Raw genomic sequence first — 112,073 nt, 5'->3', positions numbered from 1 at the left:
CGGACATGAGCCTCCGAACGGGGGCTCGCTTTTTCTTGCCCTTCCTGATGATTTGGTGTAAAATAGCCCGTGAAAGGAGGCTGATTCCATGAGCGATTGTCTGTTCTGCAAGATCGCTGCGGGAGAGATCCCGTCCAAGAAGGTGTATGAGGACGACCAGGTGTACGCCTTCTATGACATCGATCCCCAGGCGCCCACCCACTTTCTGGTGATTCCCAAGGCCCACATCGGCTCCTGCGGGGAGATCTCCCCGGAGAACTCCGCCGTGGTGGCCCACGCCTTTGAGGTGATCTCCCAGGTCACCAAGGAGCTGGGCATCACAGACTTCCGGGTGGTGTCCAACTGCGGGGAGCAGGCGGGCCAGTCCGTCCACCATCTGCACTTCCACGTGCTGGCGGGCCGGGACATGACCTGGCCTCCCGGCTGAGACATGAAAAAAAACATCCTGTTCCAGGGCCTGGCCGGGCTGGCAGCGTGGGGCTGCCTGTCCGGCCTGGCCTTGGTGCGCTTTTGGGCCGTTCTGTACGGGCACCTCCCCGGGGAGCTGATTCTGGCCGCCGCCGTGGTGCTCTCCGGCGCGGCGGTGCTGGCCGTGTGGAAGCTGGGGCTGGCGCCCCGGCTGCTCCTCCCCTTCGGCCCCACCTGGAAAACCGCCCTGGCCGGCGGGGCCGCCTTTGCGCTGGGGGCCCTGCTGGACACCAGCTACAGCATGTTTGACGCCGGCGGCATGCTCATCGGTACCGCCCCTTTCCGGCTGGCCTGCGCCCTGGGCAGCGGCCTGATGCTCTCCGCCGTCGTGCTGGCCCTGTGCACCGCCCTGCGGCAGTTCGGCCCCCTGCACCTGTCCTGCGGGAAAACCATGCTGGTGCTGATCCTGGCGGTCAACATCCTTACCGCCCTGTACAGCGCGGGCAGCGCCACCATCTACTACTGGGACAGCAACATCTACTGGAACTCCAGCACCCTGCTGGCGGGGCAGCCGCTGGATCTGGCCCAGGTGCGGCTGGTGCTGGAGAGCGTGATCACCTCGGAGTACAACTACCTGCTCTCCTGGCCCATCTCCCTGGTGATGCGCGTGCTGGGCACCGGGCGGTATGTCTACAACTTCGTCATCGCCAACCTGTACGTCCTCCCCGCCCTGGCGGGCATGCTGGCCCTGGGGCGGCGGGTGCGCCGCGGCGGCGTGCTGCTGGTCTGCGCCACCCCCATGCTGCTCTACACCGCCCTCACCGGCTTTGTGGACGTGGCGGCGGCCGGCGCGGGCATCTGGGCCTTCGTCATCTATACCGACGAGCGCCGCCCCCAGTGGGCCCGGGGCATCCTCACCGGCGCCCTGCTCACCCTGGTGTTCCTGCTGCGGCGGTACTTTTTCTTCTTCACCGTATCCTTCGGACTGGCGGCCCTGCTCGCCCTGGCGGTGCGGCGGAGCCAGTGGAAGTCCTTTGTGGCTCTGTGCGCCTCCGGCGCGGTATGTTCCCTCTTCTTCGGGCAGAGCTTCCTGGTGTCGCAGGTGCTGGGAGGCAGCTACTTCGACACCTACTCCGCCTACAACCAGGGCCGGTGGGTGGACGCGGTAATGCTGTGCCGCTATTTCGGCTGGATTCTTATGGCGGCAGCCCTGGCGGCGGTGGTGTGGGCCCTGCTCCGGCGGCCAAAGGCCCGGTACGCCGCCCTGCTCACCCTGGTGCAGCCGGTGCTGTGCCTGTTCCTCTTCACCAGGGTGCAGTCCCACGGGCAGCAGCATCTGCTCCTCTACCTGCCCGCTCTGTGCGCCGCCCTGGCCCTGGGGCTGGAGGCCCTGCCCCAGGCGAGGCCCGCCAAAATCGGGGCCTGGGCCCTGTCCCTGTGTGTGCTGGGCAGCTCCTTCCTCCCCCGGGAGCAGCCCTCCAGCCCCCAGGAGATCACCACTCTCTCCCCCCTGCCCACCTTCACCTATGTGCCGCCCCAGCGGGAGGACATCGCCCAGCTGGTGGCCCTGCGGGTGTACGTGGACAGCCTGTCGGCGGAGGAGCCCAGGACGGCGGCCATCATCTCCTCCTCCTTCACCTTCAACTCCAGCATCTACGACACCACCCTGCGCTCGGTGGGCATCCCGGAGCCGGAGAGCCCCAAGACCTCCATCACCTATTTTGCCACGGTGGACAAGCGGGACGGCTTCTCGTGGAACGCCCTCACCGCCGACTACCTGATCGTGGCCGACCCCGTCCAGTACCATCTGGGGGCGGACAACCAGCACCTGGTCACCGTGCTGGCCGGGCCGGTGCTGGAGGGCACCGGCATCGGCACGGCCTATGAGCGGCTGGACGTATCCTTCCACCTCAAGGACGGGGTGACGGTGTATATCTACGAGCGCACCCGGGACATCACGGCGGAGGAGTACCGGGCCATCTCCGACGAGCTCACCGCCCTCTACCCGGAGTACGCGGAACAGTACCGCTCGCCGGTATAACCCAGGTAAATCAACAGCGCGGATGGGCGTCACCCCATCCGCGCTGTTTCCTATGTCTCGTCCAGCCAGTCCAACAGCTCGTAGACCCGATCCCGGGTCAGTTCCGCCGCCGCCATGTCCTCCGCCGCGGCCTGGGTGCAGCCCTCGTGGGGGCCGGCCCCGGCCTGGGTCACCTGCTCCTCCTTCCGGGCGACCCAAGCCTCCTGTTCCGCTGTCAGGGGCTCCAGCTCCGCCGGATCCAGCCGCTGCTCCAGACAGTTCCACAGGTCGTTGAGCTGGTCATCCCACAGTTCAAGCATCCGCGCGGCCTTTTCCTCACACACCCACTGGTCGAACTCTCCGCTGGTGATCTCCGTCTCCAGCTCGGCGGCGTAGGGCTCCACCCACCCCTCCAGGCTCTCCCGGATGCTCTCCAGCCGGTCGTAGCTGGAGAAGCCCTGCTGGTGTACCGCATTGTTCAGGGCATAGAAGGGCAGCTCGTCCCTGGTGTTTTCGCTGTACCCCACCCAGCTCCGGAACTCCTGGGGCAGCTGGCCCAGGGGCGCGCCGGGCAGATAGATCAGGATGTCCTCCGCGTCCTCCAGGCCGTAGGGGTCGGTATAGCAGTACTGGGTGCCGTCGATGACCTCCTCGGTGCCCGCCTCCTTCTCGTAGGCGATCTCGTCGATGCGCACCGAGTAGGTGTAGTCGTTCACCCGCACCGGCTGGGTGAACTGCCCGGTGAAGTCACAGCGATACTGGACGCCGTGTTCGCCGCTTCCCATGTCGCTGTCGCTATACGTGCCGGAGAAGCTCCCGTACACGTCGATATGCAGAATCGTGCGCCACCCTCCCGCGCCGCTGGCAAAGTAGAACTCCAGATCCTTGAGTTGGGAAAAGAGGGGGTCTGCTGCCGCAGGCTGGGCGGCGGCCGGGTCATCGACCGGCTCCTGCACCGGATCTCCCCGGAAGCCCGCAAGGCGGGCCTCGCTGTACAGACCGTAGAAGGGCAGCTCCTCCTCCGCGGTGTCATCAGACCCCATCACCCAGCCGAGGAATCCCTCCGGCAGCTCTGCCATGGGCGCGCCGGGCAGGTAAATCAGCAGCTCCCCCGTGTCCTCCAGGCCCCGGGGCTCTGTGAAATAGTAATGGATGCCGTCGGCATATTCGTCCGTGCCCGGCTCCCGCTGGTACTCGATGTGTTCGATGCCCACGGAGTAGGTGTAGTCGTTCACCCGCACGGGCTGGGCAAGCTGGCCGGAAAATTCGCAGCATTCACACACAGCCTGGGTTCCGCTTTCGCTCTCCTCCCATTCTGAATCGCTGAAGGAGCCCGAAAAGCTCCCGTCCGGCTGGATGGTCAGCACCGTGCCCCAGCCGCTCGCGCCGCTGGCATGGACAAACCGGCACGCCTGGAGATCTGCGAAGGTGAAGTCCGCCTCCGCCGTCTCCAAGGGAGTCGGGGACTGGGGAGGGGCGGCGGACTCCCCGCAGGCGGAGAGGGAGAGGGCCAGGGCGGCCGCCAGGGTCAGGGCTGTCAATTTCTTTCTGTTCACGAACTGCACCTCCATGGAGACCGCATCTGCCGCGGCCCTTTTAAGAAGAGGATAGCATTTCGATTTACATAATTCTTCTATTCCTGTTGACAATCCGGTTACAGTCCGGTTACGGCCGCCCCGCCACCGCCTCGATCCCCAGGGCCCGCAGCTCCGGCCCGGTCAGCGCCGGGAAGGGGCGCACCGGGGCCGGGTTTGGAACGTGGGGGGCGAGCAGCTTCTCCATCCACGCCATGTGGTACCACCGGCCGAATTTATAGCCGCACTTGTGGAACTCCCCCACCATGCGGTAGCCCATGTGGGTGTGGAACTCCACGCTGTTGTCGGTGAGATGCTCGTCCGCCTCCCCCGCCGGGCGGCCAATGCAGGCCTCCAGGTTGGTGAGGTTCTGGGCCCGGGCGATCCCCTCGATGGCCCCATACAGGGCGCGGCCCAGCCCCAGCCCCCTGCTGTCCATCCGCAGGTAGATGGAGGTCTCCGCCGCCCACTGGTAGGCGGCCCGGCCCACGAAGGGGCTGAGATAGGCGTAGCCCAGCAGCTCGCCGCCCCCCTCCGCCGTCAGGTAGGGGTATCTTTGCAGGGTGCGGGTGATCCGCCCCCGGAACTCCTCCAGGGTGGGCACGTCGTACTCAAAGGTGATGGCGGTGCCCTCCACATAGGGGGTATAGATGGCCAGCAGCTGCGCCGCGTCCTCCGGCGCGGCCACCCGGATGCGGATGTTCTCGTCTCTCATGGCGGTTTTCCTCCCAGTTTGCTTTTTCCCATACGCGCCAGAGGCGCGCCCCCTGCCGGCGGGCGCGCCTCTGCTACCCCTCCAGGGTGAACAGCTCCTCCACCGGAACCTCCAGCAGGCGGGCCAGCTTCATCCCCAGGGCCAGGGTTGGGTCGTACTTGTCGTTCTCGATGGCGTTGATGGTCTGCCGGGTCACCCCCAGCAGCTTGGCCACGTCCTCCTGCCGCAGGCCCCTGGCCTTGCGCAGCTCCTTGACCTTGTTCCTCATACGCCCAGCGCCAGCAGCACGCCGAAGAGCACCAGGGCGGCGGTGAGGATCATCCAGATCACCACCTCCCGCTTCACCCGGTCATCCCCCACCCGGGCCCGGCCGAGCCACTGGGCCAGGCAGAAGATCACCACCTGGGCCCCCAGCAGGAAGGCGGGCAGGCTGGTGTCCCCGCCCTGGATCAGCTCCCACACCTCCCAGAGAAACAGGGCGATGACCAGGAAAACCCAGGCCGCCCGGCAGGCCCGCAGGGTGATCTGCTGCTCCATCTCGTCCATCTTTTGGAATCCGAAGTTTTTCATGGCGTGCACCCCCTAAATGTCAAAGCCTTTTTACATTTAGGAGGATACACCCATACGCCCAAAATGTCAAGAACTTTTGACTTTTTATTTGTCCACGCAGGGGATCTCCGTCTTGTCCACCTCGTCCAGGTTGTTTAAGTAGTGCCTGGTCTCTTTGGCGATCACGCCGGAGAGCAGCAGCACGGCGATCAGGTTGGGGATGGCCATGAGGGCGTTGAGGATGTCGGCGATAGTCCACACCAGATCCAGGGCCAGCACCGGGCCCACCACCACAACCGCCACGAAGATCAGCTTGTAGGGCAGCAGGGACTTCTTCCCCCACAGGTACTGGGCACACCGCTCACCGTAGTAAGACCAGCCCAGGATGGTGGACCAGGCGAAGGTGATGATGCCCACCACCAGGATGATGGGGCCCAGCACGGGGATCTGGGAGAAGGCCAGAGTGGTGAGCTGGCCGCCGTCGGTAACGCTGTCCATGTTGATGCTGGGGTTCTTCATGATGGTGGTCACCAGCACCAGGCCGGTCATGAGGCACACCACCACGGTGTCCCAGAAGGTGCCGGTGGCGGACACCAGGGCCTGCCGCACCGGGTTGCGGGTCTGGGCGGCGGAGGCCACCAGGGGGGCGGAGCCCATGCCCGACTCGTTGGAGAACAGGCCCCGGGCCACGCCGAAGCGCAGGGCGATGAGCAGGCCCTGGCCCACCAGGCCGCCGGCCACCGCGCCGGGGGTGAAGGCCAGGCGGAGGATGGCCCCGATGGCAGGCAGGAGCGTGTCAAAATTGATGCCCAGGATGATGATGCAGCCCAGCACGTAGAAGATGGCCATGAAGGGCACCAGCTTCTCGCACACACTGGCGATGGACTGGATGCCGCCGATGATGACAATGGCGGTGAGGATGCCGCCCACGATGCCGATGGCAATAGGCGGGATGTGGAAGGGCACGTTGTTCTCAATGACCTCGGCGATGGCGTTGATCTGGGTGCCGCAGCCGATGCCGAAGGAGGCGATGGTGGCCAGCAGGGCAAAGGCCACCCCCAGCCATTTCAGGTTCAGCCCCCGCTCCAGGGCGTACATGGCGCCGCCCTGCATTTTGCCGTCCCTGGTACGCACCCGGTACTTGACGGCGATGAGGGACTCGGCGTACTTGGTGGCGATGCCGAACACGCCGGCGATCCAGCACCAGAACACCGCGCCGGGGCCGCCCAGGAAGATGGCGGTGCCCACACCGATGATGTTGCCCGTGCCGATGGTGGAGGCCAGGGCGGTGGTCAGGGCCTGGAACTGGCTCACGTCGCCGGGGGAATCCGGATCCTTGGTGACGGACAGCCGGATGCCGGTGAACAGCTTGCGCTGGATGAAGCCGGTGCGCACCGTCATAAACAGGTGGGTGCCCAGCAGCAGGACGATCATGGGAATGCCCCAGATAAAGTCGTCCAGCCAGTTGATGAAAGTCACAATTGCGTCCATGCTCTCTCCCCTTCTCTGAAGATTCTCTATCCAAACAGCCGCAGCAGCCCCGGGCCGCCGGCGGTTTGTAACCAGTTTGTTCTTGACTTTCTCCCCTCCCCATCCTATCATGAAGGCAGAAAGGGCCGGTCGGCCGGAAAGGAGTCCGTCATGAATATCTCATTCCCTGCGGAATGTCTGAAGGGCAGGCTCAATGCGGAGCTGCCGCCTCCAAACGACATGACCCGCGATGAGCGCTCCTGCCGCAAGCAGGCCCGGGAGGCCGAGTGGAAATTCCGGGTCTCCAAGGGCTATGTAAAGGACACCTTCTGGAGCCACCTGTGGTTCCGCATGACCCACAGATATTGAGCCATGACCCACGCCGCGGGCCTCTGCCCGCGGCGTTTTGCTGTGCTTTTGCACGGCAGGGCTTTGGGAGGCGCCGCTGCGTCTGCCTCTGCCCGCGGCGTGCCAATGGCGCATGAAGCTCTATGCCCGGACGGTCTGCACCGTCAGGCTCCAGTTGCCCAGCTCATCCAGAATGGGGATCAGCTGCCGGCAGGGCTCGGTGATCTCGTACTCCACCCGCACCGGCACCTCCAGATACTCCCGCCGCTTGACCAGCCCGTCCCCCTCCAGCTCCCGCAGGGCATTGGCCAGCACCGTGTTGGACACCCCGTCCAGGGTCTTTTTCAGCTGGTTATAGCGGGTGGGGCCGTTGTTGTAGAGGGAACAGAGTATCTGCATCTTCCACTTGCCGCCGATGAGGCCCATGGCCCGGTTCAGAGGGCAGGTCTCCATACAGGGGCAGTTGTCGTGTTCCATGGCCATCAGGTCAGTTCCTCCTTACCTGGTATGAAATTTCTGCGTCCTTGTCAATTTCCAGCATAGGTGCTATTATAATACTAAGTTCAGAAAAAGGAAAGACTTTAGGAGGAATTGTTCTATGCCGCCATATCTCCAGGGCCTGGGCATCGGTCTGGCCTACGTCGCACCCATTGGGATGCAGAACCTGTTCGTCATCAACTCCGCCCTGACCCAGCCCCGGCGGAAGGCCCTGCTCACCGCACTGATCGTCATCTTCTTCGACATCAGCCTGGCCCTGGCCTGCTTCTTCGGCATCGGCGCGCTGATGAGCCGGTTTGCCTGGCTCCAGATGGTCATTCTGCTGGTGGGCGGCGGCATCGTCATCTGGATCGGCATCGGCCTGCTGCGGGATCACCCAACCATGGACAACAGCGTGGACGTAAACATCCCCCTGCCCAAGATCGCCGCCAAGGCCTTCGTGGTCACCTGGTGCAACCCCCAGGCCCTCATCGACGGCACCATGCTCTTCGGCGGCTTCCACGCGGGAAACCCCAGCGCGGTGAGCACCCAGCTGATCCTGGGCTCCTCCTCCGCCTCCTTCCTGTGGTTCTTCGGCATCACGGTGCTGATCTCCTGCTTCTCCGCCAAGTTCAACGACAAGATCCTACGGGTCATCAACATCGTCTGCGGCGTCATCATCATCTTCTACGGCGCCAAGCTGCTGTTCCAGTTCTTCCAGATGATCCTGTAAGCTCCGCTTTGGTTGGGGAGCTATATGCGAGGGGCGGCCTCCGGCTTCGGAGGCCGCCCCTCGTTGGGCATTATTGTATTTTACTGGGCCGTCACCAGATTGACCAGCACCTGGGTCATCTGGTTCAGGGCGGCGGCGGGGATGTACTCGTGGACGCCGTGGAAGTTGACGCCGCCGGTGCACAGGTTGGGACAGGGCAGGCCCATATAGCTCAGCCGGGCACCGTCGGTGCCGCCCCGGATGGGCACCTCCACCGGGGTGATCCCGGCCGCCTCCATGGCCGCCCGGGCCCGGAGGATCAGGTACATGTGGGGCTCAATCTGCTCCTTCATGTTGTAGTAGGAGTCCTTCACCACCACCTCCACCGTGCCGGCGCCGTACTTCTGGTTGAGGAAGGCGGCAGCCTGGGCCAGGAACTGCTTGCGGGCCTCGAATCTGGCCCGGTCGTGGTCGCGGATGAGGTAGTGCAGCTCCGCCTCGGTCTCGTTGCCCTTCATATCGTGGAGGTGGTAGAAGCCCTCATACCCCTCGGTGTGGGCCGGGGTCTCGGCGGGGGGCAGCAGCCCGGCGTACTCCAGGGCGATGAGCAGGGCGTTCTTCATCTTGTTCTTGGCCGAGCCTGGGTGGATGTTCACGCCGCGGACAAACACCCCGGCGTTGGCGGCGTTGAAGTTCTCATACTCGATCTCCCCCAGCTCGCCGCCGTCCACGGTGTAGGCCACCGCCGCGCCGAAGCCCTCCACGTCGAAGCGGTCGGCCCCCTGGCCCACCTCCTCGTCGGGGGTGAAGCACACGGCGATGCGGCCGTGGGGCACCTCCGGGTGCTCGGCCAGGTAGGCCACGGCGGTCATGATCTCCGCCACGCCGGCCTTGTCGTCCGCCCCCAGCAGGGTGGTGCCGTCGGTGACGATCAGCTCCTGCCCCTGGTACTTCGCCAGGCTCTCAAATTCGGCGGCCCTCATGACGATGCCCTTCTCCTCGTTGAGGACGATGTCGCCCCCTTCGTAGCGGACAATGCGGGGGTTCACCCCGGCTCCCGGCGCGTCCGGGGAGGTGTCCATGTGGGCGATGAGTCCCACGCAGGGGATGCCCTCGCTGCCGGGGGTGGCGGGCAGCCAGGCGTATACATAGCCATGCTCGTCCATATGGGCCTTGTGGAGCCCCAGCTGGCCCAGCTCGTCGGCCAGCGCCTGGCCCAGCACCTTCTGCTTCTCGGTGGAGGGGGAGGTGTCGCTGTGCTCGTCGGACTGGGTGTCATAGGTCACATAGCGGAGAAAACGGTCAATGGCGTCCATAGCGCTCTTCCTTTCTCTTGACGGGGACGGCGTCTTGGGTTAGACTGTACCCAGAATCGGATAGCTTATTTTATCACAAAGGGAGCCCTATTTCCATGGTTACGACAGAAGAATTTCACTTTCCCTCCAGCGACGGGGTACATACCGTCGCCGCCGTCCGCTGGCTGCCTGCGGAGCGGCCCCGGGCGGTGGTGCAGCTGGTGCACGGCATCTCGGAGCATATGGGCCGCTACGCCCCCTTCGCCCGGTTCCTGGCGGAGCACGGCTTCGCCGTGGTGGGCCACGACCACCTGGGCCACGGCCGCACCGCCGCCGGCCCGGAGGAGTACGGCTGGTTCGGGGAGAAGGACGGCTGGAGGCACGTGGTGAAGGACGTGCGCGCCCTGCGGGAGCTGGCGGGGGCGGAGCACCCCGGCGTGCCCTATTTCCTCATGGGCCACTCCATGGGCTCCTTCGTGGTGCGGGGCTACCTCATGTTCTGGCCGGGCACCGTGGACGGGGCCATCCTCTCCGGCACCGGGCAGGAGCCGCCCCTCACCGTGGCGGCGGGGCGGGCCCTCTCCGCCCTGCTCATCCGCCTCAAGGGCTCCCGGGCCCGCAGCGGCCTGATGGACAGCCTCTCCGTGGGGCGGTACAACGGGCAGTTCAAGCCCGCCCGCACCTCGGCGGACTGGATCTCCCGGGACACCGCCGTGGTGGACGCCTACTGCGCCGACCCCCTGTGCCGCTTTCTCCCCACCGTGGGCATGTACCACGACATGATGGTGGGTCTTCAGCTGCTGGCTAAACCGGCCAACCTGCGACGGATGGATCCGGACACGCCGGTGTACTTCTTCTCCGGCGACCGGGATCCGGTGGGGGCCAACGGCGCGGGGGTGAAAAAGGTGGCCGGCTGGTTCAAGGACGCGGGGGTACGGGATCTCACCGTGAAGCTCTACCCGGAGGGGCGGCACGAGATGCTCAACGAGACCAACCGTCAGGAAGTCTGGGACGACGTGCTCTCCTGGCTGGAGAAGCATCTGTAGAGAAAACCAGCGGGCGCGGCAATGCCGCGCCCGTGCCGTTTTATCCGAGGAGGGGCGGCGGTCAACCCAGCCGCGCCTCCCATTCGCTCTCCTTGAAGCCCACCAGCACAAAGCCGTCCCCCACCAGGATGGGCCGCTTCACCAGCATGCCGTCGGTGGAGAGCAGGGCAAACTGCTCGTCCTCACTCATCTGGGGCAGCTTGTCCTTCAGGCCCAGGGCCTTGTACTGTAAGCCGCTGGTGTTGAAAAACCGCTTGAGGGGCAGGCCGCTGCGCTCATGCCACTGGCGCAGCTCCGCCTCGGTGGGGCGGTCGGTCTTGATGTCCCGCACGTCAAAGGTTAGGCCGCAGCCCTCCAGCCAGGCTTTTGCCTTCTGGCAGGTGGTGCACTTGGGGTAGCAAACAAAGAGCATGAAAATCCCTCCTGTCTCATTTGCTCTATCCTACCACATGCCCGGGCCGCTGAAAAGCCTGTTTCGCCAGAAAGCCGAAGAAATGCGGGAAAAGGGCCCCGGAACGTCGGTTCCGGGGCCCTCAGCGTCTCGAAAAAGTGGCTTCGCCACTTTTTCGAGAAAAGCTGCATGGCGGAATGGGCTCGATTTCTTGCGAAATTGTCACCCCTTCCGCCATGAGAAGTGTCATTTCCGACGCGCATGTCGCCGGAAATGACGGATTTTCATTTGATTCCTGCGGCTGCGGCCGCAGGAACTCTGCGAGGCGTTCCCTCACAGAAGTTTTTTTGACAGTCAGTGCCCCGGAACCGACGTTCCGGGGCACTGTCATACTCTTCAGTTCTCGGTCAGCACGCCGGTCAGATCCACCGGACTGGCGTCGCTCCAGAGGCGCTCCAGGTCGTAAAACTCCCGGGCCTCCTCGTTGAAGATGTGAACCACCACGGAGGAGAAGTCCAGCAGGATCCAGGTGCCGCCACGGTGGCCCTCCACGTGGTGGGGGGGCTCCCCGGCGTCCTTGAGCATCTTCTCACACACATCGGCCAGGGCCTTGATCTGGGTGGTGGAGGTGGCGGTGCAGAGGACAAAGTAGTCCGCCAGGGTGGTCAGGTGCCCGGTCTCCAGGCACTTGATATCCTGGCCCTTTTTGCTGTCCAGGGCCTTGACGGCGGCGATGGCGATCTCTTTGGGTGTCATTCGTGCGCTCCTTCCTATTCAATGGGCTCCATGCCCGGCCCGTACGCTCCGGCGTTGGGATCGGCGGTACCGGGGTTGCGGCGGGCTCGGAGTGGGGCGGGTCGGGGCGGTGCTCTCCGCCGGTTGTCCACCGGCACATCACTGCTGGCAGGGCTCTCGACGGCCGGCGGGTGGTCTCCACCGCCGGGGCGGCGTTCCGGCGCCGGGGTGGGCGTCACCTCCGGGATGGGGTCATGCCGGGGTGGTATCCGGACTCTCCACTGGGCTCTCCGACGGGGTGGCGTCGGGGGTGGGGTGGTGTGGTCTGGGTGGTGGTTCCGGAGCCGGAGCTGCTGCTGGAACTGCCGGAGCTGCTGGAACTGCCAATACTGGTCACCAGATCCAGATCGCTGAGGGAAATGTCCTCCTCGTAGGGGTTGAAGCCGTCGTTGATAGCCTCCACCAGCTGGCTGCCGATGGGGAGTACATGGGCTCCATCTCCGGCGTCCTTCCAGGGCATCGTCATGAAAGCCACATTGTCCATGTTCATGTTGCCGATGGCGGACTTGGCGAAATAGGCCATGTTGCCCACGCTCAGATCGGTGACCACATTCCGCTGGAAGATATCAATATATTCCAGCAGGTTGGGCAACAGCACGGAGGGCTGGAGGCACTTCTCGATCACCGCAGTCATGAAGGCCTGCTGGGTCTCGATGCGGCCCAGGTCGCCGTTGGCATAGCCGCTGTTGAGGATATGTCCGCTGTCGTCGCTGTTGTGCCGCCAGCGGAGCAGGCCCATGGCGTCGTTGCCGTCCAGCAGCTGGTAGCCTTCCTGCAAGTCGATCTTGAAATCCTGGGACAGGTCGTTGTAGTACATCCGCCGGGGGACATCGAAGTACACGCCGCCGATGGCATCCACCAGCTCGCCCACGGCCTCCCACTGGACGATCACATAGAAGTCGGGGGTGACGCCGGTGAGCTCCCCCACCTCCTCCTTCAGGGCCTCCATGCCGCTGTCGCCCGCTCCGGCCCGGTTGTAAACCGAGTTCAGAAGTACCCGCCGGCCGTTGTAGCGCACATAGGTGTCCCGGGGCAGGCTCATGACGTTGAGGGTCTGGTTGGGCACATCGTAGGCCGCCAGCATCATGGTGTCGGTGTTGCCGCCGCCGAAGGTGTCCTGCCCCACCAGCAGGAAGGTGTAGAACTGCTCCTTCCGGTTGGCGGCCAGGCCGGGGATCTCCTCCTTCACCTCATTGCCCTCGTCATCAATATAAGTGGTGGTGCGGGGCGTGGGGGTGGGCTCCGCCACATCGGGCGGGGCGCTGATGAAGTTGAAGATCACGAAGCCCGCCACGATGAGGGCGGCGATCACGGTAAGGACGATATAGAGGATGCGCAGCGCCTTCTGCTGCCTGGTGCGCTGGGGTCTGGGTTTTTTCTCCCGCTGGGGCTTCTCCGGCTTCTGGAGCCGGGAGCCGCCCCGGTGATTCTTTTTCTCTTCCGGGTTCATCAATCGACAGTTCCTTTCCTGTGGGTCTTGAGCCAATCTCTGGCCTTCACCGTATTGGGGTGTACCGGCAGGCCCCGCTCCGCCATCTCCTCTATGCTCATCTCACATCCGAGGCACACCGCCGCGTCCAGATCCTCATAGGCCAGCGCCCGCAGGCGCTCCACCCCCGGGAAGTCCCGGGTGGGCTCCATATAATCGGCGATGTACAGGATCTTCTCCAGCAGGCTCATGTCCGCCTTTCCGGTGGTGTGCCAGAAGATGGCGTCATAGATATCGTCGCTCACCCCATACACGTCCCGGGCCACACACGCGCCCGTCTTCGAGTGGAGGAGCTTTACCGCCTGCTGCTCCAAATCATCCAGTACGATACCATATTTTCTGCACAATTGCAACTGCTCTTCCATGTCCAGATACTTGGTGCAGTCGTGGAGGATGGCCGCCCGGCGGGCGTGCTCCTCATCGGCCCCCCAGCGGCGGGCCAGGCGGGCCGCCTCCCCCTCCGTCCCCTGGACGTGGGCGATGCGCTTGGCCTTGATCATGGAGTAGGAGCAGGCCCGCAGCTCCCGGTCGGGCAGGTGCTTCAGATCCCAGTGGACACCGTACAGCCCGCGGCGGATGATGTAGCCGTACACCGCCGGGGGCAGGTACTGCTGCCCCTCCCCCCTGGCCAGCAGCTCCCGCAGCTGGGTGGAGGACACGTCCACGATCTGGGGCAACTGGAGCACGCATGTCCTGGCCCCGAAGGTCTTTTGCAGGTACTCCGCCTGGATGGACAGGGCCTCCCCGCTGTCCGACTGGGTGCGGGCAAAGGTACACACCCCCGCCAGGCGGGTGATCACCTCCGGCTCCCGCCAGTACTGGAGGGTGAGGAACATGTCCGTGCCCATGAGCAGCCACAGCTCCGCCCCGGGGTACTGGGCGTGGAGCTGCTCCAGGGTGTCGGCGGTGTAGCTCTTGCCCGGGCGGGTGAACTCCATGTCGCTCACCCCCACCCGCTTGGGCATCAGCAGGCCGTCGGCGGCCAGCTCCACCATGGCCAGCCGCTCCTCCGGCGCCGGGGAGCCGGCGGGCAGGGCCTTGTGGGGCGGCGTGGCCGCCGGGACAAATTGCAGCGCGTCCAGCCCCAAGGCGTCCAGGGCCAGCCGGGCAGAGGTCAGGTGCCCCAGGTGGGGCGGGTTAAAGGTGCCGCCATAGATGCCAAGCTTCATGGTCTGCCCCTCCTGTTCGTTCATCCCTTGCGCTTCCTGTCCGTTACCAGCACGATCTTGTCCTTTTTGTCCTTCTTATGGGTTGGACGATATAACACGAATTTTGTTCCAATGACCTGCACCACCTGGCTGCGGGTCTTCTCCGCCAGCTCCTCCGCCGCCTCCCGGCTGGTGAGTAGGCTGTTCTCCAGCACCTTGCCCTTGATCAGCTCCCGGGCCTCCAGGGCGTCGTCGGCCTGCTTGGCCAGGTTGTCCCCGATGCCCTCCTTGCCCACGTGGAGGATGGTGTCGATGCTGTTGGCCAGCCCACGAAGCTGAGCGCGCTGCTTGCTTGTCAGTTCTTCCATGGATCGTTCTCCTTTTGTTTCTGTCTCCGGCTGCGCGTGCGCCCTGGCCTCCCCCTTTCAGGGGGAGGCTGTCAGCCGTAAGGCTGACGGATGGGGGTGACCTCCAGGATGGCTCCGGCTCCCTCATCCGGCGCTGCGCGCCGCCTTTCCCCCTGCGGGGGGAAGGCCGTTATTTCTTCAGGTATGTCTCCAGCTTCTCCCGGAAGGCCTTCAGGGCATTGCCCCGGTGGGAGATGGCGTTTTTCTCCTCCGGCGAGAGCTCCGCGAAGGTCTTTTTCAGGCCGGGGACGAAGAAGATGGGGTCGTAGCCGAAGCCGTCTTCCCCCTTGGGGGCGTAGGCCAGGGTGCCGGCACACTCCCCCCTGGCCTCCACCCTGTCCCCGTTGGGGAAGCAGCAGCAGATGGCCGAGACGAATTTGCACCGCCGGTCAAGCTGGCCCCGCATGTTCTCCAGCAGGAGCTTATACCGGCCCGCGTCGTCCAGCCCCGGCCCGCCGTAGCGGGCGGAGTACACGCCGGGGGCCCCGTTGAGGGCGTCCACGCACAGGCCGGAGTCGTCCGCGATGGCGGGCAGGCCGCTGGCCTCCATCACCGCGTGGGCCTTGAGGTAGGCGTTCTCCTCAAAGGTGGCGCCGGTCTCCTCCACGTCCACGTCGACCCCCACGTCGGACTCCAGCACCACCTCCATCCCCAGCTGGGAGAGGATGTCCTTCATCTCTACCAGCTTATGGGCGTTCTTGCTGGCCAATACCAATTTCATGCCGCTCAACCTCCCAGCACCTGTCTCTGGATGGCCTGGAGCTCCTTGATGCCCTTGGCGCAGAGATCCACCAGGGCCCGCTGCTCGTCCACGGTGAAGGGCCGGCCCTCGCCGGTGCCCTGGAGCTCCACCAGGTTCCCCTCCCCGGTCATGACGCAGTTGAGATCCACCTGGGCGTGGGAGTCCTCCTCGTAGCACAGATCCAGCATGGGCTCCTCCCCCACGATGCCGGCGGACACCGCCGCCACGCAGGTGGTCAGGGGCATCTCGGGCAGCACGCCGTCCGCCACCAGCTTGTGCAGGGCATAGCTCAGGGCCACAAAGCCGCCGGTGACCGAGGCGGTGCGGGTGCCGCCGTCCCCCTGGAGCACGTCGCAGTCCACGGTGATGGTGCGCTCGCCCAGCTTCTTCATGTCCACGCAGGCCCGCAGGGAGCGGCCGATGAGCCGCTGGATCTCCGCGGAGCGGGGAGAGAGCTTCAATTTGGAGATGTCCCGCTTGCTGCGCTCCCGGTTGGCCCGGGGCAGCATGGAGTACTCGGCGGTAACCCAGCCCTCCCCCTCGGGGACATGGGGCGGGGTGCGCTCCTCCACGCTGGCGCAGCAGAGCACATGGGTATTGCCGCAGCGGATCAGGCAGGAGCCCTCCGCGAATTTGTTGATGTTGGGGATGATCTCCACGGGCCGCAGCTGATCCGCCGCCCGGCCGTCGATTCTTGCCATGGTTACAACCTCCTTATATCGGGCTTCCCCCCTGTGGGGGGAAGCTGGCAGCCCGAAGGGCTGACTGATGAGGGGTACCGCCTGTCAACGCCCTCCCCCTCATCCGCCCCAGTGTGTACACTGTGGCACCTTCCCCCCACACGGGGGAAGGTTTTATACCAGTGCTTCGACGAAAGCCTCGGTCTCGAAGGGCATGAGATCGTCAATGCCCTCCCCCACGCCGATGTACTTCACCGGCACCTGGAGCTCCTGGGCGATGGCGATGACGATGCCGCCCTTGGCGGAGCCGTCCAGCTTGGTGAGCACGATGCCGGTGATGCCGGCGGCCTCCTTGAACTGCTTGGCCTGGATCAGGCCGTTCTGGCCGGTGGTGGCGTCCAGCACCAGCAGGGTCTCCCGGTCGCAGCCGGGCAGCTCCCGGTCTACCACCCGGGAGATCTTGTTCAGCTCGTTCATCAGGTTCTGCTTGTTGTGCAGCCGCCCGGCGGTGTCGATGAGCACCACGTCGGTGTTTCTCGCCCTGGCAGCGGTGAGGGCGTCAAACACCACGGCGGCGGGGTCGGCCCCCTCGTGCTGGCGCACCAACTCCACGCCGGAGCGCTGGCTCCAGATCTCCAACTGGTCGGCGGCGGCGGCCCGGAAGGTGTCCCCGGCGGCCATCAGCACCCGCCTGCCCTCCCCCTTCATCCGGGCGGCCAGCTTGCCGATGGTGGTGGTCTTGCCCACGCCGTTCACCCCGATGAACAGGGCCACCGACGGCGTGGTGGTCAGGTGGAGGGAGGGGTCGCCCACCTGGAGCATCTCGGTGAGCACCCGCCGCAGGCAGGCCCGGGCGGAGTCCATGTCCTTGATCTTCTCCGCCTTTACCCGCTTCCGCAGCTCCTCCACCGCCTTCAGGGTGGTGTCCACCCCCATGTCCCCCAGGATCAGGGTCTCCTCCAGCTCGTCGTAGAAGTCGTCGTCCAGCTCCCCGGCGAACAGCTGGTCAAAGGAGTGGCCGATGTTCTCCTTGGTGCGGGTCAGCCCCGCCTTGATCTTTTCAAAAAAGCCCATGTGGTTCCGGTTCCTTTCGTCGTGCAAACATAGTATTCATCCTCCGCCCACCGGGCGGGGTTTTGCTCCAGATAGCTCCAGTGGTTCAGGAAGTCGTTGTCGTCCCGGATGATGTGGTCGTGGTAGGATGTCTGCCAGAGAGGGCGGCCCTGTGTCCCGTTCCATTGGTTCCACCGTCTGGTCGTCAATGACTTGAATACCCGCATCACATCCACAATTCCGGAATCTTTTCCATCTGTAGGGCGGGGGCTTGCCCCCGCCGCCCTCAGGGAGAGAAGAAGGTGAATGTGGTTGGGCATGATAACGGATGCCTCTATCCATACTCTGGGAAACCGTTTAGGAAGATTCTCCATCTCCTCCGCCGCAATCCGGCCTGCCGTGAGGAGGCGGACTTCGGCGGGGGCAAGCCCCCGCCCTACGATCTCACTCAAGATGGGGGCGCGGTTCCTGGTGCAGATGGTCAGAAAATACACGCCGTTCCGGCTGTAATCATAGTCCCGCAGGCGGGGGTGCTTCCGGCTCGGAAGCTCCGGCCCTGTACCCATACGCCAGTCCCCTCCCTGCCAGAATAGCCATGCAGCGGGCGCTTTGATTGCATCCCGATGGCGGCTATTTGATGTGCAGCTCCTTCTCCACGTCGTTCAGGTTGATGGTCAGCAGGCGGCTGATCCCCTGCTCCTGCATGGTGACGCCGTAGAGGACGTCGGCCTCCTCCATGGTGCCCCGGCGGTGGGTGATGACAATGAACTGGGTCTTGTCCGCCATCTGGCGCATGTAGTGGGCGAAGCGCACCACGTTGGCGTCGTCCAGGGCGGCCTCGATCTCGTCCATGACGCAGAAGGGGGTGGGGCGCACCTTGAGGATGGCGAAGTAGAGGGCGATGGCCACGAAGGCCTTCTCGCCGCCGGAGAGGAGGGATAGCACCTTGAGGGCCTTGCCCGGCGGCTGCACCCGGATCTCGATGCCGCAGCCCAGGATGTCGTCGGGATCCTCCAGCTCCAGGGCGGCCCGGCCGCCGCCAAACAGCTCCACAAAGGTCTGCTGGAATGCGTCGTTGAGGATGGCAAACTGGGTGGAGAAGATGTGCTTCATCTCGGCGGTGATGTCGGCGATGATGCCCTCCAGCTCCTTCTTGGAGGTGAGCACGTCGTCCCGCTGATCGGTGAGGTAGGTGTACCGCTCGTTGACCCGCTGGAACTCGTCGATGGCGTCCAGGTTGATGTTGCCCAGGCCGGAGATGGCCTTTTTCAGCTCCCCCACCCGGCGCTGGGCCTTGGGGACGCTCTCCAGCTCCACCCGCTGGGCCTTTGCCGCCTCGTGGGACAGCTCGTAGGTCTCCCACAGCTTGTCCAGCAGGCCCTTCTCCTCCAAGGCGGCGGCGGCCTTTCTCTGTTCTAAGACGGAGACCTCCCGCTCTAAGTTTAAGAGCTCCCCATTTTTATCCCGGGCGGCTTTGTCCGCCTGGTTGCGCTGGGCCTCCAGCTCCAGCTTCTCGCTGTTGATGCGGGAGATGGCCTCCTGCTGCGCCTGGTTCTCCCGCCGGATGGCCTGGAGCTGCTGTTCCTTCTCCAGGATCTCCCCCTCCAGGGCGGCGTTTTTCTCCTGGAACTCAGAGAGCATCTTCTCCCGCTGGGCCTTGTCGCCGGTGAGATCCTGCCGCAGGGCCTCCAGCTCTGAGAGGGTTCCCTGGGATGCCTGCTTCTCCGCCTCCAGGGCGGCCAGGCGCAGGTTCAGCTCCGCGATGGCGCTGCCGATGGCCTGGGCCTGCTCCTGCACTCCGGCCCGGCCCTGCTCCTTGCCCTCGGCCTCGGCCCGCAGGGCGGCGGCGGAGCCCTCCAGGGCCTCGATGCGGGCTCGGGCGGCCTGGGTGTCCGCCTCGGTCTGGGCGGCCCGGGCCTGGAGGGTCTCCAGCTCGGAGCGCTGCTCCTCCTGGCGGCGGTTGGCGTCGGCCAGCTGGGCGGCAAAATTGGCCAGCCGCTCCTCCAGCTTGAGGATCTCGTCCTCGTGCTGACGCTGCTGGGCCTGGGCGGTCTCCACCTCGTACTGGGCGGCGGCGGCCTCCCGTCTGGCCTCCTCCATGGCCTGGGCGGCCTGGGTCAGCTGGCCGGTGAGGGAGGCCCGCTGCTGGTTCAGCCGCTCCAGCTCGTTGGCCCGGCTGAGGATGCCCGCGCTGCGGGACACCGAGCCGCCGGTCATGGAGCCGCCGGGGTTGAGCACCTGGCCGTCCAGGGTGACGATCTTGAACCGGTGGCCGTACTTGCGGGCCATGGCGATGGCCGCGTCCATGTCCTCGGCGATGACGGTGCGGCCCAGCAGGTTGGAGAAGATCTTCTGGTACCTGGGGTCGAACTGCACCAGCTCGTCCCCCAGGCCCACAAAGCCCTGTTCCTGCCGCACGCCCTGATCCCGGAACTCGCCGGGCCGGATGGTGCTCAGGGGCAGGAAGGTGCTCCTCCCCCCGTCCCGGCGCTTCAGGTAGGAGATGGCGGCCTTGCCGTCCTCCTCGGTGTCCACCACGATGTGCTGCATGGCGCCGCCCAGGGCGGTCTCGACGGCCACGGTGCACCGGTCGGGCACGTGGATGAGCCCCGCCACCGGGCCGTGGATGCCCCGGAGCTGGCCCCGCTTGGCCTCCCCCATCACCAGTTTGACCGCTTTGGAGTAGCCCTCATACAGCTTTTCCATCTCGGAGAGCATGTGGATGCGGCTCTGGAGGGCGTTCTCCTCCATCTGGAGCTTGACGTGGCGCTCCTCCGCCTCCCTGGCCTTCTTCTGCCGTCCGTCCAGCCGCAGGCGGTAGCCATTGATCACGTTCTGGAGGGAGTCCCGATCCTCCCTGGCCTGATCCAGGGCCTTGCGGGCCTCCCCCTCCTCTGTTTTGAGGGCCTGGAGCCGCTCCTCCCCGGCGGAGAGCTCCTGCCGCACCGCCTCGTCCCGATCCAGCAGCTCCTGGGCGGCGGCGGCCAGGGCGGACAGCAGGGCCTTGGCCTCGGCCGCGGAGGCGGTCTCCACCGCCTCCTTCTGCCGCAGCTCCTCCAGCTCGGCGGCCAGGGTGCCGGCGGAGCGGGCGGCCTGGTCGGCCTCCGCCTGGCGGGCGGCCAGCTGGGCCTGGAGCTTCTCCGCCTCCGCCGCCAGCTCGTCCAGCCGGGCCCGCCGCTCGGCGATCTGGGAGGCAATGGAGCCCGCCCGGCCCTCCTGCTGCTCCAGCTCCCGCCGGATGCGATCCCGGTTCTCCAGGTTGTTCTGGATGTTGGTTTTCAGCACGGCGATGGCGTTCTCCAGGCCGTTGGCGTCGGCCTGCCGCTGCATCATCTGGAAGCGGACGCCCTCGGCCTCCACGTCCTTGTCCCGCATCTGTGCGGCGTACCCCTCGGCGGCGGCGTAGAGCTCCTCCACCGCCTGCTGGGCCTCCGCCTTCTGGCGGGCGGCGTTCTCATAGTCCGCCGCGGTCTTGATGGCCCCGGCCCGGATCTTCTCCAGCTGCTCCAGCCACAGGGAGATCTCCAGCCCCCGCAGCTCGTCCCGCAGCAGCAGGAATCGCCTGGCCTTCTCGCTCTGCTGGCGCAGGGGCTCCACCTGCAGCTCCAGCTCGTCGATCTTGTCGGTGATGCGCACCAGGTTCTCCTGGGTGCGCTCCAGCTTGCGCTCGGCCTCCTCTTTCCGGTGGCGGAAGCGGGAGATGCCGGCGGCCTCCTCAAAGACCTCCCGGCGGTCGGCGCTCTTGACGGACAATATCTCGTCGATGCGGCCCTGGCCGATGATGGAATATCCCTCCCGGCCCAGGCCGGTGTCCATGAACAGCTCATTGACGTCCTTGAGCCGGACGGAGCGGCGGTTGATGTAGTACTCGCTCTCGCCGGAGCGGTAGTACCGCCGGGTGACCATCACCTCGCTCTCCTCCAGGGGAAACAGGTGGTCGGTATTGTCCAGCACCAGGGATACCTCGGCAAAGCCCTGCTGCTTGCGCAGGGCGGTGCCGCCGAAGATCACATCCTCCATCTTGCCCCCCCGCAGGGCCTTGGTGGACTGCTCCCCCATGACCCAGCGGATGGCGTCGGAGATATTCGATTTTCCGCTGCCGTTGGGGCCCACGATGGCGGTGATATCCTCGTCAAAGGACAGCACCGTCTTGTCCGGAAAGGACTTGAACCCCTGGATTTCCAACGCTCTAAGGTACATAAGCACACCTCTTTCTTTCCATAACCTTCTATCCCCTTTATTTCAAGGGGTTCCAGGCTTTTTGTGCTTACATAACCCCTTACAGTTTTCTATAACTTTTCAGTGAAGTGGTGTAAATCCAGGTGTAATCTGGTGTCCAACTCAATCATTTGGTGTAAAACTACAGAACCTTGATCTTCCCGTCCAAGCTATGAAAGCTCTCAAGTTTCTTACTCTCGGTCGCCTCGTTATAGACATCCATCGTGGTTCTTATATTTCGATGTCCCATAACATCTTGGATGATTTTTAGATTCCGCTCATTTTCACAAAGCCTTGTGCAAAAGGTATGGCGCAGGATGTGAGCACTGAACTTAGGCAAATAGCAAGGATCTCTTCCCTCTTTTTCGGCGTTAAAGTATTCTTCTCGGTTATACGTGCTCGTGATATGTTGTATCGTATCAAACACATACGCCGGAGTAAACACTTTTCCATTGTTGTTAAGAAAGATAAACCCCGTATATTCACCAATGGAAAACGGCTTGATATTTGGATGGTGTTTTTTATCCCTTTCTTCCAAAAGAACGGCCTTGACATCGGACAGCATCGGTATTGTCCGCAGCCCAGCCTTTGTTTTGGGTTCAGAAATTCTGTATTCATAGCCTCCATGCTCGCTTGGCTTATATAGGAGAGTATGGTTCACGCTGATGAGTTTTTTCTCAAAATCACAGTCGCACCATCTAAGGCCGAGAGCTTCTCCAATCCGCATACCGGTCCCAAGAAGCACTGTAAACAATGCTCCAAGTCGTCGATAGTATCTCGACCGATACACGTACTCGATCAATCTTGCCTGCTCTTCTTCGGTCAATGCGTGTCGCTTCTCCTGCTCAACTGACAACATCTTGCGCAGGCTTTTTAGGACATTGGCCGTAGGGTTAACACGGATCAGATTGTCCATTACAGCACTTTCAAACATCTGATATAAAATGGAATGAACACTTTGCACCGTACTTGCCTTGAGGCCAAGATCTTGGATCATGTGCATGTAGAGTTTCTGGATATCTGAGAGCCTAATGTTTCGGATTTTTCTTCCGCCGATCTCTTCCCGAACTTGACTGTCGTACAAACAAATGTAGTTGCATCTGGTTGTTTCCTTGAGGTCAACACGCAAATCCATAAACGATTTGAACAGTGCATTTACAGTAATAGAATTTGCATCGCCTGTACGAATACCATCGTCGAGGTCTCTTAGGACTTGCTTTTCAATATCTCGAAGCGCCAATACAGACCGTTTTCCTTCTGGTGCTTTGTCTGTGTCTACCAGTTTCCAGCTATACACAGTTTTCCGCTTTCCATTCGGGTCGGTATACCGAAACATATATAGGCCGTCTTGTCTTTGCACCTCCCCATTTCTCAGCAATCTTCCTTTGCTATCTCTACGTTTCTCCGACATTACGATTCCCTTTCTGTCAAGAGACAAAGGAATCTGATATAGCATTTTATTCTACCACATCAGATATTGTTTTTCAAGATTTAGACAACTCAAGGCATTTTTACGTATTGTAGGAGTACAATACATATTGGACAGAAGAATAAAAAAGGATGAAGGATAAGGCCTCATCGGTTAAAGTTGGAGTTGCAGACAACAACTTGACGAGAGGGGGCCATATCCTTCATGAGCAAGAGTATAACACAGGACATGGCATATCGGCAATCCCTGATGAAGTACGCGGAGAAATACGGCGTCAGCCGGGCAAGCCGGAAGTATAACAAAAGCCGGTCGTATATCTACTTTTGGAAGAAACGCTGGGACGGCAGAGCAGAATCCCTGGTTTGCCAGTCCCGGCGGCCCCACAGCCATCCAAACCAGCACACAGAAGCAGAACTAAAACTGATCCGGGATATGCGCCGCCGCAATCCGAATCTGGGTATGGTGGAGTTGTGGCACCGGCTGCGGCAGCGAGGCTACACCCGCCGCCCAGAGAGCCTGTTCCGGGTGATGAGAAAGCTGGGGCTGTTCTCACCTAAAGAGAAGAAAACGGCCTACAAGCCAAAGCCCTACCAGCAGATGACCTATCCCGGCCAGCGGGTTCAGGTAGATGTGAAGGTGGTCCCCCGCCGCTGCATCACCGACTCGGAACTCCGCCTGTTTCAGTACACCGCCATTGATGAGTTCACCCGCCTGCGCTTCCTGGCCGCCTACCCGGAGCAGTCCACCTTTTCCTCCGCTGACTTTCTGAAAAAGCTGTCCAAATGGTACGCCCGCCGGGGAATCCGCGTGGAATGTGTCCAGACGGATAATGGCTTTGAATTTACCAATCGTTTCTCCAACAGCAAGCGGGATCTCCCTACTCTGTTTGAGTCCGCCGCCGCCCAACTGGGTATCCGCCACAAGCTCATCCGGCCTTATACGCCTCGCCACAACGGCAAGGTGGAGCGCAGCCACCGTGAGGACCAGAAACGCTTCTATTCCTGCCACAGTTTTTACTCCCTGGATGACTTCGCCAGACAGCTCGCTGTCCACAACCGCCGCTCCAACAACTTCCCCATGAGACCGCTTAGTTGGCTTTCTCCGAACGAATTCACTGTCCAATATGTTTGACAAACCTACAATTATCCACCGGATAGATATGGGAGCAGCTCCACAAGCCGCGTCTCCTGCGATGCCACCTGGAGCAATTCGTCAAGAACATCCGCAACAGATGGCCCTAACGAATTCGTACGTGAGACGGCATCGTGATAGGCCCGTGTAACAGCCAGAGCATATGCCGCGCGCTCTGAATCGCTAAACGGTTCGGCAAACTGCGGCCCCTCGGCAAGTATAGAGATCCTGACTTGCTCCAATAAAGCGAGGGAGTCCCTGATCTTGTCCGGAATGAATGCAATGATAGGGCCCGATGTCGGAGGATTGATTATACCTCCTCCGTGCGGATCTATACGGAATATTTCGCCCTCCCGATTTTCTTCTAAATTCATTTCGGCACCACCCAGGACTGCTATAGGTCATACAATCGCAAAATCAAACTTATTGAATCCGTATCATCAGCATTGTAACGCATTTTCTCTTAAATACAAATTTTTTATTGATTTTCGCAAGGAAATGCGCACTTATTTATTGATGCTGTACTTGACCCGGTTCCCATACTTTGTAGACCGCAAGAGCCCCAGCTTCTCAAACTTCAATACAAAGCTGCGGATAGTGGCATATGCGGCATTGCCAAAATCGCGCTCCAGCTGTTTGGTTGAGAACTCATTTCCTCCATAGGCGGAGGCCACAAACTGCCACAGTGTCTTTTCTTTCTCTGTGACCTCGCCGCGCGCCAGTGCCGACTGGAACATGTCCGTGGTGGCGGCTGCCGGGAGTGCGTCGCCCAGCTTATGGTAGACATGCTCAATGAAGTAGGCCAGGAACGGCGTCACATCCAGCACTCCACTGATCCGGGCGTTTTGCTCTGTCAGCGTATAGGCGTCATAGTACCCCTTGCGGCTATGCTCCACATACCGGGACAGTGGAATGAACAGGGCTGAGGAGTAGCCCCGCTGGACGAGATACCAGAGGTGCAGCAACCGCGCCATCCGTCCGTTCCCATCGAAGTACGGGTGCAAATAGGCAATATAGAAGTGGAGCAGCGCCGCTTTCAGCAGATCATTCATATCGGAGTCCGCATTGGCAAAGGCAATCAGGTCATTCATATAGTCCGGCAACTTCTGCCAGGGCAGACCGGTGTGCTCCACTTTGGAGTCAACAATATAGACGCTGTCATGCCGGTAATCGTTGCCCGGCAGGAGCTGATCCTCATTGGCCAGGAACTCCCCAATGGTCATCTCATATAGCTGGCGCAGGTTCTCCGTGCTAATTTTGTGCATGGGATCGGCAATGAACTCCAGGCCCTTCTTCATTCCGTAGATGCGCCTCTCTGCCGTGTCTACCGGCGCATAGCCAGCGAGAATCTTCCGCACACTGTCCCGTGACGTGTCAATCTGCTCAATGGTCAGCGTGGATATGATCTCATCCTCCATGGCCTTCATGCCGTAAAGCTGCGTGCTGCTCTGCGGCGTTAGCAACACTCGGGCGGCGGAGAGCCGCACTTGGGCGACACCCTCCAGATAGACCAGCTGCCCGCCGTCAAAATCCTTGAGCGGCAGGTACTTATAGAAGCCGTCCTTCAGCACCGCAACAAATTCGTTGATATCTGCCTTCGGATAAAGATAGCTTAATTTTCTGAGGTCGGTTACATGCTTATCCGAGAGCATGCTTGCAAAGAGCGCAGCATCCATTTTAATCACCTCTGATAGTTACAAGTATCAATTAGTATCAGTATAGCAGAGTATTGCCAAAAAAACAACTGCAGAGACGTAATGGTTGCTACTTTACGGTTGCCGTGTTATAATTAAGGTGTTCAGTGTCAGAAATTGCCTAGGGCAATTACAGTCATCCGTGTTGCATAGCGTCTGAAGGCCGTTGGCCTTTGGGCGCTTTTTCTTTTATCCAGACAAGCAGAATTTCATCTGGTGTTACAAAGCATCTGAGGAGTCGTTCTTCGGGTGCTTTTTTATATAGAGTTCCCCATCGCGCCTGGCGCCGGGGCGTCCCAGCTCAACGGTGCGCCCCTGGTGCGTACCGATCACATAAAAATTATAATTTGGAGTTGATCATTATGAATTACAAGGAACAGTATGTTGAAGCCTATCGGAAATACATCCGAAGGGACGGCGCAGCGTCACTGCTGAGTTGGCTGATGACCACCGACTTTTTTGAGGCACCAGCCAGTACCAAGTACCACGGCAATTTCCCCGGTGGACTGGCGCTCCATTCTTTGAATGTCTTCGAGCGAATGCGCAACAACTGCGTGTATGAGTTCGGTGCAGAATGCGGCGGAGCCGAGCCGTTTCCGGAGGAGGATTTGGAACCCATCGCCATCGTGGCATTGCTCCACGACATCTGCAAGGCCGAGTTCTATAAGCAGGACTTCCGGAACCAGAAGATCTATTCCGAGCATGGCACACAGTTTGATAAGCGTGGCGCCTACAGCTGGGAGTCGATCCCGTTCTACACGGTAGAGGAAAAGTTCCCGCTCGGCCATGGGGAGAAATCCGTCTTCTTGATCAATGAGCATATGCGCCTGACCAGAGACGAGGCGCTGGCCATTCGGTTCCACATGGGTGACTTTACCGACCGCAATACTGGAAAGGCCTATGAGATGTGCTCGCTGGCGCTGCAGCTGCATATTGCGGATCTTCAGGCGACCTATCTGGATGAAAACGACAGGAGGAGAAGATAGTCATGGGCCGTGGAAACTGCTGTGTCTTCGGAAAATACGAAGGGCTATATTTCATCGACAACGACGACATCCACGTGTACTGCAGGGCAGGCAGAGACACAGGTGAGCCTCCGGAACTGCGGCTGCTGCGCGACTTGGATTTCAGTTCTCTGACGGACGGCACATGGATCTACCACGAGATGGCCACCTGTGCGGAAAAGGAGGACATCCTCTCGTGCTTTATGGAGGACTTCCTCCAGATGTTCCTCAGCTTCCGCCGCGTTGAGCCGGAACAGTGGATCTCCCGCAGTCAAAGGGTGATCCTGGAGAACACACTCTTTTATATCTGTCTGGAGGATAACCAGTGGTCTCTGGCAGTGGAGCTCATTCAGAAGGATCCTCCCTGGGGCAGAAGCTACGAGGCCCTTCAGGCGCGGCACTACCGGCAGTACCTGCTGGGCATGCAGACATGCCTGCTGAACCGGCTGCCGAGCATCGGGATCTACACCGGGCCGTGGATCTCCGGCGTGCTCAGAAAGGAGGAGCAGAGCGCATGAAAAAACAACTGACATCAGATGCAGACGTGGAGTTTTTGGAGAAAGAGGATCAGATAAAAGATGTAGAAGCCGCGCATGCCGTATATGAGCGGTTTAAGCTGGAGTGGATGCTTGACCACGGTTATACACTCAAGGACCTCATCGAGGGGCTGGAGAAGCAGAGGGAGGAGTGTCCGGATCTGACGCTGGATTCGACCTTCCGCGACTGGGAGTTCAACTTCGGGTTTGGTTCGGATATCTGGCCCTGCTTCTGGGAGTACTATCATTCCGAATATGAGCCCAAAAAGGAGGAACTGGCGGTGATGGATCGTCATGATACCGAGCTGCTGAGCGGCCGCTATGTCGCGGAGAATAGAGAGGGCACTTTCAGTGCCTACCGCATCGTCATGGATGTGAAGGAGACTGAGAAATCCTACATCATGCAGCTGGTTGCGTTCAAGAGCAGGTATAGCGCCTCACATATCAGCCACCTGTTCTCCAAGTCAAAGCGGGTCGTCCTCAACAAGGCACGGGGTGGCCATGCTATCCGCAAATGGGGAGATGGTACCTTCACCTTCTATCCGTACCAGGCCGGAGTTCCGTTCTACTTCGAGAGAAGCAAGGAGAACGCCGATGAGGAGAACGAGGTCACGGAGTCCCCATCTCAGAGCCAGCCAGCTGCGGCCGACACCGTACCGTCCGGGGACTTCGAGGAGTGCGAGTCCCGCGACTGCGCGTATAACCGGGACGGTGCCTGCCGGTTCTCTCTGGTATTTGACCGCCAGCCTAAAATCATCGAGGAGGACGGCTGCACGGAATTTATCATCCGATCCTCATACAGCATGATGGAATAAAGGAAGTGGACTATACTGTTACAGTCGCGGCAAACAAAGTTTGATTTTATTTTCCGGGGTCTACACTGTTGTGTAGGTCCCGGAATTTTTTGCTTTCCAAGAGGAGTGCCGTCTGTTTTGTATAGGATAAGGCCGCTGGACATCTCTAGTTGGAACTGCGGGGGCCTCATTGGTGATGGTGTCTATTTCCCGGAAGACTAATCGGCGTAGGAACAAAGTTCCCTTGAAGCGTCTGCTCTCCACGGCACAAATGTGTTTACTTGGATATGTCCGAAAAAAAGCCGCCCTTACGGGCGGCAAACGAAACCTGGATGGTTTCGGAATCTTTGATCCAGGCAGGGCCCGGTCTGCTCTGCCTGGTAAAGAAGAGAGGGAGAAAGAAGAAAAGTTATCACGTCAGCTTCCTGTTCCTGACGATAACATGGTATCACATCATGATGTGAAAATGTTTACAAAAACTGGAACAGAAGATGAAGGTTTTGTAAAGATATCGAGGAAATATGTTTCACCTCAAATATGTAACCTATGCCGCCCAGAAGGAACCGCCTGATTCATTTCTCGTGGCCGTTAAAGTAGCACGCCACAATATCTTCCAACAAATGATATCGGTCGATTTTCCGAATGAGTTTGCGGGCGCCAAGATGATTTGTGATGTATGTTGGATCCTCAGTCAACAGATACCCGACGATCTGGCCGATTGGATTATACCCCTTTTCTTGGAGCGCTTCATGGACGCGCAGCAAATTTGCCCTGTTTTCGTTCTCCATAATGCGCATCACCTCACAGGCATCTTCGGTATAAAGCAAATTCAGATGATTGAGTTATGCCGCGCATGGGAACTATAGCCCCATGCGCGGTATGTTTTATCAAAATGTGTCGCAGACCTCCCATAACTGGGAAATCGCATAGAGAGGCAGATTGATGAGCTTATCCTGCTTACGGTAGTCTGACATGGAGGTGCGGACGCCAAATGGCAGCCCATTGTTGGCGACAAAGTATTTCAGGCTCTTGGCCTGCAGGTTCTCCTCCGCCTTGACCTCCAGCGGAATCACGCTCCCGCTGTGCTGTAGTACAAAGTCCACTTCGCCGGAAGAGTTCTCCGCCGACCAGTAATAGGGTGTGGCACCCAAGTCTGAAATGAGCTGCTGGCAAACAAACTGCTCCGTGAGCGCCCCTTTGAACTCCGTGAAGATTGCATTGCCATTGAGCAGCGTCTTGGCGTCCAGATCCGTCATGGCCGCCAGCAGGCCCACATCCACCAGGTACAGTTTGAAGGCGGGCATATCCTGGTACGCCTTCAGGGGAACGGCGCCCTTGGTAACACGGCCTACCTTACAGCACAGTCCGCAGTCGATTAGCCATTGGATGGCCAGCTCAAAGTCCTTGGCTCGAGCCCCCTCCCGCAAGACACTATAAATGAATTTCTTATTCTCCTTTGCAAGCTGCGATGGAATGCCGTCCCACACCATACGGATGCGGGGAATGACGGCCGTCGGTGCGTGTTTTGAAAAGTCCTGCTCGTAATCTGAAATCAGGCGCAGCTGCACCCGGCGTACGGCAGCAAGATTCTGCTTGGGCAAATAGGCATTCACCGCCGCCGGCATCCCACCGACATAGTAATAGGTTCTGAGCAAGTCAATATACTTGTCCCGGAACGCGGTAATCATTTCAAAGTCCCTCTGTTCCAGGAGGGCAAGCAGCTGCTCATTGCCGGTAGCGGAGAGAAATTCAGTAAAGGAGAGCGGATAGAGCTCCATGCTGTCTACCTTCCCTACGGGGAAGGATGTCCCTTCGTGCATAGCGATCCCCAGCAAAGACCCGGCAGCAAGGATATAGTAGCTGTGCCGCTTATCCTCGCAAAAGTATTTGAGGCTTTGCAACGCCGCCGGGACTTCCTGGATCTCGTCCAGGATAATCAGCGTGCTTTCCGGGTCAATCTCCACTCCGCTTTCAATAGCAAGGCCCCGCAGGATTCGATCCACATCAAAGTCTCCGGAGAACAGGTGCTGCATCCGCTCATTGCGGTCAAAATTGATATAGGCACATCGTTCAAACGCAGTGCGGCCGAATTCCTGCATGAGCCAAGTTTTCCCGACCTGCCGTGCACCGCGGATAATCATGGGCAGACGGTTGGGATCCTCTTTCCACTCCTGCAGGCGATTTATCGCAAATCGTTTCATTTCCGCCCTCCTACCTGACTGTATTGATAGTTTCAGTATATCATCACCTCCCAAATAGTCAACCGAAAAAACGGATAAATTGTCAGAAAGTCCGACTTATTTCTGTTCTAAATTGTCCGAAGGATATCACGGGTATAAATCGATCCGACTTTCACATCAGGTTCAAATCCCGGCCCCGTCGGCGGAATATGGGTTTCCCCGATAAGGCTACAAAAGTCCTCGCCAAGCTCCAAGCCCGGCGGGGACTCTTGCCGCCCCGGGTGCTTACTTCCGGGAGCCACCCGTATATTCGGGATAGCGCAATTTCACAGCTTCATAAAAGTAGGGGGCAAATTCACAGCAGAAAAGGTTGTCTGGCGTAAAGGCATCCGAAATCCGGCCTCCTTGCGCATCCTCCTCTGTCTCGTAGCACCATCCATTCCAAAGGTTGAACGCCATCCGCACGACCCGTGCAGTGCCGCCAGTCTGCCACCCATCGTTCAGGGCCTCAGGCTTAATCATTCGGGTGTCCTGATCAAAGCACTGCGGGAAATTTTCGCGGGTCTCCGCTGTTAGGCCGAACAGATACACCAGTGCTCGGAAATATGGATCCACGCCAGATTCCAAATGTTCCCGATAAAATGCGCTGTGCTCGTTGTCACGAAAAAGAATATCAGACATCTTAGCACATCCTTCTCCTTTACAACATCCTTTTCTGCACTGTAACATGGACAAAGTTACAATGCAGAATTATGAGCTGCAAAAATCAAAGCAAGTTTGCCTTCTCCTTCATCTTCTCCTTGGTGGGGTTGGTATAGAGCAAAGTGGTATGGACATTGGAATGTCCCGCCTGGTTTGCCAACTCGCCGATGCTGTACCCATTCTCCAGAGCATTGGAGCAGAAGAAATGCCGGAGAGTGTGAGGCGTGATGGAAGCGGAGTGCGCATTGAAGATCCGGTTGACCTGGCCTCGGGTAAGGTGGCTATCCCCCCGTCCGGGGAATAGATAGGGGTTTTCCGTTGCCGGACGGCTTTTGAGATACTCCCGCACCGCATTTGCCACCTTGTTTCCGAAGTAGACCACCCGCATCTTGTCCCCCTTGCCGTGACGCACCGTGATCTCCCGGGCCGCCAGAGAGATGTCCCCCATCCGCAACTCCAGGCACTCGCTGATCCGCAGGCCGGCATAAGCCAGAATGGTGACGATTGCATAGTCGCGGATGCCGTTGTTCTCCAAAATCTCCTGTCGAAACCGTTCCACCTCCCCGCGATCCACGGTACTGGGACTGGCGTAGGCCGTCTGCACCTTGAGATAATCCTCCTTGGTCAGGACTACCTCGGTTTTGTAGCCGGCCGAGATGAGGTAGAGGTTAAAGCTGTGCAGACTGGCTAGCTTTGCGTTGACCGAACGGTTGTTCAGTTCCTTTACCGTACGCAGGTAGGAGATGTAGTCCAGCACATTGGCCCGGATGAGCATCTTCATCCGCTTCCCAAAAGTCTCCTCGTGCCACCGCATATACTCCTTTACGCCCTGACAGTATGACTTCACTGTGTTCTCCGACTTTCCCTGCTGTCGCAGGTATTCACAAAATCCATCCAGCATCCTTTGGTCCTCCTCGGCTCATAAATTATGTCGCATTGAGATTTCCGGGCGGACGTATCAATTATGTTGCATCCACCTGCTCTATTACACCGATGACAGGCCGGTTTTGCAACATAATTTATCTTATGGTGCGTGATATGCCCGGGGCAGGCAGATGGGGGGGACGCCATATACCTGCCCCGGGACTATGGGGAAAATTACTCAGGTCTGAACCGCTCCATAATGCGGGCAACCAGCTTGTCCTGGATGCGCTGTTTCAACTCTGCATCCACACCGCGATAGGACTGACCGTATTCATCGTAGAAGATGCGGGTGGCCTGATACGATATGTAACCGTCAAAGTGCCGAAGCACTTCCGTCATTGCGTCTGGGTCACCGCGGGTTGCAGCGCAGATGGTCTCATAGGGCAGCAGTTTTTCCTCCGGGATACTGCTTTTTCTTTTCATCTTACTCCACCATCCGTTTCCTCAATTCATCGAATAAAACTTTCCGATCCTTCTGGATTTTAGACCTGGAAAGGCCCAGGAGCGAAGCGATCTCACGATCCTTGAGTTGGAGAGAATAGTACAGCAGCAGGATGCTGTATCCCTCATCGCCGAGCGCAAGGAGAATTTCTGCCAGCCGGTCGTTCTTGATTGGAATCTGATGACCGTAAACGTGGAAGATATACTGCTCTGCTGGATCGCTGTCAAAGGTGCAAAGATTCGTCAGCACGGCTTCCGATAAGTCTGAAAAAGATGACTCCCATTCCATCTTCTTCATCAGTTGCCGGAAGTAATCACACCGCTCCCCGTCGATAATCTTCATGCAGAAGATCTCAAATTGGTAACGGACTCTTCTCCGGGCGGCCTGTGTGGTCTCCATCTAATCACCCCCTCCCTGCCCGCGGAGGCGGTTTCTTCGTCCCCTTTCGCTCCTTTCCCCGAAAGTGGGCGGCGATTTTGCCACACATGATAAAAACCGCCAAGCAAATTCCTTGCTTGGCGGTCTGGTGTCGAAAATTTAGAACTATTGGTTCATAGTTGGTGCGGAAAGAGTGCCTGCCGGTCATGCCGGTTTTTTTCAACTGTTCCGACCGGTACGGCGCATTGAGCCATTTTGCTACTCTACCAGCATATCCGCTCTCATTCTCTTCCCACCTCTCATGTGCTATGAACTAATGGAACAATTATCCCGCCACCATTGGAGCATTTCACCTGATTTCTGCACAACATAGAATGTGAGTCGGAGGTGAACCATTGGTGGTAACAAATGATGAATTCAAGGGCTGCGGCATGCAGCTGCGTGCGGAGCGGGAGCGACTCGGCTATACAAGAGATCAAGCCGCTGAACGGGCCGACATCACTTCACGGTATCTGGCAGCCATCGAATTGGGCGAAAAAATTCCAAAGGCCGATGTACTGGTGAAGCTCATCCGGGGTATGGGCGCGTCTGCCAACACTGTGATCTACGCTTCACAGCAGCAGGCGGATGATGAGTGCGAGCGGCTGGCCCGCCTGTTCCTGCAGTGTACCCCGAAAGAGCGCAAGCTCATTGCGGCCATAATTGATACGATCCTCGACCAGCACCGGCAGGAGGACACGCCGGATGAGACCGTGTAACCGCGTTTTCTCCTTGAAAAAGCATAAAGGGCATTGCTCCACCCTGAGGAGCAATGCCCTTTATTCACGGGCGCGGCCCGTATTCACCCTATGCAGGCTCCTTAGCAGTATTTCACGCAGTGTTTACTGTCCGATGAGTGGGAAGCCTTTTTGTAATTCTATACCTTCTATTTCATATTCACTTCTTATTTACTTCATATCTGTTTCATATTTTTTTGCCTCGGGGCGGTTGGAGGCACCTTGTGACAGGATTACTCCATTCTCAGATGCTCTATGCAGGACTACATAGGAAAACGCTCTGTGTATTTCAATAAGTTCTGTCGATTTTCCGTTCCTCATGATATAGCTATCTGCTTAAATAGAACTCTTAACTCCATCCCCCTCTTGCCATTTCCGGCCGGTCAAGCTATAATGGTTTCAACAGTTTCTGATGTCTGCGTCTAAGCAGTCATAGTCACCGTGTTTCAAAGTGCCTGAGAGCCGCATTGGTTGCTTGGGTACTTTTTTATTTCACCGAAGGCCCCGGGAACCGGGCCGTGTCAACTCAACACCGGCCAGCCGGCCACAAGCGCATGGAAAGGATCTCTTTTCCATGCGCTTTTTATATATACACCATAATCATTCCAGTCTTGAGGAGGAACATCATCATGGAACAATTTGAACTCCGCTTCATCGTATGCGGGAGCGACTTGGCCGCGGCCCGTACAGGTGCCAAAGACCTGTTTGATGCGCCCTTGCCCGGAAAGGTGGCACTGCGCCAGGAGGGGAAATTCCTTTTGGGCACTGTGACCATCGGATACCCCAGCGCCACGTCTCCTGGCTGGCAGGCGGCATTGACTTCGAACCTACTTACGGAAGTTCAGCTCCGGGAGCGCGTGGAGGCAGTGCTCAACAAACTCCGTCTTCCGTACTGTGTCTTTGAGGGTGCTGAAATCAGCCCCGACGGCCAGCTGGACGAGATGGCCCAGGCGCTGGGCACCGAGCTGCTGTTCCAAGGCATCTGGCAGACGGAGCAGATCGACAAATTCTGCTCGAAACACGTCCCCTCCCTGGTTCGGGACGGATGCCTTGACCGCATCCTTTCCTTTGCAAAGAAGATCCTATCCCAGCAGGTTTGGGATGATGCCGCCGGGAAGGCGCAGTCGAAGCCGGGGAAATGACCGGTGCCTATCACATCTAAAAAGGAGGGATTTTCATGCCGACAAAGTTGATCTGTCACACCCCGGACTGCGTCAGCTGCGGGGCGGACGGCACCTGTAAACTGGACGTCGAGGTCCGGGTGGATCAAAAGCGGTGCCAGTCCTACACGCCGCACTCCATCCCATTTATGGAAAAGCCCCTGGCTCTGTCCGAACTCCCCAAGGAGGAGTGGGTCTGCCACATCCTTGAGGAGTCCGGCGCCACCTTCGTCAGTCTGGAGGACTTCTATGAGCCGTACGGAAAGGCGCTGCGCCGTGACCTGGTCTGGCGCATCCCTTATGGCTGCCTGGACTTCAGCGGGTGCGTCCTCTGCCTGGTGCAGGAAGGCATCCTCTGCCTGCCCTACGACGCGGTGGACAGCCAGGAGTACGAGCTGTTCAAAATGGATAGCGAGCGGCTTTTGACCAAGGAAAGCCTGTTGGAACTTCTGCAGGAGTTCAACGAGCAGACCGCGTCGCTGGCCACCGTCCTGATGGAGATGGGGAAGCTGGTCTGAGCCATCCATCTCGGCGCCTGCAACCCTGTCACAGCAAGAGGCCGTCGATCTCACAAGATCGGCGGCCTCTTTATTTTTCGCCTGAAAGCGGCTCCTCCCCTGCCCTGCCTCTCTACCACAGGCTGATCTGAGCCTCCGCTGACGCGCGGGTCAGCTCCGGGGGCGCCACGGTAAGGATCTCAGTCGCGGCATCGGCGTCGGCCAGCCATCTTTGCCGCTGCTCCCCTGTCAGGATCAGGGGCATCCGGTCGTGGATGGGCCGCATGGATGCGTTGGGCGCCGTGGTCAGGATGCAGTAGCACTCCTCGCTCCCCCGCCGGTCATACAGCCCCGCCATATAGAGGGCGCCCTCCCGGGGCAGGGTGAACAGATACTTCCGCTTCTGGCCGTCCCACTCATAAAATCCTGTGGACGGGATCAGACAGCGCCGGCTGCGGACGCTGTCCCGAAACAGGGGCTTCTCCGCCGCCGTCTCAGCACGGGCATTGATGACCAGCGTGCCGGGCAGCTGATATCCCCACTTCATCAGCTTTGGGACCGGCCCTCCGGCGCCGTCCAGCAGGACCGGGGCATGGTTGGACGGCCGGATCTCCCCCGGCGTCCACGCGCCGGCGCCATACTTGCGCTGGATCGCTTCGGCAATCTGCCGAATTTCTTCGCATTGTTCCGCCGTGAACTGATACCGACCACACATGACTTTGGGCCTCCCATGCAACAAGTTGTACGCGCTGGTACAAAATATAGTGTACCATAAAGAGGGATGTGGGAAAACAGCTTCCGGCCATTTTCCAGAAATCGGCTCTTGCGCTTATCAAACAAATGTTCTATTATGGAGGCAAAGGGGGGTGACGCCGATGGGCACGCGCCACATTTTACACTGTGATATGAACTGCTTCTACGCCAGCGTCGAGATGCAGCGCCACCCGGAACCGAGGGACACGCCGCTGGCGGTGTGTGGGAGCCAGGAGGAGCGGCACGGCATCGTACTCACCGCGAATTATATCGCCAAGCCCTACGGCGTCAAAACCGGCATGGCCATCTGGCAGGCAAAACAGCGGTGCCCCCAGCTTGTTACCCTGTCCCCCGACATGGATGAGTATATCCGCATCAGCCGCTATGCCAGAGAGATCTACGAGGACTACACCGACCAGGTGGAGCCGTTTGGCCTGGATGAGAGCTGGCTGGATGTGACGGGCAGCGTGGGACTGTACGGCTCCCCCGTGACCATCGCCAGAGAGATCAGCAATCGGATCAAGTTCGAGTTAGGGATCACGGCCAGCATCGGCGTAGCCGACAACAAGATCACCGCAAAGCTGGGCAGCGACTACAAAAAGCCGGACGCCATCACCCAGATTTCGGAAAGCAGCTACAAGGAGATTGTCTACCCCCTGCCGGTGGAGGCCTTGCTCTATGTGGGACCTGCCACCGCCAAAAAACTGCGGGCCATTGGGATCAGCACCATCGGCCGGCTGGCCGAATGTCCGGAGGATGTGCTGCAGCGCCGCCTTGGTAAGATGGGTCTGGTACTCAGCACGTTTGCAAGAGGTCTGGACATATCCCCGGTCCAACGAACGGACCATATCCCCAATATCAAGTCGGTAGGCAACTCCGCAACCACACCCAGAGATCTGGAAAACGAGGAAGATGTCAAACTCATGCTGCTCCTGCTGGCCGAAAGCGTCTGTTCCCGGATGCGGGATCTGGCATCCCGATGCACGGTGATAGAGATCTATGTCCGGGACACGGAATTGCGCTCTATGATTCGGCAGCGAAAACTTCCGGCCCCCTCCTGCTCCAGTCAGGAGCTGGCAGAGGTAGGAATGGAATTGTTCCGCCGCCACTATCACTGGGAGCGCCCGATCCGGAGCATTGGACTACGGGGCGCCGGCTTGGTGGAAGATGTTGGGGCCGTTCAGATGTCGCTCTATGCGGAGGATCAGCGGCGGGACAAGTGGGAGCGGATTGACCGGGCGGTGGACCACCTGCGCCAGCGGTACGGCTACATGAGCGTCCGCCGCGCCTTGCTGGATACTGACCCGCGCCTGGGCCATATCAACGTGCGGGACGATCATACCGTTCACCCTATCGGATTCTTTGGAGGATAAGCCTGATGGATCAGCGCGAGAAACGATATGTTCCGGTTATTGTCCGGTTTGACGCAGAGGGGAAACTGCGTCCATTGGAGATTGAGTTTGACGAGAACCACAAATACCCGGTGGACAAGATTCTGGATGTCCGCCGGGCGGCCTGCCAGAGCGTGGGTGGCGTTGGGGACCGATACACTTGCCTCATTCAGGGCAAGGAAACCTATCTATGGATGGAAAAAGGGAGATGGTTTGTCTGTGCCAAACGATGATCCGCATGAGAAAATGAGGCGGCACCAATGCTGGTGCCGCCTTTGTCTTACCTTGGCAGTTCTATTTTATATCCACTCCGGATGACTGTCTTGATGTAAACCGGGTGCTTAGGATCATCCTCCAGTTTCTGTCGCAGCCGCCAGATGATATTTTCCACCGTAGTGGTCCCGTATCGGTACTCCTCATGCCAGGCGGCTTCATAGAGCTGATTCTTACTGAACACCTGCCCAGGAGCGCTGGCCAGGAGTAGGAGCACGGAAAACTCTCCATGATTTAGGCGAACTTCCTCCCCTGCCTTGAGTACCGTCCGGCGCTCTGGGTAAATCGCTATTTCCCCAAAGGTGAAGGCATCCAGAGAAGGCGCAGCCAGTTCAATAACTTCCGCCTTCCTGTCCCGGAGCACATCCATGATGGCCCGGAACATACTGCCGTCCGGGTCTGCGGCCCGGATGACGATGATTTCATTCACCATTTCACCCCCCAACGGCAAAAGGAGGCGGCCGCCTACACGGCCTCCTCCCTTCGCTGTGCTTACGTTTCTGTTTTCTTCGCCGATTTCAGGCATTGGAAACTTTCGTCGCTGATGACGTGCTCGATCCTGCAGGCGTCTGCCTCAGCGGTTTCCGGGTCCACGCCGGCGGCAATCAGGCGCTCGGTGAAAAAGCGGTGCTTTTCATAGATCTGCTCTGCCACTTCCCGTCCAATATTGGTCAAATGCAAGAAAAAGCCATCATCCATAGTGAGGAACCCGCCATCTTTCAAAGTGGCCACTGCATAGCACACGCTGGGCTTGGACACATCCATGTGTCGGGCGATATCCACAGAGCGCACCATACCCTTTTGCTTTTGGAGTACCAGCACGGCCTCCAGATAGTCCTCACCGGATGCGTGAAGTTTCATAATATTCTCCCTTCAGGCGGAAATCTTTTGCTCTGCATTCCACATGGCTGCATACTTCCCGTTCTTCGCCAGCAGTTCCTCATGGGTACCGGACTCTGCAATTTTTCCATCTGCTACCACCAGGATCTGATCCGCATTCTTGACAATAGACAGGGTGTGGGCGATCATCACCACGGTCTTTTTCTCCTTGAGCAGGTTGGCGATGGCCTGTTTCACCGCCAGTTCGTTCTCGATGTCCAGGGATGCGGTGGCCTCGTCCAGCAATAGGATGGGACTGTTTTTTAGAATGGCCCTGGCGATAGAAAGCCGCTGCCGCTCTCCTCCGGAGAGCAGGCTGCCGTTTTCTCCAATCTCGGTGTCATAGCTCTTTTCCAGTTTCTCCACAAAACCGTCACATCCGGCGTCCCTGCAGGCTGCCTCCACCTCCCGGTCAGTGGCCGTGGGCCGGGCGTGGCGGATATTCTCCCGCACAGTATCGTCAAAGAGGAACACCTGCTGATCCACCATAGAGAGCTGTGCCAGCACCCGCTCTGCGGAGACAGTCTGGATGGATCGACCGCCGATGGTGATGGTCCCGCTCTGCGGCTCATAGAATTTGGCAATCAGATTCAAAATCGTGGATTTGCCCGAGCCGGAGTCCCCCACGATGGCGGTGAGTTTTCCCTCCGGGACGGTGAAGGACACCCTCTTCAGGACCGGCTCTCCCGGTATATAGGAGAACGACACATCCCGGAAGGTGATGTCGTGCCGCTCCGGGACAAAGGGTGCGTCCTCTCCGGTCTCCTCCGGCTCCTGAATCAGATTCTCAATGTTCCTTTTGGAGACCATCAGGTGCTTCCACTCAAAGAGATCAATGGCAATACTGGCGGTGAGCTTGGTCAGCAGAATGGGAAGCATGGACAGCATCAGATAGTCTACGCCGTTCAGCGTCCCCGCCGCCCATGGCCCGGCGGCCAGCACCATGATAAGCGGCACGCTGCCCCAGCTGATGATATTGTAGCCGAATCCGATGGGGATGCCCTTGGCTTCGTACTGGTAGCACACCCGGCCGAACTCCTCCATGGCCTGGGTGACGGTCCTGTTTTTCACGCCGCCCATGTTGTACGCCCGGAACATCTGAATGCCATCAATGTACTCCACAATGCCGCTCACCGTCTCAGCGCTGACCTTGTTTTTCGCCACGCCGTACACCTTTACCACCCGGAAGGACAGCCACAGGTCGGGAATCAGCAGTACGACAACCGCCAGCAGAATCAGCCCCGCCGGCAGCCAGACGGTGCAGACAAAGCCCACCAGCACCGCGGAAAGCGCGGCGTTTTTGATAATGTTCCCACTGGAATGGGTCAGGATTTTCTCATAGCTGCCCACATCGCTGGTCATGGTGTTCACATACTGCCCAACCTGCCCCTGGGTGAAGCGGGCCAGGGGGATCTTCTTGAGCTTATCCCCCAGAAGCAGCCGCAGGCGCTTGGACACCGCCGCCCCGCCGATCTGGACCTGGGTGTACCCGGTGCTGTAAATGACCAGCCGCAGCAGGAAAATGACAACGAGCCCCGCGGTGACCGCTCCCACCATTCCGGCGGTAATCGTTCCTGAAGCCAGAGCGGTGAGGACGATGTAGACAGACAGATAACTGCACCCGGAGAGGATGCCCTCCAATACGGTCAGCACTACGCCAATATAATAAGCCCTGTTTTTGCGGAACGGAGATTCATTTGTCATCGTCTTGCCCTCCTTTCACGGAATAGGTGATGGACCTGGCTGCCCGGTAGTCGGCCCAGGCTTTGCGGTAATAAGAATTCTGTTCCAACACCTCCGCATGAGTTCCGCAGCAGGTGATGGTGTGATCCTCCACCACCGCCACCTTGTCGCACATCTTTACCGCGCCCAGCCGGTGAGCCACGATGAGTACGGTCTTGCCACGGCAGAGGTTTTCAATGGCCCGGTCAATCTCCACCTGATTCTCCGGGTCGGCGGCAGAGGTCGCCTCGTCCAAAATGAGGATAGGGGCGTCCTTCAAAATGGCGCGGGCAATGGCGATGCGCTGGCGCTCCCCACCGGAAAAGCGTGAACCCATGGCCCCAACCTTGGTGTCGTATCCTTGGGGCAGCGACAGGATGAAGTCGTCGATCTGTGCCAGACGGGCAGCCTCCCGCACCTGTTCCAGCGTGGCCTGCGTGCCCATACGGATGTTCTCCAGCACGCTGTCCCGGGTGAGGAAGGTCTTTTGAAACACGATGGAGATGTGGGCGAGCAGGTCCTCGTAGCGGATGTCCCTGACATTCCGGCCGCCGATGCGGACCTCGCCCTTTGTTGTGTCGTAAAACCGGGAGATCAGCTGGATGATAGTGCTCTTGCCCGCGCCGGACACCCCCACCAGGGCCACCTTTTCCCCCTGCTTTACCGACAGAGAACAATCCCGCAGCACATCCGTCTTCCCGACATAGGAGAAGGTCACATGGTCCAGTTCAATGCCGCGGTCCTCCGGGAATGGCCCGCCTCCTTCAAAGACCGGAAGCTCCAGGATCTCCCGCACCTTTCCCACACCGCTGAGGGCCTGGCCAAAGGTGGTGGACATCTTCTGGAGCGGCAGGATCTCCGTCAGGTACATGCCGCCCACATAGGCAAAGAGCAAAAACACGCTGGCACTCACCGAACCACGGAGGAACAGCAGCCCCCCGGCCGGGATCATCAGGAGCATACCGCACTCCACCAGCAGCAGGAAAGCCGCATAGGGCGGCGCGGTTTTATGGGTCACTAGATTCCAGATCCGGTTTTCCTCCGAAATGGCGTGGGAAAACTTCTGAAACGACCGGCTCCCCATGTTGTACGCCTTGATGAGCCGCATCCCGGAGACATACTCGATCATTACCGAGTTGAAGCTCACCAGGGAGCGGTTGGCGTCCTCCAGAATCCCCTTCATGCGGCCAAAGATCACCCCCATCACAATTCCCGCCAGCGGCAGGGGGAGCAGCGAGACCAGCGCCAATGGGACATTCACCGACAGCAGATAGAGGAAGATCACCACCGGGCCGGTGAGATAGGCCACGAACTCCGGCAGGTTATGGGCCAGAAACAGCTCCAGCTTCTCAATGTCCTCGTTGAGCACGGTCTTGACCGCTCCCGTGCTCCGCTCATCCAACGCGCCCAGGGGCACCTTCGCCAGATGCTCCGTGACCATGCACCGCACCCGGAACAGGGCGCCGTAGGCCCCCTTGTGGGACAGCACCCCGGAGGCCCCCAGCAGCACCATCCGCCCCACGGTGCCCGCCATCACGAACACGGCGCAGTCCGCGATCACCGCCGGGGTGCAGGCGCCGGACAGCACCGCGTCCATCAGCCGGTACAGCCCCAGGTAAGCGGTGATCGCCAGCAGCCCGCTCCCAAATGCGCACAGCACCGACCCGATCAGCCATTTCTTCTCCGGCCCTGCCCACCGGAGCAAAAGCCTGACCGGGCTTATCTCTTTCTGTTTCATATTGCACTCCTCCTTTACCAGCCTTGACGGAACAGGCCGGATATGATATTTTAGTTAGTAGATACTAACTAAATAACAGCATACTCCCTGTCTGTCACAGATACAAGGCGTGCCACGCTCATGCGGCTGATCGGGGTATGGATTCGGCCGATTGAGGCGGAGGAGGCGTGTCAGAATGTATAGCTGCAATGTGTTGGATGAGCAATATGCCGGGGCCATGGCAGAGCATGGTTTTGTGCCGGAGCCGGACAACCGGAGGTATGGAAGCATGGGCCTGTGCTGGCGGCAGGCCGGCCCCGGTGGAAGCGGCTATTTCTGGACCTATGGGCAGCAGGACCTCTATATGCTCAAAATCCACGATTTCTATTTTCACGAGGATCAGCTTCTGGAGTTTTGCTGGCCGGAGAGCCTGAGCGTCACCTGGTACGAGTCCATCTCCGGGGAGGAGTTCTCTCCCTGCCGCCGGCTGGTGTCCGGCTGTGTCAAGAGCTTCATCGGCGGGCGGGAGCCCTACCGGGCGCTCATCCACCGCCGGGTCCCCATCGTATCCATCGGCATTGAGATCACTCCGGCCTACTATCAGGACTACCTCCGCCGCCAGTTTCCGGAGGAGTTCCAAAGCCTGTTGGAATCCTTTCAATCTCTGGACCAGACCGACCACTTCCCGGAGATGGTCCGCCTGCTGAAAGAGGTCCGTGACTACCGGGGCGAGGGGCTGGCCGCCAAACTCTTTTACGACGGCAAGGTGGCGGAAGCCGTGGCGCTGGTGGTGGAACGGCACCGGGCCCACCCAGCTCCCAGGCGGACACTGACGCAGGAGGATGAGCGGATGCTGGCGGATGTGGCGGCCTACATCACCGCCCATTGTGCGGACCGGCTGCCTCTGGAGCGCCTGGCCCGCATCGGCTGCATGGGCGTCTCCAAGCTGAAGGATGCCTTTCACACCCGATACGGCTGCACCATCACTCAGTATATTCAGGAGCAGCGGATGGAGCGTGCGGAACAGCTGCTGGCAAATACCGACCTGCCCGTGGGCCAGATCGCTAAAATTGTGGGCTATCAGAATCCCAGCCGTTTCGCGCAGCTCTTCCGCCGCAGCACCGGGCAGAGCCCGGCAGCGTTCCGGGCGTTCTCCCACCCACGGGAAGCAGAGTGAGAGAATACGCCGGACCGAAAAAGACAGGAGGTAGGAAGAAAGACAGCCGCCAGCTCTCGGCTTGCTCCTAAGCCTGAAGGAACCGGTGAATGATTTACAATCTCATTGCGCCCGATATCTATGGTAATAGAAAAATCTATATGAGGACGCTACAATAATATCAAGGAGATTATGAATTTGAGCCATCCTTCATCTTGGTACGAATCGTCTGCTGCGCTCCCAGCATGGAACATACCGCTCTTGTTGCTTGATCGAGAGTAAGGGCAATCCATGCTCCGTATAATCCCAGACCAAGTTCATAAACCAGAAAGAAGGTAAGGATCGGCCGCACCACCGCGATACTGATGAGAGAATAGAGGGCCACAAAACTGGTATGCCCCAAGCCACGGAGCAGCCCCGCATGGACCATAGCCCATGCCTCCGGAATGTTGACAGCAGCCACAAAGATCATGATCTCACAGCCCAGAGCCAGGTCATTGCCCTCCAAGTGGTAGAACCGAAGCAAGGGCGACCGGAGCAGCAAATAGATCAGCGTGGCCGCACCCCCAGTCCACAGCGCCGCCCGGCGGGACACCGCCCCGATCCGTTTCAGATTGCACGTCCGTCCAGAGCCCAACGCCTGGCCTGCCTGAACCAAGCTGGCCTTCCCAAGCCCCTGGGAGAAGCTATAGTAAATGTCGCACAGGCTCCCGCAGATGTTGTGGACGCTTAGCGCCACTGTGCCCAGATCCGCCACCAGGCGGGAGAATGTGAACATCCCGAACCGTTCCGCCGCCTGCTCCAGGAACGTGCCCGCGGCAAGGGGAGCCAGGGAGCGGAGGTATTCCCGTCCCGGCAGCCAGTCCCCTCTGCCCCGCAGAGTGGCCGGATGCCGCCGCCGTAAGAAAAGCGCCAGCGTATAGGCCAGCGTAGCGCCAGCACCGATAGCGGTTCCAAGCCCGGCGCCAAAAACTCCCAATTTGGGGAATGGACCAAGGCCGTAGATCAGCAGCGCATTGAAGACGACATTGACTCCGTTGCCCAGCACATTGGACACAAGCACGCTTTTGGTATCGCCAAGCCCCGCCAAGATGCCGTGAAGGACAATAGCCGGCCCGGAGAATGCCAGACTCACCAGGGCGGGAAAGGCATACCGCAACGCCAAGCTGATATAGTCATCCTGTGCACCGGCCAGTTGTAGAAGCGGGCCGGCTCCAATCCAGGTCCCGACCAGGAGCAGTATCGAGAGACCGCACCCCAGCATGAGCGAAGCGCGGGAACAGGCGGTCAGGGACTCATCCGGATCCTCGCCGCGCCGGCGGGCAACATAGGCGCTCAGTGCAACAGAGTAGGAGCGGGTTACGCAGAGGATCACCATACGGGGTTGGGAAAAAATACTGATCGCCGCCACCGCTGTGTTTCCCAGAGAGGAAACCATCAGCAGGTCGGCGGCGGTGAGCAACATCAGCAACAGTCCCTCTGCCGCGGCGGGCCAGGCCAGCCGCCAGAATTCCTTACGGATGGCCATATGCGATCAGCGGATCTCCCGCCCGGACGCCCAGGGCGATTGTGTAGTAAAGGACAATGCCGTCAAACTCGGCCCGAACCTCTTGTAAGCGGTGGCCGGACAGCGTCTCCAGATGTCCGAGCAGTTCTCCCCTTCGGACCTGTTGGTCTAAACCTACTGCCGGGTACCAAAATCCCTCCGACTCAGCTTCCGCATAGAAGGTTTCTGTGATTTCCAGCTGATCCCGCGGCGGGTTCCCTCCGGGCATAACCTCCAGATGTCGCAGCAGGGAGCGGACATCCTCACAGCAGGCGTCCACCTCCTGTTCAGACCACAGCCCCTGACCGCCCCGCTCAATCAGCAGGGCGGGAACGCCCCTCTGCACCGCCCAGCTGTAAAGTCCGTTCTTCGCAGTGGAACGTACCCGGTAGGGTACAGTCAGGACCTTGGCGGCGGCCAGGGAGACTTGGTTGACTATTTCCTCCCCCGCTGTGGGGAAGAACACCAATGGATGAAGCGCCTCGTTGCAGTCTCCGCTGTGGAGATCAGCCAGCAAATCGGCTTCCGGGTACAAAGCCGTTTCCAGAGCAAAGGCCAATCGAGCGGAAAGGCTGCCCGCAGAATCGCCGGGGAAGGCTCGGTTCAAATTGACGCCGTCCTCTGGCACCACCTGTTTGGCTCCGGCATAGAAGGCGCTGGGATTTGCCAGCGGCAGGAGGATGACGTTCCCCGACAGTCTCGCCGGGTCCAGTTCTCCAGCCAGGCGGCGCAGTGCCTGGGGCCCCACATATTCGCACCCATGGACCCCGCCTGTGACAACCAGTGTTCTGCCCCGTGCGGCGCCGCACAGGCAGATTGCATTCAGAGGCGGAGCATCCGGTACCGGGAGCGGTACGTTTTTCCGCTCACCCGACAAAAGTGTTGTCCCACAAAAAATCATACGGCCACCTCCGAAGTCTCGGTGTCAAATACCACAATGGACTCCAGCAGCCGCCGGGCGTACTCATCCTTGGTCTCGCTGATGCGGCTGACGGGCAGATATTCAGTTACACGGCCCTGATAAAGGAACAGCACATCGTCACAGAGATAAGTGATAGAGGTCAGGTCGTGGGTGATAAATACATAGGTCAGTCCCAGTTTTTCCTTCAGGTCCTGCAGCAGATCCATCACCTGGACCTGGGTATGCGCATCCAAGGAGGAGATCGCCTCATCAAAGAGGATGACCTCTGGCTTACAGGCCACCGCCCTGGCGATGCACACCCGCTGAAGCTGGCCACCGGAGAGTTCGTGGGGAAATCTGTCCGCAAAATCAGCAGGAAGTCCCACCAGCTCCAGAAGGGCGGCTGTTTCTTTGTTTCGCTCCAGCCGTCCCCTCTCCCGGCGTTCCCGGACGGTCAGGCCCTCGCCAATGATGTCTTTGACACGGAAGCGGGGATTAGCAGAGGTTGTGTAGTCTTGAAACACCACACTGAGCTTGTTTTGCAGGTTCCTCCGGCCCGCCCGGGAGGCGTAGACCGACACACCGTCCAGAATCGCCTCCCCGCTGTCTGGCTTCAGGAGCCCACACAGCACCCGGCCCATAGTGGATTTTCCGCTGCCGGACTCTCCCAAAATACCGAGGCAAGTCCCTCTTTTTACGTTCAGGGACACATCAAAGAGCACCTGCTGACGGGTATGTCCGAACACCTTGTCCTGACGCTCACTTCGGAAACTGACGCAGATATTTTTCAGTTCAAGCATAGGCGCACTCCTTTCCTCCCAGTACCTGGCTGTACCGGCGCATCACATCCGTCCGCTTCTCCACCAGCAGCTTGGTATAGGAATCGGCCGCGTGATGGAGAATATGATGGAAATCCCCTTGATCCACCACAAGCCCCTGATTGAGGACTACGATCCGGTCTGCCACCCGGGAAATAGCGTTCAAGTCATGAGAGATAAAGACCATTGCCGTCTGGTGTTCCTGCTTGATCCGCAGCAATTCGTCCAGAATCTCAAATTGAGTGATGGCGTCAATGGCTGTCGTGGGTTCGTCCGCGATCAGGAGGGACGGCTCCATAGCGGTTGCGATACCAATCATGATCCGTTGAAGCATTCCGCCGGAGAGCTGATGCGGGTACTTCTCCAACACCTCTTCCGGATTACGAATCCGCATTTTCCCCAGCATCTCCAGAGATCGCTGGAGGATATCCTCCTTGCTCCAGTTATTGTGGGCCGCAAAGGTTTCGGCAATCTGGGCTCCGATCCGGTAGAGGGGGTCAAAACAGGTCATCGGGTTTTGGAGAATGATGCCTACCTGGCCGCCCCTCAGACGGCGCAGCTCTTCATCACTTTTCCCCAGCAGTTCTTCTCCCTGGAATTTGGCGCTTCCAAGCACGTGGAATCCATGATCCAAAAGGCCCATCGCCGCTTTCATAGACATGGATTTTCCACTTCCGGACTCCCCAAGGATTCCAAGACACTCTCCAGGATATATCGAGAAGGAAACTCCCTTCACCAACTCCACCCCCTGATGCCGACGTGCGCAGAGCAGGACATGGAGATCTTGTAATTCCAGAACCGGGGTCATTTCTCCACCTCCTTGGGGTCCAGCACGTCCCGCAGGGCGTCACCCATCAGATTAAAGCAGCACACCAGAACCACGATAGCAATACCAGGCGCGATCATCTGGGTGGGATTACTGGTGAGTACATCCTTCGCCTCGTTGAGCATGGCTCCCCATTCCGGGGTGGGGGCCTGCACGCCGAGCCCCAGGAAGGACAGGGTAGAGATATTGATAATGGCCCAGCCCACATCCAGAGAAGCCAGCACCGCAAGATCAGAGGTGATGGATGGCAAAAGGTGGCGGAACAGGATGAACCGCTCCGGCATCCCCACGCACCGGGAGAACTGGACAAAGTTCCGGTCCCGGTACTGCATAACGCCGGTTCGGATCATACGGGCATACCAGGCCCATTTGATGAACACATTGGCAATGATGACATTTTGGACATTGATCCCCAGAAGGCCCACCACGGCGAACACCATGATCTGACTGGGGAAGGAGAGCATCACGTCCACCACCCGCATGATGATTTCTTCCACCACGCCCCGGAAGTAGCCGGCCATAACGCCCAGCAGCGCGCCCAGCGCGATGGTCCCCAGCATGGTCAGAAGGGCAAGTCCCAGTGTTGGACGGATACCATAAATCAGGCGGGAGAGCACACACCGCCCCAGGTGATCAGTCCCCAGCGGATATTCCAGGCTGTACGGCGCGAATTTGTCGAGGATGTCCGTAACATAGGGATCGTGCGGCGCCAGGAGCGGGGCAAGAATGCCGATCAGCGCGATCAGGAGGACAAAAGCCACCGTTACCACAGCGGCACGGTTGTGCAGAAAGCGTTTTCCCATAGCTCAGCTCTCCTTTCTCAGCCTGGGATCGGATACAGTCTGAAGGATGTCGAACACTAGATTAAATACAACGAACAATACACCGATGAACAGCACATAAGTCTGGATGACCGGCAGATCACGATTAAAGATAGAACTGATGCACAGCGTTCCCAGCCCCGGCCAGGAAAACACGTTTTCCACCACGATGGTGCCGGCAATCATCTGAGGGATGCTCATGCCCATGGCGACAATGCAGGTGTGCATGGAATTTTTCAGGATATGCTTGACCAGGATAGACCGCTGAGGCAATCCCCGGACATTGGCATAGAGTACATAATCCTGCTTCATATTCTCCAGCATATTGTTGCGGATGAGCCGGATATAGGTAGAGATGTAGCTGAGCGCCACGGTAAAGGCGGGCAGTATCATATGTTGCCAAGTACCGTTTCCGTTGGTCGGTAGAAGCCCCATTTTGACACTGATCCCCCACATCAGGAGTAACCCGACCCAATAGGCAGGCATGGCGGTGGAGATGAAGACCAAACCCCGCATAATCTTATCGAACCAGCCGTCCTTATACACAGCGCAGAGGAAGCCGATAGGGATGCTCAGCACCAGCACGATCACAAACGAGGCCGCCGCCAACTGCAGTGTGGCTGGCAGGCAGCGGGCCAGTTCTCCGGCTACTGTGCGGGCGGGATTGACATAACTGATACCGAAATCTCCCTGAAGACAGCCCAGGACCCAATCAAAATACCGCACCAGAAACGGTTTGTTCAGGCCCAGCGCCTCCTCCATCTCCGCAATCGCCTCCTCTGTGATAATGGGCGTCTGCTGAATTCGGAGGACGACCTCCGCCGGATTTGAGGGAATCATATTGATGAATACAAAACAGACAAAGGAAATCGCCAGCAGCAGGGGGATTGCCATCAGCAGCCGGCGGATCACATAGCGCTTCATAGATGCCCCTTTCTTTTTTACATATTTGCAAAATTGTGATTTTCTTCTGTGGAAGCCTCGCAAACGTGTTTCTTGTGTGCTTCACGCCTGGGGAAAGCGTGAGCAAATCCCGCGAGCGAAAGCAATTCATCATAAGGGCCGCTTCAAAAGAAGCGGCCCCGATGCCATCGACGATTACTCGAAGTACATGCTTGCGAAATCCACATCATACTGGTCGGTGCCGAAGTGGACCCCCTTCAGTTCCGAGGTATAAAGGGCCTTGTTGGTTTCATAGGTCAAGGGGATGTAGACGGCGTCCTCATGGAGCCGGGTCAGAACAAAGTCATATAGTTCCTGACGCTCTGTCTCATCGGTGGAGGTGAGGATATCCGTGATGGCCTGATCGATCTCCGCCTTGTCCTCCAGTCCCTGCTGTGCAGCGTAGTCGCCATACACCGGGGCCCGCATAGCAGCCAGAGAGGACTGGGGATCATAAGGCATACCCCAGCAGATGTTGAACACCATATCGAAATTACCGGCTTTCATGTTATCACGATAAGACTGTTCTTCCTCGCCGTGGATGTTCAGGGAGATGCCCAATTTCAGATACTCGCTCTGAAGATACTCGGAAATAGTCTTCTCAGTAACGCTGTCGCTGTTGTAGAGGAGGTCCAGTTCCAGTTTCTGTCCATTCTTGGCGCGGACCCCGTCGCTTCCCATAACCCAGCCGGCCTCGTCCAGAAGGCGGGCCGCCTCATCTGTGTCGTAAGCATAAGGCTCCAAATCCACGTCACAGTAGGGGACGGTTGTGGAATAAAGGGTATCCGCTGCCGGCTCCAGGCCGTAGAAAATGCCCTCGGAGATGGCCTGCCGGTTTGTGGCGTGCTGGAGCGCCTTTCGCACCGCCACGTCTCCCAAAATATCGTGGGTGGTGTTCAGCACAATATGCCGGGTGGAGGTGGGGTCAGACAAGCTTACGGTGAACCGGTCACTGTCCACATACTGGCTGATGGCATCAGCGTCCAGCATGTTCTTGCCGAAAATCAGGTCGATCTCCTCATTCTCCAGGGCCATAATGCGTGTCTGGTTGTCGGGGATGACCTTGACAGTGATCTTCTGAATTGCGGGCGCCTCACCCCAATAATTCTCATTGCGCTCAAAAACAGCATACTCATCGGTAACAAAGTCTGTGAGCACATAAGGACCTGTCCCGATATAGCCGTTGACGCCGTTCATCGTGCTGCCGTCGATCATGCAGTTAGGGGAAATCATTGCGAACGGGCGGATGCAAGCCAGCTCGGTGAGCATGGGGTAGTACGGCTCGCTCATCTCAATGACAAAAGTGTCGCTGTCCGGCGCCGAAACGCTCACCAGCAGGTTCATCATCTCCAGCCAGGTGTGCCGCTCCCGGTTTTCCAGAATCGCGTTGAAGTTGGTCAGAATGGCGTTGGCGTCGCAGGGTGTTCCGTCGGAGAAGGTTACGCCGTCCCGGATATTGAAGGTATAGATCCGGCTATCATCGCTGATGGTCCAGTCCTCTGCCAGACAACCCACATAACCATCTTCCGTATTGCTCACCAGTGTATCGTAAAGGATACTCTGGGCGTACATCTCACCGGCGTACAGGTGGGGGTTCAGGTCCCGGATATCCCGATAGTTGACAAATATCAGCTCGTCCCGCGTAGCGGTTTCACTCTCTGCGTCGGACGGGCTTCCGCTTGGATCTGCTTCGCCCCCTTGCCCGCAGCCGGCGAGCGCCGTCAGCAACAGAGCGCTGCTCAACAGCACAGAAAAAATCCTTCTTTTCATAAATGCCTCCAGTCTTAAATATTGTAGTCTTGTACTACGGTCTGTAATTTTACAACAGTTAGTCAAGACTTACCAGAGGCCAGTTTTTCATGGAATTCCATAACTATTTGTTATGCCCTTACAGCATTTCCCTGAACCGCTCTATCAGCCAGGAGGCCTGCGGCGAGAGCGGGCGCTCTGGGTCCAGCACATAGCCGATTTGGAGAAACGGCTCGCATCCGTTGATGGACAACGGTTTGATATCATATTGTTCATAGGGGCGGTGCATAAAATTCAGGCCTAGACTGCAAACATCCGTGTGGAGCAGAAAATTGATGATCGAGTGGTCACTGTCGCTGTATATCACGTGCTTCATAACGCTTTGGTCAATGACTCCCATGCTCACCGTTTCAAGATGATGTTCCATGGAAAAGAAATCCCGTACTCCCCGCATGAATTTCAGATTTGGCAGTTCTGAAAAGTCCACACTCTCCGCATGATACAGTGGGTGCTGAGGTCCTACATAGACGCAGATGCTCTTTTCACTCTGAGGAACAAATTCCAATTTCTTGTGGAAAAGAATGTGTTGGAATGTAGGAGTCTGCTTTTGCGCCACATATACGATCCCGACTTCGGAGATCCCCTGGTGGACATGGTTGGTGATCTCCTCCACGGTGCCCTCATGGTGCTCAATATGGATTCGAGGTCCCCAGGTTTTGTAGAAGTCTACCAACAGGCGTGACACCATGTTGCTAGGATATGTGGACAGCCGCAGACCGTCCTGCTCATCCGGCACGGCTAAAGAGGAGATCGTAGCCGTTGCCCTCAGAATCAGCTTCGCATACTCCAGTACGGTCTTCCCATAAACCGTAGGCTGTACGCCCTTCCCGCTCCGGACCAGAAGGGGCCGTCCCAGTTCATGCTCCAATGTACGGATGGTTTTGCTGACGTTTGGCTGCGTGGTATACATGCAAGCCGCAGCTTGTGAAATGCTTCCGCGTTCGCAGGCGGTCACAAAGCTCTCCAGTTGTTTCATTTCCATTGCGCGTTCCTCCATGCCATCAGTTTGCGTATACTAACCACAATATACTATATCAGGCGCTTACGGACAAGTAATATATTCTCATTCAGGATGATATAAACTTGAAAATAGCCGAAATATCAGGTACAGTTTATTATGGTGAATTGTAGGCTGGGTTCCTCCTGAATGGCTGATTGTCAATATGTCCAAGCAGCAGACCTGGCAGGCGGTAAGCGGCCAGAGGCCGCCGGCATCATGCCGGCGGCCTCTGGCCTTTCTGCAACCTTCCAGAACGACGCCTAAAAAAACGATTATTCCAGCCGCCAGCCCTCGGCCTGCTCCCGGACCTGAACAAACCGGCGGTAGAGGCCGTCCTGCGCCATCAGCGCATCGTGAGTCCCCTGCTGAACGATCCGTCCCTGGTCCACCACCACGATCTGATCCGCGTCCCGGACGGTTGAAAGCCGGTGGGCGATGGAAATGAGTGTTTTGCCCGCCGTCAGCTCCCGGATGGCGGCCAAAAGCAGGTGTTCGTTCTCCGGGTCCACACTGGAAGTCGCCTCATCCAGAATGACGATGGGGGCGTCCTTCAGAATGGCGCGGGCAATGGAGACCCGCTGCTTCTCGCCTCCGGAGAGGGTGGAGCCGCCCTCTCCCACCATCGTATTATAGCCGTCGGGCAGCGCCATGATAAAGTCGTGGCACTGTGCGCGCTTGGCCGCCTCCACCACCTGCCCGTGAGTGGCGTTGGGATTGCCGAATTTGATGTTGTTCTCAATGGAGTCGTGGAAGAGATACACATTTTGGAAGACCATGGAGAGGTTTTTCAGCAGGCTGTCGGCGGTGCAGTCCTTCACATCCATGCCGCCCACGCAGACACTCCCCTCCTGCACATCCCAAAAACGGGCGATCAGGCTGCATAAGGTGGTCTTTCCAGAGCCGGACGGTCCCACCACGGCGCAGGTAGTCCCCTGGGGGATTTTGAGAGAAACATGGTCGATGACCTTCCGGCCTCCTCCATAGGAGAAGGATACCTCCTTCAGCTCAATGTCGAAGCGGCCGGGAGCGAGGGCCTTGTCCGTCCGGTCCAGGGAGGGGATGTTGGTCACAGCCTCCAGCCGGTCCAGCTCAGTGGCGATCTTCTTGTCCAGGAAGGAGCCGTCCCCCATGACCTCCATCTCGGAGTAGAGGATAAAGGACGCCACCAGGAACAAAAAGCAGTAGGTCAGGGAGATGGCCCCCTGCAGGTAGAGGAAGGTGGACAGGAACATGAGGGCGCAGCCGGTGAGCTTGAACACCAGAATATAGAGCCGCAGGGCGGGCAGGGCCGCCTTCTCCTGATCCAGCGCCGCCTTCTGCCGCCGGCGGAAGGACTGGTACACCGCGCCGTCCTGCCCCACCGTCTGGGAGAAGGAGCGCAGCACCGCGATGCCCCGGATGTACTCCAGCGACTGGGTGACCAGCTCCTCCTGCGCCTCCTGCACCTTGGGGGTGTGCTCTGCCGCGGCTTTCTGCACCATTCCCAGCACATAGAGGCCCACCAGCAGGCCCGCCAGGGACAGCAGGGAGAACCAGGGACTGAAAAACAGCATCATTACAATAATGATGACCGACATGGACACGCCGCCGGTGATGTCCGTGATAAACAGCATGGAATACTGCTCCAGCTCCACCACCGTGGAGGTGAGAGTGGTCTGGATGGTGCCTAGGCGCTGGTCGGAGAAGTAGCCCATGGGGGCGCTTTTCATCTTCTCACCGATAGCCAGCCGGTAGTCCCGGAAGATGTCGAAGCCCTTGGCGCTCATAGAGATGTCCTCCAGCCACTGGAACAGGAAACGGCCGAACACGCTGGCAATCAGGATGCCGAGGCCCTGTCCGATCACCTCGGCGGTGAGGCTGTCCAGATGGGAGATCACCACATAGACCGCCATGAGCATCATGGCCATGGAAAAGGTTTTCAGGATGTTGCAGACAATGCCCGCATAGATGTATTTTTTCTGGTCTCCGGCAATATCCAGAATCCGTTTGATGGTATGGAACATTCAGTTGACCTCCTTTCCGGCAAAAGCCGCCGTGCTTTGATACTGCTCCCACATAGTCCGGTACAGGGGGCAGGTGTTAAGCAGCTCCTCCTGCCGGCCGCAGGCGGCAAGCCGCCCCTGGTCGATCACCAGAATTTGATCCGCGTTCTGGATGGTGTTCAGCCGGTGGGCCACCACGATCAGGGTCTTGCCCCGTACCAGACGGGAGATGGCCTGTTGGATCTGCGCCTCGCTCTCGGGGTCAGCGAAGGCGGTTGCCTCGTCCAGAATGATGACGGACGCCTTTTTGAGCATGGCCCGGGCGATGGTGATGCGCTGGCGCTCTCCGCCGGAGAGCCGGTCCCCGGCGTCTCCGGCCAGGGTATCGTACCCCTGCTCCAGATTCATGATAAAGTCATGGCAGTTGGCGGCCCTGGCCGCGGCTTCCACCTCCGCGTCGGTGGCGCCGGGGTCGCCCATGCGGATATTCTCCCGGATGGACCTGTCAAAGAGGAAGTTGTCCTGGGCCACATAGCTGATCTCCCCCATGAGCTGGTCAAAGGGAATATTTTGGATGTCCTGCCCGCCGAAGGAGACCGTCCCGCCTGTGGCGTCCCAGAAGCCGGCCATCAGCTTGGCAATGGTGGATTTTCCGGAGCCGGAGGGCCCCACAATGGCGGTGATCTGCCCAGTGCGGGCGGTAAAGCTCACATCGTGGAGGACCTCTTTCTTCCCATCATAGGAGAAGCACACCCGGTCAAAACGGAAGGAACGCTCTCCCAGCTTCACCGGCTTTTCAGGCCGGCGCTGCTCCGGCGTGTCGAGGAAGTCCTGAATGGGGTCCAGGTTGGGAGCCATGTAGGAAAGCTGCCCCAGGGCAAAGCCGAATTTGATGAGCCCGGCCATAAAGCCGAAGGGGATGATGATGCAGGCCAGGAACAGGGGCAGCTCCAGCGTGCCCTGCATATAGAGCCACGCTCCCACGGGCAGCGTGCCCAGTAAAGTGGAGGGGAGCACCGCCTTGAAGCCCGCCATCCAAAACCAGCTCTGCCGCCACCAGGCCAGGGTGCTGTCGTGGAAAAAGTTGACCGACCGGGAGAACTCCCCGAAGCTCTTGCTCCCCTGCCCGAATGCCTTGATGACCTGGATGCCGCCCACATACTCCACCAGGGCGGCATTCATCTCGTTGCCCGAGCGCAGGTAGACGGCCATCTTCTCCTTGTACCCCCGCATCATGCACACGGCGAACACCAGGCTCAGGGGGACGGTAATGAAGGCGGCCAGCCCCATCCGCCAGTCCAGAACGAACACCAGGATGATGCTGAAAACCGGCCCGGCCAGGTTGGAGGGCAGCTCCGGCACCATGTGGGCGATGATGTCCTCCAGCCGCCCCACATTGTCCACCATCAAAGTCTTGAAGGTGCCGGAGGGGGTCTCCAGCATGACGCCCATGGGGACCTTCGCCATTTTATCCGCCAGAGCGCACCGGATGTTCTTCAGGATGGTGAAGGAAACTGTATGGCTGCGCATGGAGGACAGGCCGGTAAGCCACGCCCGCAGGCACATGCACACCGCCGCCGTCACCGCCATGACCGCCGCCCGTTCCACCGTGGCAGTGCCCTCATACAGCTCCTTCGCCAGCAGGGTCACCACAAAATAGGGGGCCATGCCGAACATCTCTCCGATAAAGGCCAGGATCACCGAGCCAGTCATTTTTCCCCTGGCCTCTCCAGAGAAGGAAAAGAGGACTTTCAGGGGATTTTCCCGTTTTGTTTTCATTCTGCACTTCCTTTCCGCCGTATTCCGATACGGCTCATGCTTTTCTGATATAGATTCGGGCCTGACCGCGTTTCCAAAGCGGGCTCCCAAGCCATGCGCCGATGGCGGCTCCCACGATGATGGCCGCCAGCATCAGGACCAGCATCCCCGGCGTAGCAAGCCCCTCCACCGCCGCGGCATAGGCTGGGGACATCTCTTCCGCGGCGCTGGCTGCCGTCCGGGCCGGGTCGATCCAAATGTAGAGTGGACTCCCGCTGGAGCTGAAGGCCAGCGGGAGAAAGCTCCAGCGGGCGGCCCGCAGGCTCTCATACCCGCCCAGCCGCCGCACCAGCTCCGCCAGCACCGCTCCGGCCGCCAGCGTCACCGCCATCCAGCCGGACAGCTCACCCGCCGCCAGGAACAGCAGAAGCACCACTAAGTTCATGAGTACCGGTACCCCAAACCGGGGCGTTCGGGCCGCCAGATGCGGTGATGGCCGGGAGAAAGACCCAGAACAAGGGGGAAAATGACCCACACATCATCACCAGCACCGTGATCAGGAAATAGAGCAGGGACCCGCCGAGCACGGCAGCAAGGCTCCTGGCCGTCCATACACGCTTCATTTACATACGCACCTCCTGTTGTGGATTTTAGTTAGTTTTCGCTAACTCAAATGTAGAAAAAAGGGGCTGTTCAAAGCCCCAGGATGGCCCGCCAGCCGGGAATGAAGAACTGGTGCATCGTATCCAGGTAGTGCAGGGCCTCCTCCTTGGTGAAGTCATGGACTACAACTTCAAAGAGGGCATTGGTATAGGCGGTCATAAGCAGATGGAGTTCTTTGGGGTCCACTTCTTTTACCGGGACGCCATGCTTCTTCGCTTCCTCCATGTAGGCCAGCGTCTCCTGCTGCTCCATAACCACAATATCGTGGAGAAACCAGGCGTACTTGGTCCCGGCGGAACAGCAAAGCAGCAGCTTGAACTCGTTGAAATGGGAATAGATCTGTTCCACCACCAGGCCCAAATCATTGCCTGAATCCCACATGGCATCCAGGTCGCCCTGCTCCAGAAAGTCATAGTCCACCTGCCGCGTCCGCTCACACCACTTCTGAAGTTCGGAGAGTACCGGCTCCACCAGGGCGGCGAACATGGCCTCCTTGTCTACAAAGTGGCGGTACAGTCCGGCGGCGGTGATGCCAGCCTCCTCCGCGATCTCCCGCATGGTGGCCTTTTCAAAGCCTTTTTCCAGAAAGATCTTCATGGCGGCCGGTATGATCCGTTCGTGGGTTTCCGTCTTGTCCTTCGGCATACTTGCCTCCTTTCTTTGTTATCGTTGTTCGCTAACGATGTTTACAATATAGCACGCAGTGTTCAGCCTGTCAAGCCTCTCGTTCTGATTACCATGACAGATAGACACGATGGAAAAACCGCAGTCACCCATTTAGGGCAACTGCGGTTTTTCTGCCTATTCTGCTGCCTATGCTACAATCCCCAGCTTGCCGCCTGGCACTGCTCAGCCCAAAGCCGGGCATAGATCCCATTTCGCTTCAGCAGTTCTTCATGGGTGCCCTGCTCGGCTACCCGGCCCTCATCCAGAACCACAATATTGTCGGCACTCATAATGGATTGGAGCCGGTGGGCAATGACGATGACGGTCTTTTCCGCAACCAAAGCGGAGATCGCCTGCTGAATCAGCACCTCGTTCTCGGGGTCAAGGGATGCTGTTGCCTCGTCCAGCAGAACAATGGGGGCATCCTTCAGCAAAGCTCGGGCAATGGAGATTCGCTGCTTTTCCCCGCCGGAGAGGGTGGAGCCACCCTCTCCCACCATGGTCTGGTAACCTTCGGGCAGGGCCATGATGAAGTCGTGACAGGCCGCGGCCTTGGCTGCCGCGATGATCTCCTCCTTGGTGGCGTCCGGCTTTCCCATGCGGATATTTCCCTCTACCGTGTCATGAAAGAGATACACGTCCTGAAAGACAACACTGATGCGGCTGAGCACCTCGTCACTTTTCATGTCCCGTACGTCCACACAGCCCAGCCGCACCGCTCCGCTGTTCACATCCCAGAACCGGGCGGCCAACCGGGTGATGGTGGACTTCCCGGAGCCGGACGGCCCCACCAGTGCGGTGACGCTCCGGGCCGGGAATTGCAGGGAAATGTCGTGCAGGACCTCGGTTTTTCCATAGCCGAAGGATACATGGTCAAATACGATGTCTGTCCCTTGCGGTGTCTGACTAACTGTCGGTTCCGGCAGGGGCTTTTCATCAAACAGGGCCTTGATCCGTTCTCCGCTTCGGCGGGTGCGGGAGAAGTCCGCGATGAAGGTGAACAAAGTCAGGACCGGCTCATAGACCGTCAGCGTGAGGATCAGGAAGGCAATGTAATAGTAGGGTGTCAACTCCCCGCGGGTCAGCAGTACAACACCCACCAGAATAACCAGCCCGATCCCGCAACTCAAAATGGCCCGGCCCAGCATGCTCACCGGCGCGGCCGCGCCGGTCTCCATCCCGATTGCCGCCTTCCGCTCCTGATCAAAGGATTTCTTGAGGCTTTGGAAGTGCTGGCCGGCCAAATTGAAGGCCCGGAGGGTTTGAATGCCATTGACATATTCCAAGATGCCGGAGGCCACTTCACGCTGGGCCTGCTGGAGATCGGCGCTGACCGTCCCCATCCGGCGCAGGCTCCAGAACGCAAAGGGAAGTGCCAGGGGGATCACCGCAAACAGTGCCAAAGTCATCATGCCGTTGAACCAGGAGAGGCATACGGCCGCCAGTACAAAGCGGATAACAATGACCGCTGTCTGTGGCAGTAACTGCTGGGATAAGTCGCCCACCGTCTGGTAATCCCGCAGAAGGACGGTGGACAGATCCCCAGCGTCCCTGCTGGAATAAAAGCCCATGGACAACTGGCGCAGATGCTCCCCCAGTGTGATCTGGGAGTCCTTGATAATCCCCGCATAACCGGTGCAGGCATCTATGTAGGTTTTCTGGCGGATGAAGAAGTAGACGATCAACTGGGCCAAGAATCCGGCGGCAAGCCCCCAGAGTACCCCAGTGGGGAGTGCGGCCCCGGGTTCTGCCAGAGGGACCAGGAGGAAATAGACAGCACCCAGCATCAGTCCGTATGGGACAGACATTACAATGCTGTCAAAGAGGCACCAGGCCATCAGGCGCAGGTACTTCCCAGGGTGGCCCAGGGTCATCATTTGAAACCAATCTCTGAACTTCATACCTGCACCGCTCCCTTCCCGATACTCCAGCGATCCCGCCGCAGATTGGCGTCTACCAGATGCTTATAGGTCTCACAGCCTGTCAGCAGTTCCTCATGGGTCCCTGCCCCCACCAATTTCCCTTTGTCCATAACCAAGATTTGGTCTGCCCGCTCCACCGTTTTCAGCCGATGGGCAATCATCAGCACCGTCTTGTTCTGGGCCAGTTTCGCAAATGCCGCCTGGATCTTTGCCTCGTTTTCGGCGTCCGCGTAGGCGGTTGCCTCATCCAAGATGATGATAGGGGCGTCTTTCAGGAAGACTCGCGCAATGGCAAGGCGCTGTTTCTCACCGCCGGAGAGATAGGCGTCGTCCCGGCTCACCACTGTCTGATATCCCTGGGGCAATGCCTGGATAACCTCATGGATGCCAGCGTTCCGGGCCGCCTGCTCCACTTCCTCCGTGGTGGCTTCGGTATTCCCCATACGGATGTTGTTTTCAATGGTATCTGTAAACAGCACGGAGTCTTGGAACACATAGGCCACCAGCTCCATCAACCGTGCAGGCGGGATCTCCCGGATGTCCACGCCGCCAATGCGGATGGTGCCCCCCTGGGGCCCATAGAACCGCAGCAAAAGCTGGGCCAAAGTGGATTTCCCACCACCAGAAGGTCCCACCAGCCCGGTGACAGTTCCCTGGGACAGATGAAAGGATACATGGTCTACCGCTGGGATGCCCTCCGTATAAGCAAACTCCACATCAGAAAATTCCACATCGAACGTGGTGGGATCTCCAGCGCCATCCTGATCCGGTTCCGGCTGGCGGAGAATGTTGTCGATGCGGCTGACCCCCTCCACGATGCGGCCCGAAAGTATCACCATCTGCATCAGGTTCTCCATAGGCTCCTTGAGGCCGCTGCCCACCAGGAAAAACAGCAGGATCACCGGCAGGAAGTCCAGATAGCTCTCCGCCATGGGGATCAGCAGCAAAACGGCCGGGAGCAGGAACAGCAGCTGCGCGCCGAAAAAAGCGTAGTAGGCACCCATGGACTTGGCGTTGGCCCGAGCTGTCCGGTCCACCACCTCGGTAAAGTGGTTGAGGTCCTCTTCAAACCGTCGGAAGGCGCTGAGGGTGCGGTTGAACACCTTAATGACGCTCATGCCGTGAATATACTCCACCACCGTCTCCTGCATCCGCTCCTGGGCGTCGTGGAGTTCCACTTGGAGGGCCGCCTTGTCGGGCTGTTTCAAGCAGGCGGAGAGCAGTACCAGAGAGACCAGAATAGGCAGCAGAGTCACAATGGCCAGACGCCAGTCCATGCCGAACAGGTACAGAAGGGTAAAGACCGGCGTAGCAACTGCGGCCGCGATCTCGCAGAAGTGGTGCGCCAGAAACGCCTCGATCTGGTTGGAGTCATCGGAGACCACCTTCTTGATGGCTCCCTGGGTTGTGCCGGTGAAAAATCCGGAGGAGACGCGGGAGAGCTTCTCCATCAGCTGCAGCCGCAGGTCGTAGATAATCTCATAGGCCGCCGTATGGGAAAGTGCAGAGGAAATGAAGGCGCACAGGCCGTAGACCAACGCCGCACCAAAAGTGACCGCGCAGAGCGTTAGGATCGCATTTTGATCCACCATGGATGGCTCCTGGTAATGAGCCAGCAGCTCCCGCACCACACCGTAGATGGTGAAGAATGGTACGATGCGAGCGGCCGAGGACAGGACGGACAGTACACAGGCCAAGGTTAACTTCCTCCCCCTTTGGCCCGCCAATTCAAAAAGCCGGGCAACGCCCTGTTTCTCTTTTGGGGATTTCGAGCGCATGAAAAACACCTCACTTTAATTAGTTATCGCTAACTTCTGCTGATAAAGAAAGGCGCGGTCAAGCGCCCTCCTCAAAAATCAGAGAATACAGGAGTCCATAGATATGGTCAAGGGTTCGGTCCAGAGCATCGGCATGCAGGGCATCCCGGTTGACCTTTGCCATCGCCATGATCTTAATGAGGTTGGCCACCACATGGAGGTCCAAATCAGGCCGTACCCCCTCCATATGGTCAAACAGGCCGTGCATGATCTCGGCCTCCCGCTGGTCATAGAGGCTGTCATCTGGACTGGTACACTCCGGGGAGGACGCCTGCTTGAGTTTTTCCATGTCCTCTGCGGTCAGGTACTGGTAGATACTGTTCCGGCTGAATACGATGAGTTTCAGATACTCCTTGCCTTCCGCAGCGGTCATCTTCTCCCGGCCGTTCAGGATCTGCTCAAAGTGTTGCTTGACACGGTCCCGCTGATACTCCATGATGTCGGTGACGAACTCCTCCTTGGAGGAGAAAAAGTTGTAAAAGGTGCTCTTACCCAGGCCGGCGGCTTGGGAGATCTTCTCCACAGAGGCATGGGTCATGCCGTGCTGTTTGATCAGTTCAAAGCCTGCGTCCAACATCTTGATCCGCAGTTCCTCCCGCTGGGTGGTAGAAAAAATCCTCGGTGACATAGGCATTCTCCTTTTGCGACTATTATTTTAATTTTAGTCGCAATAGTATAATAGCACACTGCTATACGTCTGTCAATCGCTTTGCGACTATAATAATAATTTTATTCGCTTATGGTAATCGTCTCAGTTTATCAAGTCCACTCCGCAGCGATGTTTATAGCCGCTCCCGATCTCAGTTTTATATAGATTGGATACGGAGGATCGTCCTCCAGTCCTTTTCTACGTTGCCATATCATATTCTCAACGTCGGTTGACCTTTTCATAAAACTGTTCTTTTTTGATAAAATTATCACAACTGTTCTAATCAGAACGAAGATTAACCACCTTATTCATTGGATTGTTCATCTTGTATCCTGCTCTGAGCACTGTCTTAATATAGTCTGGATGTTTCGGATCAGATTCCAATTTCCGTCTCAGCCGCCAGATGATATTCTCTACCGATGTAGTCCTATGCAGATACCCCTCTCCCCAAGCCGCTGCATAGAGCTGCACCTTGGAAAATACCTGCCCGGGGGCGCTGGCCATGCAGTAGAGCATGGCGTATTCCCCGTGGTTGAGACGCACTTCCCTGCCGGCCACAAACACCCGGCGGTGCCCGTGATGGATCTCCAACTCCCCGATGCGCAGCACGGAGGAGACTGAGGTAGCGGCGTGGATCACTTCCGCCCGCTTGTCTTTCAAAACGTCCATGATTGCCTGAAATAAACTGCCGTCCGGGTCTGCAGCCCGGATGACAATGATTTCGTCCACTATATTACCTCCCGACTGCAGAAAGAGAGGGCCGTCCGCACGGCCCCCTCCTCTTGCTGTACTTATGGCTCTGGTTCCATAGCTGCCTTGAGTCGCCGGAAGCTCTCCTCGCTGATGACGTGCTCAATCCGGCAGGCGTCTGCCTCAGCGGTTTTCGGATCCACGCCGGCAGCGATCAGGCGTTGGGTAAAAAAGCGGTGCTTTTCGTAGATCTGCTCCGCAACCTCGCGGCCCACCTCGGTCAGATGCAAGAAAAAATCGTCATCCATAGTAAGGAACCCTCCACTTTTCAAAGTGGCCACTGCATGGCATACGCTGGGCTTGGACACATCCATGTGTCGGGCCACATCCACGGAGCGCACTATGCCTTTCTGTTTTTGGAGCACCAGAATGGCCTCCAGGTAATCTTCGCCGGATGCTCGGAGTTCCATGATACCCTCCCCTACTGGATTCGCCAGCCTTCGGCCTGTTCTCGGATCTCAATGAACCGCCGGTACAGCCCGCCCTGGGCCATTAGTTCCTCATGGGTGCCCCGCTGGACGATGCGACCATCCTCCACCACTAAAATCTGATCGGCGTGCTGGATGGTGGCCAGCCGGTGGGCGATGGTGAGGATCGTCTTCCCCTTGGTCAGGGCGGACAGGGCCTGCTGGATCAGGTGCTCATTCTCCGGGTCCACACTGGCGGTGGCTTCGTCCAGGATGACAATAGGGGCGTCCTTCAAGATGGCCCGGGCGATGGAAATGCGCTGCTTCTCCCCGCCGGAAAGGGTGGAACCGCCTTCCCCAATCACCGTGTCATACCCATCTGGCAGGGACATGATGAAGTCGTGGCAGCAGGCGGCCTTGGCGGCGGCCACCACCTGCTCATGGGTGGCGTCGGGGCATCCGAATTTGATGTTGTTCTCCACGCTGTCCTGGAAGAGATACACATTCTGAAAGACCATGGAGATGTTCCGCAGCAGGCTCTCGCACGTGTACTCCCGTACGTCGCGGCCGCCGACGGACACGGTCCCGCTGTCCGCATCGTAGAACCGGGCCACCAGATTGCAGATGGTGCTCTTGCCGGAGCCGGAAGGCCCCACGATGGCGGTGGTGGTCCCCTGGGGCGCGGTAAAGGTCACATCGTGGAGCACTTCTCGCTGGCCGTAGCCGAAGGACACATGGGAGAGGGTCACGTCGAACCGCTCCGGGGTGATCTCCCGTCCGTCCTTGTCGATGAAGTCGGTGTGCTCCAGTTCCTCCAGCCGGTCCAGTACCGAGTCTGTCACCGACAGGATGTGGGCCGCGTCGTTGATGGCCTCCACGCTGCCGAAGATGGTGAAGGAGAACAGGGCGATCATCAGGAAATACGGGAGCGGCAACGCCCCCACCAAAGCCTGCTGCCCGGCGGTAAGGACCAGCCCCACGGACGCCGCCCGCAGAGCAAACAGGTGCAGGCAATTCCATGGCACGAATCCAAACTCATTCTTGATGCGGATGGCCTTGTTGTCCCGGCAGGCCTCCTGGAACCGCTGGACGGATACCCCGTCCTGGCCGAAGGACTTCACCACCGGCAGGCCGTGGATGTACTCGATGGCCGCGCCGGAGAGGGCCTCCTGGGCCCGGTGGCCCACTGGTGCGGTGCGGGCGCTCTGCCGGCCGATGCCCCGCAGGGCAAAGGCGGAAACCAAGACGCCGACCAGCGCCACCAGGGCCGCGGGCGGGCAGAAGATGGCCACGCACAGCAGGATCACAGCCACCTGGATATAGCCGTTGATCACCGCGTCCACCATCTTCATGCTCTGAAGTTCCAGCGTGCTCAGTTCCGTGGTGAGGGCGGTCAGGATGTCCCCCAGGTTGTTCCTTGCGAAGTACCCCAGGGACACCCGTTTCAGCACATCCCCCAGCTCCATGCGCTGGTCCGCCGCCCGCTCCGTGCCGATGCTCTCCTGGAGCCGGTTCTTCCAATAGGTGAAGAGGAACCGCAGCAGGATCAGCGCCACGATCCCGCCCAGGCACAGCCAGGGAAGAGAGGCCGAGAGTTCGTTTTCTCCCCAGGCGTTCCCGATCAGCCGTCCCAAAGCCCAGGCGGCCAGCATCACCGGTCCGGCGGTACACCAGGTGGCGAAGAAGGAGCAGACAAAGCCCAGAATCATGCGTCTCCGGTAGCCCTTCGCCCACCTCAATATGCGTCCGACACTGTGAAACATCTCAGTTTCCCTCCTTTTCCCCAGAAGTGACCGCCCAAGTTTTCGCTCCCACATGGGCTGCCCAAAGGGCCTGATACAGCGGGCAGTGGGAGAGCAGTTCGCTCTGGACGCCCCGGTCCACGATCTGCCCCTTCTCCAGCACCACGATCTGGTCCGCGTTCTGGATAGTGGACAGCCGGTGGGCGATCACCAGCAGCGTCTTTCCCTTGGAGAGGGCCATGATGGACCTCTGGATCTTGTCCTCATTCTCCGGGTCCGTGAAGGCGGTGGCCTCGTCCAAAATGACGATGGGCGCGTCCTTCAAAATTGCCCGGGCGATGGCGATACGCTGACGCTCTCCGCCGGAGAGCTGCTTGCCCGCGTCCCCGGCGGCGGTGTCCCAGCCGTGCTCCAGACGGCCGATGAACTCCTCACACTGGGCTGCCCTGGCGGCGGCGAACACCTCCTCGTCTGAGGCCCCCGGCCTTCCCAGCCGGATGTTCTCCTTCAGGGAGCAGTCAAAGAGAAAGTTGTCCTGGGTGACGAAGCTGATCTCCCGGGAGAGCTGTTTCAGAGGCAGTTCCCGGATGTCCCGCCCGCCCAGGGTGATGGAGCCGCCGGTCACATCCCAGAACCGGGCCGCCAGCCGGGCGATGGTGGACTTTCCGCCGCCGGAGGGGCCTACCAGGGCGGTAAACTTCCCCTGGGGGATGGTCAGGTCCAGATGGTGGAGCACTTCTTCTCCATCGCCGCCGTAGGAGAAGGACACATCCCGCAGCTGAATATCACAGCCATTGAGGGGCGCGTCCTGTTCCGCCTGGGACAGCTGGGGCAGGTCCAGCAGCTCCCGGGTATCCTTCACAGCAAACTGCATGCTCTTCATGGAGTTGATGAAGGCGGTGGCGCTCATGAGCGGGGTCACGATCCCCAGCGCCAGCATTAGGCACAGCGTCACCTGGGCCGGGTCCAGCACCCCTGTCTGATAGAGATAGATCCCCATGGGGAGCGTCCCCAGCAGGGTAGTGGGCAGGATGGACAGGCACAGGTTCATGGATGCCCAGGTGCAGCGGAACCAGTCCATCGTAAAATCACGGAAGGATCTCACCGCATTGGCGAATTTCTGATAGGACCGCTCCCCCTGGCTGAAGGCTTTGACCACCTGGATACCCTCCACATACTCCACAATGACGCTGTTCACATGGGCGTTGGCCGCCATGTAGGCGGCGTAGTTTTTGTTATAAGTCCGCAGCCCAAATGCCATGGGAATCAGTGCCACGGGGATGGTCACCAGCAGGGCCAGCCCCATCCGCCAGTCGATGGCAAACATGGCGATAGCCACCACCAGGGGCAGCAGGATGTTGGAGCTCAGCTCCGGGATCATGTGGGCCAGGGGCGGCTCGATGTCCTCGATCCGGTCCACGATGGTGCTCTTCATGGCGCCGATAGGCCGGGAGTCCACCTCTCCCAGGGGCGCCCCCATAAGCCGGTCCGCCGCCTGGAGGCGCAGGCCCTCCAGAATGGTGTAGGCGGATACATGGGCCAGCATGGTGGACAAGGCGTAGCCCGCCACCTTGATGGCGTAACCCGCAAGGCATACGCCGCACCAGAACAGGATGCCCTCCCAGCTGGCCTGCCGCTCCAGAAACAGCCGGATGATCTGATAGACGCCAAGGTATGGCACAAAGCCGCCCGCAACGCTGAGAATAGCCAGCACCACAGAGGCGGCCATCTTCCCCCGGCAGGGCGCGGCGAAGGACAGCAGGATGCCAAGCCAGGTCCTCTCCTTCATACACAGCACTCCTCTCAAAGAAAAATCGTTGTAGTTCGCTCACGCTAACTACAACGATTATAGGGAGATACTTTGTTCCTGTCCGCTCCGGCGCGCCGGTTCGGTCCCGTTTGGACGAAAACATTTACCGCCCTTCCCGCCGGTATTCCAGCGGGGTCTTCCCCTTGGCCTCCCTGAACACGGCGGCGAATTTGCTGGCGCTGTCATAGCCCACCCGTCCGGCGATCTCCGCCACGCTGGTCTGGGGCTCCTGCCGGAGGAGCAGGGCGGCCCGGTCCATGCGTAGGTTCCGCATATAGGTACCCACGGGCTGGCCGTAGACCGACTTGAAGCACTCCTTCAAGGCCGTGGCCGGGATAGAGAAACGCTCTGAGAGTTCTGCAATGGTGTAGTGCCGCTCCAGGTCCTCGGTCAGCAGGCGGTGGGCGGCCTTGACCTTCTCCACCTGGGACTTATAGAAGTAGGGCTTCTCCGTTCTCCCGTTCAGTTCCAGGGCATCCAGATACAGCAGCAGCTCCAGCACCTTGATGCGGAAGTAGGGCAGTTTGATCTGCTCCGGCACCGCATAGAGCTCCTGGAAGATGTGGTCCACAGAGGGCGCCCCGTGGATCACCCTGGGGTGACGGCCGGCGCAGAATTTCTCCTGGAGCCGCCCCAGATCCACCGGGAACTCCCTCACCCATTCCTTCAGGGATTGGGCGGCAAGGGGCAGGGTAAACCCGATGGTAATTCCGTGGTAGTGGGAGAGCGGAAAGGTAAAGTGGCCCTGGTGCTCCAGCCGGCGGTCCAGCTTCAGGTCCCCGGCCTCCACATAGGAGTAGGTGTCCGGCCCCGCCGGGTACTCCATCCGGTCCTGGCGGCAGTAGTCGATGCACAGCATATCTTCCGTGGTGCGGAACACGGAGTCATAGCTCTCCATGTTGAAGTCGTTATACATGAGATAGACGCCGGGAAACAGGTCATACTGGGTCATGATCCCCTCCCCGGACTCACTGTGAAACTGGAAGACCCGGCATCCTCCACTCTCTGCTACGGGGCTGGGAAAGCCGTTGTCCGCCATGATGCGCTCCAGCATGGTTCTCCTCCTCTCAGAGCCGCAGCACCCGGTCACAGGCGCGCTGCAAAAACTCCTGGTCGTGGGTGACCACCAACACGATCCGCCCCTGCCGGGCCAGGCTTCGGATCACCCCGGACACTTCCACCATACGGGCGTAGTCCAGGCCGCTGGTGGGTTCGTCAAAAATCAAGATCGGTTTCTCCGACAGCAGCGCCGTGGCCACCGCCAGCCGCTGCTTCTGCCCGCCGGACAGGGACATGGGGTGGCGCTCCCGGAAGGGCAGCAAATGGAGACTGTCCAGCACCCCTTCCACTGTTGAGTCAGGCGCATCCGGTGCGGACATCCGGCACTCGCCCCACACGCTGTCGGAGAAGAGCTGGTGGTTCACATCCTGCATGACGCAGAACGCCGCCCTCTGCCGCTCCTTTCGGTTCAGCGGTCTGCCATCCAGTCTGATCTGTCCAGCCTGTTCCCGGATCAGGCCGCACAGGCACCGGGAGAGGGTGGTCTTGCCCACGCCATTGGGTCCGGTGATAGCCACCACTTCCCCGGGGCGGGCAGAAAAGGACAGGCCTTGAAACACAGCAGGTTCTTTCCGATAGGCACAGGTCAATCCCTCTACGGACAAACCTTCTTTCGTGCCCGCTGGCGCCACAGCAGGCAGGGTACAGGCCGCCGGCGTCAGGGTCCGAAGTCCCAGTTCCTCCCGCTCTTGTTCGGTCAGACCGCAGAATTGCTCCCGGGTGAAGGTACGCTCCAGCACCCCGTCCCGCAGATAGAGCGCCCGGTCGATCAGATCTGTAAGGAAATACAGCCGATGCTCCGCGATCACCACCGTGCGGCCCTGATGTTTCAAACAGGCGATCTGGTCGTGGAGCCGGGCGATGGCTTCCTGGTCCAAATTGGCCGTGGGCTCGTCCAGCACAAAAACCTCCGGGCCCATGGCATAGACCGAGCCGAAGGCCAGCAGCTGCTTCTGCCCGCCGGACAGGGAGAAGATGCTCCGTGCCTGCAAATCCTGAAGGTGCAGCGCATCCACGGTATCTGCCACCCGCTTCCGGATCTCCTCCGGCGGCCGGCCCTCGTTTTCCAGACCGAAGGCCAGTTCGCTGTCCGTGTCCAGATTGAAAAACTGGGATTTCGGATTTTGGAATACAGAGCCGACTTTCCGGGCCAACTCATACATAGGTGTCATCCCAGGGTCAAGACCGTCTACCTCTACCCGCCCTTCCAGGCGGCAGCCGGGGGTGAAGGCCGGGATCAGGCCGTTGATCAGTTTCGTCACCGTAGTCTTGCCGCAGCCAGAGGCCCCGCACAGCAGGACACACTCACCCGGCGCGATGGCGGCGCTGACCTGGGAGAGCGTTTCCTGCGCCTCCCCATAGCCGAAGGAAACATTGTCAATGCTTATCATTGTCATTGCCTCCCTTATTGTACCACAAATGAGAGCACCAGCAAGGCCAAGCCTGCCAGCATCCCCAATAGGTCCAGAGTGGAAAGCCGCAGGGATATGGCGCTGGTTTTGCGGGCTGGGTTTTCGATACCCCGGGTCACCGCCGCCGCGGACAGCTCCTCCGCCGTCTCCGTGGCGGACACCATTAGCGGCATCACCGTACACTCCAGCCGGGCCAGTCCCCGGATGTCCCGCAGTTTCATGGCATCCCGGATGTAGCCCACCTCCTCCCGAATGGCAGGGAAATACCGCAGGGTAACGGAAATGGCCACAATCAGTTTCTGGGGGATATGCAGCTGCCGCAGGCCTACGATCAGGTATCTCAGCGGGGTACAGGTCAGCATCAATGCCCCCGTCATCAGGCAGGGAAACATCCGGCGGGTGTAGGTGGCGAAGATGGTAAAACTGGTGGCGATGACCATGGGGGACACTGGCAGGATGAATTGCTGGAATACCACCAGCGCGCAGTATCCCACCGCCCATTTGACCGCCATGGTCAGCCGTCCATGGCCCAGCATCAGCACCAGCAGCAGTCCGATCAGGACCAATTCCAGCCAGAAGGTATGGGGTCGAAACGCGATCATGTTCGCCGCAATCAGCAGCCAGAGTCCGGCCCTCGGGTCAAAGATCCGCTGTTCCGCTTTCATCTCACACCAGGCCGGCCTTCTCAAAGTGCTTGCGGAACATGGCCCGGGCGATGAAGCCCCCGATGATCGCGCCCACGATGGGCGCCAGAAACAGCACCACCAGCATTCCAGTGGAGGAGAGGGCTGCCAGGGTGTTCACATAGTCCGCCGGCATCCCCTGCTCCGTAATCTGCCGCAGGAAGTCCTCCCGCATGAGCCAGATGGGCAGCGGAGATCCCACCATGCCCACCGAGAACAGCACAAAGGACGCCATGTTGCCGGCGATGCTCCGGTAGTTGATGAGGCCCCTGGTGAGTTCCGCCAGGCCGCAGGCCAGGACGAAGGAGACAAGGATCACCACGGTGAACTGCCCGGTGACATAGTAGATGAGGCCGGTGATGAGGCCCATAAGCAACACCGAACCCGCCTTCTGCACCTTGGCGCACATCATGAGATACGGGATGCCGGTGAACAGGGCGATGAAGCCGGGCATCAAGATCCATAGCAGCGGGTGCAGCCCGCCCAGAAGCATGAAGGCGAAGTTAATGACGAAGTAAATGGCGGAGAAAATCCCCACGGTAATGACATCCTTGCCGCTCATTCCGCGGCGTTTGATTGGTTCAGACATAACGCACTCTCCTTTTAGTTAGATATTGCTAACCCATGTATTGAAAAATAGGACGCCGCCCGGCCTCCTCACTTCGTCCTATTTTATCGGTTGAGTGGTTGGTTGTCTGCCCTGTTTGGCCGACTTTGCTCTGATTGGACGAGATTATTGTTGTTTGCGTGTCATGCACCGGTGTCTGCATCTGGATAGTTTCACGACTCAATTTTCAAAGAACTGACCAGCAAAGGAGATTATCTCCTCTGCTGGCCGGCGTTATTTGGAATCTCGATTTTATATCCTGCTCCAATCACAGTTTTAATGTAGATCGGGTTCCTTGAATCGGGCTCCAGCTTTTTCTCAGCCGCCAGATGATATTCTCCACGGAGGTCGACCCATGCAGATACTCCTCTCCCCAAGCCGCTGCATAGAGCTGTGCCCTTGAGAACACTTGCCCTGGTGAACTGGCCATGCAGTAGAGCATGGCGTATTCCCCGTGGTTGAGACGCACTTCCCTGCCGGCCATCATCACCCAGCGGTACTCATGATGGATCTCCAGTTCTCCGACACGCAACACGGAGGAAACTGTGTCAGCGACATGAACCGCTTCCGTTCTTTTGTCCTTCAGCGCATTAACGATTGCCTTAAATATACTGCCGTCCGGGTCTGCGGCCCGAATGACGATGATTTCGTCCACTATATTACCTCCCGATTGCAAAAGGAGAGGGCCGTACGCACGGCCCTCTCCTTTTGCTGTGCTTATGACTCTGATTTCGCAACTGCCTTCAGTCGTCGGAAACTCTCATCGCTGATGACGTGCTCAATGCGGCAGGCGTCCCTTTCCGCCGTTTCCGGGTCTACTCCAGCCTCGATCAGCCGCTCGGTAAAGAAGCGGTGCTTTTCGTAGATACCAAAGACCTCCCGGACATAACTGGATGGGTCAAAGAACGGGTCTGCTATGTAAGGGGCGTCGGTTTCTTGGATGGCCGTCATGCGGTCCACCCGGAACTGGGCCAGTTTCCTGTGCTTTCCCGACCAGCCCACGGCGTAGTAGAAGTCCCGGTTCCAGATGAGGGCGTAAGGGCTGAAGCCATAGCGGTACCCCTTATGTTTCAGGATCTTTTCCTTTTTCGGCGTGTACTCGAAATACTGGAAGGAGATGGCCCGCTGTTCGTGGATCGCCGTCTGGATGGCGTCGATGGCGTAGTACACGGCCTCGTTGTCCGGCTTGGCCGTGCCGTCCATGTAGACGGGGCGGTTCAGGAGCGCGGCGTTGTGCCGGCTTGTGAGGTGGCCCAACTTCTCGATGAGGGCGGCGCTTTTCTTCTCCGTGATGAGGTGGGAGGACTCCACGGCGTCCACCAGCAGTTTCAGTTCCGGCAGCTCCAGCAGCCGGGAGCCGATAAAGTAACGGTTCTGCGTGCTTTTGATGCAGATGATGTCCAACCCAAATTCCATGAGCAGCTGGATATCGCTGTAGACGTTTTTCCGGTTGGCCTGGATGCCATGAGTCTCCCAAAAATGGAGAATATCTGCGCCAGTTGCGTAGTGGTGCTCATCGGTCTGCTCCAGGAGAAGTTGCAGCAATAGGAGAATTCGGGAGCGCGGAGCGTTTTGCATATTGGTCATCCTCAATTTCAAAGACACTCTTGGTGGAATGAGTTCAATCTCCACAGATTACATGAGTTGTTTCTTTAATTTTTGGAAACTCTCGTCGCTGATTACGTGCTCAATGCGGCAGGCGTCCCGCTCGGCTGTCTCGGGTGCTACGCCAGCAGCGATCAGGCGCTCAGTAAAAAAGCGGTGCTTTTCATAGATCTGTTCCGCTACTTCCCGGCCAATGTCGGTCAGGTGCAGGAAGTAGTCCCCGTCCATCGTCAGAAAGCCTCCGTCCCGCAGGGTCGCCACCGCATGGCACACGCTGGGCTTGGATACATCCAAATGCCGGGCGACATCCACGGAGCGCACCATGCCCGCTTTCTTGTGGAGGACAAGGATAGCCTCCAGGTAATCTTCTCCCGATGCATGAAGTTTCATCATTACCTCCTAGCCGCTGATTTTTGTGGTGCAAAGGACTTTTCTAATGCACCAATGCAATTTCTGTAAATAATAATATCTTTATGATACAATGCTACTCATCTGTTCAGCCGCCACTGGGCGCTCTCGCTCTGAAGTTCCACCATGCGGCGGTAGAGGCCTCCCTGCTCCATCAGCTCCGCCGGTGTGCCTTGCTGGGCCACATGGCCGTCCTCCAGCACCACGATGTGGTCGGCCCCCGCCACGGTACGCATTCGGTGGGCGATGACCAGCACCGTCTTGCCCTGAAGCAGGCGGGACAGGGCCTCCTGCACCTTCGTCTCATTCTCCACGTCCAGGCTGGCGGTGGCCTCGTCCAGCAGGACGATGGGGGCGTCCTTCAGCAGGGCCCGGGCGATGGAAATCCGCTGCCTCTCCCCGCCGGAGAGTTTCGTTCCGTTCTCCCCGATGGGCGTGTCGTAGCCCTGGGGCAGACGGCTGACGAACTCGTCGCAGTTGGCAGCCCTGGCAGCGGCACGTACCTCTTCGTCCGTTGCGCCCCGCTTGCCAAGGCGGATGTTCTCCAGTACCGTGTCATCAAAAAGTACCACGTCCTGGAATACCATGGAGTAGTCGGTGAGCAGCACCTCCGGGTCCACGGTGGCGATGTCCACGCCGCCCACCCGGATAGTCCCTTCGGTGGCATCCCACAGCCGGGCGGCCAGGCGGGCGCAGGTGCTCTTTCCAGAGCCGGAGGGCCCTACCAGAGCCGTGACTTCTCCCTCTTTGGCAGTGAAACTCACGTCCCGGAGCACCTGCTTTTTGTCGTAGGCAAAGCCCACATGGTCGAAGACGATGTCGTGGCCCTGTGGCTGGAAGGTCTCCACTCCTTTGGCGATGGGGGTTTCGTAGATCTCGTTGATGCGGTCGGCAGACACCTGGGAGACAAACATCTCCGCGATAAGGGCCAGGCTCTGGTCGAAGGGAGCGTATACCCGGGTGATGACCAGCAGGAACAGGAACAGCACCATGAAGTCGATCTGCCCCGAGAGGATCAGGCTGGCTCCCGTTAGGATGGTGGTGGCCACCCCCAGGCGCATGATGACGCTAGCGGCGTTGACGAACAATCCGGTGGTGAGTTCGCCCCGGATGGTGACTTTTTCGTGCTGGTCGATCTTCTCATAGAGGCTGGCCAGATACCGCTCCTCCTGGTTGGCGGCCCGGATCTCCCGGACGTTCTCCAGCGCCTCCTGAATGCCGTCGGAGACCCGAAGGGCAGCTTTCTTTGTGACCTCGGAACTCCGAGCCGCGATTTTCCGGCTGCCGAACAGCAGCCCAAAGGCCACCGGTACGCCCCACATGCAGGCGATCATCAGCCGCCAGTCGTAGAAGAGCAGGCATACGGCGATAATGGCGGTGGAGATATAGGCCCCGTACAGGTAGCCCAGCACATGGCTCCACACGTGCTCCATCCGGTTCACGTCCCCCATGATGGTCTCGGTCAGGTCCGCCAGATCCCTTTTTCCGAAGTAGCCCAGGGGTAACTTCCGTAGCCGCTCCGCCAGGCGCAGGCGGGTGGTTTTGACCTCGCCGTATACCAGACCGTAGGTGGCCCGGTACTGCTGCAGGTGGGTCACAAAGGACAGCAGGACGAACCCCGCCGTCAGGGCCACCGGCAGCGCCGCTCCCGGCAGGGGTGCTCCGCCTGTCAGAGTATCCATGAAGGCCCCCATCAGCAGGTACAGGATGCCCATGCCGCCCATGACCACCAGGTTGGTGATAACGGTCCAGAATACGCCACTTTTGGTATTTTTCAACCCCTGGTCAGTCAGGGCGTATCTGCGCTGAAACTCTTTACTGAACATCTTACTCGCCCCTCTCATTTCTCGCTGGTGATCTTCCATTGGACCGCCCGGTTGTAGTCCGCCCACATTTTGGCGTACAGCCCGCCGGCGGCGGTCAACTCTTCATGGGTACCCTGTTCCACCACGCGCCCCTGGTCCAGGACGAGAATCTTGTCCGCTCCCACCACGGTGGACAGGCGGTGGGCGATCATGATGACCGTGCGGCCCTTCGTCAGTCGAGCAAACGCCTTCTGGATCAGAGCCTCGTTCTCCGGGTCGGCAAAGGCGGTGGCCTCGTCCAGCACCACGATGGGGGCATCCTTCAAAATGGCCCTGGCCAGGGCGATGCGCTGCTGCTCCCCGCCGGAGAGATAGGTGCCCTCGGTTCCGATCACGGTGTCCATGCCCTGGGGCAGTTTTTCCAGTATGTCCCCGCACTGGGCGGCCATGAGGGCGGTGAGCACCTGCTCCCGGGTGGCTTCCGGCCTGGCGGCCCGGACGTTCTCCAGGATGGAGGTCTTGAACAGCCGGCTGTTCTGGAACACGAAAGCGATCTGAGCCGTGAGCACATGGGAGTCCATATCCCGCACATCCACACCGCCCACCAGCACCGCGCCGGAGGTCACGTCCCAGAACCGGGGGATCAGGCTGGCGGCGGTGGTCTTGCCGCCGCCGGAGGGCCCTACCAGGGCCACCGTCTGTCCCGGCTCCGCAATGAAAGAGACGTGGGACAAGGCGGGAGTCTCCACCCCGTCATAGGTAAAGTTCACGTCCCGGAACGCTACCTGGCTGCCTTGGGGCGCCTTTGGGTGCTCCGGTGCTTTCAACTCCGGGGCATCCATAACTATGCTGATACGGCCCAGGGCGGTGCTGGCCAGCATGATGCCGGAGGAGGCGAACATGATCCGTGCCAGCGCCGTGGAGATGATGGCGGAGAACACCGCGTAAAAGGCAAAGTCGGTCAAGAATCCAGCGAAACTCCCGGCGACCAGGGCCCCTGGAGCCAGGAACAGGGCCGCCGGAACCAGGAACACGAAGGCCCCCTCGGTGACGCTCAGGTTGATGGACTGGGGCGTCCGGCACACGTCCGCCTGATAGTGCTCGGCCTTGGCGCTGTACTCCTCAATGGCCTGCTGGAACGCCTTGAAGGAATACACCGTCTGCTGGAAGATCTTCACCACCGGGATGCCCCGGACATACTCGGTGCCGGCCTTGGTCATTCGATCCTGGGCCGCCTGGTACTCCGCCATGAACTGAGCGTTCTTGCCGCCCATCATGGCGAACATGCTGAGGATGGAGATTACCGCTGCCAGCAAGCAGGCGCAGCCCATCCGCCAGTCGAAGACGAACATCAGCACCAGCATGGCAATAAACAGGGTGATGGTACCCACGATGTCTGCCAGATTGTGGGCCAGCAGGGTCTCGGTGTCGGCCGCCGCCGCGTCCAGCCGTCCCCGTATGAGGCCGGAGGCGTTGGCGTCGAACCAGCCCAGAGGGGCGTTCATCACATGGGCCACGCCCTGCTTGCGGATGTTGGCCGCCGTGCGGAAAGCCGCCAGGTGAGTACACATCAGCCCCCCGAAGTACAGCACGATGCCCCCGAAGGCAGCCCCGAAGGCCAGCCACCCGTACCGGGCGACGCTCTGGGCCTGCGTCCAGTTTGGAGCAACTTCGATCAGATCCCGGGCCGCCAGCCAGATGCAGAGGTAAGGGATCATGCTGCACACCATGGACGCCGCCGACAGGCCGAGGCCCAGAAAGGTCAGCCCCCGGTGGCTCCCCGCGTAGTCCAGCAGGGCGGCTATATCGTTCTTCTTCTTTTGCTTCATGGAAAAACCTCCTTTTGAAAGTTAGCAATAACTAACCAATATCCAAAAAAGACAGGGGTCATCCCCCCATCAATTTCAGCCATCCTCCGGTGTAAAACTGGCGGAACTGTTCCACGTCCCGCTGTGCCTGCTCCCGGGGCATATCGTGGACCACGATCTCAAAGAGGCCGCTGAACATCCCGCTGGCGATGATGTGGCACAGGGACCGGCTCAGTTCCGGCACATCCCGCCCCAGATGCCGCAGCACTTCCATATAGCGGAGGGTGGATTCCACCTCCACCTCCACCATGTTGTGGATGAATTGCTCATAGCCGGTGCCCTCCGCCCGGCACAGGAGCAGCTTCACTGCCTGGCGGTGCTGGCAGATGTAGTCCACCATCCAGTGGACACAGTCCGAGGATTCTATCCCCATATGCTCCGGCTGCTGTTCCTCGGGCAACTCAGCAAAGGAGGTCTGGGCCTCCATGAACCGGCCCATCAGTGCCTTGGCGTGGGGTTCTACAATAGAGGCAAATAGAGCCTCCTTGCTGGAGAAGTAGCCATAGAAAGCTCCGGTAGTTACCCCGGCGTTCTTCACGATCTGCCGCAGGGAGGCCCCCAGAAAGCCCTTGTCCAGAAATTCGGTCATGGCCGCCTCCTGGATCCTTTCCAATGTGGTGGGAGTGTTCTCTTCCATTGTGGCAGCCTCCTTATAGCAGCGTTATATAACAATGCTATAGTATAGCTGTCGGATCCATTTGTCAAGAGGTGGAAGGAAATTCTCCACGGAGCACATGGAAGGAAATTCCCCAAAGAGCACGATGAGAAATGCCCCGGCGTACAACTGCACGCCGGGGCATTCGAGAATAAAATCGTTGCTTACGGTTTGCGCCGGAAAAGATACGCCGCGCCGAAGAGTCCCAGAAGAACACCGCCCAGGATCTGAAAGCCCGTTACCGCGCTCTGCATAAGCAGTACATAGCTCTGGGTGTCCATCCCACCATAAACCGAAAGATAATTTCCAATATAGGCGTTTCCCAGCGGTACTGCCAGCAACACCAGCAGCGCACCGGCCACGGCGCCAATCAGATAGAATATTTCCTTCTTCATATCCAACCCTCCGTTCAGTCGATGATGGAAATAAACTCATGCGGGATCTTCCGAACTTTACAGATCCTTCAGCACCTTTGTCGCCTGACCGGCTACCGGTAGTGCGCTCATGCTGTGAAGGCTTACTCCAAGAGTGGACAGGTTATGTAGCATGGCGGAGGTGGCCGGAGGCAGGATACCCACTATGCCCAGGCCGATGAGGGCCCCGTTGAAGCCGATGACAAAGCGGTAGTTGTTCTGGATGCGGTTCATCAGGGCCATGGCCAGCTGCCGCAGGCGCACCAGCTCCCACAGGCTGTCGGCGGCGATGGTGATGTCGGCGATCTCCCGGGCGATAGCCGCCCCGTCACTGATTGCGATACCCGCATCCGCCTCGGAGAGGGCCGGGGAGTCGTTGATGCCGTCTCCCACCATGAGGACGGTATGGCCCTCACGCCGCAGGGCGGACACATACTCCGCCTTGTCCGCCGGGAGCACTCCGGCCCGAAAGTCGTCTACCCCCAATTCCTTGGCAATGGCGGCGGCGGTGCGGGGGCTGTCCCCGGTGAGCATGACGGCGTTCTGAACGCCCAGGCTCCGCAGGGCGGATAGCACGTCCTCCGCCTCCTCCCGCAGGGGATCGGAGATGCAGAGCACGGCGGAGAGCACCCCGTCAATGGCCAGATACAACTGAGAGAACTCCGGGGGCAGTGCGTCGAACTTCTCCTGCTCTCCCTCCGGGATGGTCACCTTTTCATCTTCAAAGATGAAGTGGGCGCTGCCGATGCGTACCTGCTCCCCATCCACCGAACTAGCGATGCCGTGAGCCACCAGGTATTCCACCTTCGCATGGCGTTCCTCATGGTTCAGGCCGCGGCGGCGGGCCTCCTCCACCACGGCGTTGGCCATGGAGTGGGGGAAGTGCTCCTCCAGGCAGGCGGCCAGACGGAGCATCTCCGCCTCCTCCATGCCATTGAAGGGAATGACCCGGGCCACCCGGGGGCAGGCGTGGGTGAGGGTGCCGGTCTTGTCAAAGACGATGGTATCCGCTTTTGCCACCGCCTCCAGGAATTTACCGCCCTTGACAGTGATGTGCTCCCGTCCCGCCTCCCGCATGGCGGAGAGCACCGCCAGGGGCATGGCCAGCTTCAGGGCGCAGGAGAAGTCCACCATGAGCACCGACAGGGCCCGGGTCACGTTCCGGGTGAGGGCCAGGCTCAGCAGGCTCCCGGCGAAGGTGTAGGGCACCAGCTTGTCCGCCAAGCCGGATGCCTTGGCCTCGGCGGCGGACTTCATCTGCTCGGACCGCTGGATCATCTCCACGATCTGGTCGTAGCGACCCTGGCCGGAGACCTGTTTTACCTCCAGGACGCACTCGCCCTCCTCCACCACGGTTCCGGCGTACACCGCGCCGCCGGAATGCTTGGCCACAGGGACGGACTCGCCGGTGAGGGATGCCTGGTTGACGGTGACCTCCCCTTCCGCCACCACGCTGTCCAGGGGGATAACGCCCCCGGCCCGGACCACCACCCGGTCGCCGGGCCTGATCTGTCCGATTGGGGTAAGCACCTCGCCGGCCTCAGTTTTCAGCCACACCCGATCCACATGGAGGGACAGGCTTTCCGCCAGGTCGGCCACGGACTTCTTCCGCGTCCAATCCTCCAGCAACTCGCCGATCTCCAGCAGGAACATGACGGTGCCGGCGGTTCCAAAGTCCCGGCGGCATGCGGAGATGCCGATGGACAGGGCGTCCAGCAGTTCCACCTTGATTTTTCGCCGCCCCAGGCATCGAATGCCTTTGTGAAGGAATGGTACCATGTGCCAGACCACCCGGGCGATCCGCAGCGGGGCAGGCAAAAACAGGGCGGCGGCCCCCTTCATCAGCACCTTGCCCACCAGTTTTTCTTGAAACTCCCGGTTCAGTTCCCGGGTGCTGTGGCTGGGAAGGGTAACCGCTTCCTCCGCCCCGGCCCAGGTGAAGCCGCCGATAGCGGATAGCACCGTCTCCCGATCTCCCGCGTAGGTCACGATGACGCAGCCGGTGCGCTCATGGACCACGGCCTCTCTCGTCCAAGGTTGGCCCTTCAGCCAGGTCTCCAGCAGGTCTGCCTGCCGGAGGGTCATATTTTTCTGCCGGAGCCGCAGGCGCATCCGGCCCCGGCTCTCATGTACGATGGTCGCTCTCATAATCGATCTCTCCTCATGGAAAAAGGGAGCCGCTTACCGGCTCCCTTCCGCGGTTTTTCAGGCCTCCTGGCCCTCTACCTGAGCCTCGGCTTCCTTGGCGGCCCGGGCCTCGTTGATGTCCTTGGCGGCGGCCAGGATGTCGGCGGCGTTCTCCTGGACAGAGGTAACGGTCTCCATTACGCTGTCCTTCATCCGCAGGCCGGCGGCGGTAATGTGGGTATAGGCCTTCTTGGCGTCCTTGCTGGCAAGCAGCTTCACGCCGGCGGAGCCGAACAGAGCGCCGCCCACGAAGCAGGCCAGTTTGACATAGTGCTTCATCATGAGAGATTCTTCCTTTCTGCTATGTACTTATTTGCGCTTGTAGCCCGTGATCATCACCATGACCATGCAGATCACGGCGCCCCAGGCCCAGAAACGATGCTGCTTCATCAAGATCTCCTCCTATCAGGAAACAAGCTTAGCTCTTAGCGTATTTAAATAATATAGCAGATATCCCTCTCAAGCACATCTCTGAATCGGTCAAATAGTTGCCTGTTTAGACATTTTTGCGATACTGGCCCGGTGTCAGCCCATATTGCTGCCTGAAAGCAGCGATAAATTGACTGACACTGCTATAGCCCACTGCTTTGGCCACGCCTTCCAGGCTTAGCTCGGTCGTGTGCAGCAACTCCGCCGCCCGTTCCATCCGCCGCTGGCGCAGCCAAGTATGGACCGGCAGACCGTAAAGGCGGCGGAATCCCTCCTTTACGGTAGTGGCGGAGAGACAGGCCCGGCGGCTCAAGGCCGGAATGGTGAGATGCTCGTCCAGGTGTTCCTCCATATACCGGCGGATCTCTGCTAGCGACTGGGCGACACCCCGGTCCAGCATCGGACCCAAGAGGGCTTCCGTTCTCTGTTCATCCTGGGCAGAGAGCAGATAGAGCAGTTCCACTGACTTCCACACGCACCAGCGGGCCCGCTCGCTCTGGGGCAGACGTTCCAGGTCGGCAAAGGCCGCCCGGCTCCAGTGGGTGGGCCCCTCCACGGCGCAGCCGCCCCGGCTGGTCATCCACCGCCGTACCCGGCTTGTGTCCAGGATCAAGCCGCCCAGCAGATTACATATGGTTTCCAAACTCTCTCGGGCGCCCCGGGCGTCTACCGCCACGAGAATTCCTTCCAGAGGCGCATCCACGCTGGCCCCGGTCAGATTGGAGAGATCGGTGAGACTCAGCACCTGCCGGGCGCCAGCTGTCAGGGATGACCCGTCTCGCCGGGTCAAGGTCACGGCGCCCCGCAGACAGAACAGGGTCTCAAAGTGCAGGGGGGCCAGTTGGAGAGGCAGGGGGAAAGTCCCCTCCTCCAGGGAGAACAGGCAGGCCCGTGCGCCGGGCATCACCTGAGCCCAGTCTCCCCGATCCGCCAGAAATTCCGCCAGCAAAATTCTCCCCCCTCTCCATCTGTCGGTATCCCGGCTCTTTACCGGCCGAACAGTCCCTTCTTTTCCCAAGGCTCCTTCCGGATCTCCCCCACCTCATATCCGGTGGCGGAAATGGCCGTGCGCAGGGCATCCTCGTCCAGTTCCGTCTCTGCGATCACCGTGGTCTCTTTTTTACTCCGGGACGAGGTGACCTTCTTCACCGGAAACGCCTTCCGTACCGCGTCGTTTACATGGCTTTCGCACATGCCGCACATCATGCCTTCCACATGGACCGTGTACTTCCACATCGTCTATCCCTCCACTGTTTTTAAAGTTCAGTTTGCTGTTTCCAGCATATGCAGCAGCCTCAACGACTTTCGCATCACTGCCGGCATCCTGCTGGAAGATGCGTCAGGGAATGCGTTGCCATATCCATCACTTTCGCCCAACCAGCATCCGAGACTCTCCCAGCATCATCATGGCCGCCCGCCGCTGGGAACCGAACACCTCCGTGGCGGTATCCACCAGCCGCACCTCCTGAAATCCGGCCTCCCGCAGATCCTGGGCAAAGGCCTCCATGTCCCCGTACATCCGGGGCTTCATATCGTCATTCAGGGCAAATACCCCACCGGGCTTTAATACCCGCAGGGTCTCCCGCAGCAGTGCTTGCTTATCCGCGCCGGTAATATTGTGATAGACATAGTTGCTTACGACCGCGTCAAAGGTATCATCGGGGAAGTCCAGCTGATGGGCGTCCCCGTGCTGAAACCGGCACCGGGTCGCTACACCCTCACTGGCGGCGTTCTTCTCGCACATGGGCTGGCCGTAGCCGTATGCCACGCCCCAATAGTCGATACCGGTGACTTGCGCTTCCGGCCAGGTGAGGGCCGCCCGGATGGACAGGGCGCCGGAGCCGCAGCCCACATCCAGCAGCGTCCCCTTGCCATCGAAGCCCAGGTGGGCGAGCAGGCACTGGTGGGTCCGCTCCATCATCCCACCGCCGCCGAAAGCGTATTGTTTGCGTATCCAGCCGCACCAACAGAGCAGGGCCAGAAATGCTGCGGCGGCCACCGAAAAAACCGCTCCTAGCCATGGCAGCCGGAACACTGTGAAGGACAGCACCGCCAGCACAACAGATAGGACCAGCAGACCGCCGATCATGTAAAAGACCGGGTTGGACATCCAACTTCCATAGTCCTCGCCGTGAGTACCAAGGTGGATCTCCTCATGTCGGGATTTTTCATGTTTCATCCGACCATCTCCTCGTATCATAATTTCTGCAATAACAGTCCCAATCCCGCCTGAGCCGCCGCCAGCAGCGGGCACAGCAAAAGCGGCCACTGGAGCAGATGCTCCGGTAACGCATAATCCTTCATCCATGCCTTGAACTCATAGCCGGGATGTCCCTCTGTGCCAGAGATCACAAAACGGTTTTTCGTCTTTTTCTGGATCAGCCACACATCAAGGAAAAACAGATCGCCTAGGTTGACCATCATCCACTGGATGTAGCCCGTCAACGCCAGGCGCCAAAAACCATGTGTCCCGCCCGCCACCTCGCTGAGGGCGCCGTAAAGCAACAGCGGGAGCCATTCCCACAAGATGATCCACCGCCAATATCCGGCAGCTTCTCGCTTTGTAGGCGGCTCCTTGGCCGCCTTGATGATGGCGGACGGATAGCAGGGAAACATCAGCCGGGGCTTATACAGTGCAGCCGCTGCGGCGAACAGGTTAAAATAGGCCGCCATAGCGAGCCCGTCCAAGATGCTGCGCGTCCAGTTCATAGAAATCCTCCCGCATTTTTCATAAGGGACCTCTCTTGTTATTTATTGCCTGAACACCCCGCATCCTCCCGGATCGCCAGCACACAGAGCCAGTGTCTTTTCGCATCCCGCTTCACGATGACCTTAGAAAAACCAGCCTCGGTGAGAAAGGTGACAAACTGGCTCCGGTTGAATATCTTCATCCCATCAATGACAGAAAGCCACCTGCTGTCTCGGGGATTTTCTCCGTCCACTTCATTGACGATCAGAAAGATGCCGCCCGGCCGCAAGATGCGGTACACCTCCCGGAAACTCTCCGTGGGGCCGGGCCAGAAATATACCGTTTCAAAGGCAGTCGCCAGATCAAATGCCCTATCCTCGAAAGGGAGGCGAGAAACATCTCCCTGTATGACACGGCAGCGGCCGGCCTGCAGTTCTTCCTGATTGATATTTCTGGCCTTTTCCACGGATATTTCCGAATAGTCCAGGGCGGTGACAGTTGCGGCAGGGTATTTTCGCAGAAGGGCCCGGATGTTTCGGCCGCCGCCGCAGCCCAGTTCCGCAATCCTGACGGGACCTGTTTTCGGCAAACAGCCCAGTCCCCAGTCCGCCAGGGCGGCATGGGCATAATTCATGCTGGCTACCATGCACTTGCCCAGAAAACCTTCCGGTTTTCGTGTGTTGCGAAGGAAAGATCGAAAAAGTTCCATAGGCACCCTCATCCCTCAAAATAGGTTAGCAATAACTAACCCAAGAGCAGTATACACCTGCTTAACGCAAAAATCAAGCCCGCCGACTTATTATAGAAGCGGTTTTATTGAGTCGAGCGATACATATTCAGAGCCGTGCGCACTCCCTCTTGACAAGGAGATAGAAAACCCTATATAATTCTTTTACGGTTAGCGACAGCTAACTTCAAGAAATATGAATGGAGGTTGAATCACCCATGTCCCTGATTCAGAAAGAAATTGCCGATTTCACCGTACAGTGCTACCAGAACAACGCTTTCCGAGCTGTCTCCAAGGCGGACATCCTGGGCAAGTGGAGCGTGTTCTTCTTCTATCCTGCCGATTTTACCTTTGTGTGCCCCACAGAATTGGAGGATCTGGCCAATCTCTATGAGAAATTCCAGGCCATCGGCTGCGAAATCTACTCTGTTTCCTGCGATACCCATTTCGTCCATAAGGCGTGGCATGACGCTTCCGAGCGCATCCAGAATATCCAGTATCCCATGCTGGCCGACCCCACCCATTGTCTGGCCAAAGATTTTGAGGTCTATATCGAGGCGGACGGCGTGGCCGAGCGGGGCAGCTTCATCGTGAACCCCGAAGGGAAAATCGTGGCTTATGAGGTCAACGCCGGCAATGTGGGCCGGAATGCCGATGAACTTCTGCGGAAGGTGCAGGCCTGCCAGTTCGTGGCGGAGCATGGAGACGAGGTGTGCCCGGCGAAGTGGCAGCCTGGCGCCGAGACCCTGAAGCCCAGCCTGGATCTGGTGGGGCAGTTGTAAGCCATGGAGCGGATGGAAAATCTCTACGATGTCGTGGTCATCGGAGGAGGGCCGGCGGGACTCACCGCCGCCCTCTATCTGGCCCGGGCCCGCTACCGGGTCGTGGTCGTGGAAAAGAACCACTTCGGCGGGCAGATCACCATTACCGCAAAAGTGGTCAATTTCCCCGGGGTGGAGCGAACCAGCGGCGCCGCGCTCACGGAAACGATGCGGAAACAGGCCGAGTCCTTCGGTGCGGAATTCCTCCTGGCGGAGGTCACCGAACTGGATCTGAGCGGTGATGTGAAGACTGTGCGCACTGGGCGTGGCGATTTGAAGTGCTTCGGCGTCCTGCTGGCCACCGGCGCCCATCCCCGTATGGTGGGGTTCCAGGGTGAAGCACAGTTCCGGGGGCGGGGAGTTGCCTATTGCGCCACCTGCGATGGGGAGTTCTTTACCGGCAAGGATGTCTTTGTGGTGGGCGGCGGCTTCGCGGCCGCTGAGGAGAGCGTGTTTCTTACCAAGTACGCCCGCCATGTGACCATCCTGATCCGGGGCGATGGCTTCACCTGCGCCCAGACCACGGCGGACGCCGCCCGGAACCATGAGAAGATCACAGTCCTCACCAACACAGTGGTGGAGGAGGTGTCCGGTGACACCGCCCTGCGGTTCATCCGCTATCGCAACACAAAGACCGGCCAGGTGACCAAGCACCACGCGGCGGACGGAGAGGCTTTCGGCGTCTTCGTCTTTGCCGGATATGAGCCGGCCACGGAGCTGGTGCAAGGGCTGGCGGAGTTGGACGAGCAGGGCTATATCCTCACCGACCGCAGCCAGAAGGCCACGGCGGACGGCCTGTATGCCGCCGGGGACGTATGTGTCAAGCCCCTGCGGCAGGTGGTCACCGCTGTGGGAGACGGCGCCCTGGCCGCCACGGAGCTGGAGCGGCTGTGCGCCGCCATGCAGGCCAAGACCGGCCTCCATCCTCAGCCACCGGCCAGCTGGATTGCAGTGCCGGAAACCCTGACGAAAATAGGCAGCGACCTTTTCACAGGAGATATGCTCTCCCAGCTCCATACCGTATTCGCCCGAATGGCCGCGCCATTGATTCTGCGTCTGTATCTGGATGAAACGCCCCTCTCCGCCGAACTGCGGCAATACATGGATGAGCTGGCGGCCCAGAGCGGGAAATTATCTGTTGAAGTGGGTGACCCCGCCAGTGCGGACCATCTGCCCTGCGTCCGGGTCTGCCGGGCGGACGGCAGCTGGACGGGCCTTGCCTTCCACGGCGTCCCCGGCGGCCATGAGTTCACCTCTTTCGTCCTCGGACTCTATAACGCCGCCGGGCCGGGACAGGCTTGGGACGAAGAGAGCCGGGCCGCGATCCAGGCGATCCAGAAACAGACGGATTTGCAGATCCTGGTCTCGCTGTCCTGCACCATGTGTCCGGAACTGGTGACGGCGGCCCAGCGCATTGCCGCGGAAAATCCGAACATCACCGCCCAGGTCTACGACCTGAACCACTTCCCCGACCTGCGGGAAAAGTACCAGGTCATGAGCGTCCCCTGCCTGGTGGTCAACAGCGGGGAGCAGGTCTCCTTTGGCAAGAAGAGCATCCGGCAACTGTTGGAATTGCTGACTTAACGGAGCCAGCGGTACCCATCATCAATATTGCGCGGAGAAGATTAGAAAAGAGGCGGTACGATGAACGAGGCAGTACAGTCTTTGGGATATGGCTTGGCCGCTTTGCTGTTCTGTGCTGTCATCTGCGCGATCTGTCAGATGATTAAAAAGCTCGCATATTGGTTCTTACACCATGAGAAGCCACAGTCTCATAACAGTCATAAAAAACTGCTTTGACGTGAATATCGCACAGCGTCAAACAGAAAGTCCATTTCTTTTCGGGGGATAAAGCTTATGTCAGAAGACCTGGTCATTCGCCACTGCGCCCCGACTTTGGCAGGGATCAAAACCGGAAACCTGTTTTCCTGCGCCTGCCCCTGCAAAGCCGCACTGACAAAAGAATTATGCCGCTTGAACAGGAAGCTGGTCCCCAAGGGGATCCGCGCCCTGCCGCTGAGAGTTCAGAAAGGCCGTGCCCTTATCTATGTCTACCGGCCCAATGCGCTGGAGTGTGATCTGGCAGATCACTGTTCCAGGGGACTGCTCCTGCAATATGGTTATACGCCGGAAGATTCCAACCGGTGTGTGATCCACCTGATCCAACGTCTGCGGTCGGACGGAGAATTCCCCCATGAGATCGGCCTGTTTCTCAGCTATCCGCCGGAGGATGTCCTGGGTTTCATTCTCAATAAAGCGTGCAATCACAAGTGCGTTGGCTGCTGGAAGGTCTACGGTGATGAACAAGCGGCCAAGTGTATCTTTCGAAGGTACAAAAAATGCAGCAAAATCTATTCCCAGCAGTGGGAACAGGGGAAGTCCATCGAGCAGCTCACGGTAGCTGGCTGATGTTTTCCAAATCCAAGTAAATCAGAAAGGTTGTTGATTCTTATGAGCAAAATCGCAGTTGTTTATTGGAGCGGCACCGGCAACACCGAGGCCATGGCCGCGGCGGTCGTGGAAGGTGCCAAGGAAAAGGGGGCCGAGGTGTCCCTGCTCACCGCCTCCGAGTTTTCCCCCGAGCAGGTCAGCGAGTATGACGCCATTGCCTTTGGCTGCCCCTCCATGGGGTCGGAGCAGCTGGAGGAGAGTGAGTTTGAGCCCATGTTTACCGCCTGTGAGGGCCGGCTGAGCGGGAAGAGCATCGCCCTGTTCGGTTCCTACGGATGGGGCGACGGCGAATGGATGCGCAGCTGGGAGGCCCGGTGCAACGACGACGGGGCAAACCTCGTCTGTGACAGCGTGATCTGCAACGAGGCTCCGGATGAGGAGGCCCTGTCGGCCTGCCGGGCCCTGGGCGCGGCCCTCGCCTGAGAAAACAGAGAGGCGCCGGCATCCTTCATGGTCATCTACTCGTTTCTCTCAACACATTTGCTCCTCGCGGGGACTTGCAATCTTTTGCGGGTTGTAGTATCTTATGGTTAGCAGATACTAACCACAAAAGAGGCATCGCACCATGAAGGAATCTGAATTGGCTTTTTGGCAGAAGACTGCCCGGCATTATACCAGGTCCATGGACCGCTCCGCACCGCTGTACGCGGCGGTGTGTGAGCGGATCCGGCCCCATCTCTCCCGGGATATGAACGTGCTGGAGCTGGCCTGCGGCACGGGGCAGCTGTCCTTTCCGCTCTCGCCCTATGTCCGGCTCTGGGAGGCCACGGACGCCGCTCCCGCTATGATCCAGGAGGCGAAAAAGCGGATCGGCTCCTCACGCCTCCACTTCTCTGTCCAGGATGCCGCCCATCTGCCCTACGCGCCGGAGTCCTTCGACGCGGTGGTCATCGCCAATGCCCTGCACATCCTGCCGGAGCCGGATCGCGTGCTCCGGGAGATCCAGCGGGTTCTGAAGCCGGGCGGATGGTTGTTTGCCCCTACCTTTGTCCACGGCGGAGGGCGGCTGGCAAGGCTTCGCACCTGGTGTATGGAGCGAACCGGTTTCCATGTTTACCACCGCTGGAACGCTGGAGAGTTTGTCTCCTATCTGTCCATGCACGATTTCTGGGTGGTGGAGCACGCACTGCTGGGCGGCCGTGTGCTGCCCCTTTGTTGCGCCGCCTGCCGGTGGACACCGGCGGAACGGATCACCGCGCAGAGCAGGAGTGAAGGACGCCTGCACGGGAGATATCCAGGAACAGGACTGGGAACCGCTGAATAGGGGGGATTGTTTTGAAACGGTGGAAAACGGTTCTGGCTGCGCTTGCTATCTTTTGCCTGCTAACCGGCTGCGGGATGATGAATCACGGGGATGCAGAAAGCGAGTCACCGTCCCCGTTGGAGGGACCTGCGGCAACGGAAGGATTCACGCCGGCAGCAGACTCCACCTGGGGAGACCTGTTCCGTCACTTTGACCCGGAGGGGTTTTCCAAACTTCCAGCGGATGTTCAATCTGAATTTGACCGCACCTTGCTGACAGAACAGTCTCCCCAACTCGTCTTGAAAGAGGGCGGGAAGTGGACATTCGAGTGGCAACCGTTTCGGAATAACTGAAGTAAGACTCACATACGGGGAGCACGATCATGGTGTTTACGATCCGTCCATACGCAGAAAGAGACGCCGCGGCCTGCGGTGAGTGCCTGTATGAAGGCTTTTTTACGGCCCCTATAGATCATTGCGACAAGTTCCTGTTGCGGGATTATGCCCAGGTCTTGATTGAAAAATGCAACTTCACCTTTGTTGCGGAGGCGGAGGATGGGCAGGTCGTGGGGTTCGTTTGCGGGAAATACGACAAAGCCTTCGACCGAACTTTGGCAAACCGATATGGGTGCAAAAGGCACTATGGCTTGTGGTGCAGGATGTTTCTCAAATACTATTTGAAGCGTTATAAAATGTCGGAGTGTTTTCAGAAACAATGGGATCATTTCTTCTCCCAATTACAGGAGCGGGACAGCAAGGCCTTCGGAGCCTGCGACCTGGAGCTTGTGGCGCTTGCGTCCAAAGCAGCCTATCGGAAAGGGCTTGGGACGGCCTTGGTCACACAGTTTCTGTCCAGAGCCAAGGCTGACGGTGCGGACACCGTGCGTCTGCTGACCAATACGCTGGCGTCATGGGAATTTTATGAGAAGCGCGGCTTTGCGAGGGTGGCCGAAACGCCGTTCCGGGATGGCTCCGAAAACCGGACCATTATCTATGAATACCGAATCAAGGGGGCAGACAGCGCATGAGTTACGAAAATTGGAAAGATCAGGCGCCCAACTTCCAGGTCGTCGATGTACGCCATCTGCAGGGGAACTTTTTCCCGGGCCTGAAGCAGAAAGCAATGGGACTGGAAGTAGGCGAGGGCTTCACCGTCATCCAGACCTTTGAGCCCCACCCGCTCTATGCCGCCATGGAGGCCCTTGGGTTTGAACACCATACCGAGCAGGCCGGGCCGGCTGAATTTCATGTTTCGTTCTGCCGTGTGGAGAAAAAGGACGGCGGGGAGGATACGCCCTTCAAGCCCCTGGCCCTGCTCAACTATCCCATGATCGACGAGGAGCTGGGCCGGATCGCGGCGGACTTCTGGTCGCTGACCTGGCAGAGCGAAAAGCGGACGCTGCCTTATGAAATGCGGCTGCTCCTCTCCCTGGCCAACGCCGTGGGCGCCGGACGGATGCGGCAGGCCACAAGAGAGCTGATCAAAGCCTATGCCTGCGGGGTGGAGTCAGCGGCCCTGGACGATGTGTTTGAGCTGCTGGCCTGGAACCAGGGGATCGGTTATTTCAGTTCGGAGATCGGTCCCTCCACTCTGTTCCAAGCCTATAAGCTGATCAAGCAGCAGGAAAAACAGGGGGCGGAGCGGCCCCGGATCTGCCAGATGCTGCGTGAAAAATTCGGTGAGAAGAACGCGGAGGTAACGGTTCTTTGAGCCGCGTCATGAAAAAAGTGGATGCCCTTCCGGCATCCACTTTTTCTGCTTTTCTGCTTTTGTTGTACCCTTGCCGGCACGTCGGGGGTTCAGGACAGCTCCAGCCGCTGTACGGCGCCCATAGCCTCCAGTTCCGTCGGGTCGTGGGTGACGAACAGCACCGTCCTTCCGGCGCACCGTCGGCGGGTGTCCGCCATGACGATCTCCTTGGTTTTCCGATCCAGGCCCTTAAAGGGTTCGTCCAGGAACAGCAGGTCGTACTCCGTCAGCAGTGCCCGGAGGATGGCGACCCGGCGGCGCATCCCGCCGGACAGCTCCCGGGCGGGCTGGCGCGGGCAGTCCGTCAGCCCCACGGTGGCCAGGGCGGCTTCCGCCGCCTCCCAGCTCAAAGCCGGGGTCACCAGGCGGAGGTTAGACACCGGATTCAGGTTCTCACACAACCGGTCCTCCTGAAACACAGCGCTCAGGCGCAGACCATCCAGGCCCGTGATGATCCCCCGGTCCGGCGTCTCCAGTCCCATGAGGATCCGCAGCAGGGTGGTCTTGCCCGCACCGGAGGGGGCCATGAGTCCGGTGACCTGTCCCGCCGGCAGAGCGGCGGAAAAGTCCCGGAGGACCTGTTTCCCGTCAAAGGCCTTGCACAGGCCCCGGATCACAATATCCTGCATGGCTCACATCCTCTCCAGGGCGCGTTCTCCCCGCTTCAACAGAGCCAGGAATACCTTTTCAAATATCAGGCTCACCAGCACGATCACCAGCGTCCAGGCAAACAGGTCCGGCGTGTTCAGATAGATTTTGGCCTGCTGGAGCTGTTCGCCGATGGAGCCGTCTGGCATACCAATGACCTCGGCGGCGATGCCGGACTTCCAGCACAATCCCAGGGCGGAGCCGCAGGCCGACCGGAAGTATGGGAGCACCTGGGGCAGATACACGTAGCGGATGCCGCGGAGTGCGGGGACGCGGAACACCCGGGCCATCTCCAGCAGCTGCGGATCGGCGGCCCGGATGCCGCTCAACAGATTGGTATAGAGGACCGGCAGGACGATCAGGAAGGAGATCAGCACCGCCAGATTCTTGGAGGAAAACAGGATCAGCGCCAGAATGATAAAGGAGGCCACCGGAATGGACTTGATGGCCAGGAGGGCTGGCGCCAGCAGCTCCTCCACCCGGCGGAACCGGGCGGACAGAGCCGCCAGCACAACTCCGGCCGCTGTTCCAAGCAGGAAACCCGCTGTGATGCGCACCAGGGAATACCAGATGGCGCCCCAAAAATCCAGCGTGGGGATCAGTTCCGTCAGCCGCGCCAGCACACGGAGGGGAGAGACCAGGATGATGCGCTGATCGATGGCCATGGCGCCTGCCTGCCACAGGAGCAACCAAAAGATTACAGCCCAGGCCCGTATGGTTCGGCGGCCTTTCATGAAAGTCAGCGGCTGAAGTAAAAGGCGTCGTCAGGCAGGGCGCCGCCCACGGACTGAGGATTCTGCTCGAACAAAACCGACAGATAGCCGGACAGCTTCTCCTTCATCTCGGCTCCCTCAATGAAAACAATGTTGCACTCCGGCAGGGCCTTCTGTGCCACTTCGGCGGTGACGATCTCATACTGGCCCACCAGCTGGGCGGCCTCCTCCACATTGGAGTTGACATAGTCCACCGACTCCTGATAGTGGTCCAGGAAGGCAGATACCACCTCCGGATGCTCCTCTACAAAGGTGGTCCGGGCCACCACCACGCCAGTGACCAGGGTGGAGGGCGTCTCGCTGTCAGCCTGAAGGGCGTCCCACTCCTCCGTCAGATCCAGCGCCACCCGCAGGCTCTCGCTCTGGGCCTGGGCGGTGGTGACGAAGGGCTGGGGCAGCATGGCGATGGCGTTCTCCTCCGCCATCAGGGCGGAAAGGCACTCGGCCTGCTCGCTTTTCCACTCAATGGTCACATCCGCGGAGGGGTCGATACCGTTCTGGGTCAGCACATAATTCAGGGCGGCCTCCGGTGTGTTTCCCTTGCCGCTGGCGTAAATGGTCTTGCCCCGGAGGTCCTCCACGGAGTGTACCGTGTCTCCGCTCTCCACAATGTAAAGCACGCCCAGCGTATTGATGGCCAGCACCTGCACGCCGCCCTCGGTGTTGTTGTAAAGGACAGAAGCCAGGTTGGCGGGGACGGCGGCGATATCCGTGGTCCCCTGCGCCAGGGCGGCAGACACCTCATCGGTGGCGGCGGTGATATTAAAGTGATAGTTGTTGTCTGTGATCGTTCCACTGTCCGCTTCATTCATGAACTCCACCATGCCCATTGCGGTGGGGCCCTTCAGGGCCATCACGTTGACGTCGATCGGATCGGCCATCTCTGTCACGTCGGATGGCGTGCTGCTCGAACCGGGCGTTTCCGAGGTGCCGGCATCCCCGGCGGTGGAGCAGCCTGCCAGCAGCGCGGCAGACAGGGACAGGACACAGAGCAGAGAGAGCAATTTTTTCATACCGTTGTTCCTTTCTAAATGTTCATCATTTTGTGTCGGAGGGGTGCTAGAGCAGTTCTTCCAGCAACGGGCGGTCCTGGATCCGAATGGAATTTCCGTCCACTGCGGCCGCTCCCATGGACTGGAGCGCGGACAGCTCCCGGAAAAGGGCGGCCCGGCTGACCCCCAGACGGCGGGCCAGATCCTCCCGGGACCCGGCGAGCCTTACCACGCCCTTCTCATCCTGCTGCTCCAGGAGATGGGCAATGAGCCGGCCTCGGCAGGACTGCATCGTAAGCAGCTCGATGCGCCGGAGCAGAAACTGGAGCTTCCGGTTGCACAGGGCCGCATAGCGCATGGCAAGTCCTGCATCCTGCTCCATACAGGAGAGTAGGACCGCCTTAGGAATATATAGGACTTCTGTCTCTTCCCCGCATCGCAAGACCGTTTCCAGCTCGGCGCTGGCCATCAGATTACAGACGCCAAAACACTCCCCCGCAGTCAGGGCATTGAGCTGCACATCCTTTCCATCCAGTGCCACGGAATAGACCTCCACCCGTCCGGACACGATCATCCCCACGGATGAAACGCCGCTCGGCTTGTCGCTGATGATCTGGCCCGCACGGAACCTCTTTGAGGTCACCTGCTCCAGCGGTAGGGATGCGCCCGCCAAAAAGGGTGGCGATGCCAGTTTTTCCTGTATGATCATTCGCTCCAGATCACGCCCCTCCTTGGTTAGCCATCGCTAACCTACTGCTATATTCTACTCTGAAACCCCGCCGTAAGTCAAGAAAAAAAGCTTGCCGGCCAGTCTCATTTGATACTGACAATCCTGCATCTCCTGTGGTAAGCTATGGCTAATCAATCGAATTCCAAGATTGGAGGTTCACGATGCCGCGTCAAGTGCTCCTTTTCTCCGGCGCTTCCGCCGTGGGAAAGACGTCTGTTCTGAAAAGTCTGCTTCCTCTGCTGGCCCGCGGCGGTATGGCGCCCTGCGTGTGCAAGATCGACTGTCTGAAAACCGGGGACGCTGCTGTCTTTCAAAACCTGGGGCTTCCCTGTGTCACCGGTTTGAGCGGAGATATCTGCCCGGACCACTTCCTGGTCTCCAACCTGCCGGAGCTGTGGGGGTGGGCGGACCGTCTGGAGCGGGACGCCCTGGTCATTGAAACGGCCGGACTGTGCCACCGCTGCTCCCCGGCCACAGAGCACATGGCAGCTGGCTGTGTGCTGGACTGCACCGCCAGCTGCAGGGCGCCGGGGCAGCTTGGCCCCATGCTCACTCAGGCGGATTTCGTGGTTCTGACTAAAATCGACATGGTGTCCCAGGCGGAGCTGGAGATCATCTCCTGGCAGATCCGCGCCCTCAACCCATCCGCAGCTCTGTTCCCAGTGGACGGGCTGGCCGGTTACGGCACGGATCTGCTGGCACAGTGGCTGCTGGCCCGGCCGGCGTGCACCGGTTTTGAGGGGGACGCCCTCCGGCACACCATGCCCAGCGGCGTATGCTCCTACTGCGTGGGCGAGCGGCGGGTGGGCAGCGCGTTCCAGCAGGGCGTAGTGGGCAAAATTTCCTTTGAGGAGGCGCCGGTATGCGGAGTGTGACCATCCTGGCCGGCTGCGGGAAAGACGGCCGGACGGAACCCTTTGACACCATATCCCTGGAACGCGGGGGGCTATACACCATTGTTGGCAACACCGGCTCCGGAAAGTCCCGGTTCATAAAGGACATTGAGCAGCTGGCCTGCGGGGACTCTATCACAGGCCGCCGGGTCCTGTTGGACGGAGTGCCGGTCCCACTGGCAGAGCGGCAGAGCACATCCGCCCATCTGGTGGCCCATTTGGGCCAGAATATGCGCTTTGTGCTGGATGTCAGTGTGGAGGAGTTTCTTCAACTCCACGCCCGCTGCCGTGACCGGAGGGCAGCCCCGGCAGAAGTTCTGGCCCTTGCCAATGAAATCACCCCAGAACCGGTGGCTCTCCGGCAGGGGCTGAACCAGCTCAGCGGCGGCCAGTCCCGTGCGCTGATGATTGCGGATATCGCCCTGATCTGTGACAGCCCTATCGTCCTCATTGACGAGATTGAAAACGCGGGCATCGACAAGGAGCGGGCGCTGGGCCTGCTTCAGAAGAGCGACAAGCTGGTGCTGGTTGTCACCCACGATCCCCACACAGCCCTGATGGCCCGGCGGCGCATCGTTCTGGCCGGCGGCGCGGTGACCGCCGTGGTGGAGCGCACCGCCGGAGAGGCTGCCCTCTATGAAGCGCTGGGCAGGGCTTATCGGGAACAGCGACGCTATCAAACCCAGCTGCGGAAAGGAGCCTACCTGGCATGACGTCTATTTTGCTCTATTGGAACCACATCTGCGTCCTGCACCGCCAGGAGAAGGCTTTCCTGGAGGACCTGGCCCAACGGCTGCGGGGGGACGGCATCCGGCTGGAGGTGCGCTATTTCGGTCTGGGATATCCGGAGCGTATGTCCGAGTACCTGGCCCGGCCGGACGCCATACTTCCGGACCTCATCGTTTCCGCCGATCTGGAGGTGTTTGAGGATCTGCGGATCTTCTCCAAATTCAAGTCGAATCTCTATCCGGCGGCTGACTGGGTCCCGCTGCGGCAGAGCCCCATGCTGAATGCGGTACAGCGGGGCCCCTGTCTTCTGCCCTTTGTCTCCATCCCGCTGGTGTACTATACCCGGGAGCCGGAGGCCTGTGCCAAGACCTCTCTGCCGGATTGGCGCGGGCTAGCTTTCGGGGGCATCAACAATTCCGCGGCAAAAACGGTGGTAAAGTCCGTGTGGGAGCGGTGGGGCCAGGTGGCCGCCGCCAAGCTCCTGGGGGAGAGTCTGGTGGCCGATATGCCAATCGGGGCCTTTCAGGCGGTGCGTCAGGGGCAGACCAGCACCGCCCTGGTTCCCTCCCTCTATGCCCTCCGAGCGGACGGCCGGGAGACCTTTCTCCGCGTCCCCCAGGAGGGGCCGGTCCTGATCCCCTCTTATCTCTGTGCCCGCGCTTCTGCGCCGGAGTGGGCGGCCCGCCGGGTGGCAGAGCGCATTCTCTCCCGTGAGCTTTGCGATTTCTATGCGGCAAACGGGGATCTGATCGTCTACCCCGCCTGCACCGGGCGGCGCAGCGGACAGGAGGCCGATTACGCCCTCTGTCCATCCGCTGCATGGCTGGAACATCTTTCTCATGTGGATTTCTACCGGCTCTATTGCACCAAACTGCCTTCCGCAATCGAGTTTGCCTACGCCTGACAGAAACAGAAGGAGCTTCCCGTTTATGGTTGGGAAGCTCCTGCTCTTAACTTCACTTCAACCGCTCCCAGGTGGCCACTGCCTAGGAAACCCGGAATATCCTGTGCGCCGAGTGGAACACGGACTTACGGATGGCGGAAACCGCGGAGAAGGTAGGCTATAAAAACCTGAGCAAATTGGCGGCAGTCCTTATCAAGCAGTTCGGCTGTCCGCCACTGGAGCATCACAGAAGGGCACGGCTCGAATGAGCTGTGCCCTTCCTCTTGCAAGTCGGTTTCGATTTTATAGGGGCCTGCCGCTGTTATCGTTCCAGCATCCGGTCGTTCCAGTTCAGAATCAAGTCCAGCATATATTTAGTGTTGCCCATGTTGCAGTGGGCCTGGCCGTTCAGCGCCCGGCCGGGCGCCGCGAACTCCAGAGAGCGGGTGTTTTTCAGCAGGTCGATTTCCTGCTTGTAGAGGGCGAAGTCCACCAGCAGATCCTCCCGAGCGCTGAGAAGCAGCACATCCTGGGTGATCCGCTCCGCTACCGGCTCAATGGTGAAGGCCCGGGCTTTTTGCAGATACTCGTACACATCGGAGGTGCCGTAGGCGTAGTTGGAGTGCTGGATGGACCAGCGGAACAGCGGCTCCCGCTCCGCCAGGCCGGCGTAGAGGTCCAAGATGGCGTCCCGGTTGTTCTCGTCCAGCCAGTGCTCCAGCTTCGCCCGGATCTCCGCCGGCTTATCTGCCATCAGCGCGCCATAGATGCTGGGCAGCACGCTCCAGGACACCACCCGCCGGATGCGCGGCTCCATGGCTGCCGCCCGCATGCAAAGCTCCCCGCCGAGGGAGACGCCGATGATGGTCACATCTTCCGCTCCGTAGTGGTCCAGCACTGCGCCCACCGGCTTCTCCCACTCCGTCGTGAAGGTCAGGCCGGATTTCCGCAGGGCCGCCCCCTGGCCGGGGCCCTCAAAAGCCAGCACCGTATAGCCGCCCTGGGCCAGGTACAGCAGGGCGTCGGTGAACTCCTCCAGCAGGGAGTCGTTGCCGCCATGGAACAGGATTGCGCCCTTGGAGGTATCTGCGGGCACGATCCGCCAGCAGGGCAAAACGCCGTCCGCATAGGGCACCTCCTCCCGGTGGATGGGGCCGCCTTGCTCCGCAAACAGGTAGGTAAAGTGTGTATAGAAGATCTCCCTGGCCCGGTCATAAGCAGCATGACACTCCGGGGTGTCCGGCGCAATGAAGAACTCCGCCATCCGAAGATATCCGGCGGCGGCCGCCCAGTCCTCCCGGGCTTCCGCCTGGGCGGAAAGCTCCTTTAAGACCCGCTCCCAAGAGGGAAAGTCCGTAATCTCCCCGCCCCGGGCCTGGATCTCCGCCGGGTCTCCGTGGTTCCACATGACCACCCGGTTGAGCTGGAAGTCAAAGAGCGGATGGTCGTTGAAGTGATAGGTCCCTGTGGGAAAAGTCAGTACAGACATCACAATGCCCCTTTCTTGTTGTAAGATAGGGACATTGTAGCAGGAACTTATCTGATTTACTTCTGTTCATCTGCTGTTCTGACCCAGGCCGGTCAGGAAGATCTGCTCCACCTCGGTCATGGACATGCCGTACAGCTTCCGGCTGGTATCCGCCATATGGGACGGGGTGGCAAAGCCCGCGTCCATGCAGACCTGGGTGAGAGATCGTCCCGTATCCAGCAGGTAGAAGGCCCGCTCCAGCTTTAGGTTTGCCAGATAGAGGCTGGGGGATATTCCGGTATCCCGCCGGAACAGGTGAGTCAGGCGGCTGGGAGACAGGTGAACGGCCCGGGCCACATTCCGAATGGTAAGTTGCTCCAGAGCGGGGGCCGATTTCATGTAGGCTGCGGCCTCCAGCACCCGCGGGTCCTCCGCCGGAGCGTGCTCTGCCTGCAATCCGAGCAGCCGTTCAGTCTCAGCAGCGGCGGTGGCCGCATCTGTCTCCGTGCGTACCTCTCCCCACCGCTTCCCCACCCTGGAAGAAACAGACGCATCCAGCGCCCGCCAAGGAGCACCCTGCAACAGTGTGTGTTTCACACAGCGGCTCATAGGGGTCAGCTCGTCGATGAACACCACCAAGGCCGGATCCACGCTCAGTATCGTGTGAGGAACGTCGGATCCGATGGCGATGCCCACCGTTTCCACGGATTTGCCATCCACCAGGGCGGTAAAGGGCCGCTCCATGGCAAATACCAGGTGGGCGGCGAAGTGGCGATGCTCCGCCGGAGAGGGATAGCTTGCCCGGATGTAATAGCAATCCCGGACACGAAAGATGAAGGGTTCCATTCTATCGAAGCCGCTCCACGATTTCCAGATAGGCCGCCCTCCCTTCCGGGAACCAGGGAACCATGGCGTAGCAGTGGCACATTCCTGGCGCGACGGTCATGGTGTAGGGCACATCCGCCGCCTTGCAGACGCCGACATAGGACTCTGCCAGGGCGGAGAGCAACTCGTCCCCACCGTAGTAAAAGTGGAGCGGCGGGAGGCCGGTAAAATCCCCTTTCGTTCCAGACAGCATATACGCCGGCACCTCCTGTCCTTTTGTCATAATTTCCCGCTCTGATTTCATCAAAGCAATGTCTACCAAAATGTCCCGGCCATTGAGCTGCCGCATCCGCTCCCACTCCCCTCGTGAGGCGGGAAGGCTGCCCGGGGAGCAGGCAATGACCTGCCGGGGCATCTCCACAGGCCGCCCAAGCGCGTTATTGTGGAGCGGAATCCCCACCGCCAACGCACCGCCGGAGGAGAATCCTACCACGGAAACCTGTTTTGCGCCATAGATCCCCGCCATTTCTTTATAGCATTGAAACACCATTTCATAAGTCTCTGTGATGTAGTGGTCGGTACAAAGCGGATAGAAGGGCAGCCAGCAGTCAGAGCCGCTGCGGGCGGCAAGGTCCCGGGCCGTCTTGACATCTCCCTGGTCTGGGCCAATGACCATGCCGCCTCCGAACAGGTACAGGATGGCTTTGGGGGCACACTCCCGTTTCCTCTGAATGGTCAGGCAATGATAGTGATCCAAAATCAGCCGATCTCCGTAAAAGGCTTTATGATCCTTCGGAAGTCGAAATCGGCGGCCGCGGTTCATTTTCCGAGCCTTTTCCAGGAGTTCACCGGCTGGCAGGGAAAAGAGCTGTTTCATCCCCATACGCTTTACAAATGCTGAAATCAGCTGATACCGAACGCTCATGGAATATCCCTCCTTACACATGCGCTCCGATAAACTCTGTGACCAGTTGGGCGTGCTGCTCCAATCTCACCATAGGTATAGGTCATGACAAACCTCCGTCTTACTTCCGCCCCACCAGCATCCGGGAATTGTCCAGCATCATCATGGCAGCCCAGCGGCGGGAGCCGAAGGCCTCCGCGGCGGTGTCAATGAGGCGCACGTCCTCATAGCCCATGTCCCGCAGTTCCCGGGCAAATTCCTCCATGTCCCCGTACATCCGGGGCTTCATGTCGTCGTTGAGGGCGAACACGCCGCCCTTTTTCAGCACCCGCAGGGTCTCCAGAAGCAACACCCGCTTGTCCGCGCCCATGACGTTGTGGTAGACGTAGTTGCTGGTCACTGCGTCGAAGGTCTCATCCGGGAAATCCAGATGGCGGGCGTCGCCCTTCTGAAAGGCAGCATTGTCCACCCCCTCGGCTTGAGCGTTCCGCTCACAGAGTTTCCGGCTGTAGGAGGCGTATTCCACGCCCCAGCGGTCGATGCCCACCATGCGGCCCTGGGGGTTCCGTTTGGCACAGGCGATGGTCAGCGCCCCGCTGCCGCACCCCACATCCAGGCCCACGCCGCCCTCCGGAAGTTCAATGTATGAGGCGACGCCCTCGATGATCTGCCGGGACAACTGCCGCCCGCCCTCGTAGGAAAACATCGCCCGGGCGTACAGGCTCCACGCCGCCCCCGCCAGACATCCCACAGCGCCCAGGCCCAGGACTGCTCCGGCAAGATGCTTTGCCGTCCGGCCCATGGGCAGCCGTGATCTGACTGCAGCCGCGCTTCCCGCCACCAGTACGCCGGTGGCGGTTCCCAGCCCCACGATCATGCCCCTGGGCATCCAATTCCGATAATCTGGCTTCATGGTCATCTCCCCTTCCGGATTCATCTGCGGAGGACATGGAGATCCTGTTCCCCGGAGCAGCAGACCGCTGTGCGTGTTCCCATGCGGGTGATTCCAGTCCTCCCCGTGGATTTCATGATCCGCTTTCCAATAGGCAGATTGTTGATGACTTCGTTTTTTCTTATTCTTCCGCGTCATGCTTATTTTCCTGTCTATGGTGGTGCTGTCCGCAGCAATGGTACCCATCGTGATGACGACAGCCTCCCTCCGGATCAGCGGAGTCCAAGTGCAGAAGATCAACTTTGACAACATTTTCTTAGGTATCCATCTGATCAAGTGATCCATCACAGCAATGACTCCTTCGGAACTTTTTAATTAAGTTAAGTATTGTATTCACCCGTGGTTAGATATTGCTAACCGTAGGGCAATTATATAAAACTGTACCCCGGCTGTCAAGAAACAGACTGCCGCAGGACAGAAAATCCTTCCTGCGGCAGCCGGTTATTTTCTTTTGGGATTTTTGGGAAACCACCCGCGCTCCACCCGCTTGGCCTGCTCCTTCAGCTCCCGGATGCTCCACAGGCAGCCGGCGCCCAGCAGCCCCAAAAGGATGGACAAGATCCCCTGGATCAAAAGGGCCGTCAGCAGGCAGAGCAGGCCGGCGATCAGGAACACCGGCCAGACCCGCTGGGTGAAGCGGTACTCGCACCAGATCACCAGGGGGTGGAACGCCCCGATCACCAGCAGCGACGCGGCGCCCACGACAACGCCTTCCCAGTTCAGTTCCATCGACATCACCTCGCGGACATCATATCACAGAAAAACAAATGTGGAAACCCACGAGCTGTCATTTCTCCTCAATCGCCTGCGTCAGCAGTCAAAAATCACATGACCGTGGTGTCACAACTGCCTCTTGACATCGAGGTTCCGCTGTGCTAAATTGATAATCAGATTATCGGTAATCTAATTATCTTCCAAGGAGGCGATTGCATGGCAGTGGCGGACCGCTCCATTGATCCCCGGATCCTGGAGAGCGCCCGAACAGAGTTCCTGGCAAGCGGCTTTGAAAAAGCGTCCCTTAAGACCATCTGCGAGGGGGCCGGAGTCACCACAGGAGCGCTGTATAAGCGCTACAAGGGAAAGGAGGAGCTGTTCTGTGCGGTGGTGGAACAGACGGTGTCGGACCTGTACGAAGTGGCCCATGTCCGGGGGGATAAGGACCCCACGGCCATGTCCAACCAGGAACTGATCAAGGCGTGGGACATGGATGGGGCGGACATGATGTGGTGGTTCCGTTTCCTCTACGACCGGCGGGACGACTTCTATCTGCTGCTCTCCTGCTCCCAGGGAACCCGGTACGCCAACTTCCCCCACGACTGGGTGGAACTTCTGACGAAGGCCACCAGCGCCTATCTGGCGGAGGCCCAGCGGCGTGGCCTGTGTCGGAACGATGTAGAACCGGCGGAGCTGCACATCCTGCTGTCTGCTTTCTGGACCACGATTTATGAGCCCTTCATCCATCACTTCACCTGGGAACAGATCGAGGCCCATTGCCGGATCGTCTGCGGTCTGTTCAACTGGCATGGCGCGCTGCATTTTCAGAAATAGGGAAAGCCTCTCCAGCGGAGAGGTTTTTCACCGGCCAAGAGTTAGCGATAACTAATCTCAAAAAAAGGAGGTTCGACTGTGTTTCAAAAAGTTTTGGAGTATGCGGGCGAGTATCGGAAGACCACCTATCTCTCTATGGCGGTGATGCTCATCGGCATCGTCATGAATGTGCTCCCCTTCCTGTTCATCTACCAACTGATCCGGCCCCTGCTACTGGGGGAATCGCTGGAGCTGGGATACGCGGCGTGGCGGGTGGCGGCCATCGCCGTCTGCGGGGTCCTATACGCTGTCCTATATGTAAAGGGCCTGTCCCTCTCCCACCGGGCGGCCTACAACACCCTGAAAAACCTGCGGGCTTCCCTCCAGGGAAAGCTGGAGCGGCAGCCCCTGGGCGTGATCCAGGAGAAGGGCGTGGGCGCCTTGAAGAAGATGTTTATTGACGACATCGACTCCATCGAGCTGCTGCTGGCCCATGCCCTGCCGGAGGGGCTGGCCAATCTGGCGGTGCCTGCCTTCGTCTTTCTCGCCATGTTCTTCGTGGACTGGAAGCTGGCACTGCTCTCTCTGTGTGCTCTGCCGTTGGGTCTGGTGGCTATGATGGCCATGTACCGCGCCGGCACCAGCAAGATGGGTGCTTACTACGCCTCCGCCCAGAAGATGAACAACACCATCGTGGAGTACATCAACGGCATGGAGGTGGTGAAGGTCTTCAACCGGGATGGGGAGTCCTACCAGCGCTTTGAGCAGGATGTGCGGGGCTACCGGGACTTCACCCTGGCTTGGTACAAGGTCTGCTGGCCCTGGATGGCCCTCTACAACAGCATCCTGCCCTGTGTGGCCCTGTTCACCCTGCCCATCGGGGCGTATCTGGTTTTGGTAGGATACTCCACCCTGCCGGACTTCGCCCTGGTGCTGTGCATGTCCTTCGGCGTGGGTGCGCCCCTGCTGCGGGCACTGGGGTTTATGTCCACCCTGCCCCAGATCAACTACAAGATCACCGCCCTGGAGCAGCTGATGGGCGCGCCTGCTCTGGAGCAGACAGACGCGCCTTTCTTCGGTGAGGATCACTCCATTTCCTTTGAGGACGTCCGCTTTGCCTACCAGGAGGACGAGGTGCTCCACGGCGTCTCCCTCACCGCACCAGAGGGGAGCCTCACCGCCCTGGTGGGGGAGTCGGGCAGCGGCAAGTCCACCCTGGCAAAGCTCCTGGTCCACTACTATGATGTGATCGGCGGGAGCATCCGCGTGGGCGGCCAGGACATCCGGGAGATGAGCGTGGAGGCCCTCAACGCCCAGATCTCCTATGTGGCCCAGGAGCAGTTCCTGTTCAACATGAGCCTGCTGGAGAACATCCGCCTGGGCCGCCCGGAGGCCACGGACCAGGAAGTGCTGGCCGCGGCGGAGAAGGCCCAGTGCGGGGAGTTCCTCGCCCGGCTGGAGCACGGCATCCACACCATGGCCGGGGACGGGGGCAAGATGCTCTCCGGCGGGGAGCGGCAGCGCATTTCCCTAGCCCGGGCAATCCTGAAAAACGCCCCCATCGTGGTCCTGGACGAGGCCACCGCCTTCATGGACCCGGAGAATGAGGAGAAGATGAACGAGGCCATTGCCGAAGTGATCCGGGGCAAGACAGTCCTCGTCATCGCCCACCGGCTCCACTCCATCGTGAATGCGGATCAAATCTGCGTACTGGAGCAGGGTACTGTGGCCGATGTGGGCACCCACGAGGAGCTACTTGGCCGCTGCCCGGCGTATCAAAAGCTCTGGCAGGCTGCGGAGGACAGCGCCCAATGGGGCGTGAATCAGAGAGGAGGCGCGGCACAATGATCCAACTGATGAAACGGATTCTGGCGGTCTCCAGCCGATATAAGCGGCGGATCCAAATCGCCTTTGTCTTTTCGTTCCTGAAATCCCTGCTGGCCAAGGCGCCGATCATGCTGGCGTTCCTGGTGCTCTCCAGCTTTTACGAGGGGACCATCACCGCCGGCGACTGCCTCTGGTACGGTATCGCCCTGGTGGTCTGCGTCTTGCTTCAGGTCCTCTTTCACCACATCGCCGACCGGCTCCAGTCCGCGGCGGGTTTCCTGGTATTTTCGGACATGCGGATGGATCTGGGCGCCCACTTGCGGCGGATGCCCATGGGCTACTTCACCGAGGGCAACATTGGCAAAATCAGCTCCGTCCTTTCCTCCGACATGGTGTTCATTGAGGAAAACTGCATGACCGTACTGGCGGACATGATGAGCTATATTTTCGCTCAAGCCATCCTGGTGGTATTCCTGCTCTGCTTTGACCTCTGGATCGGCCTGGCAGCCCTTGCGATCATCGGCATCGTGCTGCTCATTGCCCGGGGCATGAAGCGCGAGGCCCTCCAGGACTCCGTGGCGCGGCAGGAGCAGAACGAGAATCTCACCGAGGCGGTGCTGGACTTCGTGGAAGGCATCGGGATCATCAAGACCTACAATCTGCTGGGAGAGAAGTCCCGGGAACTGACCGATAACTTCCAAAGGAGCTGCGACACCAGTCTTCAGTTTGAGGAGGACCACTCCCCCTGGCAGCTGCGGCTGAACCTGGCCTACGGCCTGGGGGCTGCGGCTATCACGGCCATTGCCCTGGCGCTGGAGAGCGCCGGGCTCATGAGCGTCCCCTATTTGGTGGGCATCATGCTTTTTGTCTTTGACCTGTTCGGCCCCATCAAGGCCCTGTATACCCAGGCCACCCGGCTGACCGTCATGAACAGCTGCATGGACCGGATCGAGGAGGTCTTTCACGAGCCGGAGCTGCCGGACGACGGCCGGGACTCCATCCCGGAGACCAATGAGGCGCCGGAGGTGGAGTTCCAGCACGTGCGCTTTGCCTACGGGGAGAAAGATGTATTGCACGACATCTCCTTCTCCCTGCCCCGGCGCCAGATGCTGGCCCTGGTGGGGCCCTCCGGCGGGGGCAAATCCACCATCGCCAATCTGCTCACCCGTTTCTGGGACGTGAAGGACGGACGGGTGCTGGTCCGGGGGAAGGACGTGCGGGAGGTGAAACTGGCCGACCTGATGGACCACATCAGTATGGTGTTCCAGCGGGTTTATCTCTTCCAGGACACCATCTACAACAACATCGCCATGGGCCGCCCGGACGCCACCCGGGAGGAGGTGCTGGAGGCGGCCCGCAAGGCTCGCTGTTACGACTTTGTTATGGCCCTGCCCGATGGGTTCGATACGGTGATCGGTGAGGGAGGGGCAAGCCTCTCCGGCGGGGAGCGGCAGCGGATCTCCATCGCCCGCTGCATCCTGAAGGACGCCCCCATCGTTATCCTGGACGAGGCCACCGCCAGCGTGGACGCTGACAATGAGAGCTACATCCAGCAGGCCATCTCGGAGCTGGTGCAGGGCAAGACTCTGCTGGTCATCGCCCACCGCCTGAACACCATCCGGGGTGCGGATCAGATCCTCGTTGTATCCAATGGGGAGATCGCTCAGCGGGGCACCCACCAGTCGTTGATGGAGGAGCATGGGATCTATCAAAACTTCATCACCGTGCGGCAGCAGAGCCGCGGGTGGAACCGCAAAGCCGGTGCATAGCAGAAAATCCATCATAGGTTTGGGACGCAGGGCCTTTCCGGCACTGCGTCCCTTTTTCTGCACAGGACTTGACAATGAGAATACAGTATGCTATATTCATAACATCGTTATAAAACAATGTTTTGAATGTGCTGCAAAGAAGGTGAAAGTATGGCAAAGCAGAAGCCCGGCGTCTATGACCGGGTGCTGGAGTGCGCCAAGGACGAGTTTTTGTCCAAAGGCTTTCTGGACGCCTCCCTGCGGGCTATCGCCCAGGAGGCGGGCACCAGCACCGGGTCCATCTACACCCGCTTTGGGGACAAGGAGGGTCTGTTTCGGGCGATTGTAGAACCGGTGGTGGACGAGTTCCGGGCCATGTTCCGGGAGATCCAGGAGAGCTTCCACCAGCTGGATGGCGAGACGCAGAAAGCGGAGATGGGGCAGTACACCGCCCGCCATCAGCTGGACCTGCTGGACTACATCTACGACCACTTCGACGTGTTCCGCCTCCTGCTGGACGGGGCCCACGGCACCCGGTTTGCCTGTTTCCTGGACGAACTGGTGGACATTGAGGTGGAGTACACCTACCGGTACATGGAGATCATCGGCTGCGAGAGCGTGAAGTCCGGCCAAGTGACGGAGGAGTTCATCCACATCATCGTCACCGCCTATTTCAACGGCATGTTCGAGGTGGTGCGCCACAACATGGACGGCGCCGCAGCTCGCCGCTATGTGAAGATGCTCAACGACTACCATATGGCGGGCTTCAGCACGGTGTTCGATCCCCAGCCTTGAATCAAGCAGGCTGTCCCCTGCTGGGTACAGCCTTTTGATTTCATAATGAGTTAGCAAATACTAACCAAATAAGGAGGAATTCAAGATGAACCAACAAAGTCCCATGCTCCGGCTGTGGGAAATGGGCGAGGCACAGCATGGCAGCCTGATTCGGGCCATCCTCTCCGCTGTGGTTGGGGTGCTGTGCGGCATGGCCCCTTATTTTGCCGCCGCCCAGATCATTCTCGGTCTACTATCCGGCAATCAAGAATTTTCGTTCTACTTGGTTTGGTGCGCCGTGGCTCTGGTGGGGTTTCTGCTGCGGGCATCTCTATACTCCCTCGCCCTTTCTATCTCCCACAAGGCCACCTTCTCTATTCTGAAATCCATCCGGGAGAGGCTCTTGGAAAAACTCCCTAGGATGCCCCTGGGCACCATTCTGGACACCTCCAGCGGCCAGATGAAGCAGGTCATCGTAGACCAGGTGGAGAGCATGGAGCGCCCCTTGGCGCATCTGCTGCCGGAGATGACCGCCAACGTGCTGGGGCCGGTGTGCATCCTTATCTACCTGTTCGTATTGGACTGGAGGATGGCCCTGCTGAGCCTGGTGTCCATCCCGGTGGGCATGGTCTTCATGATGGCGGTAATGGCCAACTACGGCAAGCAGTACGAGGGCTCCGTCAAGACCACCCAGGCTATGAACAGCGCCATCGTGGAGTACATCGGCGGCATCGAGGTCATCAAGGCATTCAACCAAGGGAAGCAGTCCTACGCCCGGTTTTCCGACAGCGTAAAGGCCAACGCCTCCTACTTCTACCACTGGATGAAAAGCTGCCAGCTGCCCATCTCCCTGTCCAAGGCCATCTCCCCCACCACCATGATCACCATTTTGCCGGTGGGCTGGCTCCTGTATGCCGGCGGGAGTCTGCCGGTGGAGACCTTCATCACCACCATCGTGCTGTCCCTGGGCATCGCCGGGCCGCTGCTGTCCGCCATGGACTTTGTGGACAGCCTGGCCAAGGTGGGAACTATCGTGGGTTCAGTGGACGAGATCTTGAACGGCCAGGAACAGGACCACGGGAATGCCCCGGTGCAGTTTCAGGGGCGGGACATTTGGCTCTCCCATGTATCCTTTGGCTACCACGCGGACAAGGAGGTCCTCCACGATGTGTCCCTCAACATCCCAGCCGGCACCATGACCGCCTTTGTAGGGCCCTCCGGCTCCGGCAAGTCCACCATCGCCAAGCTGATCGCCGGGTTCTGGGACGTGTCCGCCGGCGCCATCACTCTGGGCGGACAGGATTTGAAGAAAATCCCTCTCTCCCAGCTCTACGACCAGGTGGCCTTCGTGTCCCAGGACAACTACCTCTTTGACGAGAGCGTCCGGGAGAACATCCGCATGGGCCGCCCCAATGCCGCCGACCAAGAGGTGGAGGCCGTGGCAAAGGCCGCCGGGTGCGACGATTTCATCCGAAACCTGGAACAGGGCTATGATACCATCGTGGGCGGAGGCGGCGCCCACCTCTCCGGCGGCGAGCGGCAGCGCATCGCTATCGCCCGGGCCATGCTGAAGGACGCCCCCATCGTGGTGCTGGACGAGGCCACCGCATACATCGACCCGGAAAACGAGGCCCTGGTCCAGCGTGCAGTGGGCCAGTTAGTGGCGGGCAAGACGGTACTGGTCATCGCCCACCGTCTGAGCACCATCACCGGTGCGGACCAGATCGTGGTGGTGAACGGCGGACGCATCGAGGCCAACGGCAAGCATGAGAAACTTTTGGAAACCTGCCCCCTCTATCGTGAGATGTGGCAGGCTCACATGGGTGTAAAGGAGGGAGAGCAGGCATGATCGAGGTTTTGAGAAAGATCTGGCGCTTTGCCGGTGAAGAGCAGGGCAATATCCGCAAGTCTATGGTACTGGGGTTCTTTTATGCCATCTTCCACATGTTCCAGATAGGAGCCATCTATGTGGTGGTCCTGGCTCTGGTGGACGGTTCCACTTCTGCCGCCCCGGCCTGGGAGGCCCTGGTTTTGCTGCTGGTCAGTATTCTGGGCCGGGCGATCATGAATCGGTTCAGCCAGCTCCAGCAGACCCACGCCGGTTATTTCATGGCGGCCAACAAGCGCCTCCACATGGGCGACAAGCTCAAGCGCATCCCCATGGGCTACTTCAATGACCAGAGTTTAGGGGAACTCACCGGCATCGCCACCACCGTCCTGGACGAGGTGGAGAGCGCCGGGGCCATGGTGCTGGTCACGATCCTGGGCGGGCTCATCAACTCCGCCGTCATGCTGCTGTGCGTGCTGTTCTGGGACTGGCGCATCGGCCTGCTGGCCCTGGCCGGGATGGCGGCGTACCTGCTGCTCCTCTCCCGCATGGAGCGGAAGTCCGCCAAGATCGCCCCCAAGCGCCAGCGGGATGAGGCCCGGCTGGTGGAGGCGGTGCTGGAGCAGCTCCAGGGCATGAGCGTCATCAAGTCCTTCAACCTCACCGGCAAGGGGGACAAACGGATCCGTCACGCCCTGGAGGACAGCCGGGAGAACAATCTGGCGGTGGAAAAGCTGTTCACCCCCTACATCTGGGCCCAGGAGATGGCCCTCCACCTGTTCAGTGTGGTGATTTTGGCTGCCGCCGTGTGGCTGTACCTGAATGGCGGTCTGACTCTGGCCAACGCTCTGATGGCGGTGATCATCTCCTTTATGATTTTCTCTCAGATTCAGTCTGCGGGCAGCGGAGTGTCCGCCCTGCGGCTGGTGGGCAGTTCCATCGACCACGCCAACCAGGTGGACGAAATCCCGGAGATGGATCAGGATGGTGCGCAACTTCACCCGGAAGCCCACGACATTGTATTCGACCATGTGGATTTCTCTTACGGCAGCCGGCCAATCCTGAAGGATGTGTCCCTCACCATCCCGGATAAAACTACCACTGCCATCGTGGGGCCATCCGGCTCCGGCAAGACGACTCTCTGCAACCTGATTGCCCGGTTCTGGGATGTGGACGGCGGCCGGGTCACCATCGGCGGCCGGGATGTGCGGGAGTACACGTTGGAGTCCCTGATGGACCAGGTGAGCATGGTGTTCCAGCGAGTGTACCTCTTCCACGATACTATCGAGAACAACATCAAGTTCGGCTGCCCGGACGCCACCCATGCCCAAGTGGTGGAAGCGGCAAAGAAAGCCTGCTGCCATGACTTCATCTCTGCTCTGCCGGAGGGGTATGAGACGGTGATCGGCGAGGGCGGGGCCACGCTCTCTGGCGGAGAAAAACAGCGGATCTCCATCGCCCGTTGTCTCTTGAAGGACGCCCCCATCGTGATTTTCGACGAGGCCACCGCCAATGTGGACCCGGAGAACGAAGATCAGCTCCAGCGGGCCATGGAGGCCCTGACCCGTGAGAAAACGGTACTGATGATCGCCCACCGGCTGAAGACCGTTCGCAACGCCGACCAGATCCTGGTGCTGGACCAGGGCCGCATCGCCCAGCGGGGCACCCATGAGGAGCTGATCGCCCAGGACGGCATCTACCGGGGTTTCGTAACTGAGCGGACGGCGGCGGGCAAATGGGCGCTGTGACCTCTCCCCATTCTGAAATCCCATTCTAAAATGAACAGAGCCAGGCAGCGAAATCCGCTGTCTGGCTCTGTATTTGTGCCGGGATCGTTTCGTTACTGTGATACTATGCCCGCACCGGCAGGTGTCACGCCTTGACTACCACCAGGTACATCTTGAACCGTGTGACGGCCTGAACGGCATGGGGGATGCCCGCGGGCATGATGATGGCTTCTCCACCGTTCAGGGTGTGGGGGACGCCGTCAATGGTGATTTGGGCAGTTCCCTCCAGGATCGTGGCCATGGCGTCGCCGGGAGCGGCGTGGGTGCTGATGGCCTCCCCGGCGTCAAAGGCGAACAAGGTCATGCCCACGCCGGGCTTCTGGGCCATGGTCAGGCTCACCACTTTCCCGTCCTCATACTGGACCTGCTCTTTCAGGGCAAAGGGCTGGGCGTGGGGCAGGTTTTTGATCAATTCTTCCATCGTGATTTCCTCCTGTTCATGTTCCTACTGCAGGGTGATCTGCAGCAGCTTAAAGGATCCTCCGCCGCCGACGGCGTGGGACACCCCGGCGGGCACCGCCAGGCACTGGCCCGCGGTCAGGGTCCTCTCCCCGCTCTCCATGCGCAGGGGCATGCTCCCCTCCAGCACATAGTAGAGGGTGTCGCCAAAGTACCGCTCCTCGCTGACGCTCTCCCCGTCGCCAAAGGCCAGCAGGGTCATCTGGCAGTGTTCGCTGCGGGTGAGGGCCATGCTCACCACCCGGGCCGGGCGAATGTCAATAAGCCCCGCCAAGGCTGCGGGGTCGTCCGTGGGCAGATTGCGGAGAAATTCCATGGGCTTGCCTCCTTTGTAACGTCCTATGTTCAGTATACCCCGGTTTGACGGCCTGTGCAACGGAAACCAGGGCTATCCCGTGATTTGCCGAATGATCTCCCGGCGGAGATCCAGCAGTTCCGGTGCGGATGCCTCCCGTCCCTCCGCCCCCGGGAGGGTGTACCAGGTTTGAATGGTGGTGGGTCTGGGGGTGAGCACGGCAATACGGGTTGCCACAGTGAGGGCCTCGTCGATCTCGTGAGTGACAAAGAGCACCCCCGGTTTTTCCCGACGCCACATGGTCAGGAGCATCTCCACCATCTCCATGCGGATGCCGTAGTCCAGCCCCTGGAAGGGCTCGTCCATCAGGAAGAGGGATCCTCCGAAGTGGAAGGCCCGGGCCAGGGCGCACCGGCGGGCCATGCCCCCGGAGAGCTGACCGGGGTAGTAGTGTTCAAAGCCCTCCAGCCCCACGGCGGCGATCAGGGTACGCACCTCCTCCCCCGGGGCGTCCTCCCGCACCAGGCGGATGTTTTCTTCCACAGTCCGCCAGGGCAGCAGCCGGGCGTTCTGAAACATATAGCTCAGCTTGCCCTCCGCCCCCTCCACCGTGCCGGCATCGGGGGTGGTCAGTTCGGAGATGATGTTCAGTAGCGTGGTCTTCCCGCAGCCCGAGGGCCCGATGAGTGCCACGATCTCCCCTTGGGACAGAGTGAGGGACAGGTTAGAGAGGACCGGAAGGCCGTCAAAGGACTTCTGGATCCCGGTGAGTTTCAGCATACCGCTCCTCCCTTCCGGCAGCACAGCAGGCGCAGCAGTTTCTGGGTGAGAAAACAGCCGGCCACCAGCAGGAACGCCCAGGCGATGATGGCGTCCGGCTGCACATTGAGCCGGGCGGATGTGATGGCCCCGCCGATGCCGCTGTTGGTGGTGAGCACCTCGCCCATCACCGCCAGCTTCCATCCGCCCCCGATCACGATTTCCAGGGCGGAGTTGAAGTAGGGCCGGATGGAGGGCAGGGTCACATGGCGCAGGGTCTTCCAGTGGGAAAACCGATAGAGCTTGGCCATCTCCAGCAGTTCCCGATCCACGCTGCGCACCCCGTGGCTCAGATTGATGACCACCGTGGGGACGGTAGCCGTGGCCACGATGAAAATACAGGGCAGGCCGTTGAAGCCAAACCACACCAGGGCCAGCACCACCCAGCACACCGGGGGCACCGACTGAAGCACATGGATCATCGGCGTCCCCACATCCTCCAGCTTGGGGCAAAGCCCGAATATTAAGCCCAGGACCCCGCCGGCGCCGATGCCGATGGCAAGGCCGGCCGCCAGCCGCAGGAGCGTGGTCCCCACCGTAGGCCAGAAATCCGGCTCCTGAAACAGGTGGACAAGGGTGGCCGCCACCTGGGGGATGGGCGGCACCACCAGGGGCGGAAAGTGGAGGGAGGCCAGCTGCCAGGCGCCCAGCAGCAGGCCCACCCCCAGGGCGCGGCGGAGCCAGAGTCCCGCCTTAGCCCTCATAGTACAGTCCGTCGTCCGGCATCGCCCCGCCGATCATGGAGGGATCAAAGTCATGGAGCAACTGGTAGAAGGTATCCAGCTCTCCCCTGGCGTCCTGAGCGCTCTTGAAAGTGAGGCCCATGTTAGGGATGGCTGCCTCCACCACGGCAGCATTCATATCCAGGTACTCCTCCGCCAGGGCAGCCGCCTCGGCGGGGTTGTCCAGTACCCATTGGACGCTCTCGGCATAGGCCTCCTGGAACTGTGCCACCAGATCCGGGTTCTCGTCAATAAAGGCCTGCGTGGTACCGAAGCCTGCGTTGGGGATCATGGTGTCGGTGCCGGTGACCCGCTGCCACTCCTCCTCAAAGCTCAGGGCCCGGCGGATCTCGCTGTTCTGGTTCATAGCGGAGGTAACTTGAGGCCCGATCAGCGTGGCGTACTCCGCCTGGCCGGAGGCCAAGAGGCTTGCCACCTCGGCGGTGCTGGCGTAGATCACCTCCACGTCCTCCCCCACCGTCAGGCCGGCCTCGTTCAGGAAGTACTGCGTTAGGGCGTCCGGAGGCGAGGACTGCAAGGGGATGTATACCGTCTTGCCCGCCAAATCACTCCAGGTGGTAAAGTCCGGATCGGTGGTCAGGAAGTAGGTGACGCCCCAGGTGTTCACGTTCATCAGCCGTACATCCAGCCCTTTGTTATATAGCGTGGAGACCACCGTCAGGGGGAATGCGTACATGTCGTGCTCCCCACCCTGGACCATGGCCAGCAACTCCTCCGGGGCATTCCACACGTTCAGGTCGATGGTGACATTCTCCCCCAGCAGCTGGGCGTCCATCATGTGCAGCACCGGCAGAGCGGGCGGCGCGGTGGGAACCCCCACCGAGATGGTCACCGGCTCCGTGGCTTGACTGGATCCCTCCGGTGCGGGATCCTGCGTCTCATTTGTAGTGGTTTCCCCTCCGCCGGAACAGCCGGCCAGTGCGAAAAGCATCATGGCCGAAGCCAGGATGGAAGCAAAGGCTCGTTTCATGGTATGTCCTCCTATCATTTCTTTTAGTTAGCATTAACTAACCGCAAGAAATGATACTATATAGCACGATGGCCTGTCCGTTGCCATGGCAACGGACAGGCCATTTTCCTCGTTACACGGTGAGAAAGTCCTGATCCAAGATCCGGACGGTTTGCCCCTGATAGGTGAGGATCCCATCCTTCTGCATCCGGCCCAGCTCCCGGGAGAGGGCGCTGCGGTCCACGCACAGGTATTCCGCCAGCTCCCCTCGTCCCATCTCCAGCCGGATCACGCCGTCCGAAGTGGCGGGAAGGCTCTGTAAATAGAGCTTAATACGGTTACGCAGGCGGTTCTGGGCCAGAATCCGCATTTTCCGGTTGAGAAACAGGGCTTCCCGCCCCATCTCCCGGAGCAGGTTGGCTGTCACCCGGGTCCGGAAGGGGCATGCGTTCTCCTGTTGGAGCAGGAGAGGATCGAAGTCCAGGTAGAGGACCTCCCCATCGGTGATGGCGTCGATCTGAATGGGGCTGTCTTCCGCCATAGAACAGACGAGTGACTCTCCAAATACCATTCCGGCATCCAATCGCTCTATGGTCAGCAGGTTTCCGTCTTCGCTGTATAGGGAGATTCGCAAGGTCCCCCACATTACCACGCCTGGCCGGCTTTGCCGTTCTCCCATCCGCAGGAGTACCTGGTCTTTTGAAACTGCCCTGGCCTCCCCCTGCAGGCAGGTCAGGACGTTGGGATACTTCTCTTTTGGGATCCCTTCAAATAACGGACAGCGGCCCATCGCCGCGAAAACCGA

116 protein-coding genes are annotated in these 112,073 nt (G+C 59.5%); 33 read left to right on the top strand and 83 right to left on the bottom strand.

The features are described 5' to 3' along the window. Positions 1-88 precede the first annotated feature (88 nt). Positions 89-427: a histidine triad nucleotide-binding protein gene (locus tag B5E42_RS01740; RefSeq protein WP_087236284.1), complete on the top strand. Its 339-nt coding sequence runs from the start codon at positions 89-91 to the stop codon at positions 425-427. A 3-nt stretch (positions 428-430) separates the two neighbouring features. Further along, a complete protein-coding gene (locus B5E42_RS01735; RefSeq protein ID WP_087236282.1) occupies positions 431-2,449 on the top strand; it encodes a hypothetical protein in 2,019 nt (672 codons plus the stop codon). 50 nt (positions 2,450-2,499) lie between these two features. Here B5E42_RS01735 and B5E42_RS01730 read toward each other — a convergent pair whose 3' ends face one another. From B5E42_RS01730 to B5E42_RS01710, 5 genes are all read right to left on the bottom strand, one after another. Further along, positions 2,500-3,984, bottom strand: coding sequence for a lysozyme inhibitor LprI family protein (locus B5E42_RS01730; RefSeq protein WP_087236280.1), 1,485 nt, complete (start codon positions 3,982-3,984; stop codon positions 2,500-2,502). Between the two features lie 109 nt (positions 3,985-4,093). Further along, a complete protein-coding gene (locus B5E42_RS01725) occupies positions 4,094-4,717 on the bottom strand; it encodes a GNAT family N-acetyltransferase (RefSeq protein ID WP_087236278.1) in 624 nt (207 codons plus the stop codon). Positions 4,718-4,790: 73 nt separating this feature from the next. Then, positions 4,791-4,985 (bottom strand): helix-turn-helix transcriptional regulator, encoded by a 195-nt coding sequence (locus B5E42_RS01720; protein ID WP_087236275.1) that lies wholly within the window; start codon positions 4,983-4,985, stop codon positions 4,791-4,793. Next, positions 4,982-5,287: a hypothetical protein gene (locus B5E42_RS01715; RefSeq protein WP_087236274.1), complete on the bottom strand. Its 306-nt coding sequence runs from the start codon at positions 5,285-5,287 to the stop codon at positions 4,982-4,984. The genes B5E42_RS01720 and B5E42_RS01715 overlap by 4 nt, the downstream gene beginning before the upstream one ends. Positions 5,288-5,371: 84 nt before the next feature. After that, positions 5,372-6,757 (bottom strand): sodium:alanine symporter family protein, encoded by a 1,386-nt coding sequence (locus B5E42_RS01710; RefSeq protein ID WP_087236271.1) that lies wholly within the window; start codon positions 6,755-6,757, stop codon positions 5,372-5,374. Positions 6,758-6,907: 150 nt separating this feature from the next. Between B5E42_RS01710 and B5E42_RS01705 the strand changes: the two genes are divergently transcribed. Further along, positions 6,908-7,105: a hypothetical protein gene (locus B5E42_RS01705; RefSeq protein WP_191379902.1), complete on the top strand. Its 198-nt coding sequence runs from the start codon at positions 6,908-6,910 to the stop codon at positions 7,103-7,105. 120 nt (positions 7,106-7,225) lie between these two features. Here B5E42_RS01705 and B5E42_RS01700 read toward each other — a convergent pair whose 3' ends face one another. Further along, on the bottom strand, positions 7,226-7,567 hold the full coding sequence (locus B5E42_RS01700) for a helix-turn-helix domain-containing protein (RefSeq protein ID WP_087236269.1): 342 nt from the start codon (positions 7,565-7,567) through the stop codon (positions 7,226-7,228). Between the two features lie 115 nt (positions 7,568-7,682). On the opposite strand from B5E42_RS01700, the gene B5E42_RS01695 reads away from it, so the two are divergent. Next, positions 7,683-8,294: a LysE family transporter gene (locus B5E42_RS01695; RefSeq protein WP_087236266.1), complete on the top strand. Its 612-nt coding sequence runs from the start codon at positions 7,683-7,685 to the stop codon at positions 8,292-8,294. Positions 8,295-8,374: 80 nt separating this feature from the next. On the opposite strand, the gene pepT is transcribed toward B5E42_RS01695, so the two are convergent. Next, complete coding sequence (gene pepT, locus B5E42_RS01690) at positions 8,375-9,589, bottom strand: peptidase T (protein ID WP_087236264.1); 1,215 nt, start codon at positions 9,587-9,589, stop codon at positions 8,375-8,377. A gap of 95 nt (positions 9,590-9,684) precedes the next feature. Here pepT and B5E42_RS01685 point away from each other — a divergent pair, with 95 nt between their 5' ends. Then, positions 9,685-10,614 (top strand): alpha/beta hydrolase, encoded by a 930-nt coding sequence (locus B5E42_RS01685; protein WP_087236262.1) that lies wholly within the window; start codon positions 9,685-9,687, stop codon positions 10,612-10,614. A 61-nt stretch (positions 10,615-10,675) separates the two neighbouring features. Here the strand turns inward: B5E42_RS01685 and B5E42_RS01680 are convergent, their stop codons facing one another. From B5E42_RS01680 to B5E42_RS01630, 11 genes are all read right to left on the bottom strand, one after another. Then, on the bottom strand, positions 10,676-11,026 hold the full coding sequence (locus tag B5E42_RS01680; RefSeq protein ID WP_087236260.1) for an arsenate reductase family protein: 351 nt from the start codon (positions 11,024-11,026) through the stop codon (positions 10,676-10,678). Between the two features lie 375 nt (positions 11,027-11,401). Next, positions 11,402-11,761 (bottom strand): ribosome silencing factor, encoded by a 360-nt coding sequence (gene rsfS / locus B5E42_RS01675; RefSeq protein WP_087236258.1) that lies wholly within the window; start codon positions 11,759-11,761, stop codon positions 11,402-11,404. Positions 11,762-11,975: 214 nt separating this feature from the next. Then, the gene (locus B5E42_RS19935; RefSeq protein WP_275535621.1) at positions 11,976-13,250 is read right to left on the bottom strand and encodes an LCP family protein; all 1,275 of its coding nucleotides are present in this window, start codon (positions 13,248-13,250) and stop codon (positions 11,976-11,978) included. Beyond that, entirely contained in the window at positions 13,250-14,482 is a 1,233-nt protein-coding gene (gene nadD, locus B5E42_RS01665) for a nicotinate (nicotinamide) nucleotide adenylyltransferase (protein ID WP_242966979.1), read from the bottom strand. Before nadD ends, B5E42_RS19935 begins: the two co-directional genes overlap by 1 nt. Then, the gene (gene yhbY, locus B5E42_RS01660; protein ID WP_087236256.1) at positions 14,479-14,805 is read right to left on the bottom strand and encodes a ribosome assembly RNA-binding protein YhbY; all 327 of its coding nucleotides are present in this window, start codon (positions 14,803-14,805) and stop codon (positions 14,479-14,481) included. Before yhbY ends, nadD begins: the two co-directional genes overlap by 4 nt. A gap of 169 nt (positions 14,806-14,974) precedes the next feature. Then, on the bottom strand, positions 14,975-15,565 hold the full coding sequence (locus B5E42_RS01655) for an XTP/dITP diphosphatase (protein WP_087236254.1): 591 nt from the start codon (positions 15,563-15,565) through the stop codon (positions 14,975-14,977). A gap of 5 nt (positions 15,566-15,570) precedes the next feature. After that, positions 15,571-16,287 (bottom strand): ribonuclease PH, encoded by a 717-nt coding sequence (rph, locus tag B5E42_RS01650; RefSeq protein ID WP_087236252.1) that lies wholly within the window; start codon positions 16,285-16,287, stop codon positions 15,571-15,573. 153 nt (positions 16,288-16,440) lie between these two features. Then, positions 16,441-17,340 carry a signal recognition particle-docking protein FtsY gene (gene ftsY, locus B5E42_RS01645; RefSeq protein ID WP_087236250.1) on the bottom strand — a complete coding sequence of 300 codons (900 nt, stop codon included), beginning with the start codon at positions 17,338-17,340 and terminating at the stop codon, positions 16,441-16,443. Continuing rightward, positions 17,307-17,885: a transposase gene (locus B5E42_RS01640; RefSeq protein ID WP_087236248.1), complete on the bottom strand. Its 579-nt coding sequence runs from the start codon at positions 17,883-17,885 to the stop codon at positions 17,307-17,309. The genes ftsY and B5E42_RS01640 overlap by 34 nt, the downstream gene beginning before the upstream one ends. A gap of 64 nt (positions 17,886-17,949) precedes the next feature. Next, the gene (smc, locus tag B5E42_RS01635) at positions 17,950-21,519 is read right to left on the bottom strand and encodes a chromosome segregation protein SMC (protein WP_087236246.1); all 3,570 of its coding nucleotides are present in this window, start codon (positions 21,517-21,519) and stop codon (positions 17,950-17,952) included. A gap of 160 nt (positions 21,520-21,679) precedes the next feature. Continuing rightward, positions 21,680-22,948, bottom strand: a complete 1,269-nt coding sequence (locus B5E42_RS01630; protein ID WP_162613887.1) for a site-specific integrase — start codon at positions 22,946-22,948, stop codon at positions 21,680-21,682. A 246-nt stretch (positions 22,949-23,194) separates the two neighbouring features. Here B5E42_RS01630 and B5E42_RS01625 point away from each other — a divergent pair, with 246 nt between their 5' ends. Next, positions 23,195-24,097, top strand: coding sequence for a DDE-type integrase/transposase/recombinase (locus B5E42_RS01625; protein ID WP_242966978.1), 903 nt, complete (start codon positions 23,195-23,197; stop codon positions 24,095-24,097). Positions 24,098-24,603: 506 nt separating this feature from the next. On the opposite strand, the gene B5E42_RS01615 is transcribed toward B5E42_RS01625, so the two are convergent. Continuing rightward, positions 24,604-25,773, bottom strand: a complete 1,170-nt coding sequence (locus B5E42_RS01615; RefSeq protein WP_087236235.1) for a Fic family protein — start codon at positions 25,771-25,773, stop codon at positions 24,604-24,606. Positions 25,774-26,153: 380 nt separating this feature from the next. On the opposite strand from B5E42_RS01615, the gene B5E42_RS01610 reads away from it, so the two are divergent. From B5E42_RS01610 to B5E42_RS18595, 4 genes are all read left to right on the top strand, one after another. Then, positions 26,154-26,777, top strand: a complete 624-nt coding sequence (locus B5E42_RS01610; protein ID WP_087236233.1) for a hypothetical protein — start codon at positions 26,154-26,156, stop codon at positions 26,775-26,777. A 2-nt stretch (positions 26,778-26,779) separates the two neighbouring features. Further along, positions 26,780-27,313: a hypothetical protein gene (locus B5E42_RS01605; protein WP_087236231.1), complete on the top strand. Its 534-nt coding sequence runs from the start codon at positions 26,780-26,782 to the stop codon at positions 27,311-27,313. Then, positions 27,310-28,146, top strand: coding sequence for a hypothetical protein (locus B5E42_RS01600; protein ID WP_087236228.1), 837 nt, complete (start codon positions 27,310-27,312; stop codon positions 28,144-28,146). Before B5E42_RS01605 ends, B5E42_RS01600 begins: the two co-directional genes overlap by 4 nt. A 223-nt stretch (positions 28,147-28,369) precedes the next feature. Beyond that, the gene (locus B5E42_RS18595; protein ID WP_141242418.1) at positions 28,370-28,696 is read left to right on the top strand and encodes a hypothetical protein; all 327 of its coding nucleotides are present in this window, start codon (positions 28,370-28,372) and stop codon (positions 28,694-28,696) included. A gap of 1 nt (position 28,697) precedes the next feature. Here the strand turns inward: B5E42_RS18595 and B5E42_RS01595 are convergent, their stop codons facing one another. From B5E42_RS01595 to B5E42_RS01570, 6 genes are all read right to left on the bottom strand, one after another. Then, a complete protein-coding gene (locus B5E42_RS01595; RefSeq protein ID WP_087236634.1) occupies positions 28,698-28,922 on the bottom strand; it encodes an IreB family regulatory phosphoprotein in 225 nt (74 codons plus the stop codon). Positions 28,923-29,012: 90 nt separating this feature from the next. Continuing rightward, positions 29,013-30,326, bottom strand: coding sequence for an ATP-binding protein (locus B5E42_RS01590; protein WP_087236226.1), 1,314 nt, complete (start codon positions 30,324-30,326; stop codon positions 29,013-29,015). A 264-nt stretch (positions 30,327-30,590) separates the two neighbouring features. Next, positions 30,591-30,986, bottom strand: coding sequence for a DUF6075 family protein (locus B5E42_RS01585; protein ID WP_087236224.1), 396 nt, complete (start codon positions 30,984-30,986; stop codon positions 30,591-30,593). Positions 30,987-31,071: 85 nt separating this feature from the next. Next, positions 31,072-31,908, bottom strand: a complete 837-nt coding sequence (locus B5E42_RS01580) for a tyrosine-type recombinase/integrase (protein ID WP_087236222.1) — start codon at positions 31,906-31,908, stop codon at positions 31,072-31,074. 197 nt (positions 31,909-32,105) lie between these two features. After that, complete coding sequence (locus B5E42_RS01575) at positions 32,106-32,354, bottom strand: helix-turn-helix domain-containing protein (protein ID WP_087236220.1); 249 nt, start codon at positions 32,352-32,354, stop codon at positions 32,106-32,108. A gap of 1 nt (position 32,355) precedes the next feature. Then, the gene (locus B5E42_RS01570) at positions 32,356-32,772 is read right to left on the bottom strand and encodes a hypothetical protein (protein ID WP_087236219.1); all 417 of its coding nucleotides are present in this window, start codon (positions 32,770-32,772) and stop codon (positions 32,356-32,358) included. 377 nt (positions 32,773-33,149) lie between these two features. On the opposite strand from B5E42_RS01570, the gene B5E42_RS01565 reads away from it, so the two are divergent. From B5E42_RS01565 to B5E42_RS01555, 3 genes are all read left to right on the top strand, one after another. Continuing rightward, positions 33,150-33,509, top strand: a complete 360-nt coding sequence (locus tag B5E42_RS01565; RefSeq protein ID WP_162613886.1) for a helix-turn-helix transcriptional regulator — start codon at positions 33,150-33,152, stop codon at positions 33,507-33,509. Between the two features lie 647 nt (positions 33,510-34,156). Then, positions 34,157-34,669 carry a hypothetical protein gene (locus tag B5E42_RS01560; RefSeq protein WP_087236215.1) on the top strand — a complete coding sequence of 171 codons (513 nt, stop codon included), beginning with the start codon at positions 34,157-34,159 and terminating at the stop codon, positions 34,667-34,669. 35 nt (positions 34,670-34,704) lie between these two features. Next, complete coding sequence (locus tag B5E42_RS01555) at positions 34,705-35,205, top strand: hypothetical protein (protein ID WP_087236213.1); 501 nt, start codon at positions 34,705-34,707, stop codon at positions 35,203-35,205. 112 nt (positions 35,206-35,317) lie between these two features. Here B5E42_RS01555 and B5E42_RS01550 read toward each other — a convergent pair whose 3' ends face one another. Continuing rightward, on the bottom strand, positions 35,318-35,899 hold the full coding sequence (locus B5E42_RS01550) for an SOS response-associated peptidase (RefSeq protein ID WP_087236211.1): 582 nt from the start codon (positions 35,897-35,899) through the stop codon (positions 35,318-35,320). A gap of 160 nt (positions 35,900-36,059) precedes the next feature. On the opposite strand from B5E42_RS01550, the gene dinB reads away from it, so the two are divergent. Both dinB and B5E42_RS01540 read left to right on the top strand, forming a co-directional pair. Beyond that, a complete protein-coding gene (dinB, locus tag B5E42_RS01545; RefSeq protein ID WP_087236209.1) occupies positions 36,060-37,310 on the top strand; it encodes a DNA polymerase IV in 1,251 nt (416 codons plus the stop codon). A gap of 5 nt (positions 37,311-37,315) precedes the next feature. Then, a complete protein-coding gene (locus B5E42_RS01540; protein ID WP_087236207.1) occupies positions 37,316-37,561 on the top strand; it encodes a hypothetical protein in 246 nt (81 codons plus the stop codon). A 47-nt stretch (positions 37,562-37,608) separates the two neighbouring features. Here the strand turns inward: B5E42_RS01540 and B5E42_RS01535 are convergent, their stop codons facing one another. Genes B5E42_RS01535 through B5E42_RS01520 form a run of 4 tightly spaced genes read right to left on the bottom strand, consistent with a single transcriptional unit; the run spans position 37,609 to position 41,940 of the window. After that, positions 37,609-38,034: a response regulator transcription factor gene (locus B5E42_RS01535; protein WP_242966977.1), complete on the bottom strand. Its 426-nt coding sequence runs from the start codon at positions 38,032-38,034 to the stop codon at positions 37,609-37,611. A 59-nt stretch (positions 38,035-38,093) separates the two neighbouring features. Continuing rightward, positions 38,094-38,462 carry a metal-dependent transcriptional regulator gene (locus B5E42_RS01530; protein WP_087236205.1) on the bottom strand — a complete coding sequence of 123 codons (369 nt, stop codon included), beginning with the start codon at positions 38,460-38,462 and terminating at the stop codon, positions 38,094-38,096. A 12-nt stretch (positions 38,463-38,474) separates the two neighbouring features. Then, positions 38,475-40,184 carry an ABC transporter ATP-binding protein gene (locus tag B5E42_RS01525; protein WP_087236203.1) on the bottom strand — a complete coding sequence of 570 codons (1,710 nt, stop codon included), beginning with the start codon at positions 40,182-40,184 and terminating at the stop codon, positions 38,475-38,477. After that, positions 40,174-41,940 carry an ABC transporter ATP-binding protein gene (locus B5E42_RS01520; protein ID WP_087236201.1) on the bottom strand — a complete coding sequence of 589 codons (1,767 nt, stop codon included), beginning with the start codon at positions 41,938-41,940 and terminating at the stop codon, positions 40,174-40,176. Before B5E42_RS01520 ends, B5E42_RS01525 begins: the two co-directional genes overlap by 11 nt. A 175-nt stretch (positions 41,941-42,115) precedes the next feature. On the opposite strand from B5E42_RS01520, the gene B5E42_RS01515 reads away from it, so the two are divergent. After that, entirely contained in the window at positions 42,116-43,096 is a 981-nt protein-coding gene (locus B5E42_RS01515) for an AraC family transcriptional regulator (protein WP_204244362.1), read from the top strand. A gap of 169 nt (positions 43,097-43,265) precedes the next feature. On the opposite strand, the gene B5E42_RS01510 is transcribed toward B5E42_RS01515, so the two are convergent. The 38 genes from B5E42_RS01510 to B5E42_RS01330 form a co-directional block, all read right to left on the bottom strand. Beyond that, positions 43,266-44,603 carry an MATE family efflux transporter gene (locus B5E42_RS01510; protein ID WP_087236199.1) on the bottom strand — a complete coding sequence of 446 codons (1,338 nt, stop codon included), beginning with the start codon at positions 44,601-44,603 and terminating at the stop codon, positions 43,266-43,268. Beyond that, on the bottom strand, positions 44,590-45,522 hold the full coding sequence (locus B5E42_RS01505; protein WP_087236197.1) for a M14 family metallopeptidase: 933 nt from the start codon (positions 45,520-45,522) through the stop codon (positions 44,590-44,592). Before B5E42_RS01505 ends, B5E42_RS01510 begins: the two co-directional genes overlap by 14 nt. Further along, positions 45,519-46,322 carry a dipeptide/oligopeptide/nickel ABC transporter ATP-binding protein gene (locus tag B5E42_RS01500; RefSeq protein ID WP_055181057.1) on the bottom strand — a complete coding sequence of 268 codons (804 nt, stop codon included), beginning with the start codon at positions 46,320-46,322 and terminating at the stop codon, positions 45,519-45,521. Before B5E42_RS01500 ends, B5E42_RS01505 begins: the two co-directional genes overlap by 4 nt. Then, entirely contained in the window at positions 46,315-47,148 is an 834-nt protein-coding gene (locus tag B5E42_RS01495) for an ABC transporter ATP-binding protein (RefSeq protein ID WP_087236196.1), read from the bottom strand. Before B5E42_RS01495 ends, B5E42_RS01500 begins: the two co-directional genes overlap by 8 nt. Further along, positions 47,145-47,969 carry a nickel/cobalt ABC transporter permease gene (gene opp1C / locus B5E42_RS01490; RefSeq protein WP_055181053.1) on the bottom strand — a complete coding sequence of 275 codons (825 nt, stop codon included), beginning with the start codon at positions 47,967-47,969 and terminating at the stop codon, positions 47,145-47,147. Before opp1C ends, B5E42_RS01495 begins: the two co-directional genes overlap by 4 nt. Positions 47,970-47,972: 3 nt before the next feature. Beyond that, a complete protein-coding gene (gene opp1B / locus B5E42_RS01485) occupies positions 47,973-48,911 on the bottom strand; it encodes a nickel/cobalt ABC transporter permease (protein WP_055181050.1) in 939 nt (312 codons plus the stop codon). Positions 48,912-49,085: 174 nt separating this feature from the next. Then, positions 49,086-50,678 (bottom strand): nickel ABC transporter substrate-binding protein, encoded by a 1,593-nt coding sequence (gene nikA / locus B5E42_RS01480; protein WP_343214160.1) that lies wholly within the window; start codon positions 50,676-50,678, stop codon positions 49,086-49,088. Between the two features lie 139 nt (positions 50,679-50,817). Next, a complete protein-coding gene (locus tag B5E42_RS01475; RefSeq protein WP_055181046.1) occupies positions 50,818-51,720 on the bottom strand; it encodes a LysR family transcriptional regulator in 903 nt (300 codons plus the stop codon). Between the two features lie 290 nt (positions 51,721-52,010). Further along, positions 52,011-53,741 carry an ABC transporter ATP-binding protein gene (locus B5E42_RS01470; RefSeq protein ID WP_087236192.1) on the bottom strand — a complete coding sequence of 577 codons (1,731 nt, stop codon included), beginning with the start codon at positions 53,739-53,741 and terminating at the stop codon, positions 52,011-52,013. Next, the gene (locus B5E42_RS01465) at positions 53,742-55,499 is read right to left on the bottom strand and encodes an ABC transporter ATP-binding protein (RefSeq protein WP_087236190.1); all 1,758 of its coding nucleotides are present in this window, start codon (positions 55,497-55,499) and stop codon (positions 53,742-53,744) included. It lies immediately after the preceding gene. A gap of 34 nt (positions 55,500-55,533) precedes the next feature. Next, positions 55,534-55,923, bottom strand: coding sequence for an MptD family putative ECF transporter S component (locus B5E42_RS01460; RefSeq protein WP_087236188.1), 390 nt, complete (start codon positions 55,921-55,923; stop codon positions 55,534-55,536). Beyond that, positions 55,883-56,101 (bottom strand): hypothetical protein, encoded by a 219-nt coding sequence (locus tag B5E42_RS18590; protein ID WP_141242417.1) that lies wholly within the window; start codon positions 56,099-56,101, stop codon positions 55,883-55,885. Before B5E42_RS18590 ends, B5E42_RS01460 begins: the two co-directional genes overlap by 41 nt. A gap of 70 nt (positions 56,102-56,171) precedes the next feature. Continuing rightward, on the bottom strand, positions 56,172-56,786 hold the full coding sequence (locus tag B5E42_RS01455) for a TetR/AcrR family transcriptional regulator (protein WP_006573116.1): 615 nt from the start codon (positions 56,784-56,786) through the stop codon (positions 56,172-56,174). A gap of 173 nt (positions 56,787-56,959) precedes the next feature. Further along, positions 56,960-58,708 carry an ABC transporter ATP-binding protein gene (locus tag B5E42_RS01450; protein ID WP_204244361.1) on the bottom strand — a complete coding sequence of 583 codons (1,749 nt, stop codon included), beginning with the start codon at positions 58,706-58,708 and terminating at the stop codon, positions 56,960-56,962. After that, positions 58,705-60,426 (bottom strand): ABC transporter ATP-binding protein, encoded by a 1,722-nt coding sequence (locus B5E42_RS01445; protein WP_242966976.1) that lies wholly within the window; start codon positions 60,424-60,426, stop codon positions 58,705-58,707. Before B5E42_RS01445 ends, B5E42_RS01450 begins: the two co-directional genes overlap by 4 nt. 139 nt (positions 60,427-60,565) lie before the next feature. Continuing rightward, complete coding sequence (locus B5E42_RS01440) at positions 60,566-61,174, bottom strand: TetR/AcrR family transcriptional regulator (RefSeq protein WP_087236184.1); 609 nt, start codon at positions 61,172-61,174, stop codon at positions 60,566-60,568. 300 nt (positions 61,175-61,474) lie between these two features. Next, positions 61,475-61,924, bottom strand: coding sequence for a response regulator transcription factor (locus tag B5E42_RS01435; protein ID WP_087236182.1), 450 nt, complete (start codon positions 61,922-61,924; stop codon positions 61,475-61,477). 62 nt (positions 61,925-61,986) lie between these two features. Next, positions 61,987-62,355: a metal-dependent transcriptional regulator gene (locus B5E42_RS01430; protein WP_087236179.1), complete on the bottom strand. Its 369-nt coding sequence runs from the start codon at positions 62,353-62,355 to the stop codon at positions 61,987-61,989. A gap of 11 nt (positions 62,356-62,366) precedes the next feature. Then, positions 62,367-64,115 carry an ABC transporter ATP-binding protein gene (locus B5E42_RS01425; protein WP_087236177.1) on the bottom strand — a complete coding sequence of 583 codons (1,749 nt, stop codon included), beginning with the start codon at positions 64,113-64,115 and terminating at the stop codon, positions 62,367-62,369. Position 64,116: 1 nt separating this feature from the next. Then, a complete protein-coding gene (locus B5E42_RS01420) occupies positions 64,117-65,883 on the bottom strand; it encodes an ABC transporter ATP-binding protein (protein WP_087236175.1) in 1,767 nt (588 codons plus the stop codon). Between the two features lie 124 nt (positions 65,884-66,007). Beyond that, entirely contained in the window at positions 66,008-66,958 is a 951-nt protein-coding gene (locus B5E42_RS01415) for an AraC family transcriptional regulator (RefSeq protein ID WP_087236173.1), read from the bottom strand. Between the two features lie 13 nt (positions 66,959-66,971). After that, positions 66,972-68,354, bottom strand: a complete 1,383-nt coding sequence (locus B5E42_RS01410) for an energy-coupling factor ABC transporter ATP-binding protein (protein ID WP_087236171.1) — start codon at positions 68,352-68,354, stop codon at positions 66,972-66,974. Between the two features lie 14 nt (positions 68,355-68,368). Further along, positions 68,369-69,040, bottom strand: coding sequence for an energy-coupling factor transporter transmembrane component T (locus B5E42_RS01405; protein ID WP_087236170.1), 672 nt, complete (start codon positions 69,038-69,040; stop codon positions 68,369-68,371). A 1-nt stretch (position 69,041) separates the two neighbouring features. Further along, complete coding sequence (locus B5E42_RS01400) at positions 69,042-69,647, bottom strand: MptD family putative ECF transporter S component (RefSeq protein ID WP_087236168.1); 606 nt, start codon at positions 69,645-69,647, stop codon at positions 69,042-69,044. Between the two features lie 286 nt (positions 69,648-69,933). Continuing rightward, positions 69,934-70,320 carry a winged helix-turn-helix domain-containing protein gene (locus tag B5E42_RS01395; protein ID WP_242966975.1) on the bottom strand — a complete coding sequence of 129 codons (387 nt, stop codon included), beginning with the start codon at positions 70,318-70,320 and terminating at the stop codon, positions 69,934-69,936. A 62-nt stretch (positions 70,321-70,382) separates the two neighbouring features. Beyond that, complete coding sequence (locus tag B5E42_RS01390; RefSeq protein WP_141242416.1) at positions 70,383-71,243, bottom strand: WYL domain-containing protein; 861 nt, start codon at positions 71,241-71,243, stop codon at positions 70,383-70,385. 57 nt (positions 71,244-71,300) lie between these two features. After that, positions 71,301-71,660: a metal-dependent transcriptional regulator gene (locus B5E42_RS01385; protein ID WP_087236166.1), complete on the bottom strand. Its 360-nt coding sequence runs from the start codon at positions 71,658-71,660 to the stop codon at positions 71,301-71,303. A 98-nt stretch (positions 71,661-71,758) separates the two neighbouring features. Further along, the gene (locus B5E42_RS01380) at positions 71,759-73,504 is read right to left on the bottom strand and encodes an ABC transporter ATP-binding protein (protein WP_087236164.1); all 1,746 of its coding nucleotides are present in this window, start codon (positions 73,502-73,504) and stop codon (positions 71,759-71,761) included. A gap of 14 nt (positions 73,505-73,518) precedes the next feature. Further along, the gene (locus B5E42_RS01375; RefSeq protein ID WP_087236162.1) at positions 73,519-75,312 is read right to left on the bottom strand and encodes an ABC transporter ATP-binding protein; all 1,794 of its coding nucleotides are present in this window, start codon (positions 75,310-75,312) and stop codon (positions 73,519-73,521) included. A gap of 58 nt (positions 75,313-75,370) precedes the next feature. Further along, a complete protein-coding gene (locus B5E42_RS01370) occupies positions 75,371-75,988 on the bottom strand; it encodes a TetR/AcrR family transcriptional regulator (protein ID WP_087236160.1) in 618 nt (205 codons plus the stop codon). Between the two features lie 182 nt (positions 75,989-76,170). Continuing rightward, positions 76,171-76,401, bottom strand: coding sequence for a hypothetical protein (locus B5E42_RS01365; protein WP_087236158.1), 231 nt, complete (start codon positions 76,399-76,401; stop codon positions 76,171-76,173). Between the two features lie 57 nt (positions 76,402-76,458). After that, positions 76,459-78,567, bottom strand: coding sequence for a heavy metal translocating P-type ATPase (locus tag B5E42_RS01360; RefSeq protein ID WP_087236156.1), 2,109 nt, complete (start codon positions 78,565-78,567; stop codon positions 76,459-76,461). 57 nt (positions 78,568-78,624) lie between these two features. After that, positions 78,625-78,885 carry a DUF6110 family protein gene (locus tag B5E42_RS01355; RefSeq protein ID WP_087236630.1) on the bottom strand — a complete coding sequence of 87 codons (261 nt, stop codon included), beginning with the start codon at positions 78,883-78,885 and terminating at the stop codon, positions 78,625-78,627. Positions 78,886-79,102: 217 nt separating this feature from the next. Next, entirely contained in the window at positions 79,103-79,984 is an 882-nt protein-coding gene (locus tag B5E42_RS01350) for an AraC family transcriptional regulator (protein WP_087236154.1), read from the bottom strand. A 38-nt stretch (positions 79,985-80,022) separates the two neighbouring features. Next, positions 80,023-80,271 (bottom strand): heavy-metal-associated domain-containing protein, encoded by a 249-nt coding sequence (locus B5E42_RS01345; RefSeq protein ID WP_087236152.1) that lies wholly within the window; start codon positions 80,269-80,271, stop codon positions 80,023-80,025. 127 nt (positions 80,272-80,398) lie between these two features. Then, positions 80,399-81,214, bottom strand: coding sequence for a class I SAM-dependent methyltransferase (locus B5E42_RS01340; RefSeq protein ID WP_087236150.1), 816 nt, complete (start codon positions 81,212-81,214; stop codon positions 80,399-80,401). Positions 81,215-81,231: 17 nt separating this feature from the next. Beyond that, positions 81,232-81,744, bottom strand: coding sequence for a hypothetical protein (locus B5E42_RS01335; RefSeq protein WP_087236147.1), 513 nt, complete (start codon positions 81,742-81,744; stop codon positions 81,232-81,234). Between the two features lie 38 nt (positions 81,745-81,782). Further along, a complete protein-coding gene (locus B5E42_RS01330) occupies positions 81,783-82,433 on the bottom strand; it encodes a class I SAM-dependent methyltransferase (RefSeq protein WP_087236145.1) in 651 nt (216 codons plus the stop codon). Positions 82,434-82,669: 236 nt separating this feature from the next. On the opposite strand from B5E42_RS01330, the gene ahpC reads away from it, so the two are divergent. The 8 genes from ahpC (at position 82,670) to B5E42_RS01290 (ending at position 88,676) form a co-directional block, all read left to right on the top strand. Continuing rightward, positions 82,670-83,233, top strand: a complete 564-nt coding sequence (gene ahpC, locus B5E42_RS01325; protein ID WP_087236143.1) for an alkyl hydroperoxide reductase subunit C — start codon at positions 82,670-82,672, stop codon at positions 83,231-83,233. 3 nt (positions 83,234-83,236) lie between these two features. Next, a complete protein-coding gene (locus B5E42_RS01320) occupies positions 83,237-84,856 on the top strand; it encodes an FAD-dependent oxidoreductase (RefSeq protein WP_087236141.1) in 1,620 nt (539 codons plus the stop codon). A gap of 273 nt (positions 84,857-85,129) precedes the next feature. Then, positions 85,130-85,681: a DUF3793 family protein gene (locus B5E42_RS01315; RefSeq protein WP_087236139.1), complete on the top strand. Its 552-nt coding sequence runs from the start codon at positions 85,130-85,132 to the stop codon at positions 85,679-85,681. Positions 85,682-85,723: 42 nt separating this feature from the next. Then, complete coding sequence (locus B5E42_RS01310; RefSeq protein ID WP_087236137.1) at positions 85,724-86,146, top strand: flavodoxin; 423 nt, start codon at positions 85,724-85,726, stop codon at positions 86,144-86,146. A 142-nt stretch (positions 86,147-86,288) separates the two neighbouring features. Beyond that, the gene (locus tag B5E42_RS01305) at positions 86,289-86,987 is read left to right on the top strand and encodes a class I SAM-dependent methyltransferase (RefSeq protein ID WP_087236135.1); all 699 of its coding nucleotides are present in this window, start codon (positions 86,289-86,291) and stop codon (positions 86,985-86,987) included. 11 nt (positions 86,988-86,998) lie between these two features. Then, on the top strand, positions 86,999-87,319 hold the full coding sequence (locus B5E42_RS01300) for a hypothetical protein (protein ID WP_087236133.1): 321 nt from the start codon (positions 86,999-87,001) through the stop codon (positions 87,317-87,319). Positions 87,320-87,348: 29 nt separating this feature from the next. Then, positions 87,349-87,993 (top strand): GNAT family N-acetyltransferase, encoded by a 645-nt coding sequence (locus tag B5E42_RS01295; protein WP_087236130.1) that lies wholly within the window; start codon positions 87,349-87,351, stop codon positions 87,991-87,993. After that, a complete protein-coding gene (locus tag B5E42_RS01290; protein WP_087236128.1) occupies positions 87,990-88,676 on the top strand; it encodes a DUF2249 domain-containing protein in 687 nt (228 codons plus the stop codon). The genes B5E42_RS01295 and B5E42_RS01290 overlap by 4 nt, the downstream gene beginning before the upstream one ends. Positions 88,677-88,765: 89 nt before the next feature. Here B5E42_RS01290 and B5E42_RS01285 read toward each other — a convergent pair whose 3' ends face one another. The 4 genes from B5E42_RS01285 to B5E42_RS01270 are packed head-to-tail and all read right to left on the bottom strand — an operon-like array spanning position 88,766 to position 91,837. After that, positions 88,766-89,344 (bottom strand): ATP-binding cassette domain-containing protein, encoded by a 579-nt coding sequence (locus B5E42_RS01285; RefSeq protein ID WP_087236127.1) that lies wholly within the window; start codon positions 89,342-89,344, stop codon positions 88,766-88,768. Positions 89,345-89,347: 3 nt separating this feature from the next. Next, positions 89,348-90,097: an ABC transporter permease subunit gene (locus B5E42_RS01280; protein WP_087236125.1), complete on the bottom strand. Its 750-nt coding sequence runs from the start codon at positions 90,095-90,097 to the stop codon at positions 89,348-89,350. Between the two features lie 5 nt (positions 90,098-90,102). Further along, complete coding sequence (locus tag B5E42_RS01275; protein ID WP_087236124.1) at positions 90,103-91,149, bottom strand: MqnA/MqnD/SBP family protein; 1,047 nt, start codon at positions 91,147-91,149, stop codon at positions 90,103-90,105. A gap of 46 nt (positions 91,150-91,195) precedes the next feature. Further along, positions 91,196-91,837 (bottom strand): Crp/Fnr family transcriptional regulator, encoded by a 642-nt coding sequence (locus B5E42_RS01270; protein WP_087236123.1) that lies wholly within the window; start codon positions 91,835-91,837, stop codon positions 91,196-91,198. Positions 91,838-92,019: 182 nt separating this feature from the next. Here B5E42_RS01270 and B5E42_RS01265 point away from each other — a divergent pair, with 182 nt between their 5' ends. The 3 genes from B5E42_RS01265 to B5E42_RS01255 are packed head-to-tail and all read left to right on the top strand — an operon-like array spanning position 92,020 to position 94,384. Then, positions 92,020-92,733 carry a GTP-binding protein gene (locus B5E42_RS01265; protein WP_087236120.1) on the top strand — a complete coding sequence of 238 codons (714 nt, stop codon included), beginning with the start codon at positions 92,020-92,022 and terminating at the stop codon, positions 92,731-92,733. Continuing rightward, positions 92,721-93,464 (top strand): ATP-binding cassette domain-containing protein, encoded by a 744-nt coding sequence (locus tag B5E42_RS01260; RefSeq protein WP_087236118.1) that lies wholly within the window; start codon positions 92,721-92,723, stop codon positions 93,462-93,464. Before B5E42_RS01265 ends, B5E42_RS01260 begins: the two co-directional genes overlap by 13 nt. Then, positions 93,461-94,384, top strand: a complete 924-nt coding sequence (locus B5E42_RS01255; RefSeq protein ID WP_087236116.1) for a hypothetical protein — start codon at positions 93,461-93,463, stop codon at positions 94,382-94,384. Before B5E42_RS01260 ends, B5E42_RS01255 begins: the two co-directional genes overlap by 4 nt. A gap of 301 nt (positions 94,385-94,685) precedes the next feature. Here the strand turns inward: B5E42_RS01255 and B5E42_RS01250 are convergent, their stop codons facing one another. The 5 genes from B5E42_RS01250 to B5E42_RS01230 all read right to left on the bottom strand — a co-directional run bounded on the left by B5E42_RS01250 (position 94,686) and on the right by B5E42_RS01230 (position 99,241). Then, entirely contained in the window at positions 94,686-95,852 is a 1,167-nt protein-coding gene (locus B5E42_RS01250) for an alpha/beta fold hydrolase (protein ID WP_087236114.1), read from the bottom strand. Between the two features lie 66 nt (positions 95,853-95,918). Next, on the bottom strand, positions 95,919-96,677 hold the full coding sequence (locus B5E42_RS01245) for a helix-turn-helix transcriptional regulator (protein ID WP_087236112.1): 759 nt from the start codon (positions 96,675-96,677) through the stop codon (positions 95,919-95,921). Position 96,678: 1 nt separating this feature from the next. Further along, complete coding sequence (locus B5E42_RS01240; protein WP_204244360.1) at positions 96,679-97,581, bottom strand: alpha/beta hydrolase; 903 nt, start codon at positions 97,579-97,581, stop codon at positions 96,679-96,681. 100 nt (positions 97,582-97,681) lie between these two features. Continuing rightward, the gene (locus B5E42_RS01235) at positions 97,682-98,473 is read right to left on the bottom strand and encodes a class I SAM-dependent methyltransferase (protein ID WP_242966974.1); all 792 of its coding nucleotides are present in this window, start codon (positions 98,471-98,473) and stop codon (positions 97,682-97,684) included. A gap of 480 nt (positions 98,474-98,953) precedes the next feature. Next, on the bottom strand, positions 98,954-99,241 hold the full coding sequence (locus B5E42_RS01230) for a DUF4491 family protein (protein ID WP_343214159.1): 288 nt from the start codon (positions 99,239-99,241) through the stop codon (positions 98,954-98,956). A 201-nt stretch (positions 99,242-99,442) separates the two neighbouring features. Between B5E42_RS01230 and B5E42_RS01225 the strand changes: the two genes are divergently transcribed. The 6 genes from B5E42_RS01225 to B5E42_RS01200 all read left to right on the top strand — a co-directional run bounded on the left by B5E42_RS01225 (position 99,443) and on the right by B5E42_RS01200 (position 107,964). Beyond that, positions 99,443-100,060: a TetR/AcrR family transcriptional regulator gene (locus B5E42_RS01225; RefSeq protein ID WP_087236106.1), complete on the top strand. Its 618-nt coding sequence runs from the start codon at positions 99,443-99,445 to the stop codon at positions 100,058-100,060. Positions 100,061-100,138: 78 nt separating this feature from the next. Continuing rightward, entirely contained in the window at positions 100,139-101,887 is a 1,749-nt protein-coding gene (locus B5E42_RS01220) for an ABC transporter ATP-binding protein (protein ID WP_087236104.1), read from the top strand. Beyond that, positions 101,884-103,635, top strand: a complete 1,752-nt coding sequence (locus B5E42_RS01215) for an ABC transporter ATP-binding protein (RefSeq protein WP_087236102.1) — start codon at positions 101,884-101,886, stop codon at positions 103,633-103,635. The genes B5E42_RS01220 and B5E42_RS01215 overlap by 4 nt, the downstream gene beginning before the upstream one ends. Before the next feature lie 150 nt (positions 103,636-103,785). After that, positions 103,786-104,409, top strand: a complete 624-nt coding sequence (locus B5E42_RS01210) for a TetR/AcrR family transcriptional regulator (RefSeq protein WP_087236100.1) — start codon at positions 103,786-103,788, stop codon at positions 104,407-104,409. Between the two features lie 85 nt (positions 104,410-104,494). After that, a complete protein-coding gene (locus B5E42_RS01205) occupies positions 104,495-106,237 on the top strand; it encodes an ABC transporter ATP-binding protein (protein ID WP_087236098.1) in 1,743 nt (580 codons plus the stop codon). Further along, positions 106,234-107,964 (top strand): ABC transporter ATP-binding protein, encoded by a 1,731-nt coding sequence (locus tag B5E42_RS01200; RefSeq protein WP_087236096.1) that lies wholly within the window; start codon positions 106,234-106,236, stop codon positions 107,962-107,964. Before B5E42_RS01205 ends, B5E42_RS01200 begins: the two co-directional genes overlap by 4 nt. A 124-nt stretch (positions 107,965-108,088) precedes the next feature. On the opposite strand, the gene B5E42_RS01195 is transcribed toward B5E42_RS01200, so the two are convergent. The 6 genes from B5E42_RS01195 to B5E42_RS01170 form a co-directional block, all read right to left on the bottom strand. Beyond that, positions 108,089-108,424, bottom strand: coding sequence for a cupin domain-containing protein (locus B5E42_RS01195; protein ID WP_087236095.1), 336 nt, complete (start codon positions 108,422-108,424; stop codon positions 108,089-108,091). A 24-nt stretch (positions 108,425-108,448) separates the two neighbouring features. Beyond that, positions 108,449-108,778: a cupin domain-containing protein gene (locus B5E42_RS01190; protein WP_087236092.1), complete on the bottom strand. Its 330-nt coding sequence runs from the start codon at positions 108,776-108,778 to the stop codon at positions 108,449-108,451. Positions 108,779-108,850: 72 nt separating this feature from the next. Next, positions 108,851-109,537, bottom strand: a complete 687-nt coding sequence (locus B5E42_RS01185; protein ID WP_087236090.1) for an ABC transporter ATP-binding protein — start codon at positions 109,535-109,537, stop codon at positions 108,851-108,853. Continuing rightward, entirely contained in the window at positions 109,531-110,280 is a 750-nt protein-coding gene (locus B5E42_RS01180) for an ABC transporter permease (RefSeq protein WP_087236088.1), read from the bottom strand. Before B5E42_RS01180 ends, B5E42_RS01185 begins: the two co-directional genes overlap by 7 nt. Then, positions 110,270-111,289 carry an MqnA/MqnD/SBP family protein gene (locus tag B5E42_RS01175; RefSeq protein ID WP_087236086.1) on the bottom strand — a complete coding sequence of 340 codons (1,020 nt, stop codon included), beginning with the start codon at positions 111,287-111,289 and terminating at the stop codon, positions 110,270-110,272. The genes B5E42_RS01180 and B5E42_RS01175 overlap by 11 nt, the downstream gene beginning before the upstream one ends. A 112-nt stretch (positions 111,290-111,401) precedes the next feature. Beyond that, complete coding sequence (locus B5E42_RS01170) at positions 111,402-112,058, bottom strand: Crp/Fnr family transcriptional regulator (RefSeq protein WP_255396980.1); 657 nt, start codon at positions 112,056-112,058, stop codon at positions 111,402-111,404. Positions 112,059-112,073: the final 15 nt, after the last annotated feature.

It is taken from the genome of Flavonifractor sp. An10, from assembly GCF_002161215.1.
Lineage (GTDB): Bacteria > Bacillota > Clostridia > Oscillospirales > Oscillospiraceae > Flavonifractor > Flavonifractor avistercoris.
The sequence above is the reverse complement of the archived record's forward strand: the minus strand, read 5'-3'. Positions and strand labels throughout refer to the sequence as shown.

Excerpts from the sequence above, each read along its gene's own strand:
- B5E42_RS01500 (WP_055181057.1), bottom strand. The coding sequence starts at position 46,322 with ATGCTTGAACTGAAAAATATCTGCGTCAGTTTCCGAAGTGAGCGTCAG.
- B5E42_RS01550 (WP_087236211.1), bottom strand. The coding sequence starts at position 35,899 with ATGTGTGGTCGGTATCAGTTCACGGCGGAACAATGCGAAGAAATTCGG.
- B5E42_RS01200 (WP_087236096.1), top strand. The coding sequence starts at position 106,234 with ATGATCGAGGTTTTGAGAAAGATCTGGCGCTTTGCCGGTGAAGAGCAG.
- B5E42_RS01360 (WP_087236156.1), bottom strand. The coding sequence starts at position 78,567 with ATGAGAGCGACCATCGTACATGAGAGCCGGGGCCGGATGCGCCTGCGG.
- B5E42_RS01415 (WP_087236173.1), bottom strand. The coding sequence starts at position 66,958 with ATGCTGGAGCGCATCATGGCGGACAACGGCTTTCCCAGCCCCGTAGCA.
- B5E42_RS01725 (WP_087236278.1), bottom strand. The coding sequence starts at position 4,717 with ATGAGAGACGAGAACATCCGCATCCGGGTGGCCGCGCCGGAGGACGCG.
- B5E42_RS01600 (WP_087236228.1), top strand. The coding sequence starts at position 27,310 with ATGAAAAAACAACTGACATCAGATGCAGACGTGGAGTTTTTGGAGAAA.
- B5E42_RS01540 (WP_087236207.1), top strand. The coding sequence starts at position 37,316 with ATGGATCAGCGCGAGAAACGATATGTTCCGGTTATTGTCCGGTTTGAC.
- B5E42_RS01275 (WP_087236124.1), bottom strand. The coding sequence starts at position 91,149 with ATGAAAAAATTGCTCTCTCTGCTCTGTGTCCTGTCCCTGTCTGCCGCG.
- B5E42_RS01475 (WP_055181046.1), bottom strand. The coding sequence starts at position 51,720 with ATGGAAATGAAACAACTGGAGAGCTTTGTGACCGCCTGCGAACGCGGA.
- B5E42_RS01685 (WP_087236262.1), top strand. The coding sequence starts at position 9,685 with ATGGTTACGACAGAAGAATTTCACTTTCCCTCCAGCGACGGGGTACAT.
- smc (WP_087236246.1), bottom strand. The coding sequence starts at position 21,519 with ATGTACCTTAGAGCGTTGGAAATCCAGGGGTTCAAGTCCTTTCCGGAC.
- B5E42_RS01510 (WP_087236199.1), bottom strand. The coding sequence starts at position 44,603 with ATGGCCATCCGTAAGGAATTCTGGCGGCTGGCCTGGCCCGCCGCGGCA.
- B5E42_RS01210 (WP_087236100.1), top strand. The coding sequence starts at position 103,786 with ATGGCAAAGCAGAAGCCCGGCGTCTATGACCGGGTGCTGGAGTGCGCC.
- opp1B (WP_055181050.1), bottom strand. The coding sequence starts at position 48,911 with ATGAAGCGCTATGTGATCCGCCGGCTGCTGATGGCAATCCCCCTGCTG.
- B5E42_RS01525 (WP_087236203.1), bottom strand. The coding sequence starts at position 40,184 with ATGACAAATGAATCTCCGTTCCGCAAAAACAGGGCTTATTATATTGGC.
- B5E42_RS01175 (WP_087236086.1), bottom strand. The coding sequence starts at position 111,289 with ATGAAACGAGCCTTTGCTTCCATCCTGGCTTCGGCCATGATGCTTTTC.
- B5E42_RS01460 (WP_087236188.1), bottom strand. The coding sequence starts at position 55,923 with ATGAACTTAGTGGTGCTTCTGCTGTTCCTGGCGGCGGGTGAGCTGTCC.
- B5E42_RS01215 (WP_087236102.1), top strand. The coding sequence starts at position 101,884 with ATGATCCAACTGATGAAACGGATTCTGGCGGTCTCCAGCCGATATAAG.
- B5E42_RS01515 (WP_204244362.1), top strand. The coding sequence starts at position 42,116 with ATGTATAGCTGCAATGTGTTGGATGAGCAATATGCCGGGGCCATGGCA.
- B5E42_RS01345 (WP_087236152.1), bottom strand. The coding sequence starts at position 80,271 with ATGTGGAAGTACACGGTCCATGTGGAAGGCATGATGTGCGGCATGTGC.
- B5E42_RS01535 (WP_242966977.1), bottom strand. The coding sequence starts at position 38,034 with ATGGTGAATGAAATCATCGTCATCCGGGCCGCAGACCCGGACGGCAGT.
- B5E42_RS01295 (WP_087236130.1), top strand. The coding sequence starts at position 87,349 with ATGGTGTTTACGATCCGTCCATACGCAGAAAGAGACGCCGCGGCCTGC.
- B5E42_RS01255 (WP_087236116.1), top strand. The coding sequence starts at position 93,461 with ATGACGTCTATTTTGCTCTATTGGAACCACATCTGCGTCCTGCACCGC.
- B5E42_RS01375 (WP_087236162.1), bottom strand. The coding sequence starts at position 75,312 with ATGAAGCAAAAGAAGAAGAACGATATAGCCGCCCTGCTGGACTACGCG.
- B5E42_RS01400 (WP_087236168.1), bottom strand. The coding sequence starts at position 69,647 with ATGTCTGAACCAATCAAACGCCGCGGAATGAGCGGCAAGGATGTCATT.
- B5E42_RS01640 (WP_087236248.1), bottom strand. The coding sequence starts at position 17,885 with ATGGGTACAGGGCCGGAGCTTCCGAGCCGGAAGCACCCCCGCCTGCGG.
- B5E42_RS18590 (WP_141242417.1), bottom strand. The coding sequence starts at position 56,101 with ATGAAGCGTGTATGGACGGCCAGGAGCCTTGCTGCCGTGCTCGGCGGG.
- B5E42_RS01330 (WP_087236145.1), bottom strand. The coding sequence starts at position 82,433 with ATGGAACTTTTTCGATCTTTCCTTCGCAACACACGAAAACCGGAAGGT.
- dinB (WP_087236209.1), top strand. The coding sequence starts at position 36,060 with ATGGGCACGCGCCACATTTTACACTGTGATATGAACTGCTTCTACGCC.
- B5E42_RS01260 (WP_087236118.1), top strand. The coding sequence starts at position 92,721 with ATGCGGAGTGTGACCATCCTGGCCGGCTGCGGGAAAGACGGCCGGACG.
- B5E42_RS01245 (WP_087236112.1), bottom strand. The coding sequence starts at position 96,677 with ATGGAACCCTTCATCTTTCGTGTCCGGGATTGCTATTACATCCGGGCA.
- B5E42_RS01180 (WP_087236088.1), bottom strand. The coding sequence starts at position 110,280 with ATGAGGGCTAAGGCGGGACTCTGGCTCCGCCGCGCCCTGGGGGTGGGC.
- B5E42_RS01410 (WP_087236171.1), bottom strand. The coding sequence starts at position 68,354 with ATGATAAGCATTGACAATGTTTCCTTCGGCTATGGGGAGGCGCAGGAA.
- B5E42_RS01195 (WP_087236095.1), bottom strand. The coding sequence starts at position 108,424 with ATGGAAGAATTGATCAAAAACCTGCCCCACGCCCAGCCCTTTGCCCTG.
- opp1C (WP_055181053.1), bottom strand. The coding sequence starts at position 47,969 with ATGGGAAAACGCTTTCTGCACAACCGTGCCGCTGTGGTAACGGTGGCT.
- B5E42_RS01280 (WP_087236125.1), bottom strand. The coding sequence starts at position 90,097 with ATGAAAGGCCGCCGAACCATACGGGCCTGGGCTGTAATCTTTTGGTTG.
- B5E42_RS01705 (WP_191379902.1), top strand. The coding sequence starts at position 6,908 with ATGAATATCTCATTCCCTGCGGAATGTCTGAAGGGCAGGCTCAATGCG.
- B5E42_RS01615 (WP_087236235.1), bottom strand. The coding sequence starts at position 25,773 with ATGGATGCTGCGCTCTTTGCAAGCATGCTCTCGGATAAGCATGTAACC.
- B5E42_RS01305 (WP_087236135.1), top strand. The coding sequence starts at position 86,289 with ATGAAGGAATCTGAATTGGCTTTTTGGCAGAAGACTGCCCGGCATTAT.
- B5E42_RS01385 (WP_087236166.1), bottom strand. The coding sequence starts at position 71,660 with ATGAAACTTCATGCATCGGGAGAAGATTACCTGGAGGCTATCCTTGTC.
- B5E42_RS01595 (WP_087236634.1), bottom strand. The coding sequence starts at position 28,922 with ATGCGCATTATGGAGAACGAAAACAGGGCAAATTTGCTGCGCGTCCAT.
- rph (WP_087236252.1), bottom strand. The coding sequence starts at position 16,287 with ATGGCAAGAATCGACGGCCGGGCGGCGGATCAGCTGCGGCCCGTGGAG.
- B5E42_RS01710 (WP_087236271.1), bottom strand. The coding sequence starts at position 6,757 with ATGGACGCAATTGTGACTTTCATCAACTGGCTGGACGACTTTATCTGG.
- B5E42_RS01340 (WP_087236150.1), bottom strand. The coding sequence starts at position 81,214 with ATGAAACATGAAAAATCCCGACATGAGGAGATCCACCTTGGTACTCAC.
- B5E42_RS01335 (WP_087236147.1), bottom strand. The coding sequence starts at position 81,744 with ATGAACTGGACGCGCAGCATCTTGGACGGGCTCGCTATGGCGGCCTAT.
- ahpC (WP_087236143.1), top strand. The coding sequence starts at position 82,670 with ATGTCCCTGATTCAGAAAGAAATTGCCGATTTCACCGTACAGTGCTAC.
- yhbY (WP_087236256.1), bottom strand. The coding sequence starts at position 14,805 with ATGGAAGAACTGACAAGCAAGCAGCGCGCTCAGCTTCGTGGGCTGGCC.
- B5E42_RS01555 (WP_087236213.1), top strand. The coding sequence starts at position 34,705 with ATGCCGACAAAGTTGATCTGTCACACCCCGGACTGCGTCAGCTGCGGG.
- B5E42_RS01205 (WP_087236098.1), top strand. The coding sequence starts at position 104,495 with ATGAACCAACAAAGTCCCATGCTCCGGCTGTGGGAAATGGGCGAGGCA.
- B5E42_RS01310 (WP_087236137.1), top strand. The coding sequence starts at position 85,724 with ATGAGCAAAATCGCAGTTGTTTATTGGAGCGGCACCGGCAACACCGAG.
- B5E42_RS01605 (WP_087236231.1), top strand. The coding sequence starts at position 26,780 with ATGGGCCGTGGAAACTGCTGTGTCTTCGGAAAATACGAAGGGCTATAT.
- B5E42_RS01440 (WP_087236184.1), bottom strand. The coding sequence starts at position 61,174 with ATGTCACCGAGGATTTTTTCTACCACCCAGCGGGAGGAACTGCGGATC.
- B5E42_RS19935 (WP_275535621.1), bottom strand. The coding sequence starts at position 13,250 with ATGAACCCGGAAGAGAAAAAGAATCACCGGGGCGGCTCCCGGCTCCAG.
- B5E42_RS01590 (WP_087236226.1), bottom strand. The coding sequence starts at position 30,326 with ATGAAACGATTTGCGATAAATCGCCTGCAGGAGTGGAAAGAGGATCCC.
- rsfS (WP_087236258.1), bottom strand. The coding sequence starts at position 11,761 with ATGACACCCAAAGAGATCGCCATCGCCGCCGTCAAGGCCCTGGACAGC.
- B5E42_RS01235 (WP_242966974.1), bottom strand. The coding sequence starts at position 98,473 with ATGAAGCCAGATTATCGGAATTGGATGCCCAGGGGCATGATCGTGGGG.
- B5E42_RS01230 (WP_343214159.1), bottom strand. The coding sequence starts at position 99,241 with ATGGAACTGAACTGGGAAGGCGTTGTCGTGGGCGCCGCGTCGCTGCTG.
- B5E42_RS01740 (WP_087236284.1), top strand. The coding sequence starts at position 89 with ATGAGCGATTGTCTGTTCTGCAAGATCGCTGCGGGAGAGATCCCGTCC.
- B5E42_RS01715 (WP_087236274.1), bottom strand. The coding sequence starts at position 5,287 with ATGAAAAACTTCGGATTCCAAAAGATGGACGAGATGGAGCAGCAGATC.
- B5E42_RS01405 (WP_087236170.1), bottom strand. The coding sequence starts at position 69,040 with ATGAAAGCGGAACAGCGGATCTTTGACCCGAGGGCCGGACTCTGGCTG.
- B5E42_RS01370 (WP_087236160.1), bottom strand. The coding sequence starts at position 75,988 with ATGGAAGAGAACACTCCCACCACATTGGAAAGGATCCAGGAGGCGGCC.
- B5E42_RS01380 (WP_087236164.1), bottom strand. The coding sequence starts at position 73,504 with ATGTTCAGTAAAGAGTTTCAGCGCAGATACGCCCTGACTGACCAGGGG.
- B5E42_RS01285 (WP_087236127.1), bottom strand. The coding sequence starts at position 89,344 with ATGCAGGATATTGTGATCCGGGGCCTGTGCAAGGCCTTTGACGGGAAA.
- B5E42_RS01320 (WP_087236141.1), top strand. The coding sequence starts at position 83,237 with ATGGAGCGGATGGAAAATCTCTACGATGTCGTGGTCATCGGAGGAGGG.
- nadD (WP_242966979.1), bottom strand. The coding sequence starts at position 14,482 with ATGAACGAACAGGAGGGGCAGACCATGAAGCTTGGCATCTATGGCGGC.
- B5E42_RS01520 (WP_087236201.1), bottom strand. The coding sequence starts at position 41,940 with ATGAAACAGAAAGAGATAAGCCCGGTCAGGCTTTTGCTCCGGTGGGCA.
- B5E42_RS01250 (WP_087236114.1), bottom strand. The coding sequence starts at position 95,852 with ATGTCTGTACTGACTTTTCCCACAGGGACCTATCACTTCAACGACCAT.
- B5E42_RS01735 (WP_087236282.1), top strand. The coding sequence starts at position 431 with ATGAAAAAAAACATCCTGTTCCAGGGCCTGGCCGGGCTGGCAGCGTGG.
- B5E42_RS01505 (WP_087236197.1), bottom strand. The coding sequence starts at position 45,522 with ATGATTTTTTGTGGGACAACACTTTTGTCGGGTGAGCGGAAAAACGTA.
- B5E42_RS01575 (WP_087236220.1), bottom strand. The coding sequence starts at position 32,354 with ATGAAAAGAAAAAGCAGTATCCCGGAGGAAAAACTGCTGCCCTATGAG.
- B5E42_RS01625 (WP_242966978.1), top strand. The coding sequence starts at position 23,195 with ATGGCATATCGGCAATCCCTGATGAAGTACGCGGAGAAATACGGCGTC.
- B5E42_RS01610 (WP_087236233.1), top strand. The coding sequence starts at position 26,154 with ATGAATTACAAGGAACAGTATGTTGAAGCCTATCGGAAATACATCCGA.
- B5E42_RS01630 (WP_162613887.1), bottom strand. The coding sequence starts at position 22,948 with ATGTCGGAGAAACGTAGAGATAGCAAAGGAAGATTGCTGAGAAATGGG.
- B5E42_RS01265 (WP_087236120.1), top strand. The coding sequence starts at position 92,020 with ATGCCGCGTCAAGTGCTCCTTTTCTCCGGCGCTTCCGCCGTGGGAAAG.
- B5E42_RS01355 (WP_087236630.1), bottom strand. The coding sequence starts at position 78,885 with ATGAAGCACTATGTCAAACTGGCCTGCTTCGTGGGCGGCGCTCTGTTC.
- B5E42_RS01270 (WP_087236123.1), bottom strand. The coding sequence starts at position 91,837 with ATGATCATACAGGAAAAACTGGCATCGCCACCCTTTTTGGCGGGCGCA.
- B5E42_RS01530 (WP_087236205.1), bottom strand. The coding sequence starts at position 38,462 with ATGAAACTTCACGCATCCGGTGAGGACTATCTGGAGGCCGTGCTGGTA.
- B5E42_RS01290 (WP_087236128.1), top strand. The coding sequence starts at position 87,990 with ATGAGTTACGAAAATTGGAAAGATCAGGCGCCCAACTTCCAGGTCGTC.
- B5E42_RS01365 (WP_087236158.1), bottom strand. The coding sequence starts at position 76,401 with ATGAAGAAGGAAATATTCTATCTGATTGGCGCCGTGGCCGGTGCGCTG.
- B5E42_RS01570 (WP_087236219.1), bottom strand. The coding sequence starts at position 32,772 with ATGGAGACCACACAGGCCGCCCGGAGAAGAGTCCGTTACCAATTTGAG.
- B5E42_RS01170 (WP_255396980.1), bottom strand. The coding sequence starts at position 112,058 with ATGGGCCGCTGTCCGTTATTTGAAGGGATCCCAAAAGAGAAGTATCCC.
- B5E42_RS01240 (WP_204244360.1), bottom strand. The coding sequence starts at position 97,581 with ATGAGCGTTCGGTATCAGCTGATTTCAGCATTTGTAAAGCGTATGGGG.
- B5E42_RS01655 (WP_087236254.1), bottom strand. The coding sequence starts at position 15,565 with ATGAAATTGGTATTGGCCAGCAAGAACGCCCATAAGCTGGTAGAGATG.
- B5E42_RS01585 (WP_087236224.1), bottom strand. The coding sequence starts at position 30,986 with ATGTCTGATATTCTTTTTCGTGACAACGAGCACAGCGCATTTTATCGG.
- pepT (WP_087236264.1), bottom strand. The coding sequence starts at position 9,589 with ATGGACGCCATTGACCGTTTTCTCCGCTATGTGACCTATGACACCCAG.
- B5E42_RS01425 (WP_087236177.1), bottom strand. The coding sequence starts at position 64,115 with ATGTTTCACAGTGTCGGACGCATATTGAGGTGGGCGAAGGGCTACCGG.
- B5E42_RS01420 (WP_087236175.1), bottom strand. The coding sequence starts at position 65,883 with ATGAAGGAGAGGACCTGGCTTGGCATCCTGCTGTCCTTCGCCGCGCCC.
- B5E42_RS01680 (WP_087236260.1), bottom strand. The coding sequence starts at position 11,026 with ATGCTCTTTGTTTGCTACCCCAAGTGCACCACCTGCCAGAAGGCAAAA.
- B5E42_RS01185 (WP_087236090.1), bottom strand. The coding sequence starts at position 109,537 with ATGCTGAAACTCACCGGGATCCAGAAGTCCTTTGACGGCCTTCCGGTC.
- B5E42_RS01470 (WP_087236192.1), bottom strand. The coding sequence starts at position 53,741 with ATGTTCCATACCATCAAACGGATTCTGGATATTGCCGGAGACCAGAAA.
- B5E42_RS01455 (WP_006573116.1), bottom strand. The coding sequence starts at position 56,786 with ATGCCGAAGGACAAGACGGAAACCCACGAACGGATCATACCGGCCGCC.
- B5E42_RS01465 (WP_087236190.1), bottom strand. The coding sequence starts at position 55,499 with ATGAAAACAAAACGGGAAAATCCCCTGAAAGTCCTCTTTTCCTTCTCT.
- B5E42_RS01580 (WP_087236222.1), bottom strand. The coding sequence starts at position 31,908 with ATGCTGGATGGATTTTGTGAATACCTGCGACAGCAGGGAAAGTCGGAG.
- ftsY (WP_087236250.1), bottom strand. The coding sequence starts at position 17,340 with ATGGGCTTTTTTGAAAAGATCAAGGCGGGGCTGACCCGCACCAAGGAG.
- B5E42_RS01315 (WP_087236139.1), top strand. The coding sequence starts at position 85,130 with ATGTCAGAAGACCTGGTCATTCGCCACTGCGCCCCGACTTTGGCAGGG.
- B5E42_RS01390 (WP_141242416.1), bottom strand. The coding sequence starts at position 71,243 with ATGCAAAACGCTCCGCGCTCCCGAATTCTCCTATTGCTGCAACTTCTC.
- B5E42_RS01430 (WP_087236179.1), bottom strand. The coding sequence starts at position 62,355 with ATGGAACTCCGAGCATCCGGCGAAGATTACCTGGAGGCCATTCTGGTG.
- B5E42_RS01695 (WP_087236266.1), top strand. The coding sequence starts at position 7,683 with ATGCCGCCATATCTCCAGGGCCTGGGCATCGGTCTGGCCTACGTCGCA.
- B5E42_RS01225 (WP_087236106.1), top strand. The coding sequence starts at position 99,443 with ATGGCAGTGGCGGACCGCTCCATTGATCCCCGGATCCTGGAGAGCGCC.
- B5E42_RS01190 (WP_087236092.1), bottom strand. The coding sequence starts at position 108,778 with ATGGAATTTCTCCGCAATCTGCCCACGGACGACCCCGCAGCCTTGGCG.
- B5E42_RS01700 (WP_087236269.1), bottom strand. The coding sequence starts at position 7,567 with ATGGCCATGGAACACGACAACTGCCCCTGTATGGAGACCTGCCCTCTG.
- B5E42_RS01560 (WP_087236215.1), top strand. The coding sequence starts at position 34,157 with ATGGAACAATTTGAACTCCGCTTCATCGTATGCGGGAGCGACTTGGCC.
- B5E42_RS01495 (WP_087236196.1), bottom strand. The coding sequence starts at position 47,148 with ATGACCCCGGTTCTGGAATTACAAGATCTCCATGTCCTGCTCTGCGCA.
- B5E42_RS01450 (WP_204244361.1), bottom strand. The coding sequence starts at position 58,708 with ATGAAGTTCAGAGATTGGTTTCAAATGATGACCCTGGGCCACCCTGGG.
- B5E42_RS01720 (WP_087236275.1), bottom strand. The coding sequence starts at position 4,985 with ATGAGGAACAAGGTCAAGGAGCTGCGCAAGGCCAGGGGCCTGCGGCAG.